The following is a 115,343-nucleotide window of genomic DNA, read 5'->3' as shown; positions in this document are numbered from 1 at the left end:
TAAAACAAAAAAGGCCTAGGAGATCTAGGCCATAACAACATGGAGCTTTGGGGGTGTTTAGCTATCAGAAAGTTCTTTTGGCAACCAAGATTGCTCAGAAACAAGTTGTTGATGTTTAAAGGTAAGTTGCTCTATTTTTTCACCGCGTGGGTTCCACAGTGTGACTTTACCGTCTTTGATCATGCCGTTTTTATACGTGGTTTGGGTGGCTTTTTTACCATTCGGGTAGAAGTGGGTGAACAAGCCGTTTTCTTTACCATTTAAGTAATGCGCGGTCAGGCGTTTCTCGCCATCTGGATACCAGCGGGTGGTCTCGCCATTTAGATTGCCATTTTTGTACACCAACTCAGCTTTTTTCGCACCATTTGGATACCAAGCTTCAACCTTACCGTCTATTTTTCCTTTGATGTAATGGATCTTAGACGCGACTTGACCATTAACAAACCAATTCGTTTCTTGGCCGTATTCTACGCCGTTTTTAAACTGAGCTTTGGTGGCGAATTGGCCGTTGTCATACTTTTCAGCGTATTTACCTGTAAAAGGCGTTGTTTGATTTACCTGATAAGCAATTCCGTGTCTCATTTGCAGGTAGCTAACGGTATTTTCGCTGTTAGAAGTCGCTGCATAAGATGCACCAGATACAGCACTTAGTGCGATTATCAAAGGTAGATATTTTTTCATAGTAACGCCTCTTAAACTGACTATTTTTAATAGGATGTTGGGTTGGGCTGGATACAGAATTCCATTTTGTGAATGAAAAGTCTCCATATAAATGAGAAGACATACTTTGCACAAATGTATTTCAAATTTAGGGAACTTATTACATTTATAAGAAATGAAAAAGCAAGGGGATGATTCAGGGGCGAAGGTAAAAGTCTAATTATAACAGCATGATGGGCGGCGTTTATTATAAGCATTATTAATCAAGAATAGATAGATTAATTTTAGATATTGTTATTATTTCTTTATTTCACCTTATTTATAGCCATTGTCTATACTTTGCTTACGAATCAACGCGTGATTTGTAGGTGGCGCAGTGGCTGAGGGTAGCAGGATTATTAATATCGAGCGGGTAGTGAAAGAAAGTGTCGTGGTGTCTGTGTCTTCTATTCATGGGACTAAACAGATTCATTTAGACAAAGGGTATCGGCAGTTTCTCAAGGTATTTGGTTATTCTATCTTGGTGGGGCTGGTGGTGATCGCGTGCGTTATTTATTACCTCAATAGTGAAGTCGATTCTGCCAAACAGCGCCAGCAGCAGCTTGAGACTCACTCGATGACGTTGAATGAGGAACTGGATTCCCTCAAGCGGCTGAGAGTGAACCTAGAGAACGATATACATGACAGAGAAGAGCGCATTGGCATGGTCTCCGATAGGCTCGGTGATTTAGAAAAGGTACTGGGGATTAACGAAGGCAACGGTGTATTAGAGTCTCGTCTAGATGCCGCCGCTATCAGTTCATCGGTCAGGATGGTGATGCTTGCACACATCCCAAATGGGGCTCCAGTAATTAACGCGCGTATTTCTTCTGGGTATGGTAAGCGGACTCACCCAGTGGACGGAAAAGTGAAAATGCATCGTGGGCAAGATTTCGCGGTGAACACTGGCACCCCTGTTTATTCTCCCGCTGATGCGGTGGTGGAAGTGGCGCGTAGAAGTAAGAAAGGCTCAGGGAACTTTCTTAAAATCCAGCATAGTTACGGCTTTTCTACCTCTTATTCGCATTTGAAAGGCTTTAACGTCAAAGCTGGTGAGTTTATTAAGAAAGGCGACTTGATTGCGTATTCGGGGAATAGCGGCCTCTCATCAGGCCCTCATTTACACTATGAAATCCGGTTTTTAGGACGTTCGCTTGATCCCAAACCCTTTATAGACTGGGGAGTTAACAATTTTGCAGGCATATTTAACCAAGTGAGAGGTATCAGATGGGAATCTTTAGTCAACAGGGTCGAGCTGAGAGTCAGCAGTCAGTTACAACTCTCATCGCAAAAGGTTGTTCGGTCAAAGGAGAACTCAAGCTAAAAAGCGATCTTCAAGTTGACGGTCGTGTTGAAGGGCAAATAAAGGCGGAAAAAACATTAGTGATCAGCGAAACCGGAATGGTGAAAGGTGAAGTCATTGCAGAGCGGGTTTTGATCAACGGGTGTTTTGAAGGTACGTGCAGCGCAGCCAGCGTTGAAATACTGAGCCAAGGTCGATCCTCGGGAATGATATATAGCGATGATGTGAGTATTGAACAAGGTGGTAAATTTCTTGGTGAAATTCATTCACCGCCAGATAAGCAAGTGGTGGATCTCAAAGAAACTAACTCGTCGGCTAAAGCTTAGTTCATTAAAGATTAGTTCATTAAATCTTGGTTCATTAAAGCTTAGCTCGTATACATATTATTGTTGAATAAACCTTTGGTGGATACACTCGACAATAATGAGTCTACTTAGCCATATTCACAGTATTATCCGACTCTTAAAGTATTCTCCTAGACTTAAAGTGTTATTCTAAACTTAGAGTATTGGTTGAATGAACAGCCCCCGAAATACGGTGACGGGAAAACGAATGAATAGTGACAGATGAGTGTATTTGGAATCGCGATAGGCGTAACAGGGTTGTTATTTATCTTGGTGTTTGTATGGATGATGTCGTTGTCTGTGCGTAAAAAACGCGAAGAACATGAGAGAAAGCAACGTGAGATTGCCTACCGGAAAACTCTGGAAGAGAGTAAGAAAAGAGAGCAGGAAGAGCGCCTAGGTAAAGCTTCCCAAGGTGATATTCCCACTATTTTATACCTCGCGAAAGAAGCTGAGCGCACGAATCTAAAAGAAGCCTTGTATTGGTACACTAAGGTCGCAGAGCAGGACAATATGACGGGCATGTATGGCGTAGTACGAGTCAGTGAGCGTGTGCAACAAGATGTAGTCGTGAAAGAAAAAGCGCGTTTTTGGCGGTTGCGTATTCACTCTAAGGAAGGCCACGTTCCCTCAATGTATCAAAGCGGGCTTGCTTATTTCCATGGTCGTGGTGTGGAGCAAAATATCCCCAAGGCACTCGAGTTGATCCAAAAATCGGCACAAGCAAAGCATTTGGATGCGTACATATTTCTTGGTGATTGGGCCTCATCACCTAAAAATGGGAGCAAGAATTTCCGTCAAGCACTCAATTGGTATGGTCAAGCTGCGCAGCTTGGCAGCAGTACAGGGCGAGTTAAGTTGGGGCATTGCTATCTGAAAGGAATTGGGACGCCTCCTGATCACGATAAAGGGGTATATTGGTTAGAACGCGCGGCGGAAAAAGGCAGCAGCCAAGCGATGTTTTTGGCAGGAGAAGCTTGGATGAGTCAGCCGGGAAATGGCATCGCTATTGCCTATATTTGGTTATTTATGGCAGCGCATTTCGAGAATCAGGCTGCGAAAGTCTTGCGTGACCAAGTGGCGGGTGAAATTGGTGTGGATGTTATTATTGGTTTGCAGTCTATAGTTAAGCCAATAATTAAGAAGCTTGAGGCGCGAGCGGTAGGCAAACACTCAATCATTAAAGCGCTAAATCGATTGTACAAGCGGTCAGTCCCTTTACCTGAAGGCCCAGACTCGGAGGTGGTGCCATCTGATCCTCAACTGACTGCGAGCGGGGATGACGCGACTTCTGGGGAGTTTCAATTATCGTTAGGGGATATTGACAGCAACACGCAGGCGCTACAGGAAGAGGCGAATCCCAATCAAGGGGCTCAGGACACCAGTGAAGGCACTCAAGACAAATTAGACTTTTCTCAGACTCATAAACCCAGTGTTTAAACTTTTTGTGTGGGAAACTCGCCAAGTGTTCGCTATTGGTAACTATTGAAGGCTACCGTTTTAAAGAGTTAGAGAAAACAAAACCCCAGCTTAAGCTGGGGTTTTGGCTAATTAGGACTAGCAGAAAACTTAGTTTTAGAGCACTGAGTTTTAGAAGATCTAGTTTTTCACTAACGCTGCCGCGATTTTCTTACGGCGTTTTGAACGGCATGCCGCGGCGGTAAATACCACATCAGTTGAGCTGTTCAAGCCAGTTTCTGCTGAATCTTGAATCACACCAATGATAAAGCCGATACCCACAACTTGCATTGCGATGTCGTTTGAAATACCAAACAGACTACAAGCTAGTGGGATAAGCAGAAGTGAACCACCCGCTACACCAGATGCCCCACACGCTGAAACAGCGGCGACGATGCTGAGCAATAGCGCAGTGAAGATATCGATATGGATACCCAAAGTATGCACGGTAGCGAGCGTCAAGACTGTGATGGTAATTGCCGCGCCTGCCATGTTGATGGTTGCACCGAGTGGAATCGAAATTGAGTAAGTATCTTCATCAAGATCCAGCTTTTCACACAGTGACATGTTGACCGGAATATTTGCTGCGCTAGAGCGAGTAAAGAAAGCCGTAACTCCACTTTCACGTAAACATTGGAACACTAGCGGATAAGGGTTCTCGCCTGTTTGGCTGTATACGATCAGCGGGTTAACGATAAGCGCAATGACGGCCATTGAACTCAGTAGGACAAAAATCAAATGACCATAGCTAGCAAATGCTGCAAAACCTGTACTAGCGAGCGTGGAAGATACCAAACCAAAAATGCCCAGTGGCGCTAGACGGATAATAAAACGTACGATTTGAGAAACGGCATGGCTCAAGTCGCTGAAGAGGGTTTTGGTCGATTCAGACGCATGTTGCAAAGTAATACCGAAACCAATTGCCCACGCTAAGATACCGATGTAGTTGGCATTCATAATCGCGCTAACTGGGTTATCAACGATTTGGAAGAGCAAAGTGTGCAAAACTTGAGTAACACTTTCAGGTGGCGTGGTGCCGTTCGGTGCTGCAACAAATGCTAATTCAGTTGGGAATAAAAAGCTCATCACTACGGCGGTCAAAGCCGCTGCAAATGTACCGAATAGATACAAAATGATGACGGGTTTCATATTCGAATGTTCACTTTTCTTTTGGTTTGCGATGGATGCAGTAACCAAAACAAAAACTAAGAGTGGAGCAACGGCTTTAAGTGAACCAATAAATAGGCTTCCAAGGAGGCCGACATTTTTTGCACTGCTTGGAGAAACTTGTGCCAAAACCACACCAAGGGCAATACCGATGAGGATTTGAATGACTAAGTTTCCGCGAGCAAAACGTGCAATTATACTGTTGTTTTGCATAAACTTTCCTGAGATAAATAGCGTTTTATAGTTGTGTGTTCGTGGTGCAACTAGGCTTGTCACGCCTATTATTGCAGCGGCTACCATAGCAAATTCATTTGCGGTTTTGTAACCTTTTGTCAACTTAAGAGATCCGGCACCATGGTGGTTACGCATAGTGTGATCACACAAGTGGATAAATAAATTTCAGGAAAGGAAGGAGGGAATAAAGGGAAATTAAAGCGGTAGGTGCCTACCGCTTATGTGAAATGTATCGTATTACGCTAGGGTAAGCTTACATTTTGTGTGACATTTTCATGCCAGACATGACTTTTTTGATTGGCGCTGTGAAAGTTTGTTTGTCGCCATTGGCAAAAGTTAGCGTCACTTTGATGTCGCTGCCTGGTTGCATGTCTTTTTTCAAGTCAAATAGCATGATGTGGAAGCTGCCTGGTTTTAGCGTCAACGTACCGTTCGCAGGAATGGTTAGTTTCTGAATGTGGCGCATTTCCATCAGGTCACCGCTTTTGATCACTTCGTGCAGTTCTGCTTTACCCGCTGCTGGAGTCGAAGCACCAACAATCACGCGATCAGTATTACCTGAGTTAACGATTTCAGTGAAGACAGCACTAGTCGGTGCATTTGGCGGTGTTGCACGCGCATATGGGTTCACTTCAGTGATGTTGGCTGTGCTAGCAAAACAAGCAAGTGGAGATAGCAGCAAGCTAGCGGCAATAAGTGCTTTCAACTTCATATTATTTTCCTTTTTGGGACTGAACAACAGAATTTATCGCAGCGATTAATGGTGCAGGCGATTGAATATGTGGGACTTTAGTGATCAAAGTTCCATCTGGCTTAAGCAGGTAGAAATATGAACTATGATCGATAGTGTATTTTAGCTCTGAGTCGCGTAATGGTGTTTTGTGGAAGATAACACCATATTTGTGAGCGAATGCGGTCGTGAGGTTTAGTGGTGCCGACATGCCTTCGATAAGAGGGCTAAAGTAGTGGCCGTATTTTGAAACGATAGCGGGTGTATCACGCTCTGGATCAAGAGAGATAAAAATTGGCCAAACTTGTGAGCGAGTTTCTGGGCTCAATTGGTTTAGTGCACCGGCCAGCATCGCTAGAGACGTTGGGCAAACGTCAGGGCAGTGAGTGAAGCCGAAATACACGATGCGAATACGCTTGTCTGCTGGGTTGAAGATTTGAACTGGTTTATTACCTTGGCTGAAAAAGGTAGGGTCGGTCAAGTTTAAAGCCGCCACTTTTTTCACAGGTGCAGCGTCGTTTGACTGATGTGAATCAAAGTAAAGTTTGCTACCAATACCTAATATAAACGCTAAGGCTAGTATAAGAGCCCATTTCTTGGTCATTTTCTCATCCTAATTGCTGGGTAAACTGTCTGATTTCCATCTGTGAGTTGTCCAACCCAAGTCATCTCATTTTGGGTGCAAGCAGGCAGGGTAATCGTCCCCTTGAAAACGCCATTTCGCACTTTGTCTAATTTGAATCTTGGTGAGCCCATGTTCATTTCCACTCCCTTTAAACGCAGTTCTAGGCTAGGCGCTTGGCTGTTTGGCCAGTCGACGGTGATAGATAGCGGTGTCAGGGGGCGAGCATAGTCGTTACCTATGCGTATAGAAACGCCTGATAGGGAACATGGCTCTGTGGAAAGCAAGCATCGGTTTTGCTGCGCTGGGGGCGGTGTTGATTTGGCGCCCCAATCGTTATATAGCATGGGCGCTATATAACCTGCCAGCACGGCAATGCAAACCATGGATACTTTTAATGCTGCTTTCATGTTGGACGATCTCTCAGATCATACAAAAGCGGCGATGGTAGCATGAGCAGAGAAAATTTGAGAAGTTGATAATTGTCATGATTTCAATAATCTGACTTATTGCTGATTTTTATATCATTCTAGGTAAAGATTGCAACAAAATGCCAGCAATATCATTACATAATCATCGATAGTTGCTGGCTTTCTAATCTTAATCGGGGCGCTTTTCTGCCCACTTTTCTAGTCCAAGCACTAGCAATATTGCACACAGCATCATAGTGATGGCGAAGCCAAGTAGGGCTGGTTGGTGTACTACCGCTTCAAAGTTAAATGGCGATAAGTTGTGTTGAACGAGAGGAACTTGCTCGCCGTGAGAATTTATCCGCCAACTAATGGTTTCCTTCCATGGCCAGATTTTTGGCAGGGTGCCCATCATCAAGCCGATCAGGAAAGTCATGGTTAAGTCGCGAAAGCGTTTCAGCAGCCAAGACAGCAGATGCGAAAAGCTCAGCAGACCAAGCACACAGCCTGAAGCAAACAAAACCAGAATTTCTAGATTGAAGCCTTTTACGGCTTCGAGAACCGGGGTATACATTCCCAACAGCAATAAAATAAAGCTGCCGGAGATCCCCGGAAGAATCATGGCGCAGATGGCAATGGCACCCGAAAGCACTATGTTAATTGGGCTTGGCTCGATATGAGAAGGGGAGACGACAGTAATCGCATAGGCGATACCAATACCTAAAATAAGCGCAATAAAGCGTGATAGGCTTTTTCGCTCTATTTGGCGAAACATGTGATACACAGACACCAATATTAAGCCAAAGAAAAATGACCATAGTGGGATTGGGTGAGTAACCAAAAGCCAAGAGATTAATTTTGCGAGAGTGGCAATACTAATTAAAATGCCGCTGAATAGGGCGATAAGAAATTTGGCATTGATGTGGTCGAAAGCCGCTTTTACCCCTTGCTGTTTAATAATCTTGAACAGCGTGAAGTTAATACGGCGAATACTTTCTAACAAGAGATCGTAAATGCCGGTAATAAATGCAATTGTGCCGCCAGATACTCCCGGCACAACATCGGCAGCGCCCATCGCTAGCCCTTTAAAAAATGTGTTTAAGTAATTCATTAATGGTAACTTCTTAGTTTGTCTGTTTCCAGTATACAAAACTCACCGTGGAAAAAATATCAATGTTGCCGCAGAGGGAGGGATGAACTGTAACTAAGGGTTGCAAAAACTAAGGGTTGCAAATAGAAGAGAAAAAACGGCTGTAATTGAATACAACCGTCTGTGGATTTTCGCTTTTGGGGTGGGCTGTAGATAGATATGCTAGGCCAATTAGAAAGTCACGCGTGCCATATACAAGATATCGACGTACTGCCCATTTCTAAAAGAGGCGCCTTTCGCTGTGCCTTCGACTTCAAAGCCAAATTTTTGGTAGCACTGGATTGCGCGTTCATTGTCTGCATTTACATCTATCTCGATGCGCTTCACTTGCAGCCAGTTGTCGGCGAGGTCAATCACGGTTTCTATCAGCTTAGAGCCTATGCCTAGGCCATGGTAGTTATCGTGAACCGCAATACCAAACGTGGCGCAGTGCAGTTTTCTTGGCCGCTGATTATGCTCGAAGCCTAATTGCCCTACGACTTTTCCCTCTACTTCCGCCACGTAGGAATAAACACCAGCAGGGACGTCGCCTAGCCTAGATTCCCAAAGTGTTCTAGATGGATTGGGTAGCTGTAATGTTTGCGCTTGCGCTTGTGGCTGGCTAAACATTTCAAGGATATCGTCAATATCAGAAGATTGGGACGGACGAATAACAATTTGCATACGATTCCTTTGTCTGCGGGGTGAGTTATTCATACTATCATTAGTATTTGATATTCATAGGTTTATTTGTGCATGTGAACGTATTTATGTTTATGTTTGGATTTTAGTCAATTTCTATCGTTATCATGACAGAAGCATGATCGCTGCTGTGCAAATCGGTGTTGTTGTTGGGCGTGACCAAATGTTCATCATTGACTTGATAATGGGTGAGGGTTGCTAAGTGGTTGGCCGAATGGTGACAGAATTCATCGGATAGCAAAATGTAATCTAATGTCTGCTTGTTGGAGCCGTAATAGTGGGTGGCGGGGCGCGGCATGATTGGTGAATTGTCTAGAGTCCACGCATCATGAAAAGTATAGTCGGCGATAGATGACCCCTCGTCATTACGAGCCGCCTGATTTGGCGTCAATTGAGTGAAGCAATCAAATTCTTCGCTGCTCAGTTGATTGTTGAAGTCTCCCATTAACATAAAAGGTCGGCAGGTTTTTATCTTTTGTTTAATGATATAGCGGTGCAGTAAATGGGCTTCACTGCCGCGTTGCATGAGAGAGAACCATCCCCCCATGAGCTCACGAGAATATTGTTCAATGCCGGTTGTTGGTTGATCGCCTTTTAGTTCCAGCCGCTTTGATTTGAAATGCACCACGTAACAATCAATAGGACCAATATTCGGGATATCGACAGTGGCGCGCAGCGGTATTCGACTAAACTTAAATGATTCATAAGGAGAGTTCGGGATGGTCATTGCTGCGCTATCAGATTCAATAATGGCAAAGCGCGACGCAAGAGCGACAACTGGCTGGCTGTATAAATAGTCATGCTCGATTGTCGGAGTATCAAGGGTAACGAAATAAGGATAACCTAATTCCAATAGCTGCTGTTTAAGGCAATCAATGCTGAAAACCTCTTGAAACGCGACCACATCAGAGTCTAACGACTGAAGGTGGTTCGAGAGCCATTGCTGTTTTAGCTGCCATTGTGATTGAGTGTAGATATTATCCGAGTCGTAAAACGCGTTAGGGGGAGCGAGGTAGTTGAATAAGTTTAAGGTCGCCACCTTGAGTGGGCGTGTTTGGTTATTGGCGCGTTCTTGAGCCACATTTTACTCCTTATGCGAACATCGCAAGCCGATTGTTTTTACTGTGGCACATTTTTGTTTCGCTTTCACATTTAAAATAAACATAATTACGCTTAAAAACCTTCAGCCATTCGGGTATACCCTTTGCCTTCGTTTTTGCTTTTGTTACAACACGGGACAGCGTGGGCTAAGAATCTAATGTTTACCCAGATCAGAATAAGGATATTCAATGACATTGGCTCCTCGTAAATGGCACACCCCACAATATTTTCTGCTAATTATTTCAATCGTAGTGCCGATTTCATTCTCTAGCTGGATGGTGCTGCTGAACAACTTCGTGATTGAACGGGCAAACTTTGATGGCTCAGATATTGGCTTATTACAAAGCGTGCGCGAGATCCCAGGCTTTTTGGCGTTCACGGCCGTTTTCGTATTGCTATTTATCCGCGAGCAGCGCTTTATCATTCTGTCTTTGTTGATGTTAACGGTAGGCACTGCTATTACTGGCTTATTTCCGTCTCTGGCGGGGTTATTGCTGACCACGTTACTCATGTCCACAGGCTTCCATTATTTTGAAACGTTAAAACAGTCATTGTCACTGCAATGGCTAAGCAAAGAAGAAGCGCCCGAAATGTTGGGAAAAATGATTTCGGTAGCCGCTCTGGCGTCGTTACTTACCTATGGCGCGCTTTGGCTGATGCTGCACTATTTACAGCTCGATTATGTTTGGGTGTATTTGATTACTGGTGGAGTTGGGCTGGTATTGGTGATCTGGTTATGGCTTGCCTTTCCAGAGTTTAAGGCGGAGACACCGCAAACCAAGAAGCTCATTCTCAGAAAGCGCTATTGGCTCTACTACGCATTAACTTTTATGAGTGGTGCCCGCCGGCAGATTTTTGTGGTCTTCGCGGGGTTTCTGATGGTAGAAAAATTTGGCTATTCCGCGGCTGATATTACGTTATTATTTTTGATTAACTATCTGTTTAATTTCTTGTTTGCTAAGCATATCGGCAAGCTTATCGGTATTGTTGGCGAACGTCGCTCGCTCATGTTTGAGTATCTCGGGCTAGTGTGTGTGTTTGTCGGCTATGCACTGGTGCAATCTGCTCACTGGGCCGCAGCCTTGTATGTCATTGACCATCTATTTTTTGCTCTGGCGCTGGCGATTAAAACCTATTTTCAAAAAATTGCCGATCCCGCTGATATGGCTTCAACCGCTGGTGTTTCCTTCACCATCAATCATATTGCCTCGGTCGTGATTCCTGTCTCCTTCGGTTTTATCTGGCTGGTGGCACCAAGCGCAGTATTTTTTATTGGCGCAGCCATGGCGGTGATTTCATTGCTCCTATCGTTCAACATCCCCGTTAGCCCAGAAGAAGGAAATGAAGTGAAGTGGTTGAGATGGAGCTGAGATTTCGTCTGTAGGACTGTTGCTGCAAGCAAAAAGTCATGTCCGGCTAATTCAACCACAACATGATGGCATGGGCTGGGAAACATAATAAGTAAAAATCACTTTTCTAGTGAATTTAAGCAGGCTTGATACGCATTATCGTAATCGTCAAAAAGCACAACAATCCCTTGATGTTTCAGCCCCATCTCTAATGCAAACTTATGTATTTTCTTAGAGAAAACAATTGCGAATAAAATACAATTATTATCTGAAAGCCAATCTATGACCTCATTAGTTGCTTCCCAAGAATCTAATGCAGCCATCTCCCAATCTCTGGCGTCATTTAAGACCACCCATGGTATATCATAGCGGTTCTCAGAAAGCTGGACTAGCTCTTTGGTTCCTACTAACCATTGCTGACTTGCCTCTTTGTTCGTCGTGCCACTGACTTTGGTAAGCAATATTCTGTTTTTAAAATCCAGAGTCCATTGGCCATGAGCATTCAATGGTTTCATTACTTCCGTTCCTTTCTAAAGGCAATACAAAAAGTATAGGGCCAAAATGGTGTATTTGCCCTTCACTTGTTTACCACAATAAGCGGGTAAGCGATATGAGTAAACACGGAATTCATCGCACAGAAAAGTGATCGTGAATGGAGTTGAATTTAGGAGTAAGCATTAGACTATTGAAGGTTTTTATTTCGTTTCCCGAACGCGAGGGCAAGAATGCGTTTAAACTTTCGTTCTCACGCATATTTGTTTCAGCTGGAGTCATGATCAGATTGGCGATTGGGGGGCGATGCAAAGCTGAGAGACGCTACACAGAATTATTTACAGGGTCAAGAGCGGTCACTAAGCTAAAAGCTAAGGCTTCATCAATAACCCGCCGTTTGTTTGGAGCACTTCTCCTGTGATATTGCTTTGCTCGGCAAGAAACAGAATGGCGCTGGCGATTTGCTCTGGGGTAGCAATCGAGCGCGTTGGGATCTGCGCTTTTAATTGATCAGCGTTCGCGAGCGATTTGATCATATCGGTATCCACGAACCCTGCGGCGACACAATTTATTGTGACGCCCTTTTCGGCGTATTCTAGAGCGGCGACGCGGCTAAATGCTTCTAAACCCGCTTTCGATGCCGCGTAGCTAGCAAAGCCTTTTTGTGGCAGTGAGCTTAGAATGCTGGACACGTTAACAATCCGACCAAACTTATTCTTTGCCATGTTCTTAACGAACTTTTGGGTCATGAAGAGTGCAGATTTGAGATTGACATCGAGAGTGTGGTCAAAGTCTTTTTCGGTGGTTCGGGCAAGCAAAGCTAAGTCGGCCACACCCGCATTGTTCACAAGTATATCGGGTAACTTGCCATTTGCTTTTAGCTCTGCATGTAGAGTACTGATGTTATCTAAATCGGTGATTTCTAATCTATGTGCTTCAAATTCTAGTGAGCGAAGCATTTCTAAATCCGCCTGTTTTCTGGCGGTCGCGATGACATGATAACCACTGCTTTTAAACTTATGCGCCGTTGCTAAGCCAATTCCTCGGCTGGTGCCTGTGATCAGTACTGTTCTCATTCAGGATTTTCCTTTTGGACTTATTGATAGGACTAGGTGCGAAAGTTTACATTAAACGGCTGATCTTTATCGCCAAAACATTGGAGCGGTTTTATTGAGCGTAAAAGGGGGCTGCTATTCTCTCCAACCAATACTTAGTACGGAATAGGCCGAAGCAAGGATACAACAATTGACATTAATTGCAGATAAAATTGTGACTACTATCACGTAATTATAACTCGGAGTTATATGTCGCCAGATGAACGAGTTATCTAACCTCGCTCAGTATAAGCCTACCAATGAAAAAGTTGCCGCCAAATTACCATGACAATACAGCTAGTTGAAATATCGCTATTATTCTAAAACTGAATATTAAATTGGTTTTATATTCCACGCTATGTGTCATTCTGGGCGTTATACCATAATCTCATTTACCAATCCTTAGATGTTCTTCCATATTTTAAAGTGAAGTTTGTGTCAATTTTATGAAAAGTTAAGGTCATGTAAATGGATGTGGGCAGTGCTATATGTGGGATTTCGCTGGGTTTATCAGACGCAAAATAGGTAGAGGTGTGCGTTCTAGTGGCAAGGGCATTGGAAGGCGTTTTTATGAGTGCTTTTCGAATACTCATCAAGCTTCCAGAACACCTCCTGAGAATACTACTCATTTGATCTCAAGTAAAAAACAGAGTGGGAGCGCGATTGTGGAATTTGCCATCGTCGCGAGCGTCTTTTTTTCCACCATTATTACATCGATAGATCTGGCGTATTTTGGTTATGTAAAGCTGACAATGCAAAATGCCGTGCGGGAAGGGGCAAGGTATGCAATCACGGGGCGCTCTGATTTAGATCCTGATAGTGAGGGGAGTAGAGAGGCGGCCATTTTAGAAAAAATTTCCAGTTCTTCGCATGGCTTTCTTGAGCGAGTGATGGACGTAGAAAACATCCGTGTTGAAGATGTGTATGGCAATAGTGTCGCGGGCTTTGGGGGTTCGGGAGACATGATAGCGATTCACTTAGATTGCGAATGGCCGACGGCGAGTTTGTTGGTTTATCCATTTTTGCAAGATGGCAAATATGAGTTCACGGTCAGTGCCGCGATGCGGAATGAGTCGTTTTGAGGAAACAAGCTATGTTGATGCGATCTGGGTTGATGCGATCTGGCTATCGAGTCTCTCATAAGGGCTTTGCTGCCGTGGAAATGACCTTAGTAATGCCAGTGTTGTTTCTGTTTATTGTCGGTATTTGGGAACTTACCTCCATGATTCAGGCCAATACCATCATTACAAACATTAGCCGGGAAGGGGCAAATATTGTTTCGCGTGCCAGTGCTCAGACTCCTCAGGACGTAATGGCTATCGTCGCTTTGACATCCAGCCCATTGGATCTAGAAGAAGACGGGATTATTTACATCAGCCAAGTCGTTGGACAAGAGTCGGATCCACCTTATATCAATAATCAATATCGCTGGACAGAACATGGTATTGATGTGGAAAGTGATGTTTGGGCTGGGTGCGGAAGTTGGGACAGTGAAGGAACATGTCAGTTGCCCGATGATAAGCCGACTACGAATAGCTTACCTATGACGCTGAGTGATGGGGAAAGTGTCTATGTGGTGGAAGTGATTTATCGCTACTCACCTGTATATGATTGGGTGTACGACAGCGATTTTGTCATGTCTGACACTACATACTTATGAATGAGGCCGCAATATGATACGGACATTGCGTAAACATAAAGGGATAGTGGCGATAGCAACGGTGGTTGCTTTGCCATTTATTGCACTGGTCTCAGGTATGTCCATCGATGCCGGTAGGGCATATTTAGTGCAGGCTAAGTTGTTTGCTGCGGTTGACGCAGCAAGCATTTCAGCGGCGCGAGCGGTCGCTGATGGGGAATCGGATGCCGTGGCGGCGGCCAATAAGTTCTTTGCTGCGAACTTTCCTGAGGGGTTTCATAAAAGCACTGCGACTCTTGAAAATGTGAATTTTTCGTATGACTCTGATGGCAATATCAGTATTAGTATTAGCGCGTCTGCGGATATGCCGACTACGTTTTTGAATATTACAGGGTTTAACGCATTCGCGATTGGTGCCCAAGCTGAAGTCATACGCCGACCCGTGGATTTGGTTTTGGTAGTCGATAATACGACCTCTTTACGAATTGGCTCCATAGGTGATGTGACGCAAGATGTGATCGTGCGCTCCAAATCTTTTGTTAGTAATTTTCATGAGACGTTTGACCGTGTTTCGTTAGTTAAATTTGCCTTTGGTGCAGAGGTACCTGTCGGGTTCACTGACCCTAGAGGACACGATCGGACGGCGATCAATTCAGAAATTGATGCGTTTACGTTTGGCAGTATTTTTAATCCACAATATACCAATGCTTCTGAAGGATTTTATCTGGCGTTGGAAGAGCTGAGAAATGTGTCCGATCCGGCTAACCTCAAAGTGATCGTTTTCTTCACTGATGGCGCACCCAATACGTTTTCATCCTCATTTGAATTTATAGACAGCAACACTTACGCTGGTTCGATACGCTCAAGCGATGGGGGTAGTGGCACACCACGCGGTCTGTGGGAATTTGATAGTGTCGCGACGCAATTGTCAGGAAGTGGCTACGCTGGCAGCAATATCGACGACAATTTGGAAGAATTACCCGAATATTTTAACTCCCATGATATCAGTGCTACTGAGTTTAACGTCTTAAACCCATTCCACCCAACTCGGCCAGTTGCTCAATATAATCGCTTTATCCATTCTGCGAATGATCTGTATACTCGGGTCAATCGCGTATCTCGAAATTTGGTGGAAGATATGGCGGAAGCGGCACGAAACGAAGGCATTTTCGTGTTTACGCTCGGTTTAGGCTCCTCCCTTACCTCCCCTGCCGGACCAGACAGCGAATTAGGTCAAGATTTACTTTTGAGAATGGCCAATGATCCAGACATGCTAAATGATGTTGACTTATCGGGAGATTTTCAACCAGATCAGATGCGAGGCGTCTATTGCCATGCCGTCGACGAAGATGCGTTGGAACCATGCTTTGATGAAATGTTAGATGTGATTATTCGATTGACCTTGTAGCTGTGCTGTCAGGTTTAGTCACCATCAAAGATTAAATAAACTGCCCGCTAGCTCAGCAATTCTTCCAACGTCATGGCGTGCTGACATAATCCCAGTTTTTGTGCGGCCGTTTGGCCGTTTTTATCTTGATAGCAGAGGTTGTGCCAAGCTTGGAAAATATCTAGCAGTGGCAGCAGGCCACCGGGGCGTAGTCTTCTTCTTGGCTCGTTGATAAAGGCTTGAAAGAGGGACTGGAATCGCTGTTGGTAGAAAAGTATGGCTGTAATCGATGCGTTTTGCAGCCATTTGTCTAGATTTGGATTGTCACCAGCCAAATAACATACGCCTTTTTCTGCTTGCTCTTGGTTTGCCATTCCCCATCGATCGCGCCACCATCCCATATGAACCACGTCAATCTTTTCTATCGCCCGATCTTTATCCCAAAGTGGATCTTCACAAACATACATTAGGTCGACACGCCCTTGTAGGATGCGATTTTTGCAAATGCTGAGTGCAGCAGAGCGAAGCAAAGGATCCTGCGGCATAAAAAGAGAAAGGCGCTTGTTTTCATCACAAGTTTCGAGGACGTTCAGGTAATGCGCGTATGAAGTATATTGCGGGCGGATCAAAACGCCAATCGAAGGGTAATGAAAGCGTGTTAAATCGCCAAGCGGGCTCTCGACATTGTTGCGGGCGAGGATCGCTTGATACTGAAGTTCAACCCGTTCAAGCAAGCTGTCGGCGGTTTTATTCGACTCGGGCAGGGCGTTGACTTGATAGTCTCGCGCTAGAACCGACGCGTTGTCTTGGTAAGGGTCATGGTCTGCATTACCAGTCGCTAAATCGTTAGCAGAGTAATTGATATGCTGACGATAAATGTAACCGCTGTTGGCTTCCCCCGTGACCAGCCAAAACACACCGTTATCGCTGTTTGGTTGCAGTTTGGAGTAATTGGATGCCATGACATAATGCTTTGTTTTCTGCAGCCATCGGGCATCGAAATTGGCTAATCTCCGCCGGCACCGACTGGCGATATGTTGAAGGTGATCGTAGAAAGTCTTCGGTTTTATATCGACTTTTCGGCATATTTCCCGCACCGAATAGCCGGTAAAAAGCATGGCTAGGATTTGTTGTTGTAAGTGGTTTTTCGGGTTTTCTCCCGACCATTTGTCAACAAAGGTGGCTTGGCACTGCTTGCAACGGTAACGCTGTCTATCACCACTGAAGCCAAAGGCGTGGTAAAGGTGTTTGTGGGTATAAACAGGCAGGTTGTGATTGGTACACGATTGATTGCGGCATGAGGGCACGCCATCGTGATGCAGCTCTTTCAAACGCAAAGATTCGAGCAGGACTTGGTGGTTATTGAGTAGTGGTGGAAACGCGCCGCACTTTCGACACACCATCGTTGGACGTGTCGGGTCTTGATGTTGGAAAATATAGTCATGGGGATTGCTTGAGCCAAAATTTTCGCAGGCAAGCGTTTTACAGAAATTGAGTTGCAGCCCTTCAGCAGGTATGGGTAGTCGATTATCGCTCACCTTATTCCCCTTTGAAGGAAGCTCTGCCCAACGTATTAGGCAGAGCCTTCAGATTACACGTTGATCGCAGTTTCTAGCGCAACATTCATCATTTCGTTGAACGACTTTTGGCGTTCTTCTGAGCTTAGTTTCTCACCACGTAGGATGTGATCAGAAACAGTCAGGATGGTTAGTGCTTTCGCGCCTAGATCAGCCGCAACACCGTAGATACCTGCTGCTTCCATGTCGACACCTAGCATGCCTAGTTTCTTCATTTTCTCAAAAATTTCTGGCTCTGGGCTGTAGAATAGGTCAGCTGAGAATACGTTACCTACTTTTACAGAAACTTCTTGTGCACGCGCTTGAGCAACAGCTGTTTCTAGTAATTCAAAGTCGGCGATCGCTGCGAAGTCGTGGCTGTTGAAGCGGATACGGTTAACTTTTGAATCAGTAGATGCGCCCATAGCGATCACTACGTCCATTAGGTTAACGTCGTCACGTACAGCGCCACAGCTGCCCACACGAATGATATTTTTTACGCCATATTCAGCGATTAGCTCGTGAACATAGATACATGCAGAAGGGATACCCATACCGTGACCCATAACAGACACTTTCTTACCTTTGTAAGTGCCGGTATAGCCGAACATGTTACGTACGTCACACACTTGTTGCACGTCTTCTAGGAAGTTTTCTGCGATGTATTTTGCACGCAGTGGATCGCCAGGCATTAGGACAGTTTCAGCGAAATCGCCCATTTGAGCATTAATGTGAGGGGTAGTCATAAGAGGTAACTCCAATTATAAATATTTGACAGTGGCGCATGTGAGAGCACCGTCGTTGGCTTTGGACCTTGAATTTTTGGCAATCTTATCGATATTTTTCATATCTACGTGAGATCGTCATCACATTTTATGCTGATGTGAAAGGAATTCAAGCAACCTATTACTAATTCTGTTGAAAAATTTCGGTGTAGCGTCGCCGCTTGAAGTTCGAGTGCCTGTTTGTTGGTCGCCTACAGGTCGTGACGCGGCTCAAGGTGCCTAGGTTCTTACCTATGTACCTACGCGGATCTACACCGTGAACTATACTGGTTTTGAACTTGTATTTTCCGGATCAAATCGAGGAACCGCCGTGGATTTAAAGAGGTGGCATAGATCGAGGTGGCTTATTATTGTCGGTAGCATGATTTCCATCCCTCTTGCTGCTTCCCCAGATCTGAAAGACTCAACAGATCAATCTTTGACTGTCGCGACTATTAACCTTCCGCCGCTTTTAGGGCAAGACAAAGGCCTACTGGTCGATATTGTCCGGCAAGCATTCGCTTCCCAAGGGGTTAAAACTACTTTTATTATCTATCCCTTATCGCGAATTTCATGGAGCATATCAAAAGAGAAGCACTGCAGTACGGTAGGGTCGCTGCACTGGTTTAACGAAAATAAACGTAAGGGTCTTACAGCAGAAGCACTCTATAATGTCACCTCGCATTTTTTTTACTTGAAGTCTAAATACCCTTTAGGTCTTGAACCACTGAGCTCGCCTAAATTTAAAGAGTATCGAATTGGAACAATGCGAGGTGGAGCGATTGAAAGAGCCCTTAAGGTAAAAGGGATTGCCTCGAATCTTGAACTCGTAAAATCCATGCAGCAAAACGTCAAAAAGGTCGTGCTTGGCCGGTTAGATATGTTTGTGAGCCCATTACTCCCAGGGTTAGCGGCTATTGAACATTCTTATCCAAACAGGGCGTCTGAATTTACTTATTCGAAACAACGTTTATTTCGGCTACCAACTCAAATGATCTTCAGTGAGCAGTGCAAAGACAGGATAACCCAATTCAGGCGAGGGCTTCACCATCTGCAAAGTACTGGGCAATACAAACAAATCATTCAATCTTATTTCTTTGGACAACCTGTCCCTGAATACGTCTACACACAACCGGTTGATTTGGGAAACTAAGGCTCACGTATAAGCGCCACTTCAGCTCCAATCTTCGAGGAAAATGTAGACGAATGGAGAGTATTGTTAGATGAACTATAGTGTATCTATATGTTTAGGGTAAGTGAGACGCATGATGATTAGAATTGTATGTGGTTTGGGGCTCATTATGAGTTCCTTTTCGGTGATGGCTACCGAAGTTATCACCAATATTATTCCTGGGTTGCATGATAAAAAAGGGACGGGTGAGTATGACCTCATCATTAAGCAGGTCGCATCGGTACAATTGGTGCCATTGCCCACTATTCGTGCAGAGCAGTCTTTTCAACGTAGTAGTGATAAGTGCTTTTCTCCCGCCAACAAGAACCCGGACTTTTACCCTAACTATATAAATAGTGACATCATTGAAAGTAAGCCTATGGGAATCGCAAAAGTGTATATTTTCACTGCACTCGGTAAACCTGTCATTTCAAGTTTGTCAGAGCTCAAAGGAAAAAAAGTAGGTGCTAGGCTGGGATTCTCCTATGGGAATAAGGTGGATACATCTGGTGTCAAACTGACGTTAGTTAATTCTCTTGATAAAAACATAAAGAAATTACAGAGCGGTCGGATCGACGCGATGATTGACTTTGTACCCGATGTTTATCTTGCCTTGGAGTCTTTAGGTTTACCCGAACTACCGCATGATAAAAGTAACCCTGTAGCGGTGCATAACGATAGTGTCATTTGTAAGAAGGCGGCTCAAACCGAACAGTTTATTGCGGAACTCAATCAGAAAATTAAATGACAGAGGTATTAGTCGAGGTGTAGTCAAATGACGCCAAAAGAGAAAGACATTTGGCAATACTCTTTCGACTCCACGTACGTACGAGTCAGCGCATTTTTACCCAGCGTATTGATTGGATAGAGCCATATAATCGAAGAAGCCTAAAGGGGGAATTGAACGAATTGTACACCAAGATCTAGTGTAGAGACTCAAGGGATTCTCACCATAAAAATATTCAATGTGGGTGAAGTGGTCGCCGCGACCATTCAGGTAATATAGTAATATTTATCCACGTTTTTTGCCTATTCCTGCAATGTTTCTTGCACCAATAGGATGCCCCTTTTTGGCCGCGGCCATGTCAATCTTATTGATTTTTCATATTTTAAGTATCGTATCATTCATATTACCCATCAATTAAATGAGCCGTTCAAAAAAACTTCACAAACAACGATATTCGAACGTTTGGCTAACTAATTTCATGTATTTCAATAGGTTATTTATTTTCAAAAATTGACAGAACTATCAGGCTTGCTGCTTTTTTAAGTTTCGAATTTGAATAGTTGCATGGAACTTCGTACCATTTATAGCGTTTTTTAACCTGCGTGTTTATATGTTGTTACGAGAGAAATTGTGTCAAAGCCAAACTAGCTTCAGCACTCTCTTGTTGGCGTTTGTTATCTATGCCACCGGCTTTTTGGATTGACTACTAGCCGTATTATTTGGCTAGATTAGTGACTGAATTAGCCGTCACTACAGCATAAACCTAGCCATACAAGACAGGAGTTGTATATGGCCCCCCAACAGACTGAAGCTGCCGCCTCAGTAGAACCATCCATGCAAAGCTTAGAAGCGACTGACGCTGAAGAGCAATGTGAGCCCAGCTCGAAGTCAGACGACCAGAATCCAGCCACCCCAGCGGTTGAAGTTAAGGCACTGTATAAAGTGTTCGGTAGTTCAGCTAAGCAAGCTTTATCACTTGCCGACCAAGGGATGTCTAAACAGGATATCTTGCAAAAAACAGGTGCAGTTCTCGGTATTCACGGCGCTGACTTCGCAATCAAAAAACGTGAAATCTTTGTAGTAATGGGTTTATCCGGTAGCGGTAAATCAACCCTCATTCGCTGCCTGAACCGTCTGATTGAGCCGAGTCGAGGCGAAGTATTGATCGACGGGCAGAACATCCTAGCGATGACTAACAAGCAATTGAACGAAGTTCGCCGAAACAAAATCTCTATGGTGTTCCAGAACTTTGGCTTGTTTCCTCATCGAAACGTATTGAACAATGTCGAATATGGACTAGAAGTATCTGGCGTTGACAAAGAGACTCGAAAAGCTAAAGCGAAAACGGCGCTAGGCTTAGTGGGATTGACCGATTATGAAGCGAGCTATCCCGGTGAGCTTAGTGGCGGAATGCAGCAAAGGGTTGGGCTTGCTCGTGCCTTAGCCAATGATCCTGAAATTTTGCTTATGGATGAAGCTTTCAGTGCGCTAGATCCTTTGATCCGTACTGAAATGCAAGATGAGCTGCTTGAGCTGCAAGCCAAGATGCATAAAACCATCGTGTTTATTACACACGATCTGGACGAAGCGCTAAAAATCGGCGACCGAATTGCCATTATGAAAAATGGCCGAGTTGTCCAAGTTGGTACGCCTGAGGAGATTTTAACTCAGCCAGCAGACGACTATGTCGCTAGCTTCGTACAGCAAGTGGATCGCTCTAAAGTGATCACGGCAGCCTCAATCATGAAGAAAGCGCCAAGCATGACCTTGCCTCAAAGCGGCAGCCGTGTGGCAGTAAGAATGATGGAGAAGCACAAAACCACTCATTTGTTTGCAGTAGATAGTAACCGACATCTACAAGGCTTGCTGACTCTGGAAGATTGTTTGTCACTCGATAAAGCGCAGATCTCTTCAGTAAACTCCAAATTAAGACGTGACATTATGGTGGCGTCTAGCGATACCGCTATCTCTGACCTTCTTGGTTCAGCGCTTGAATCTGAGCACCCACTCGCGGTGACCGACGAAGAAGGGCGTTTCTTGGGGCAAATCGACCAAGCGACTGTCTTGGCTGAAGTGGTGGAAAGCGATAACGGGGAAGGGCCTACTACTCTTGCTCAATACCGTAAGACACTAACGACTAACGAACCAAGCAAGGCTTAATTATGATGAGAATTGATATCGGTGATGGCTTTGCTGCCGCGATTAACTGGATGACTACCCATATGAGCGGCTTTTTTGACGCGATGAGTACGGTCATTCTTGCTTTGGTTAACGGGTTGAGCTTTATCTTTGAGGCGCCTAATGCCTTTGTCATGATAGCTATAATGGCCGTCATTGCTTGGTTTAGTTCGGGTAAGAGAATGGCGCTGTTTACTGTATTGGGTATGGCGCTTATTCAGAACTTGGGCTTGTGGACACAAACGATGGAAACTTTGTCGTTAATCATCGCCGCAGTGATCTTCTCGCTTGCGATTGGACTCCCACTTGGGATTTGGTCTGCAAAAAGTGACACTGTTGAGCGCGTGATGCGTCCCCTCATGGATTTCATGCAAACGCTACCTGCTTTTGTTTATCTGATTCCTGCCGTGATGCTCTTTAGTCTTGGACCGGTTCCTGGCGTACTGGCAACTTTGATTTTCTCACTTCCACCAGTCGTGAGATTGACCAACCTTGGTATTCGCCAAGTGCCAAAAGAGATCAAAGAAGCGGCGATTGCTTTTGGCTCATCGCCATGGCAAATCCTGTTTAAAGCAGAGCTTCCACAAGCGATTCCAACCATTATGGCTGGGGTTAACCAGACGATTATGCTAGCACTCTCTATGGTGGTAATTGCAGGCATGATCGGTGCTGGTGGTTTAGGTAATGAAGTACTAAAAGGGATCACCCAGCTCAGACTCAATGTTGGTTTTGAGGGTGGGGTGGCTATCGTGATACTTGCCGTGTATTTGGACCGAGTCACTCAGGCTCTTGGCGGCAAACGCAATAATACTAAAGGATAAAAGTAATGAATATAACGAAGAAGGTACGAGTATGTATCGCTAGTGCGCTAGTGGTCGTGTCGGCATTGGGCTTGACCGCATGTGGCGAGAAAAAGGCACCGGAAAGCAAGACCGCGAAATTGGTCTACGTTAACTGGGCTGAAGGTGTTGCTTATACCCATTTAGCAAAAGTCGTGCTGACAGACAAAATGGGTTACGACGTAAACCTAACTGCCGCCGATGTTGGTCCTGCTTATATCTCAGTTGCTCAAGGCAAATACGATGCCTTGATGGAAAGCTGGCCAGATCTACAGCAATCTTATCTGGATCGCTTTGGTAAAAAGCTTGAAAATCTAGGAAGTGTTTACAATGGAACCGAAGTTGGTCTAGTTGTACCTGACTACGTGACTATCGACAAGATCTCTCAGCTAAAAGCGAATGCCGCTAAATTTAACAACCAAATCGTTGGTATCGATGCGGGTGCAGGCATGATGAGCGATGTTGAGAACAAGATCATCCCACAATACGGTTTGACCGACATGAAGCTACTTGCATCTAGTGGCCCAGCGATGACAGCTGCATTGGGTAAAGCTATTGCGAAGAAAGAGTGGATTGTGGTGACAGGTTGGGTTCCTCATTGGATGTTCAGCCGCTGGCACCTTAAGTTCCTGAAACAAGATCCATCAAAAGTGATTTGGAAGAAAGGTGAGATCGATATCATGGGTCGCATCAATTTGAAAGAAGATAAGCCTGAATTGCAGCAATTCCTGAAAAATATGCACCTGACTGACCAACAGCTTTCTGGTTTGATGCTAGCCATCAAAGATAAGAAAGAAGATCAATCTATCGATCAAGTTGCGCGTCAATGGATGCAGAGTCATGAAAAAGTAGTAGATAGCTGGATCCCTAAAAAAGCTAACGCTGCTTAATTACTTGTCACTTTGACCATAAGGCTGGAATTATAGCGATATAGTTGAGTAATATTGGTCAATGCTTTTAAAAAGCCAGTAGGAATACCCTGCTGGCTTTTTCTATTTCGGTGTGGGGACAAACTATCGTGGAAAACACCACAATGAACCGCTGCGTCTGAGAGAAATGAGTAACGCAACCTGCACTAATTCAGGCCTAATCAGTTTCTTTGACAAGTAGTGCATCGAATCTTGGATTACCGTGCAAGTCTTCTAGGTCGGGCTCAGTAGCAATCAAGTCTTTAACGGATGGGCTGGCTTCGATCGCTCGCTCTAAATCTTCTGTGGCCAGCTCTTCTATGCCTAGACGGGAAAAGGCGCAGGCACGTTGATAGAGCGCGGGCCCATTGGTCGTGTCCAACTCCAACACACGGTTACAGAGACTCAGTGCCCAATTGTACTCCTTGATTTCCATAGCAGCATCGGCCTTGTAGGTAAGCGCTTCCAAATCCCCCGGACGAATGGTAAGAATATCATCGTAGACATCGATTTTTTGCTCAGCCGTTGGCATGCTTTGCGCTCTTAGCCATAAGTTGTGGATCTCGTTGATACGTTCGATTTCTTTGTTATTTTCGCTAATAATTCGTGTCTTACGTTTTAAATCCCTTTCTATTGCGCTGAATTTTTTTTCGTAGTCTTCTGCAATGGTTTCCAAACGCTTGTGCGCCATCTCCTTGGTGTTGTTCTTAAATTCTCGAAGTGATTGCCAGCCAACAAAAGCAATGAGTGATGCCACACCGGCGATGATATAGAAAAAGTAAGTGACGGTGGAGTTGGCATACTGGAGCGATTTATCGGCGACATTAAGTTCCCTGTCGGTCATTTGAATGACTAATTTTCTTTCCAAATCTAGTTGTTCATGGCGTAAAGATTTGAGTTCATCCAAGATGTACCGCTCCATCAATGGGCGGTCGAGGATATCTCTCTCGGAATATTTCTGTAGCTGCTCGGCAACGGCGGGTGGATAAAGCGCAACTAGCCCAAGAAATAGCGTTATAAATACTCGCATACGCACGTCCAAATTAATCTTGTTTTTCTAGAACTTAAACAGTAGCAAATTAATTGGAAATCAAGCGGGCGTGTTGAACGTTTTCGATATGTAGAATTTAACGGGGGAGCAAAGCTGTGACAATGTGCTTTCTAGAGCTTTGTGCATTCTGGAACTTTCAATGAAAAACGCCTAGCGAGGCTAGGCGTGTTATTCATAGTGCTGAAGAGGTAGGCTTCTTAACCAGCTTTAGTAAGCCTTTCAGAACAAAACTGAGTGCTAGAAAACAGGACGCAGTGGTGACGATAGTCGCGCCAGAGGGCAGGTTGGTGTAGAAAGAGACCACTAACCCTAATACGGTGAAGACTAAACACCAGAGCACACTGTGGACCATCATAGACGCCATCGACTTAACGTATTGAGAAGCTAAGTATGCGGGCATAGTCAGCAGGGCGATAACCATGATGATGCCGACAATTTTCACTAGTACCACACTGGTGATGGCAACCAAGACTAACAGCGAAAGGTAGATGTTTTTTATCTTTACCCCTTTGCTTTGTGCGAACTCCGCGTCGAACGCCATTAAGACGAGTGAACGATAGTTGTAGATGGTGTAAGTCACGGCAATAAAAGTAACACCTGCCATCAAATACAGAGATTCCATCGGTACGGTTAGGATGCTACCGAACAAGTAACTGTTCAGATCCACGTTGTAGCCCGGCGTCAGATTCATCAAAATGATTCCCAAAGCCATGCCAAACGACCAAATCAGACCGATAAAAATCTCTAAATGCTCACTTTTTCTTAAGCTCAGCACACCTAGAATTAGAGCGTTGATGCTAGTGAAAATTAGTGTAGTCGGTAAAACGGCACTACCTGTATAAAACGCAAGGCCGACACCGCCGTAAGCGGTGTGCACAACGCCACCTGAGAGAAAGACGAGGCGATTGACCACGACTAATACACCGATGATGCCAGCCGCGATACTCACCAATAGAGCAGCAATCAACGCGTGCTGGATAAAGTTGTATTGCAATAACTCCATCATTGTTCTGCCTCACAATGATCGGTTTCACACTGGGTGATCGTTTTATTGTGAATGTGCAAGTGATGGCAGTTCATGCCGTATAAATGATCTAGCATGTCAGGCGTAAGCTCTACTGAGTCTTGTGTGCGAATCGATTGGTTTAAACCAAACACACGGTTTATATTGTGGCTAAGAATACTGAGATCGTGGCTTACCACAAGCACAGCAATGTCTTTCGGTAGTGCTGCGAGCAGCTGGAAAAAACAGGCCGTCATGTTTGGGTCTACGTTACTGGTTGGTTCATCTAAAATCAGCAGCTTAGGGTGCCCCATTAAGGCTCTTGCCACGAGAACACGCTGGCGTTGTCCGCCAGAGAGCTCGGAGAACATTTGATCTTGAATGTGATCAATTTGCAGTATTTCTAGAATTTCTTTCAGCCAACTTGCTAAGCCTGAAGCGTCTTTTTGCTGCGCTTTGCTCATACCCATCAAAATTACGTCACTCACTCGGATAGGTAATATCGGCTTAACATGATGCTGTTGAGGTACATAACCAACTAAATCGGGTGCTTTGCCCGGACGGCGGCCAAATAGGTTTATTTTTCCTTTGTAGCCTTTGTTTAGCCCCAACAACAGCTTCACTAAGGTGGTCTTACCGCCACCATTTGGACCCAAGAGGGCGCATCGATCGCCCTCTTTTAAAGTAAAGCTGACGTCGGATAAAACTGAGTTTCCTTTGTAGGCGAAACTCAGGTTGTTAACGTCGACAATATTTTCCATTGTATCTCTTATCGTTGACTTACTGCGCGGCTGCTTTAAATGCTTTGGCGATAGTAATAAGGTTCTTCCCCCAGTCTTCAGCTAGAGGGTTAATGGCGACAACTTTACCACCGATTGCTTTTGCAATCACGCCAGCTTGTTCTTTAGAGAATTGTGGCTCAATAAAGATAACTTTGATGTGCTGTGCTTTAGCAAGATCGATCAATTGCTTCAATCGTTTTGCGCTAGCTTGCTTACCTTCGTTCTGGATAGGGAACTGGCGTAGTCCGTAATCCGTTGAAAAGTATCCCCATGCTGGGTGGAAAGTCATGAATTGGTTGTCTTCTGCAGGAATCTTAGCCGTTATATCAATGACTTCTTGGTCGATAGTGTTAATCTTTTTCGCAAACGCCATGTAGCTTTGACGGTAGTACTGCTGGTGAGCAGGGTCTGCTTTGATTAGGCCATCGCGAATATTCATCGCTTGAATGCGTACCAATGCTGGAGATAGCCAGATATGAGGGTCTTTGATACCAGAAGAAGCAGGCAGGCGGTGACCATCGTCATCATAAGCCATTGGCATTTTTTCGATGCCTTGCTGCGTTTTTAAGATAGTCAGATTTGGGTTAGAGCCTTGGAAGCGGTTGAGCCATGTTGTTTCAAAAGGCACGCCAATAGCGAAATAGACCTTGCTGTGACTCAGTTCGGTGGCTTGTCGTGGTGTTGGTTCGTAATCATCAGGTTCAGCGCCTGGTGGAACCATCACATTCACTTTCACGTACTTTCCGCCAATGGCTTGCACGAAGTATTTTTGTGGTGCAATGCTAACGGTGACTTGCATTGGATCGGTTTGAGCTGCAAGTGTTTGGAACGAAAGCAGGCTAATGAATGCCGCCAGTAGGGCAAAAGGGGAAAACCGAAGTTTCATGAGACTCTCCATAGGTCATTGTATCAATCTTGAACGTGTTTTTATCGTCGCTGATAAAACTGGTGTGAATGTTATAACATAACAATAGTAAAGCAAGAGAAATTTTCCACATACATTATTCTTGGTGCTTGTGTGGAATAGGGAAACAGCGCTAACCTTAATAAAGGCATACTCTGGCGTCATTTGGGTATCATGGATTATTGCTAGCAAGGAGCTAATTAGGATGAAGCAGTGGGTTCGCCAAATGTTAATACTATTTATGATCTCGTGTTTCTCCAGCTCAGTGCTGGCGGCCGCATATCTGCTGCCTTCCCAAGGAAGTCAGATTGTTGGTCGCACTCAATATCACGTAGTCAAAAAAGGCGAAAGCCTTGCCGATATCGCCAAAGAGTATGATGTCGGGTTTCTTTCGTTGATGGCAGCCAATAAGGGCGTCGATCCTTTTTTGCCAAAAGAAGGCTACGTGCTCACGGTACCTACCCGTATTATTCTCCCTGCCGTTCCTCGTGAGGGGATAGTGATAAATTTGGCGGAGCTGAGGCTATATTATTTCAACCCCGTGACGAAGAAAGTACATATTTTCCCTGTGGGGATCGGACGAGTGGGGCGTGATACGCCTGAGATGGAAACCACTATTAGCCAAAAACGTAAGCAGCCTACGTGGAAACCGCCTTTGTCTGTGCGGCAAGAATATAAGAAGAAGGGGATCGATTTGCCAGATATCGTCCCATCTGGCCCCGACAATCCGCTTGGTGACTATGCACTTAGGCTCGCTCATGGTATTGGCGATTATTTGATTCATGGTACTAATAAGAACTTTGGTATTGGCTTGCGAGTCAGTTCTGGCTGTATTCGCATGGAACCCAAAGATATAAAATGGTTGTTCCAGCACGTCGAAAATGGCGAAAAAGTACGAGTTATCGACGAGCCAATCAAAATGGCGTTAGAGCCCGATCGTAGCTTGTTTGTTGAGGCGCATGAGCCGTTAACTCGCAGCGATGGCAGTAAAAAGATCTTACGAGTGCCACAGGAACTGAGTTGGTGGCTGGGTGAGTTCCACCTTCCTGATGACAAAGTAAAGGCCGCGATTACCGCGCAAAATGGTGTTCCAGTGGAAGTGGTGAGTTCGACGTATGAGTTGAATTAGGGGGCGCTTATATTCTTAACCTGATGTCAGACAATAGAGGGTGAAATAAATCTGAGAGCGGGGAAATAACGAGCAGAAAGGGTGCTCTGGCTTACCATACGTTCCCGATAAGAAAGCCAGAGCGAAATTCGTGCATTACGATTAGTCCATTACTACGATTAGTGCATTGCTACTAGTGTAAGAATGAACTACTTAGTGTAAGACTGAGCAATATTATCGATACGCTCGTTGGCACGAGAAGCTTCTTCTTGAGCAGATTTAGAGGATTGCTCATTTTTCTGCATTTCAGATGATAGAGCGTCAACTTTTTTGTTTAGCTCAGCAACTTTGTTGCTTAAATCATCCACTTTTGACGCTGTTTCCATGTTAGTAGCACAGCCACTCAGTAGGAGTACCGAAGAAGCTGCAGCGGCTAAAAAGATTTTGTTCATATACTCTTCCTTTGTATTAACTCAGTATCAATAGTCTCGTCCTACACAGTCTTCATATATAGTGACGATGTAAAGTGTAGCTACTATCCTACAGAACTCCTACTTTTCCACAGCCAAAATTATTTATGTATTCAACAAATTCGTCGAATAATTGATTGATGTCTCATTGCTGAGGTGAAATAGTCGAGCGAGTCAAGACGTAATGCAATTCGTTATATTGATGGTCATCGACGGCTTCTGGCGACTATTTTTACCCTAGTGGTACGTTGACTTCGGTGTGACAGTCGGAGAGAAGTGCCGTAGCGGCCTAAATGGGTCTTAAGAAGTCGTTCCTAAGATGAATTTTCGGTTTTCTCTATCTGATCACACGTTATTCTTGCTATTATGCGCAGTCAACTTTCGCCCTTTTCGTTTAACTAAGAGAACTTTGGCGCGAAAATACGGTTATGTTTACTGGAGAATCCTTTGCAATTTAAAGAGTTAGGCTTAGATAATCGCCTATTAAAAAACCTGAATAACTACAATTTTACGCAGGCAACTGATATCCAAAAGCAGGCGATCCCTGTGGCAATTGCTGGAAAAGACTTATTGGCGTCATCAAAAACGGGTTCAGGGAAAACATTGGCGTTTGTATTGCCAATGCTACACAAATCTTTAAAGACCAAAGCGTTTTCTGCCAGTGATCCACGCGGCCTTATATTGGCACCGACTCGTGAGCTCGCCAAACAAGTATACGGTGAGCTGCGCACTATGCTAGGCGGCTTATCTTACGAAGCGGCGCTGATTCTGGGCGGCGAAAACTTTAACGATCAGGTGAAGGCATTACGCCGTAAGCCACGTTTTGTTGTTGCGACCCCAGGGCGTTTGGCCGATCACCTAGAACATCGCTCTCTCTATCTAGAGGGGCTTGATACCTTAGTGCTTGATGAAGCCGATCGTATGTTGGATTTGGGTTTTGCCCCTGAGCTAAGAAAAATTAATAAGCTGGCGAATCACCGCCGTCGCCAAACTTTGATGTTTTCTGCCACGCTCGATCATGCTGAAGTGAACGATATCGCATCTGAAATGCTGGATTCGCCGAAACGGATCTCCATCGGTGTGTCTAACCAAGAGCATAAAGATATCACGCAAAAGTTTTATCTATGTGATCACTTAGATCACAAAGAAGCGATTTTAGATCGCGTTCTGGAAGAAGCTGAATACCGTCAGGTGATTATCTTCACCGCGACTCGTATCGATACCGATCGTTTAACGGCTAAGTTGAACGAGAAGAAGATGAAGGCAGTCGCACTGAGTGGTAGCTTAAATCAAACACAACGTAACACCATCATGAGTCAATTTGAGCGCACAGTGTTTAAAATATTAGTCACGACGGATGTTGCGTCTCGAGGACTAGATATTGCTAGCGTGACCCATGTTATCAACTTTGACATGCCGAAGCATACGGAAGAATACGTTCACCGAGTAGGGCGTACTGGTCGCGCAGGTAACAAAGGAGATGCTATTTCTCTTGTTGGCCCGAAAGATTGGGATAGCTTTAAACGTGTCGAAACTTACCTACAGCAAGATCTTGCCTTTTCTGAGTTAGACGGCTTGAAAGGTAAATTCAAAGGTATTAAGCCTAAAAAAGCGGATTTCCGTAAGCAGAAGCCAGCAGGTAAGCCAAATAAACAAGCTCGTTCATCGAAGAGCACTAAGAAGCCAGCGAAACGCGATAAGACATTTATTACCAACGTAGCAGTGGGTGATACAGTCTTTATCCCTAAGAAAAAAACGCCGCCTAAAGTAGAAGATTGAGCCGACTGTAGATCTAACATAGCATTAGCTCTAACATAGTATTGCTTGAAAAGCGGAGCCTTTTCCGCAGTACATGATGATGAGGTTTGGTGACAAACCTTGAAGAAAAAGCCTCGATTATGACTCGAGGCTTTTTGCTATGCAGGTGATTGATTCCGTAACTTTCCGGCTCCGTTCCCTTGGCAACTTAGGCCCCTTGACGACTTAGTTCCGCTTGAGGACTTAGATTCTTTGATAACTTAGATTCCTTGATAACTTAGCTCCGCCTGATGAATAAGCTGAGTGAGAAAGGTCAGTTAGCTAGGTACGATAGGGTTGTATTCTCTAAGATTTTCAAAGTCTTGTTGGATCGATTCTAAACAATCATTATGCGCAGTGAGTACGCCGACACGATCTATGATTGATTTACTTTGATCAATGGTTTGCCCGATCTCAACCTCCCATTGAATATCGACTGAGCTTGCAAAGCTAGGCTTGGTTAATTGTTTCACTTCGCCGCTCGTTTTCGCGAGATATGACCAAATGAAATAGTGCCCAGTTAAGTTTTGTTGTATCGACAAGTCTAAAGATTGAGTTAATGCTTGGACGCTTAGATCTGCGATATTAACCCCATAGGTAACCTCATACATCTTCACAACTAGAGCTGCTGGTATTCGCGCGCCCACTTCTAAAAAGAAGCACTCCCCATTTTCGACAAAGAGTTCCAAATGGTAAATACCATTGCTATAGCCAAGTGCTTGAAGGCATTGATTTGAAAATTGAAAAATGGTGGCTTGCTGTTTTGGGTCTAAAACGGGAAAACTGGATAGGTTTTTGCCATTTTTAAAATCTAGGTTAGGAAATAAATACTCAGAACAGGCCTGAAATATGGGTTTGTTATTTTGAATGACCACATCACAGTGATACATAGTGCCAGATATAAACTGCTCAGCAATAAATCTATCGCCCACCGGGCGATACTTTAGATAGTAGTTGTCCAGTTCGGCTTGAGTATGGATAAGTTCAACGCCGTAGCTTCCTGCAGCGTCGACGGGCTTCACAATAAACGCTTGGCCAAGTGCCTGTGATAGGTGCCCATAATTTGCTGATAGCAAACATGATTTTGGGGTGCGAATCCCTTTTTCTGCGACGGCTCTTTTCATCCGAGATTTGTCAGTAAACAGGACTGCATCGCTTGGCGTTAAGCCGCTGATCCTGAATTGCTGTCTTAGCTCCGCTGCTACCAGTGTATTGGCCTCGCTGGTATTTACAATGTAAACATTGTTCGTATCGTAAGTCGCTAGCTTTGGTTGTAAAAGTGTAATCGTTTTATCTAGGTCCAACTTGATGATTGGTCCGCAATATGTCCCTGAAGAGCTTATGATCACTTTTTGGAAACATTGCTTGATGTCATGAGTTAGGTGGGTGATTTCTAACTGATCGACAACCAATATTAAATCGCATTCTCGAGATAAACGTGAGAGGGAGTATGACTGTAGCCCGATTGACGATAAGAAAATGATTGTTTTTCTCATAATTTAACACTCTTTAACTGAACGCTTTATAATTGCACTTTTTATAATTGAACGCTCTTTAACTTAAATTTTCTCTGCTTGGTTCTCAGTCTTTTGGCCTCTTCAAAGTCATTAGATGCCTTCTCAGAGTGTTTTTGACCTAAGGTGTAGCCAAGCTCAAATGCTTCACTACCCAGAAAACGATTCAGCAAGTCGTTATTATTCTTCAAATTCTCAGAGCCCACTCTTTTTATTTTGTCTGTACCTACTTGGTTCAAGGTGACCGTTAGTTCATAGGGAGAGGTTAGAGATGGCTTGAATGATTGAATTTTAATTCTTTGCATATCAACATGGAGTTTGATTTGCTCATCCAGCCTTACAATCTTTTCCAAATCGTCATAGGTGAGCTCTGATTTTAAATTCCTGTCCAACAATATTTCTCTAGCAGTAAAAACGTTTGATATGTTTTGGCCGACTACCTGCAATCGACAAACAGGGTAACCATGCTTTTTGCTGGTGACAATACTGTCTAGTCGAAGGCTTTTATTGGTCCCGTTATTTTGATTATGTACTGCTGAGTTAACGGATAAAAAAGCTTTTTTAAGTCTCCGATATTGTTGAACTAGGCTCATGGCATATCCTTGAACAATTAGAACTTGAAGGGAGAGAAGTTGGTGTTGTAGTCGTATACGTCTGTCCCTTCCACTTTCTTAAAGAAGCCAGCCAGTAACGACACGAACGGAGCTTGAAGGGTGTTGGCGAACAATTTCCACAACCAACCAGTAAAGATTAGTGTGAATATTTCTTTCAATGGTTTATCGAACGCGAAAATAGTCATGTAACCAATGGTCAGTAGGACAAGCTCAGAAACAGCGCAGGAAGCTACTTGTCTGAGCCAAAAATGTTTCCCTTTCCACATCATCTTTAATTTTTGGATTAGGAATGAGTTCAAAAAGTAACCGACAAGTACGGCTATTAAGCCACCAGTACCTTGCCTCCATATCGAGTGAAAGAGTTGGTCATATGATTGACCTAATTGCCAAGAGTCTGGTGATGGCAAGCTCAACACCATTTGTATGCCGAGAGTAAACAAGAGGATACATAGTGCGTTTGACCATATCACTCTTCGAGTATGATGATAACCATATACCTCTGCCAGTATGTTACAAATTGAGTAATCTAAGGTATAGATCAGTGCGCTAGAGGCAATAAATAAGTGACTAACGCCTATATCGATAGGTTTGTATATAACGACGGTGGATATTGCTTGGATCATGACAAAGATACATGAAAGAGGAACCAGAAGCTTATAGTCACCTGATCCTTTTCTAGCCGAGTATAGTATGTTTTCCATTGATTATTCTTCTTTATATTTAATAGTTTACGATTGTCTGTACAACACATCCATAAAATGTCGGGCTCTCACAGAAAGTAATGTTTAAGCCTTCCATCATGGGTTTTAGGTAAATATCATCACCGTCCATGAGGACCTGCCTTAGTGATGGTTTTTTTTGATTTGTTTTTTCTGTGACTAACGCATAATCGTAGTGATTTATTTCGGCATCCAAATCGATGATATGAATGGTATGGTCCTTGTGGATATGATTGACTAAATCATCGGCACCCGATTCAATTGCAAACGCTCTATCACCAACAGCAAGTTCAGTGTTTACCCACTTGGCATACTCCCTTGTAACGAAGCCATCACTCCATGCTATTACTTCATCTAACTTGATTACTGGAACCTGTATGAGCGTAGCACTGGTAATATTGATATCGCCCGTGTATGTGGCTCCGCCCAGCGAGTCTCCGATTAGGTTTTCGATAGAAACCCCAAAATAGTTGGCTATTGGCGCCAAGGTGGTTACGGTGGGGTTTGCACATGAAGCAGCGGAGCGCAGCCTATTAATTGAGCTTATGGTCAAACTTGTATGCTGGCTCAATTCTTGTGAATCAATATCAGCTTGTAGCATAAGTTGCTTTAAGTTTTTTGATAGATTCCCAGTAATATCCTCTTTGTCGGTTGGGATTTGTGGTAGAAACTTTTCCAAAACATTTTTCATAAACTGGGCCCGCAATATCACTATGGTTTATTTTCCGCTTAGCCGGAGGCAGCGGACTTTAGCAATTGAAAACGGGCATCATTCTGCAAAGTTAGCCCATACTTTGTACGAATTAGATTAGATGCTGCTTATTACGCCTCTGAACGTCATTATTTCTGAGTGATTTTTAATCACCTTATCTTTGGGAGGTGAAATAATGGGAGGAGATTATATGGATATCATTACTTAACTGCAACTGTACACTATGCAGTTATGCTCAATATGTTTCTTCCGATTAGAAACATAACGGGAAACTTTGACTTAGCCCGTGAATGATATAAATTAAAAATTTGAGTTATATGTGATTTGATGTATATTTGCTTTTTATAAAGCGTAAATTTTTCCTATTTATGAGAATGTTAGTGTGAAATAATTCTGCATATCTCGTCTTTGGACAGAGGAGAACTCGTATAATTAACGCTCGTATGATTGAAATAGTTCGCTACCTGGAACAATGGGTTAGAGCTACCACTAGCTATGAGCTTTTTAAACCTTGTTCTTGAGAGTTCATAGCGCAGCGTTCTATCGGTCTTTTTAGAGTGCTGTTACATAGCCAACTAACATTTCGTCCAACAGTATCCGTGTCGCGGTGCCTCTTCAAATTCGGACAAGCCGTGCCCAAGTAGCATTACTTGGGCACTTTTTCGTTTGGTAGGTTTGGATATAAAGATTTCGAAGCAGCACACCTTCTATAAATAAGAAGGCGTGAGCTATGAGGGAACCCTGTCAATCCTGATTTCAGATAATAACTGCGATATTGTCGATGCTAGCGGAGGCTTTATTTGTTGGTGGGTATAAGTCTATGTGGGCTCGACTTTATAAGCTCATCTGGATGATCAGTAGTTCGATATTACCATCTGAGTCATTAACTAAGCCATGCTCGCCATACGGTGGGTTCTTGATCATGTCGCCTTTCTTTATTGTTACTTGTTGGCCAGCGACGGTCATTGTTCCGGTACCTTCAAGGACGATGTACATTTCTTCATTGTTGCCATGCTGATGATAGCCCACGGTCGACTTGGGTGGGATCACTTGTCGATCCATAAAGTCACAGCTGCTTGAAAAATCTGATTTGCTCCAGATCTCATACAGTTCGGTGTCACCTTCACCACCATGTGCTGATTGAATCTGCTTTTCTGCTTCTAGAAAATTTTTAATTGTCATGAATTTCCCTATAGCCGATAACGGCTGATGTTGTAAGGCTAGCGCAGCATACTGGAGTATACCTGGCGCCCTTTTTCCGTGAGCGAGTATACACGGCCAGCCTCTTTCTTCACTAGGGTGCAGCTCACAAGTTGTTTAAGGTGGAAGTTGAATTTTGTGTGGTCACTCACACCAACAATACGACATAAATCCATGAATTTGATTGTTCTGTGCTGTTTGATCTTCTGTAATGTTTTACGACGGATTGGGTTGGCGAGTGCACTAAAGATTAAGTCATGGCTTCTCTCATCGATGGATGAATTCTTTGACCTAGTCGCGTGTATACGTTTTAGTGTGGTCGCAAGAGACGCTGGATCGATGGGCTTTGTAATGAAGTCGTCTGCTCCTTTCTTCATAGCATCTACCGCAACGTCAACTGTCGCAAAAGCAGTATAAACGACGACGCCGATACTTGGCTGTAGTCTCCTTAAAGGCGTGATTGCCTCAATACCCGTTATTCCGGGCAAGACGACATCGAGCAGGGCAAGGTCGAAGTCATTACTTTCAGCGCTTTCTAAAGCATCTTCCGCATTGTCAAAAGCCTCAACTGAAAAAGAGTCTTGGCGAAATGCGTCAATCAACATTTCTCGTAATGATCGGTCATCTTCAACGAGCAACAAGGTTCGAGTCATTCGTGTTTCCTAGTTTAGTGTTTGCATTGCGTATGGATACGTGATTTTTCATGGCATGAAGTCATTTACTGAGGCAACTTCTTAGCATCAATATTGCTGTCATATTACGCCTTATCTCCTAACGTGCTGGTGGAAATGTGAGCGCCATCATTTCTTCATAAAATCGAATTTTTGCCCGTTTTTGTGAAGTATTCTTATCATAAAATAGCCTTTTGAGATAATTATTACCAGCAATTTTCTATTTGGATAGAGGTTTAATAAATCTGTCACATAGTGTTCTTAATCTGCATCTCATCGACTAGGCAATACCGGTTGATGAATCGAAGTGATATCGATTGTTAGAGTTTTACTGGAACTTAAAACTAACCTAGGTGACAAGAGCAATTCCTCAGCTCGCCTAACACGAATTTATATCGGAGATATATTGTGAAATTTATCAAATCAGCTCTAGTGTCATCGTTACTAGTTGCAGCATCGTTCGGCGCGTCAGCTCAGACTACGATTAACGGCGCTGGTGCGACTTTCCCTCAACCAATCTACGCTCAGTGGGCTTCTCAATACCATAAACTAGAAGGTATGCAGATTAACTACCAAGCGATTGGCTCTGGCGGCGGTATTCGTCAAATTACAGCTAACACTGTAGATTTTGGAGCAAGTGATGCCCCTCTGACGGTTGAGCAGCTAAACAAAGGGAAAATGATCCAGTTTCCAATGGTGATGGGCGCTATCGTGCCTGTTGTTCACTTACCAGGTATTAAACCGGGCGAACTAAGACTGAATGGTAAAGTTCTTGCAGATATCTACCTAGGCAACATCAAAAACTGGAGTGATAAAGCGATTGCTGATTTGAACCCAGGTGTAAAACTGCCTAACGAAGCAATCTATGTTGTCCACCGTTCTGATGGTTCAGGTACAACATTCAATTTCACTGAGTACCTAGATCAAGTGAGCCCAGCTTGGCACAAGCAAGTGGGTTATGCTAAATCGATAAGCTGGCCTTCGAAAGCGATTGGCTTAGGCGGTAAAGGTAATGCAGGTGTTGCCAATTATGTGCAGCGTACCAAAGGTTCGATTGGCTATGTTGAGTATGCTTACGCCAAGCAAAGCAACATGACTTACACGCAAATGCAAAATCGCGATGGCAAATTCCTGATGCCAACGATGAAAAGTTTCCAAGCTGCGGCTGCGAATGCTGATTGGAAGAACGCACCAGGTTATCACTTGTTGCTGAACAATCAGCCGGGTGCAGAATCATGGCCAATGACTGCTGCAACTTTCATCCTACTGCATAAAGATCAGAAAGATGAAGCGAAAGCAGAAGCAATGCTCAAGTTCTTCTCGTGGAGCTACAACCACGGCAAGATGGCCGCGTCACTTGATTATGTTCCAATGCCTGCAAGCGTTGTGAACATGGTAAAAGAGACTTGGGCGAAAGAGCTTAAGCACAATGGCAAAACCTTCGTGAACGCGAAGTAATCTAAACGATAAACACCCCAACTGCTTGTAATTAATTTGCTGGCGAGTTGGGGTGGTGAAATCTTATTATGACGACATTTGTTTTAAAAAATAAAGTAAACGGCGATTCAATCTTTAGTAAGTTGAGCTTATTTAGCGCCTTATTAATACTTATCGCTCTGACTGGCATCGTAGTTTCTCTTGTTAAGGGTGGCTTGCCTGCGTTTGAAAAGTTTGGCTTCGGATTTATTTTCCATGATGTATGGGATCCGGTCGGAGGTAACTTTGGTGCAGCAGCAGAAATCTACGGAACGCTGGTTTCTTCTTTCATTGCGATTCTCATCGCAGCGCCAGTTTCTTTGGGCACCGCAATCTTTTTGGCTGAGTTGACGCCAACTTGGATCAGTGAGCCAGTCGGTAAAGCGATTGAGCTTCTTGCAGCAGTGCCGAGCATTATCTACGGTATGTGGGGACTGTTTGTGTTTGCCCCATGGTTCTCAAACGGCTTTCAGATGTGGGCAGCGGCAAACCTAGGTGATTTGCCTGTGATTGGCCCTCTGTTCAATGGTCCACCGATTGGGATTGGCTTACTGACCGCGGGCATCATCTTGTCCATCATGATTCTACCAATCATGACTTCGTTGGTCCGTGATGCACTAAGATCTATTCCAAATGTTTTACGTGAGGCTGCGTATGGTACAGGCGCAACCCCATTTGAAGTGATTGTTAAAGTTCTGCTGCCTAAGATTCGTAACGCCGTTGTGAGTGCGGGTATCTTAGGTCTTGGCCGAGCGTTGGGTGAAACAATGGCAGTGGCGTTTGTTGTTGGTGGTGCTAACCATATTTCCGATTCGCTATTTATGCCAGCGAGCACAATTTCTTCAACGATTGCACAGCAATTTAACGAAGCAACGGACCCTATCCATGTGGCCTCATTAATTGGCTTGGGCGCAGTTCTGTTTGTAATCACCTTGATTGTTATGGCCGCTGCGAAGCGACTACTTAGGAAGTCATCATGAGCGTAAGAAAAATCAAAAATTTGGTTTTCCGTCTGTTTTGTATTGCGTCTGCTGCTCTAGGCATTTTAATCCTTGCTAGCATCTTGCATACGTTGATCATCGATGGCATCAAAGGCATCAACTGGGCGGTATTCAGTGAACTGACTCCAGGGCCGGGCAGCGAAGGCGGTCTGAAAAATGCGTTGATTGGTAGTTTCATGCTGACTTTAGTCGGTATTTTGATTGCTGCGCCGATTGGTGTATTAGCCGGAACTTGGCTTGCAGACAAAGATGAATCGAACAAAGTCGCGGAGAGTATCCGATTTTTGAACGGTATGTTAATGAGCGCGCCATCGGTGTTAGTCGGCCTGTTTGTTTACGCGGTTATCGTGGTGCCAACAGGAGGCTTTTCAGGTTGGGCAGGCGCAGTTGCGTTAGCGATTTTAGCCTTGCCAATGATTGTGACTTCAACGGAAGAAATGCTGAGACTGGTTCCACCAACATTGAAAGAAGCGGGTACTGGAGTTGGCGCGCCAAAATGGCGAGTAATTACACAACTTAGCTACCGCGCTGCGGCACCGGGTATTATTACTGCTATCTTACTTTCTGTGGCACGTATTTCCGGAGAGACAGCACCGTTACTGTTTACATCATTAAACAGCAACTTTATGACAACAGACATGAGCCAACCAATGGCTAACTTGCCAGTCACCATCTATCAATTTGCGATGAGTCCATATTCTTCATGGCAGCAACTGGCTTGGGCAGGGGCACTGATTGTGACCACCTTTATCTTGATTATGAATATACTGGCGACTGTGTTGCCGAAAATGATGAAAGCGAGAAAAGCATGAATATCGCAGCGGCAGACGTTTTTAGTGAGAGCAAAATGACCACAATGACTTTAAACACGGCTTCGAACGATGAAGTGGCCCACCCGAAACATCGTATGGACATCAACGATCTAAGTTTCTTCTATAAGAAAGGATCTAAGCCAGCGCTGAAAAACGTCTCTATGCCAGTCTATAAAAATCGTGTGACTGCGCTGATCGGGCCATCTGGTTGTGGTAAATCAACGCTACTGAGAACAATGAATCGTATCTACGATCTTTATACTACTCAGTATGCAGAAGGCGAAATTTTGCTTGATGGCAAAACCATTTTCTCAAACACCGACGTCAACGAGTTGCGCTCAAAGGTTGGTATGGTTTTTCAAAAACCTACCCCGTTCCCAATGTCAATTTACGAGAACATGGCATTCGGTCTGAGACTACAAGGCAAATATTCAAAAGCTGAACTCAGAAGCAAAGTGGAATCAGCTCTGAAACGCGCGCACCTTTGGGAAGAAGTAAAAGACAAACTCAACGCAGATGCAAACGGTTTGTCGGGCGGCCAGCAGCAGCGCTTATGTATTGCCCGTACTATTGCGTTAGAGCCGGAAGTGATCTTGATGGATGAACCCACTTCAGCGCTCGACCCAATTGCAACCGCCGCTATCGAGACCTTAATCACTGAGCTAAGAGACAAGTTCACTATCGTGATCGTGACTCACAACATGCAGCAAGCGGTCCGTATTTCTGATTACACTGGTTTTATGTATTTAGGCCAGCTTGAAGAGTTTGGTACGACGGATCAAGTTTTTGAGCGTCCAAACCAAGAGAAGACTCGTCAATATATTTCTGGTGACTTCGGTTAAGCACTCAGTGAGTTCTTAAGACGGAAGTTAGTTTCAGGAGCCCTTTTGTGATTTCACAAAAGGGCTTTTTTGTGCGAGAAGCTAAGTGATTTTCTCAACGTCAATGTCGATTTGCTTACACTGGTCATCGACGACCTGAAAATTCATGGTGTCTTTAGTCGTCAATACAACGGTATGGATATCATGGCTATCTCCAACACCAAAGTGGGCGTTTCGCTAACTACGCCTCACGTTAACGCTATGTTTTTTCTGAGGCCAGTAGAATCAATGGCGATGGTCGTTAACCTCTCACTTGGCTTATCCGTGGATTTGATGTCGGCGCAGAGGTCGCTTGAAAAACAGCCTCAAACAATCCCCTCGGCATTCATGATTAACCTTTCAATCTGTGCAACAGCGGAACGAACCGATGCTAAGTTAGAAACATCGATCAGGACTATTTCAAACACGGATTTTCCGGTCGTTTTCTCTAGTTCTTGTTTAGCCTGTTTAGTTTTGGCTTCATTTCGGCATCCTAGGTAAACTTTCTCAACACCTCGAATCGCAAGTTGTTTGGCGCTTTCTTTCCCTAATCCGGCATGGCGGCATGTTGCCCCCATAAAATCTCTCTCTTCTCAGTGAATATCGACGTTTTCAATGTTGGTATAATAGTCCAGCGAGGCACACGCTCGACTATACTAATATGAAAAAGACTTAAGTTAAATGAGTAGAAGTAATGAAACAACGAAATATCCATGGTGACTATACTATAGATATGATTGATGGCTTGATTCGTGTTAAATTTATTGGCCAGTCTAATAAAGAGATGTTCATTGAATTAGATGAGCACATTAAGCGAATGGTCATAGAGCGGTCTCCTAAGCCATGGGGAGTAATTTGTGATATCAGAGAGTGGGGGCTAAATACTCCTGAATGTTGGAATGAAGTTGGCATGAATACCGCTGATTGGTTAATTGAGCACAATCAGCAATTTGAAGCGCTAGTCTGTGCGTCCCAACTGCAAAAACACCTTGCTAATCAACGAATTAGTTACACCCCTCAAATTCCGGTAAAAGTCTTTTCAATGTATAATGAAGCTATGGATTGGTGTGACAAGTTTATAAAGACTTGGCGATAAATAGAGCGATTGAACATGGGTGCTTTATTCATGATTTGCATTTCCAATTTACCTCAACCCAATAATCAATCTAGTATGACTCAGTTGACCACCTCGATTAATGAAGCAGGTCAATCGACATTAGTAACCGTTATTATATAAATCTGAATTGATCACTTGACCTCAAGTTAACTTTAAGTTGTATAGTGTCCGAATCGAGTCATTAAATAATTGGGTGCTACTTTTACCTGAGTAAGCCCTTAGATAAATAGTTTACGTTGAACATTATTTTATATTGAGGATAAGGTCATGAAGAGAGTTTTTGAGGATTTATGGCAAACAAATACGGAACACCCTTTCTCTGGATTTAATACCCATGCCTACCTTTTACAAACTGAAGATAGTAATGTCTTAATATATAACACAAGCAGTCGTAGTGAAGTAGATGAATTCGATGAACTTGGAGGCGTTGACTATCAATATCTTAGTCATAGGCACGAAGCCAGTGAATCTTTAAACAGGATTAAAGAAAAGTATAACAACAGGCTATGCATTAGCAAAATAGAGGCAGAGCATATTGGTACCGATGCCGATATTATTCTTGAGGAAGGATCAGAGCTTGTTGAAGGCTTGGATGTTATTTTTACGCCAGGACATACAGGGGGGGGAATGTGTTTTTATTATAGATCGCCAGAAGGTCATTCTTACCTTTTTACCGGTGATACGTATTACATTTCAAATGGGTCACTGAGTACTTTAATCTTCCCAGATCATGGCGGCGATTCGTGCAGTATGAAAAAAAGTTTGTTAAAACTCAAAGCATTATCTCCCGATTTCATTATATCTAGTGGTTCGGTCGGAACCACTTCTATTATGCAGGTAACAGAACGTGAATGGAGAAGTACAATTGATATGAGTTTATCGAATTTATAGAAGGAAAGGTGGCTGGGGACGCGGATTCAGGCTTAATCTTCAGCGAGCTTATTTAGGCAAGCTCGCTGAGCTTCATCATAATTAAAAAAGAAATGGACAAAGCTCTGGTCTTTCAGGTGTTTTTTAATAGCAAAGTGTTGTATTTCTTTAGAGAATAAGAAAGCAAGAAAAATACAGGAGTGCTCAGAAAGCCATTCCATGTTCTTGTCATTAGCTTCCCACGCATCTAATGAGGTCATGCTCCAACTTCTAAGGTCGAATAAAATTACCCATGGTTTAACGTCACCTTCTTTAGAGGTCATCACGTGAGACTTTAGGTCTTTTAGCCAAGCTTCACTGGCTTCTTTATTGGTAGGCCCAGTTAAAGCTGAATACAGTATTCGGTTTTCAAATCTCATGGTCCATAGCCCATGGATATTTCGCTGCTTCATCGCGTCACCTATCAATATAAGTTTGTTCTTTAACTTAGTATAGCCAATGAGACATAATTATCTTTGACGATATAAGGATGTTCATCGGGGTTTTGTCGCATATATTATGGGAAGTGTAGACATGCCTTTTTGCAGACACTATTAATCAGCGAGCGAGTAAATGACTCCGTTGTAAAGTGTATCGGCGTTGTTTCTTAAATAACTGAACTTTTCTCATTCCTTGTGAGCAGAGATCGTTTGATGATAAATTGGCTTGATGAAAAAAAGCGTGCAGCTCAGGGAGATGCACGCTTTAGTGTTTTATCTCAATCGCCTATATTACAGGCGCTTATATCGCAAGAGGAATGAGCTCTAGGCCCAAGACGCAACTTACGCCCATCACAACGATCAGGGAGATCTTAAAGACATTTTTTGCCCAAGGGACATAATTGTCTTCATTGACGGGTTTGAATGTTGCGCGCATCCAAAACAGGCATACAAGCGATGAAGCGACGAGGTATTCGTAGCCGCCAGTTCCATAGAAGAACAGAGCGAGTGCAACCAAGCTGAAAGCCACTACGTAGGCTTTCATGTGTTGGTGGGCTTTTTTAATGCCGTACTCTACAGGGAGAACTGGAATACCAGCATCCTTGTAGTCTTGCATTCTGAACATGGCAATCGCATACGAGTGCGGCATTTGCCATAGGCAGAACATCGTGAAGAGTAATACGGCATCAATGCTGATGTAGTTAGTGACGGCAAGGTAGCCTACTAACGGTGGCACAGCCCCTGAAACGCTACCGACCAACGTGCCATACACCGAGGTACGTTTGTACCACATAGTGTAGAAGAAGACGTAGAATACATAGCCTAACAGCACGACTACAGCAGAAAGAGGGTTCACTAATTTATAGATCACCGCGGTTCCTGCAACCAGTAGTAGCAACGCGTAGATAAACGCGTGGTCAACACTGACCACGCCTTGTACCAATTCGCGCTGTTTAGTCCTTTCCATTTTATAATCGATATCTCTATCGAAAATATTGTTCACTACACAACCAGAAGCAATCACACATGCAACGCCGAACATAGTGTATAGAAGTAACAGTGCGCTCGCTGGCTCTGATTTTGCTGCAAGGAAAAACCCTGCAGCAACAGAAATAAGATTACCAACGATAATGCCTGGCTTAGTGATGGAGAGATAGCTTTTCAGCATACGAAACCTTTACAACATCATGTTTTGGTGGAGGCTCAACATGATCCAGACAGAACCACCAATCAAGATAACAACCACACCGGCGGTAAATACCAAGGAGATAATACTCCAACGACCATCGTGCGATTTCGCTTCCATATGTAGGAAGTAGAAAAAGTGCACGATCACTTGCACAATCGCACAAGCAAACAACACGGCGTAAGTCGTGTCTTTTGGTAAGCTCTGCGTTGCCACGAAGTAAAATGGAATAATGGTTAGGACAAGAGCGGCGATAAAGCCTTTCACGTATCCAGATACACTCAAATCAGCATGTTCATTGCTCATTACATAGCTCCCATTAGGTACACAATGGTAAATACACAGATCCAGACGATATCTAGGAAGTGCCAGAATAGGCTGAGACAGCTAAAGCGAGTCTCCATCACGTCACTGATGCCTTTCGAGTTAAGCTGCCAGTAACAAGTTGCTAGCCAGATCAAACCGAAAGTCACGTGAAGACCGTGAGTACCAACTAGAGTAAAGAAGGCAGATAGGAAAGCACTGCGCTCAGGGCCAAAGCCCGCTGCGATCAGGTGATGGAATTCATAGATTTCCATGCCGATGAAGCCTGCACCTAGCAAGAAGGTAACAGCCATCCAGAACTTAAGGCCAGCGATGTGCTTACGACGCATCGCAATCACACCAAAACCAAACGTGATACTACTAAGAAGTAGCAACATAGTTTCTACGAATACGTAAGGTATTTCGAAGATATCTTTACCTGTTGGACCACTGGCTGTAGCGCTTACAAGTACTGCGAACGTTGCAAATAAGCTTGCAAACAATACACAGTCACTCATCAGGTAGATCCAGAAGCCAAACAATTTGTTGCGTTTGATTTCTTCCGCGTGATGATGATGGTGATCATCATGAGCGTGACTTACTGCATCATTTTGCATAGTCCAACTCCATTTCTTTATCTTTTGCTAGTTTTGCTGCTTCGACGAGCTGAGCTCGACGCTCTGCTTCGATTTGCTTAACTTCTTCGACAGACACGTAGTAATCGATGTCTTCATTGAAGCTGTGCTTGATACATAGGAAGATGATACCGACGAAGCTTGCGCCTGCTAGCCACCAGATGTACCAAATCATCGCAAAGCCAAATACTAGAGCTAGTGCTGAGATATAGAACGCTGTTGGAGAGTTCTTCGGCATGTGGATTTCTTCGTATTCCTGCTCTTCCATCGGTTTGAATTCGCCGCGTTGCTTCTGGTACCAGAATGCGTCGATTTCGCCACCTTCAGGGATCTTAGCGAAGTTGTAGAATGGCGGTGGAGAAGACGTTGACCATTCTAAAGTACGAGCATCCCATGGGTCGCCAGTAAGGTCGCGGAGTTGTTCACGGTCACGTACGCTCACAAAGATTTGAATTGCTTGACATGCGATACCCGCAAGGATAACGAGTGCACCAAACGCTGCAACAGCAAGCAGTGGGAAGAACTCAGGGTTAATGTTTTGGCTTAAACGACGAGTCATGCCCATGAAGCCCAGTGCGTATAGCGGAACAAAGGCTAGTAGGAAGCCTCCTACCCAGCAGTAGAACGCACGGCGTCCCCAAGCTTCGTTTAGAGTGAAGCCAGTTGCTTTCGGGAACCAGTAAGTAACACCAGCGAAACAGCCGAATACAACACCACCAATGATTACGTTATGGAAGTGAGCAATCAGGAATACTGAGTTGTGTAATACAAAGTCAGCGCCCGGTACAGCCAGTAGTACGCCTGTCATGCCGCCGATGGTGAACACGATCAGGAAGCCAATTGTCCACATCATAGGAGTGGTAAACGTGATACGGCCTTTATACATGGTAAATAGCCAGTTGAATATCTTCACCCCGGTTGGGATGGAAATAATCATGGTGGCGATACCAAAGAAGGCGTTAACGTTTGCACCAGAACCCATTGTAAAGAAGTGGTGTAGCCATACTACGAATGCAAGGATAGTAATTACGATTGTTGCCCAGATAAGAGAAGTGTAACCAAACAGTTTCTTACGAGAGAACGTAGCAGTAACTTCAGAGAACACACCGAATACAGGCAGTATCAGGATGTACACTTCTGGGTGACCCCATGCCCAAATTAGGTTGATGTACATCATCATGTTGCCGCCCATATCATTGGTAAAGAAATGGAAACCAAGATAACGGTCAAGTGTTAGCAACGCGATGGTAACAGCTAGGATTGGGAACGAGACGATGATCAGAATGTTTGCACACAAGGCAGTCCATGTAAATACAGGCATTTTCATCAATGGCATTGATGGTGCGCGCATACGTAGGATCGTTGTGAAGAAGTTCACGCCAGATAGAGTAGTACCGATACCAGAGATTTGCAGTGCCCAAATCCAGTAGTCTACCCCGCTTCCCGGGCTCGCTTTGATGCCGGAAAGTGGTGGGTATGCCAACCAACCTGTCTTCGCATATTCACCAATGAATAGCGACATCATCGTCAAGATAACACCCACGATGAACAGCCAGAAGCTTAGGTTGTTTAGATATGGGAATGCAACGTCGCGGGCACCAATTTGCAGTGGTACTACAATGTTCATCAAACCGATAACTAGCGGCATTGCTACGAAGAAGATCATGATTACGCCGTGAGCGGTAAAGACTTGATCGTAGTGATGGGGTGGCAAGTAGCCAGCGTCGCCCGCCGATGAGAGTAGCTGTTGGCTACGCATCATAAGAGCATCTGAGAAGCCACGGAGTAGCATCACCATGGCAACGGCGATGTACATGAAGCCTATTTTTTTGTGGTCAACGGTGGTAAACCATTCTTTCCACAGGTAAGTCCACTTACGTTGGTATGTAACGTAAGCAAGTACTGCGATACCCAATACTGCCACAATGGCAAATGTTGCCACCAGAATTGGCACGTTATAGGGGATATCAGCGAGAGTTAATCTTCCAAGTATTGGCATTGGATTATCCTTCGGTCGGAGTCTGGCATGCTTTATCAGACGCGCTCATGTTCATTGAACCCGGGTATTGGGTCACAATGTCAGAGAACAGATATGGCGGCACATTTGAGAAGTAAGCCACTGGTGCATTGACAGTTGGTTTAGCAAGTTCACGATACTGACTGAAATCGCTTAACGTTTCAGGGCTTGCTTTGACGGATTGAACCCAAGTGTCAAATGCTGCGCGATCTTTTAATGCGTGCGCCGTGAATTTCATGTCAGAGAAGCCTTTACCACTGTAGCTTGCTGCGATACCACGGTAGTTACCCGCTTCGTTCGCAATCAAGTTCAATTTCGTTACCATTCCCGGCATTGCGTAGATTTGGCTACCTAAGCGTGGGATGAAGAACGAGTTCATGACTTTGTCCGCAGTGATCTGGAATTTAACTGGCACATTTTGCGGGAATGCTACGTAGTTAACAGTCGCAATGTGCTGGTCTGGGTAAATGAATAGCCATTTCCAGTCCAGAGCTACGACTTCGATCGTCATTGGTTTGACATCGCTATCAAGTGGTTTAGAAGGTGATAAAGCGTGAGTTGAGCGCCATGTGATGACACCTAGAATCACAATGATGATTAGAGGTACGGTCCAGACAACTACTTCCACTTTAGTAGAGTGTGACCACTCAGGAGCATAGTCTTCATCAGTCCCTTTATTCGCTCGGTATTTATATGCGAAGTAAATCGTCATTAGAATCACAGGGATTACAACGATCAACATCAAAAATAGAGCGGTAATGATGAGTTCTTTTTCCTGAACGCCAACGGCCCCTTTCGGGTTTAGCAGTGCAGAATCACATCCAGAAAGCAATAAGACAGTTACCAGCCCTACTACTTTGTAAAGGATGCTTTTTATTTTTGAAGCTTCCATTAACTTTCTCGATTAGTTTGGATAAACAAGGCATTCCACCTTGGAAACCAGTTTGAGTTATTAGAATGTTTGTTAGGCGTTTGTATCTATGTTATTTGTAAGAACATGAACAGAGTGAATCTTAAGCGGTCTACGTAACAGACAACTCTCAATCTCGCCACACTCCCTGAAATACACGGTTACAACCGCCGCATTATCCTTACATTGCCCCCTAACCTCATCATGCATAAATGAGATCTAAGGTTTCACGCTTGAGTGCTTTAAGTCGTATTGACCAATAAAAACCTCTTTGTATTTATGGAGATAACGTCTAAATGCTGTTGGAAGCAGGCTTTAACCGCATAGATGCTGTTAAAAATGTGGGGACGAAATGTAAGATCGAGGTGCTTTTTTTCAATCCTTTCGTTGAAAAAAACTTCTTTTGATGTGACTAACCTCTCAATCCAAAGTGGATGAAATAGTGTTTATGAACTAAGAGTGAACAAGTCTATATGCTTCTTAATGCACTTTTTTGGGAGGCAATCTGAACGAGATTTCTTGATTGACAAGCTTGAACCATTGTGAACTGCTATTCATTGGTGAGTAACCAACGCTGTAATAGGTGCGCTAATTGCTTTTGCTCGTCGCTGTTGAGAGGTTGAAGTATTTGTTGCTGGTTATCTACATGCGCATCAAGGGCTTTATCGATTAATGTCATGCCTACTTGTGTTAACGAAACGTGGCAACGTCTTCTGTCTTTATCGGCGTGTGTGCGCTGGATATAACCATCTTGAACCAACTTTTCTAGCCGAGTGCTCATCGTTCCTGAAGTGAGCATAAGCGCTTGGTACAAGTCTGTGGGTGTGACTGGTGCCGCGCTGCGACGCAATGTTGCAAGAATATCAAACTCTATCGCACTGATGCCATGTTGCTTGAAGACAGGTAGCAGACGTTTCTCTATGAGTCGGCTGCTTCGATTAAGGCGTCCGATAACCGCCATTGCTGAGCAATCCAGATCGGGGCGTTGTGCTTCCCATTGGGCCAAAATGCGTTCTACGTGATCGCTATCCATGTTTATTTCCCTCTAATTCAAATCCAAAGACCGATGAATCTTTTTGAAAAGATACTTGATCGGAACTTATTTGACTAGTAGATTAAATTGTCTTTTTGAAAAGATACTTTAATGAGAGTGAATTTGGAGGCGGGAAAATGAAACAATCGGCAACGAGATTTGATGCGCTGTTAACCGCGCTAGCACCCACTGTCTGGGGTAGCAGTTATATAATCACAACGGAATGGCTCCCAGCTGATAGACCATTACTAGCGGCCACAGTGCGTGCGTTGCCCGCAGGTATTATCTTGATCGCTCTCGCGCGGCGGAAGTTAATGGGCCATTGGTGGATGAGAGCCTTGCTACTGGGCGTGTTGAATTTTAGCCTCTTTTTTGGTTGTTTATTTGCAGCAGCTTATCACTTGCCCGGTGGCACGTTAGCGATGGTGATGGGAATCCAGCCTTTGGTCGTGATCGGATTATCGGCTTTGATATTGAAGCAGCAAGTCACTCGGCAAAAATTATTGGCGGTGTTCGTCGGCTTGAGTGGCCTCTCATTACTCGTTTTCACCAGTCATGCACAGCTTGATAATCTGGGGTTATTCATTGCGGCGCTGGGGACTGTCAGTATGGCGTTAGGTAATGTGTTGATTAAACACTGGGGCCGCCCGCAAGGAGTGTCACTGGTCGGCTTTACCGGGTGGCAATTGTTATTTGGCGGTTTAGTGTTGCTGCCATTCACCCTATATATCGAAGGCGTGCCTGAACAGCTGACATTCGACAACCTAATCGGCTACAGCTATCTGTGCCTATTTGGCGCGATATTTGGCTATCTCATTTGGTTTCGCGGCCTTGAACGTATGTCGCCAGTCAGTGCATCGTTTATCGGATTTATGAGCCCTGTTTCGGCTAACGTGCTGGGTTATCTGTTTCTCGACCAAGCCTTTGGCCACATCCAAGCCCTAGGTGCGGGGTTAATTTTGTTCTCGGTCGTGATCAGTATTTGGGAACCGAACCGCTCGAAGGGTATCGACAAGCGTCATGTGATTGCTGAGTGTGACGCGTAGCGTGGGATCTTTGCTCTGCCGCGCCGCTGAGCTAGTGGTGCGGTCACCTGTTCTGACCGCCGAACCACTATATCAAGCTGTTCTTATCTGAAATCAGGTTTGACTAACTTTTCTTAATACTAGTAATCTGTCTGCCAGAATGAGGAAGCACCATCTATCTCATCACTATTAATACGTAATTTACCGAGTTTTCAGAGAACGCCATACCTATGAACCATCTTACCAATGACCAAGCCAATGCTATTACTGCGCTGAAAAGCAATATTCATCTTCCTGGCGGCGGTTTTCACATTTTGATCGTTGATCTATGTAAAGAATACCAACTTCCTTTTCCAAAAGTTAGGGCAGTGGTGAAAGCCTCACAGTCTGCAATAGAGAGCAAGATCCCACATGAGTCTTCCCCGGAACTTGAACGTATAGTCACGAAAGAATATTGGCTAAGTTTGATTCGAGAGCAGCTAACAGTGCTTGCCAAAGACAATAGGCCGTTGATGGAGGTGATTGCAGAAGTAGAACAATACACGTTGAGCTTAGAGAATATCAGTAAGATGAAGCATTCAGGCTGCACTCAACAGATGAAAGAGTCAGTGACTGCCGATTTGAACTCGGTTTATGAATTATGGGTGTATAAACCATTGAACGCTATGCTGCACACCACGTCATTGCAATGGAAGTTGAAGAGCGAATTGCAACAAATGACCGATGAGAGAAGAGCGTTATTTAGCGACTATGCAATGCACATGCAAGCGACCCAGCACCTATTGGACTTGTGCAACGATGTAGCTTCTCTAGAGATTAAAAACTGATCTTTGCCCCTTTTATTCCTAGCTCAACGAAGTGATGGAAAGACGTTGGCCGGAGTTTGGCCAACGTGAAGCAATACGAAATATTGGAAAATTACATTTACAAATCAGGTGCCTCTTGCTCCATTATGTTTAATACACATCTTTCTGAGTTCTATACGGTGTTGTTTTCAAAATGATAATCCCTCTGGTCTATACTGGGTTAAGAAATCTCTAACTTAGTGGCGAACGATGACACAGCGAAATATCCACGGTGGATGGACCATGAGTTTTGACCGCAGACTATTCAGGTCCCAAATTATTGGATCGAATAACCAAGAAGCTGCTCAAGCATGCTTAGACAACCTCTCTGAAGCCCAACGCTAACATAGGACGTAATGTGTCCTAAACAATTTAGCCCAACACTGTGATAGAAAGATTCTGGGCCAAGTTTGATCAACTTGAAGTAGTGCGACATTAGGGAATAGTGCACCTATATACCGGCTATTGTTACTGCGGTTATGGTAGGTAAGGAACGATGAGTTCTATCGCTAAAAAACGTTGTGGCAGAACTGAAACTTGTGGATATCCGTTTTTATCAAGGCTTATGGCTAAGGTGGGGGAAACGACTTCTCTTATTGTTTTTGCACTTCGGAGAGTTTATCGAGACAGGCTTGGTATGCTTCGTCGTAACTAAAAAAATACCGATTAAAACTATCATCCAGCATATTGCTATTTAACTTCTTTATAGAGTAGCCTTGTAGTTCTTTAGAAATAACATACGCGCACATGATAGCATTGTTTTGAGTAGCCCAACTCGTCGCTACCTGATATTGTTCCAAACTGTCTAGTGACGTACCCTGCCAATCCCTGAAATCAAGAAACCCAACCCAAGGAGTATCAACCCCTTCCGGAGATTGTATAATATTTACTTTAAGCTCTTCGAGCCAAGCAATACCAGCCTCTGAGTTGGTTGCTCCGATTATTTTAGACTTCAATATTCTACCTTCAAAAACCATAGTCCAATCACCATGAATTCTTCGCTTTGACATAATTTTGTTTCCATAACGGACCTTTCAGGTAAGTATAAGGCATCTCGCAAAGGCGTGCAGATGCAATACTAATAGGGTCGAACTTCGGAGGTTATGGTACACCGAGTATCAATTATACTGGTACGAGGTAACTTTCATCCAAGAAGGGCTTTCATGACACAACGCCATGGGCACACATAACAGATGCTCGGGGCTGGGAAGGGGGATCATCAGGCTCATGGGAAGATGTTGATGACATTACTAGCTGGACTCTTGCACATAATTGTATTTCCGTCATAAAACGGATTGAAGTTACGGCCGAAAACGCTCGTGGTTCGTTTTCGGACGAGAGTAAAACTTAATTTTCGAGGCACCTCGGGCGCTGTTGCTGACACCATTCCAGCGCATCATCATAGTTATCACATATGAATTGACCAAACGGTAACGGGTTTCCGGCTCTAGCGTCTAAGCCAGTGACGAAATGCTTCATCATTGTTGTATCACACAGAAGTACCTGTCCAATCATACCGTTGTTGGCCAACCACAAGTAGAGTTCATCGAAATAGTCCCATACTTCAGGGGGACAGAACTGCCACTTTCTCAAATCGATAAACAATACCCATTTGGGTGGCAACTTGTCCTGTACCATTTGTTTTATTTGTCTTCCATACTCCTCGGCGGTCGGCAGATTCCAAGATCCTTCAGCTACTTGGATTAAAACATGATCGGATACTGATAGATAAGATAAACCGTGTTTGTTTGGCTGCATGAACTACCACCTCATAGACTCTTATATGAGTATAGACCGTAAAAAATCAGAGAATTTAAGCACAAAAGTTTAGGGGAAGTTCGGAGAACAGTTGAACATTGCGCGATGAATAGATTCCGTCAATCCTTAACTCTGCAAAGAATTAATGCTCTCTACTCGTATTGGAAGTGCATTCGATAAGCATTACTACGATTTGCTCAATCGCACGTTATCTGAAATACGAGAAGGTGGGATCTTAAAAAGATTGCTAATCCAAAGTCGCTTACTCGAAACGCAGATCGTTAACAGGTTCTGTCCAGAATTAAGCTAAAAGTGTCTATAAATTGTAACCTAGGTAAAGATTCCTACATTTGCGCTCTCGTAAGCCTGCCTATCAATAACTGAGGCAGGCTTCAGAAGGTATTTTCTCTAACCGCAGGTTAAACTTCTACGCTTGGTTCCTCTAGGAGCTCAAGTACGTTTGCTAAGCTTGGTAGGATAGAGTGACCGAGTGCGACGATTTCTTGGTTTGGCTGAACGAGGTCAGGGATTTGGTAGGCCATCATTCCAGCTTTAATCGCCGCTTTTATGCCATTGTTCGAGTCTTCAAATGCAAGGCACTCCCGTGGTTCCACACCGAGTCTTTTCGCGGCTAACAAGTAAATTTCTGGATCTGGCTTGCCGTGACTTACTTCGCACCCAGTGGTGATATTAGTGAAGTAATGATCGAGACCGGCTAGTTTGAGTTTCACGCGGGCCACACTTTTTTCTGTGGATGTCGCGACAGCCATCGGGATGGCTTGTGATTGAAGCTGATCGAGTAGTGGAATCACGCCTTCTTTGATGGGAATCGCTTGGTGCAGAACCACATCGGTGTAGCGTTTGTACCATTCGTCGTGTAATGCTGGATAATCTAGGGATGGCCCATAGCCTTGGCGGATGAGTTGTTCAATCGTGGTGGAATTGCACCCGATGATCGACATATAGACGTTTTCTAAAAATGGCACCTGCTGCGCTTGGCATGCTTGTTCGAAGATCTGTTTGCATACTCGCTCGGTGTCGAGTAACAGTCCATCCATGTCAAAAATTGCGGCCTTGAAATTCATGTTGCTGATGCGCCTCTTCGAGTAAAGGATAAAAGCCTATGGTCGCATATAATGCGGCGACTCTCCTAGCTGACGGATATTTCTCAGCTTCAATTCCACTTTACCAGATGAGCTGAGTAATATCAGGCCAAAGACTCCTTTTTATCGGTATCTGTTTTTTTGCCTACATCTATTTTTCACCCACAGATGTGGGTATGCTGGCAGCACAGTAGTTTTGGTGAAATTATTTGTTCAGGAGTTTAGGCATGACAGGAAAGAAAGTAGCGTTTATTGGGCTTGGTGTAATGGGTTATCCAATGGCTGGATACTTACAACGAGCTGGCCATGCCACGACGGTATTTAACCGAACAGCGGAAAAAGCGCAGCGTTGGGTAACAGAATTTTCTGGAAGCTACCAAGACACTCCACGAGCTGCGGCGCAAGATTGTGATTTGGTCTTCGTGTGTGTGGGAAATGACAACGATGTTCGCAGTGTTATTTATGGGGAAGAGGGTGTGCTCGCGGGGCTAAAACCCGGGGCTATTCTTGTTGACCATACTACGACATCGGCTGATCTTGCTCTGGAGTTAGCGAAAGCGTGTGAAGCGCAAGGCAACGCTTTTATTGATGCGCCAGTTTCTGGGGGTCAAGCCGGAGCAGAAAACGGCGTACTGACAGTAATGTGTGGCGGAAATGCTGAAGTATTCGAGACTGCAGCGCCCGTTATGGATGCTTACTCTAAGCAAATCTCATTGCTGGGTGAAAATGGCCAGGGCCAGCGTTGTAAAATGGTTAACCAAATTTGTATCAGCGGCGTGCTGCAAGGTTTGAGTGAAGCGCTCTTGTTGGCGAAAAAGTCTAACCTAGATATTGAGCAAGTTGTTGACGTATTGAAGCACGGTGCAGCGGGTTCTTGGCAGATGGAAAATCGAGCGACAACCATGGCCGAAGGTGAATTTGATTTTGGTTTTGCCATTGATTGGATGCGTAAAGATTTAGATATTTGCTTAAATGAAGCGCAGCGCGTTGGTTTGGATCTTCCGTTAACTAAACAGGTAGATAAACAATACGCCCAGCTTCAAGAAGAAGGCAATGGGCGTATGGATACGTCAGTTCTTATTAAGGCGGTTCAACAAAATCAGCCTTAGGCTCGTGCTGTTGAGATTTCCTCAGCAGAGTTTCATTTAGTAGAAAATGAAATAGTCAGAGGTGTTGAATAGCTCGAAAAAGTTGAAATTCTTCATTGGTCGCTCCTAGCTCTTTATGTTGCTCAATAGATTGAGCACTATTTTTATGTGTTATGTTGCTTAGTTAAACGTAGTTCATAAATCAGAGAACGGCCAAGTACAGAGTGGCAGCGTATGTCGCCGCTATTTTTTGAAATGCAGTGGCTATTTGAACTCAAGAATGAAACTCAGAGTCAGAAAAATGCATAACGCCAGCATTGCGCTGGCGTTATGCATCTACCAAGTAGTTTGGGTATAGTGTTAAAGAATCGCTTAATCGAGGGACTTTTTAAATCGCATCGACGCGACCACTAAGCCTAATATCATGAAGGCAATCATCCATAATGTGTCTTTCCACAGCCCGATTAGATCCGCGTTACGTAATACAATGCCGCGGATCATGCGCATAAAGTGCGTTGCGGGCAAAAATTCTGCAATCCACTGCGCCGCCACAGGCATTCCTTCATAAGGAAACATATAGCCAGAGAGTAATATGGAGGGCAGTAGGACAAAAATCGTCATTTGCATTGCTTGCAATTGAGTTGTTGCTACTGTCGAAATCATCAACCCTAAGGTTAAGCTTGCGCCGATAAAGAGTAGGGTGCCTAAAAATATCTGCCATACCGAGCCATTGATTGGCACGTCGAAAATTAGGTGTCCCAAGCTTAGAATAATCAAAGATTGAATCAGGCCGACACCGATGTATGGCAATATTTTCGCGATCATCAGCTCAATTGATCGCACGGGCGTGGTGATCAATAGCTCTAAATTACCCCTTTCCTTTTCTCGAACGATAGCGGCGCTGGTAAACAAAATCATCGTCATCGTTAAGATAATACCCAGTAAGCCCGGAATGATATTGACCGCAGAGCGCCGGCTTGGATTGTAAAATAACGTGACTTCAAAGGTCTTGATTTGTTCAGGCCTGAGTTGGATATCTAAGTCACTAAGTGGCATGTTCTGCAGCGCAAGAATCGAGCTACTGATGACGGTATCACTGCCGTCGACAATCCATTGACCGAGTTCTCGGTCCTGCACCATGCGCTGGGTTAAGTCTTTTGGCAGAATGAGAGCGGCCCTGACCACACCGTCTTTGATGGCTTGCTCGGCTTGACTTGCCGTTGCGTAATGTTGGTCAAAGTCGACCACTTGCGTGGCTTTAAGCGATTCCACGAGCGCACGGCCTGCGGCACTGCCACTTTGGTCGACGACTGCTACGGGAATATGACGCACATTAGTGTTAATGGCGTAGCCAAAGAGTAATAGCTGTATTAGCGGGATCATGACGACCATCGCGAAGGAAATTCGATCGCGTGATAGTTGTCGCAGCTCTTTGATGATCACCGCTTGCATTCTATATAGTGAATTCATTGCCGTCCTGTTCCTGTAACCGATACAAACACGTCTTCGAGGCTTGCTCGGGCGATATTCATTTCCGCTTGAGCTATCTCGGGGAAGTTCGTTTTTAACCAAACAATAGGGTCAGGTACATCTCGATTGATTAAAACTCGCAATCGTATGCCCAGCTGCGCCGCCGAGCGTACTTCTGGGCGTGCCAGTAGTTTGCTTTTGAGTACACGTAGATTATTGGCTTTGATTTCCACGATATTGACACGCATGTCGTCCATTAACGTTTCCGGTGGGCCATCGGCACGCATTAGGCCTGCTTCCATGATGGCCAAACGGTGGCAGCGTTCCGCTTCATCCATGTAGTGCGTTGTGACCAATATAGTGGTTCCCTGATCAGACAGATCGAACAACTGTTCCCAAAAATCGCGGCGATTTTCAGGATCGACCGCTGAAGTGGGCTCATCTAGGAATAACAGTTCCGGTCTATGCATGGTGGCGGAGGCCAAAGAGAGTCTTTGCTTTTGTCCGCCGCTCATACCCGCAACTCTTTGTCTGCGCAGTTGGTCGAGCCCGTAGGTGGTCGTTTGTTCGTTAATTCGTTGGCGTAAAGCCTTTCGCCCCATTCCGAATATTCGGCCAATAAATTGTAGGTTTTCTTCGACGGTGAGATCATCGTAGAGAGAAAATTTCTGCGTCATATAGCCAATTTTCAATCTTAATAACTCGGATTGGCGGGGGATTTCTAGGCCGAGTACGTCGACATGGCCTTCGCTTGGCGTTAATAAGCCAGTTAGTACGCGTATGGTGGTCGATTTACCACAGCCATTTGGGCCAAGAAAGCCATAAATACTGCCTTTAGGTACGGTTAAGTTGATGCCATCGATGGCAGTAAAGTCGCCAAATCGCTTCACCACATTTTCGGCTTTGATTGCGTAATCGGTCATTGGTTGTCCTTCACTAGATCCACTTGAGCAGGCAAACCGGAAGGTAAATTTTTAGCCGAGTCATCGAGATCTACTTCAGCGAGGTACATCAAGCGTGAACGATCTTGTTCAGTTAAGGCGTAATAGGGGGTGAAAGAGGGATCGGAAGACACCTGGCGAATCGTACCTTTAAAGGTTTGCTCGACACCATCGACATGAACCGTGACATGCTTACCTACGATAAAACCCGCGCGATACGTTTCTGGCACATACACTCGAGCATAAGGGACGCGATTCGCGAGCACCACCGCCACAATGCCATCGACCGGCACGCGTTCGCCAAGGTTATACGGCAGGTTATCTAAGATACCATTGCGGGTTGAAACTATGGTTAACTCCGCCAGCTTTTGGCGCTCTAGCGCCACTTGCGCTTTCTCTGCGTCAAGAGCTGCTTTTGCTTGGGTCACATCTTCCGGGCGAGAACCGGCGGTTAGCTTCATGAACTCTTCGTATGCTGAGTGATAATTCGCTCGCGCTGAGTCTCGGTTGGCAAGCGCAGAGTCTGCCTCAGATTGGCTAATTAATTTTTTGCGTCTGAGTTCGGTGGTCCGTCGATAGTTTTTTTCAGCCTCGGTGAGCTGCGCGTCGGCAAGTTCAACCTGAGCTTGAGCAGAGGCGATGTCTTGCGGCCGTTCGCCATTTGTTAGCTTGAGGAGATAGGCTGCGGCCTTGGCTTCTTGGGCAACGGCTTGCGCGAGTATAGCTTGCTGGTTCTTGCTATCGAGCACAACGAGCACCTCACCAACTTTAACGGAGCTGCCTTCTTTGACGGGAAGCTCACGAATGATCTCATTGGCGGTGGCGGTAAACGTAATGCGGTCACGCTCTAGCGTGCCGAGCGCTTGAGGCTTTTTGTCTGGAGAGCAGCCGTTAAGCGTTAACATAGCTAGAAAAATGAATAAGATTTTGTTCACGTATCACTCCTAATCAATGGGGTACTAAGGTGATTTCATCTTGATTTTATGTTTATTGCCTAGCTTCTTTACGGTGAAAGTGAGTAAGCCTTGCTGGCATTGATGAAAATCCAATTTGGGCTTGCCTAATGCGAACATGTCGATCGGATCGCAGAGCAAGACTTGCAGCTATTGTAGGAGCCAAGAATTAGATTAGAACTGAATTAATTCCCTAAAACTTATAAAAATGAAGAATTATCATCAGGGATGGATAAGCAACGCACGAGCTTGTACTCCGATATTCGCTGCTAAACACAAGCTTATTTGTTGTATTCGCCTAGCCTCGCAGCTTGACGGTAAGCATCTATTTTCCCTTCAGATTTCAATTTTTCGAGGCCTCGATTGAAGTCTGCGATAAGCTTTTCAGATTTAGGGGAGATTTTTGGCGCCACAAAATGACCATATTTGACCGTGATGGGTTTCGGGTTGGGGGATATTTCATCCGCCATTCCAATGCGGTGTAAGATTTTCATGCCAACATCGGTATTTTCTATAACGAGATCGAGGTGGCCTAATGACAGTTTTTTGTAGTTGTTTTCAGGGACATAAATGCGCTCGACCTTGAGAAAACCTTGCTTCTCATATTCTTCAATACCATAGGAATAGGCCTGTAACCCTCCGATGCGGTATTGACTGAGTTGTTGTACTTTATCCCACTGGATAGGTTTACTGTTGAGCTGAAAGAGGGAATTGGTGAGTGATATTACGGGGTCTGAGAATAGAAAAATCTTTTCCCGCTCGCTGTTTTTTGTCCAGATAAAAGAGCCATCGACGCCGCCCCGAGCGATTTCCTTGATGGCCCTTTTCCACGGCATGTAAACGAGTTCAACTTGGTAGCCTTCACGGGCTAGTGCTTCAACGACGATTTGAGTAACGAACCCATCTTTTTTCAAGGCACTGGATTGGTATGGTGCCCACTCCCCAGTGGCAAGCCGTATGGTCTGTGCATGAGAAATCTGGCTGAAGGTGAGCAATATCATCAGAGAGAGGATCTTACCAAGTCTAAGCAGCATGAAGAACTTCCGAGTTAATAATCCATAATGATTATAATCTTAGGGTATATTTTCCCTGAGACAAATCACCTTTGATAATTAAAACTCAGGGTTTGCCGTGAAGCACATTTTTTCTTTGGTATAAGGGTGGAGGATCTCTAATTGCTCGGCATGCAGGTGTAATCTTTGATCGTTTCGGCCATAAAGATCGTCGCCGACAATTGGCGTGTTTAAGCCTTGCGGATGGGCGCAGTGCACTCTAAGTTGGTGCGTTCGCCCTGTTACGGGGTAGAGGCGTAATTTGCTGCGATTGTTGCGAGTCTCAATGAGTTCCCAATCAGTATGAGCGGGCTTACCATCCTCATAGCAAACTAACTGTCGTGGTCGATCGTAGAGATCTCCGCGTAACGGTAGCGAAATACTGCCTTTATTCTGAGAAAGAGCGCCGTCTACAACGGCCACATAATGTTTTTTTACCGTGCGGCTAATAAATTGCTTTTGTAGGCTTTTGTTGGCGCGTTTCGTCAGCGCAAACACCAGTAAGCCCGACGTTGCCATGTCTAGGCGATGAACGACAATAGGGTCTTCCTCGTTGTTAGAGTAGCGTTCTTGTAGGCGCGTGAAGACCGAATCCGTAATGTGCTTGCCGGGTACACTTAATAGCCCTGAAGGTTTATCGATAACCACGATGGCCTCGTCTTCGTAAACCACATTAAAGGCAATATCCTGTGCTGGGTTATCGAGCAGCGGGTTGTCGTCGAGCGCCATTCCGTCAAGCATGTGAGTGAGGATTGGCAAGCATTTACTTTGACAAGCAGGGTAGTAATGTTTGTGTTTACGAATTTCTGATTTGGGCGAGTTTCCCCACCAGAATTCTGCGAGTGCGATGGGCTGAAAGCCATTTTTAAACGCATATTGCAGTAGCTTAGGCGCTGCGCAATCCCCTGATCCAGAAGGCGGTGTCGGGTGCTTTGTTTCGGAGAATATGTCCAGTAAATCGCGTTCAACTTGGTTTTTATTGAGGAATCGAAATTGACGAAATAGCTTGTTTTGCAGTTCATTGGACAAGCGTTTACGTTCTGACTGCAAATGCTGAATTCGGTTATTCCACTGGTCGAGTTGCGCTTGCAGCGTCTCTACCTGTGTTTGCCAGTGGCCTTTTATGGCTTTGAGCTGATTTTTCTCAAAGACACTCTCTTTACTCAGTTGTTCAAGAAGCTGCTGATACTGCTCACAGCCAAGCTCTTTCTCGCCTTCTTGTCGGCGCAGTTTTCGCTGAGCTCGATTGTCGACCGTGGTGATGCGGTACTGCTCTACCTCATATTCGGCTTGTTGTTGCTCGTTTTTTATTTGCTGCTTGAGGGGCGCTATTGCTGGGTCGTCTTTGAGTTCAGTCAGCTCTTGATTGATTAAGTTGATCGGCTGATTTTCGACTTGATAGAAATTACTGCTCTCGAATGTGTCGAACACGGGCGGGACAAAGCCATCGATTTGGCTGTCTTCAGCTATTTTTCCTGAAAACGCCGATAGATAACCAAGCTTCCCGTATGAGTTCTTCACCACAAGGACACCAAACATTTTGCCCGATTTTTGTGGCTCTTGTAGAAAGTGCGTCTGTAATCGAGGATGTTCCAACAAGCGGTTTTGTAGCTGATTTACTGCAAGTTCTGCCAACGGGTGAGGGTGGTAGAAAAACGGATAAGTGAATCGTTCTGGCAGCGAATATGCGCTGAGGCTGGTGGAAAATGGCGTAAAGCAAGAGTCGAGACAAGGCATATTCAGTTCGCAGTATAACGGTGTTAGATATCGCGCGCAGTGTACTCTTTTTCAGCGTAATACCCAAGTTTTCACCGTAATACCCGAGCCTCTCCCTAATTTGAAATTAGGGAGAGGCTTCTTGCTGAGATCTAGGGATTAACCCATTCATCGTCGCGCAGCTCAATTTATGGCGCAGGCTTATCCTTATTGACGGCTTTAAATCCAGCGGAAAAAAGCTGAGCAATTTGTTCTCTACGCGGGTTATCGTGGCCGGTTACGAGGTAGTTTTTAATGCCTTTATCGCTGTCAGGAAGATCAGAATAGGTGAATAGGTCTCGCATGTTTTCAGGAAGCCGTGCGATCCCTGCTTTTCCGGTATTGAGTTCTTCAATCAAAATATCAATACGTCTTTTGGCTAATTTCTCTAAGCCGATGTCTAACGTTTCGGAGCGATCTAGACCTACTTCTTTATCATATTCAGCGATATTCGGACCATAAGCATGGCCGAGTAAGCCGCCGATTTTGTATAAGTTGAGCATAGATTTTGGCCGCTCGGAGAGATCCAGAGTTTTGCGATGAAACATCACTTGTTTCGTGATGATGATAGGTTCAGAAAAAAAGAATAAGTCTTTTTCTCGCTCAGGATTTTTTATGTAGGGAAAAGAAAGATCAAACTTATTACGCTTAACAGACTTGTAAACGCGACGCCACGGCATGCAAGTATACTCTAGCCGGACATTGACGGCAGCAAACACTTTACTCACGAAGTCGACGTTGATGCCTGCTGCTTTGTTATTGTTGCAGGTGACAAAAGGGGGAAAGCTGCCGACGGCGACCGTCAGCTTAGTAATAGGTTCAGCCTGCTCGGCACCCGCCTGAAAGCAAAACAGGCACAGGAGCAGTGACAATAGAATTTTCATCCGTGATTTAGCGATAACGCCCCTCCAAGAGCAAACGCGTTGAGCTGAAGTAACTTCTCAAGAACTCTGTTATGCGCTTCTGCGCGGGTTCTAGCTCGATCTGAGTTTAGTTGAGTATTCACTTAGTATAGGCAGATCGAAGGTGACTACAATGGCATAGCGTCAACTATCGTAAGTTTTCTCGTAGAGACTGTGTTTCAGTCAGGAGTTGAAATCAGGAATACATTGACCATGCTTATTCCTGATTTCAGATAATAACTCGCGGGTCAATACGTCTTATATTTCATCCTGACTAAACTTTCATTTCTATCACTAATTTTAATAAATCTGACATAACGAGCTGTTAGCGTGTTCGCCAAATTATTTTAGATCTTATTTATAAATGAAGCCATATATAGATTGTAGGTTAAAAATAATACTAATTTAATGATCCTGAAATACTGCTTATGTGAAGATATTGTCCATAGACGATCGGTAAGCAGATGTCATTATACAAAAGATAGGGCTTAAATATGACAAGTACACTTGTGTTATCTGATGGGTTAATAATCAATGATGGGGATATATTTGAAATATCAACACGCGACAATCAGTATTTTGAATCAGGATACTATCACCAGTATAAATACCACCAAGCGTTGGTGTGCAGTCCTAAATCCAATGAAGTGGGTGGCCAACAGTTTAAGATAAAGATAATAGCAAATAATTGGGTCTACCTAGTTTCTTCAAAAACAAACACTTTCCTTACCATATATGAAACGCTTCACCCAACTATTAATGGCGCGAAAAGAACAGTTAGCCGGATTGCAATGAGAAAGCAAGATACCGCCCCTAAGTCGAATGGTAACTCTCGCTTCAAGTTTGAGTCGCTAGGGAATGGTGAAGTTGCCATTCTTGATTATGATGGCCGACACCTGATGGAGTACCACGACAGTAAAATAAACCACAATGCCATTATTACTTCTGACGTTAATGGTATTGATGAAAGTAAGTGGGCTTTTAAAATGACTAGAGTGAACTTAGTCGATGGTGCCTATCAAAATAACCGTTATAAGCCAGTTTTCGTATCGGTTAATACGTCTTTTCAATCTTTTTAGCGTGTGGATGTAGAGTTAATTATGTCTAATTTTCAAGAGATAAGTAAACTGCGACGTCATTTATTCTCACGTTTAAAGAAAAGCGTGAAAAATGATTTGTTGGTCGAGAAGCAAATAAAAAGCTTTGACTATATTATTTCTCGACGTCGTTTTTTAGGAGCGGCAGGAAAGCTCACGGCGCTCGCTGCAATCGTTAATACTGGGCTTGCTCCTTCCGCATGGGCTGCGGAGAACTGTGTATATGAAGTGAAAGATCCGACGCTGCAGTTAACCGATGCAGAAAAAGAACAAATGGCGCAACCGGCTACAATAGCGATGTCAGGAGAGTTGATGGATGATCAACTGATGCTCAAAACAGGCGGGGAAATCACTAACTTTGAAGGGCATCATGCGGTTGTGTACGGCACTCATCACACGCCATATATTGAAACCGAGCAAGGTGAAGATGTTCGCTTACCTAGCCCAGTACAAATGGAGCTGATTTCCCTAGAACAAAACGGGCAAGTCACGCATCAGCATCGAACGTTAGAGTCAGGCCACGGTTTTAGCACGGATATTATAACCCAGCTTCCGTCCGGCGCGAACCCGCTTAATTATCGCCTCTTTGCTTATAGCCATCCCGACAATGGCATGGTGGACGACGCAGGATACACCCTTGGTGCCATGTTCACGGTGCTGGTGGACAATCATGACAATGCCAGTATCTATTACCGAACCACTCGCACGCTCGTTACTCCCGGACAAAAAGTGGACATCATAGATTCTAACTGGCAACCGCTTAATTTAAATATGGCGGTGGTTAAGTTTAATCATGTGCTGGTAGGCGAATTGCCCAGTGTGGTGCTAAGTGATGGTCATTTGAATTTAAGGGTGATGACATTTGGTAACTTGAGAGGTGTTAGTGCTGGCCGGGCTTGTATTGACCTGTCGAGTACGTTTCCCGTGGCGACGAATATCTTTCCGAAGGGTTACGTGGACAGCGCGCACTTTAATATTAAGTCGGTGAAGTTGACTCGTTTTGTTCCTGAAAGCAATCAGTGTACGTTTAGTTTTTTCCCATCGGCTAATGCAGCGTTTCACGCGGTTACATTTGTCTCAAATGATGATCCGCATAGCCACGATGTGATTTATAGCTGTCAGAGCTTAGAGGGTAACCCGAGCTTAGTGATGATGTCGGGAAACAACAATGGCAATATCGTTCGTGTCACCACCGAATATAAAAGTATGGTGGTTTACGATGACCATATGGCGATTGCTGTCAATCACACCAATAACCACAACCTAGATGGCACCATGCATGGGTATAGCACGACGCATCGGTATTACGATCTCGTCACCAATGTGTTATCGACGTCTAGTAGTGTCTCGGGAAAAGTGAAATCCTTGCATCGCCAATTTAATAGTTACGGTATTTGCAGTGTGGTTGCGCATCTCAAAGACGATGCGAAAAGCCCAACTTACAAGCTCAGAGAAAGCTGTACTCGAGTCGACAACAGCAGTATCACTAGCCCGTTTGTTCCTGAAGAAATTGCTGGGAAAATTGGTGAGTTTGAAAATTACGGTTATGAGGATTACGTCTGGTATCCAGACAGCGCTGATCTTATTGGCGTTTTACTGCCGCCTCACTCAGCCAATGAATACGACGCGATCACCGTCCAGCAAATGCCTAACCCAACCGGAGGCTCTGAATACATCAAATCGTTGGTGATTCAGGATAAATTCACCTTGAGCACTCACGAAGAGCAATTGGTTGTGCCTATGTCTTTGGCAGAGGCACAAGCCAATGAAGCTGCGGGTAAAAAGCAAGTGACGGATACTTTTTACCATAGTGAATTGAGTGTCCTCGATAGCAACGGGTATTCGGTTGCGGCGGGAGTGAAGGTTGAAGTGCGTAGCTCAAGACCATGCCGCTTGATTGATAACTACCATGGCTATGCGCATAGCATTAGCCGTGAACATTCAGTTGTTATTGAAACCAATGCAGTGGGACGTGTGGTGGTGTCTACCCGAGCCACGGATATGACGGCGCCGACTCTTTATGCTCGAATTTATGATGATGACAATATACTGTCTGGGGATCGCATTTTGCTCAGCACCAAAGGGGCAGAAAGGCCGTGGTCGGCGTTAAACTCTGACGTTGCTGCTAATAAACGTATGGCTGACAAAGATCATACGAATGTTCAAAGTTTGAGGGAGGCGAATCTGATTGGCTCAACGGTCTCTGACGATCAAGCCTGCGGTGTCGCTGACGTCATTCGAGGCGCAGGGCAAAAAATGGCGAGTCGTAGCAACACGCCGCCGAACACCTCAAACTTAGTGTCGAGCGCAAATGGTCACACGGTCAATCCGCTCAATCAGATAAGCTACATTGCCGGCGAAAACACCCGCCAGTTAACGCAAAGTCTCCACGGTTCGTGGACCATCGACCTCATGACAGGCACTAGCAGGCAGCTGCAGGCTGGCGAAATGCAAGGGGTTGCGCTGGGTGGCATTTTCCACAGCATCGGTCATGCCTTTAGCCATATCGTGCATAGTATTACCCATGGCGTGAAAACGATGATCAACGGAGTGGCGAGAACCATAACTAAAGTGACTCTAGAGATTGGCGATCAGGTTTCTGCTGCTTTTCACTACATCGAAAATGGAATTGAGCAAGCGGTTAAGTTCGTTATGGATACCGTGGAACATATTGCCAAAGCCTTGTATGCGGTGCTGTGTAAAGTGGCGCAGTTTGTGGGCGATGTAATTAAAACCATTATTTTGTATATCAAACTGCTGTTCAACTTTTCGGATATTTTTGCGCTAACGAAAAGTTTGTTGGGCAGTGTGAAACAACAAATCAGAGATGTGGCTAGCCTAAGCACTCATTGGGCTGAGCAAAGTAGTGGTCTTCTAAAAAATATAGAGCAAACCCTTTGTACGGATATTGATGGCCTATCTGGGACGCAGTATTCAGATAGACGCTTGGGCACGGGTGGTGCGTCTGTGTCTCAGCAAGTCAGTGTTACAGGCTCTAATTCTTGTGTTCAAAACTATGTCACCAATAAGTTTTGCAGCTCGGTTTCGAGTATGTCTGTGCAGAATGCGATGGTCTCTATGGGGGCGAATCTTGATGTTTCGAATAGCGATTTCGACACCACTTTGACGTCATTGGTCAGCCAAGTGGTGGAGTCTGGCTTGGTGATTTCCGAAGATATGGTGCAGTCATTGTATGACGCGACCATGGGTGGATTTGATCAGAAAGCTTTTGTGAAGGTGCTACAAGATCAGAAAGCCCTGATACATAGCGGTTGTCAATTAGCGGAGAGTGCGATAACAACCTTGGCTCAGCTAGCCAAGTTAGGTGAAAACCTCGTCCTCACAGCACTAGATCAAGAAGTGCCTTTTTTAGGGTGGCTGCTTAAGTTATTTGGCTTAGACCTCACTTGGGGAACCATGTTTGCATTTCTCGCGGCCTTACCGTTGCACACGACCTACGCGGTGATGACTGGTAAGTCTCTTAATTCAGTCGATTTTGCTCAGAATACATCACAGAAAAACACCCTTTTAGGTGGTACTCAATCCTGGATAAGTGAAGACTGCATCGCGGGCTATATCACGATGACACAACTTTCTATTGCATTGGGTTGTATGGATATTAAGGAAGAAATTGATGATGGTGACAACCCAGAAGAAGCGGAATTGAAATTTGCTACCACGAAGGCGTTTGTGAAAATCTTGAAAGGTATGTTTGATTTTGGCAAAGCCGTCGATAATTACGCGGATGAGACAGCGGTGGGGTACTTATCACCAAGCAGCTCATTTATGGTTGCACTGATTGGCATGGCCTTGACTCGCTATCAAGCCAGCAGCCAAGCGAAGCTCGTTCTTGCGATGGTGTATGCGTTGATCAAGTGGGTGATCTTTGTCGTTATGCTTGCCGAGCAGATGTTTGCTGAATATTTTGAATTGTGCAAAGCGGGCTGCGATGGCGTTGGTTACACTGCCGATGCCTACTATAAAACCTCAAAGAGCCCAACCGCCTTTTGGGCTGCAACGGCCTTTAAAGAATGCTCTCTTGGCTTTTATATCGCCAACGCTGCGACTGCTTAGAATTGTGACCGCTTAGTTGCGGCTGCTTAGCTGCGACTGCTTAGCTGCGACTGCTTAGAGTTGCGACGGCCTAGTTGCGACAGATTCGCTGAGAATGATTTGATTACTAATGAAATATGAAAAGGCGAACCTGCGCGGTTCGCCTCTGGTTAATATCTTTTGTCATCAAGGTATTTTTATCTGGTTAATTATGAACCACTACATTGGCCGTGTATTACACAAGGGATAATCCCTTTGGCAAACCCGTATGGCGCGCCAGCGTTGTAGATCTGATCGTCATAGGTGTCCCATTCCATTATCCCTCCAAACTTAGGGTCGCCCTTAATTTGGCTCACTTGGCTGTTGACGCCATTCACGACCGTCTCTAAGTCTCTCTGATTATACGCAGAGCCGGTGAAATCGTAGAAAATCCCAGCAGGACTTGCACTGTGGAAAGACGCCGGCTCGCCAATCACCAGTTTGGTGGTTGAGTTGCTTGGGAGCATCGACTTCAGATCGTTAAAGGTGGCGCTGATCATCTCAAAGTTATTTTCATACAGCTTGGTATTATTAGACAAATAGGGAGGTGATAGTGGGGTGTTGTATTCTTGCAACATCACGTAGTTAAAATCGGCCAATCCTGAGGTGTCGGTCAAGCTTTGGTAATACGGCTTTGGTTCGTGGCCGTGAGAAACAATTTGTCCGCTGCCATCCGCGCCCGTGTTAAATTGCGGCGCTGCGGTTACGATGTAAGGCGTTTTGCTCGCAGCTTTGCGATGCGTTTGCAAGTCGTGAATCAAGGTATGCATAACGTGATAACTGAATTTCGATTCAATATCGAAATCGACACCATCTAAACCATACTCATCAAGAAAATCGTTCAATTGACTGGCAAGCTTATCGATCTGAGCATCGCTTGAGTTGTCGTCAATGAAATAGGTATTGTTTGCCCCGCCAAATGAGATCAGCACGGAGAGATCAGGGTGAGCCACTTTTGCTGCCTGAATATCTTTGATCAAATTGACTTTGCTGTTGTCTGGGCCAAAGGCGGCGAGCGAAGGGCCGCTATTATCAATGGAACCAAACGCGATAATCAGCATGTTGTAACCTTGTTCGGCTGTTTGGCTGATAGACCATGGTCCCCAATCAGCCCAGTAACCCACCATTAAATGCTGAACCTGAGCACTGTAGTGGCAATCGATTTCATTGGAATCGTTGGTGCAGCTTCCACTTAGGTTGTAACCGGGAACGCTTGGTTTGATGGTGTAGGTTTGCCCATCGTTGGGCAGCATCATGGCTGTAGAAAAGCTTGATGAAAAATGCGCGTTGCTGGTGAAGGTCAGGTGGTTAGTGCTGGTTGCACTGATTGTTCCAGACATGCCACTTGATGGCAGCGAATCGATGCTCACGTTAACCGGATGCATGCTCTCTTGGGCGTAGTTCTTCACTTGAGACTGAAAGTTTGCTTTCGCTGTTTTCCCGCTCACCACGTCGACTTCTTGTGTGGTAGGGCTTGGTATTACTTCGGTGATGGAGCCATCACGGTTTTGCGTTGCCGCGGCACCCAACGAGACTTGATAAGCTGCGCCGTTCAATGCATTACCGGGAAGCGCGATAGGTTCGGCGTTGGCCGACAGAGGTTGGCTGAGGTCAACATCCCCTTGCTGGCTGGTAACGGTGGCGTTGAGCGTTGGAAGTGCGGTGTCGGTGGGAGAAAGCGTAAATAATAGCTGACCTTCATTGGCGTAAATGGCGATGGGTGAATCCGCAATCTCGGAGCCACTGTCTCTGGTTTGCACGTAGAACATGCTTTGAATCGACTCACTGGGTTGCAAGGTTTGGCCAGAGTTGGACATTATAAAAGTATATTCTTGGCGATTCGAATTGTAGCTTGGTACATCGCTGGCGATGTTTTCTAGCGCTAGAATATTGGAGATATTCGATTGCACTTCAGTCGGGATGTGGAACGACAAGGTTTTCAACGTTAAGGGCTTGTTGGTCGGGTTAGTGACGGTGAATCCAAAACCTATCATGCCTGCCCAAACGGTGTTGGCCGATGTAGCGATAGCAAGGTGGTCCTTCACGGGCACTGCCGCAAATGGTGTCGCGGAGGCTGCAAAACTTGCATTCGGCAAAATGAAAAACGGCAGAATAAGCGCTGCTAAGGGTATGCTTTTCTTCATAATAATCCTTTATGTTGAATATCTATAAATAAGGATAAATACCCTACCACACATATTGTTACATTTGTTGCATATTGAGTGTGGGTTATTATTTGCTCGAAATATATCGAGTCAGGAGCACTTATGTCTGATGGACTAGAATTAAACAGGATAAATGTGCAGATAGGGCGGGTGATGACGAGTCGAAATATTCACGGAAACTGGCATATAAGTTTTGAAAATAGAATTCTTCGTAGCCAAACCATTGGCGCATTGAACGCCGAAGGGTATCAAGCGTGGTTTGAAGAGATGAAGTTCAAGGTGTTGTCTTCACCAGAAGGGGATAGCCAGCCTTGGGTGCATATCACTGACTCTCGCGAGTGGGAAGGCGGTGCGTTAGATTCGTGGGGAGATATTGACGAAATAACTGGCTGGACCCTCAAACATAATTGCGTTTTTATTGCTGCTGTCTTATCCACCAAGCTTATGGAGTTTTCCGCTGAAAAATATCTGGTGAACCAAAATTATACGGTTTACTCCAATTATGATTTGGCCTTGGAAGAGTGTATAGAACGGTTAGCTCAAGCTCAGAAGATCTTGTAGAGGCGCTACCTCAGTATTTTGTTCGGTGTGACAGCATCAGGCTAGTAAAGTGTACATATTGTTAATTTTGAGATCTCTATCAATAAGGAGGGGCTTTTTCAATTGCTTCTAACCCATTATGATTCTTGGGCTTTTCGAATCGTTAACCTAAGGATAGGAAATGAAAAAAGTTGTATTCTGTTTGTCCTCTCTTCTCTTGAGCTCTCTTGCTCATGCCTCACCCTATACTGTGTATTGCCACTCTTTTGCCAATGATAGCCATAAAGGTGATTGTTCTTTTTATGAAGGTGTTCCTACAGATAAGCCCGATGCAGTATCAGTGACGGTTAAGCTCACTTGTTTAATCGAACCGTATGATCCGCCAGCTTGGACAGTCACCCCCGATCCTTACACCAGCCAGTTTACTGTCGGCGATAGCCATTCAGGTTGTAGCTCTTCACAAGAGGTTAAAAGTGTCCAAATCACCTTTAAGCAGAGTGATGGGCGAACGATCAGAACAAGTAAAGTGGTCATTGATGATGGTGGCGGCCCGTATCAGAGCGCCGAAAAAAGTGACCAATCGGATCTGCTCGGCGACGACGCCAAAAAGGCGGGTGGCAAGCACATCTATGTGTCGAATTGGAGTAAGCCCGTGAATGCTTACTGCTGGCATGTCGACGGTTACAGTGGTTGCGCCAAAGACGTGAATTAATGTGTGAACGCAGAACCCGCATTCTAGTAATAAAAATTGACTCTGAACAATCGTCTACCTAAGGATAGGAAATGAAAAAAGTTATAATCGGTTTATCTTCTCTCATCATCAGTTCATTAGCCCATGCGTCACCTTACACTGTGCATTGTTACTCTTATGCCGACGATGGTCATAATGGGGAGTGTTCTTTTTATACTGGCGTGACGAGCACTACTGTCGATGCGACATCGATTTTAGTCAAATTTACGTGTAGTAAAGAGCCTAAGAATCCGGCAACTATCACGGTCGCACCATCTGCATACAGCACACACTTTACGGTTGGAAATGGTGGCGCTGGGTGCAGTTCATCTAAAGATATAAAAACCGTGCAGTTAACTTTTAAACAAAGCAATGGGCAGATAGTCGAAACGAGCACACTTAAGTACAGCAGCGGCGGCCCGACTCCTCGTTTGTCCCCAGCACCCGTTCAAGTCGGTGCGACCAGTGATGCCCCAATACTGACGGATAGCGCAAAAAATGCCGATCGTGAAAACGTTTATGTGTCTAACTGGAGTAAACCTAAAGGTACGTCTTGCTGGCATATCGATGGGTACAGTGGCTGTGCAAAAAAGGCTAATTGATCGATGAGAACTCGGAGAAAAGCATGCAGCTTAGTGGCTTGCGCATTACGGCAATCACATTATATCTGCCTTGTGCTCTAAGCTGGTGAATTACCCATAGAGCAATAAACCGTAAATGAAAGTTGTGGCTTATTTTTATCTTGTTAATTGGCAAATAGGTTTCGGTTATGACTAGAGAATAATGTACACACACTTTGTAGTCAGTTTATGGACAAAAACGTCATAGCCTGTTTGCTAAAACAACACGAAATGAATCTTTCACGTCAATAACGGCCAGTATACTATGTGGTCAGAAGTTGCACTTATTAATAGGATAATTCTGTTGCAAACTTACAGCCCGATTTTAGGTGAACTAGGTGGAGTAAGTGCTTAAAAACAGCTTTACGGGGCTTTAATAGCCCTAGAACTGAATTTTTGAGGCTTAACTTACGGATTTAACATAATGGGCATAATGAACACGTAGGAATCGCTGTGGAGCTTGGTTTATTTGGTCTGTTGAGCCTGGGCGAGCTTGTCTAGACAGGCTTGGTGGGCTTTATCGTAGTCGAAAAAAACTTGGATAATGCTTGTATTATGCATTTGTGTTTTTACTGCAAATTCTTGTAATCTTCCGGGCATTACAACTGCATGAAAAAGGCAATTATGCTCAAAAAGCCAGTCAGCGATAGTGTTATTAGTTTCCCAGCTATCTAGGGATGTGCCGATCCACTTACTGCAATCAAGTAGGTAGACCCAAGGGGTGATATCAGATTCTGGTGATGAAATGATGGTTTGCTTCATTTCATCAAACCAAGTTTGAGCTGCTTCTTTGTTAGTTGCTCCTGTGACTTCCGAATACAAAACTCTACCTTCAAAGTGCATAGACCAAAGTCCATGAATATTTCGTTGTTTCATCGTCTATTTTTCCGGTTGAACCTACCTTACACCAGTATAGCCAACGCGCGATTTACCGTAATGAACACGTAGAAGGCACTACAGGATATGTTCACTTGTCTTGTTGTCGTTGAGCACCTTCGAGTTTGTCTAAGCAGGCTTGGTAAGCTTCGCCGTAGTCGAAAAAAAACCTAACAATACCATTATTACTCAGCCCTTTCTCCATGGCAAAATGTTGCATCTTTTTAGAGAAAACAAAAGCAAGTAATATACAGTTATTTTCAGACATCCAATGTATGTTGTCATTAGCATTTCCAAAGGAATCTATTGTGGTTAAGTCCCAATCTCGAAAGTCGAATAAGTTAACCCAAGGTGTCATATAATTATCTTCTGAAGAAGAAAGGTGACACTTCATATCCTCGAACCAAGCTTGACTAAGTTCTGTATTTGTTGAGCCCGTAATTTTTGATTGTAAAATTCGATTTTCAAAGTTCATGGTCCAGTTACCATGAATATTCCGCTGTGTCATCACCCGTCCCCAAGTTGTAGGAATGATTTACACCAGTATAGCAAACGGTCGATTTACCATAATGGGAGTTGTACGTACTTGTGCTGTAAGAGCATAAACTAACTAATCGAGGCTGACTCATCAGCTTCTTTTTCGTAGCTCTAAGAAGATCAGAGGCAGTTTCGATATAGTGAGATCGTCATACTACCATTAAAATCCAAACAAAAAGGCGAACTAAAAAGTTCGCCTTTTGCTATTACGCTACATCAGGATGACACGACATTAGTCTTCGTAGTTCTCGATGCTTGGGCAAGAGCAGATTAGGTTACGGTCGCCGTAAACGTTGTCTACGCGGTTAACCGTTGGCCAGTATTTGCTTGCCTTGGTTGCTTTCGATGGGAAGCACGCTAGCTCGCGAGAGTATGGACGATCCCATTCTGCTGCTGAAAGATCAGCTTGTGTGTGCGGAGCGTTGACTAGAGGGTTGTTCTCTAGTGGCCATTCACCGTTTTTCACTGCTGTCATTTCGTGACGGATAGCGATCATTGCTTCGCAGAAACGATCTAGCTCTTCTAGATCTTCCGATTCTGTTGGCTCAACCATTAGCGTGCCCGCCACTGGGAACGACATGGTTGGTGCGTGGAAACCGTAGTCCATTAAGCGTTTCGCGATGTCTTCTTCACTGATGCCTGTTTCTTCTTTCAGCGGACGAATATCGATAATACATTCGTGTGCGACGCGGCCGTTGGTGCCACGGTAAAGAACAGGGTAGTGAGGAAGCAGTTTTTCCATCACGTAGTTGGCGTTCAAGATAGCCACTTTCGTTGCTTCTGTTAGGCCCGGTTCACCCATCATGGCGATGTATGCCCATGAGATAGGGAGAATAGACGCGCTGCCTAAGTCTGCCGCAGAAACTGCGTAGTCTTTGCCTTTCACGCCGTTTTCAATGTGACCCGGTAGGAAAGGGGCTAGGTGTGATTTAACACCGATAGGACCCATACCCGGACCGCCACCGCCGTGTGGGATACAGAAGGTTTTATGTAGGTTCAAGTGAGACACGTCAGAGCCGATGAAGCCCGGAGACGTTAGACCAACCTGTGCGTTCATGTTTGCGCCGTCTAGGTAAACCTGACCGCCCGCTGCGTGAACTTTCTCGCACACTTCTTTCACTTGCTCTTCGTATACGCCGTGCGTAGAAGGGTAAGTGATCATGATGCTAGATAGGTTGTCTTGGTGCTTCTCGATCTTCGCTTCTAGATCCGTCATGTCAACGTTGCCGTTGTCGTCACATTTCACAACCACAACTTTCATCGATACCATTGAGGCAGTCGCTGGGTTGGTGCCGTGTGCTGAGCTTGGGATCAAACAAACGTTACGATGACCTTCGCCGCGACTTGCGTGGTAGCGTTGGATAGCAATCAAACCTGCGTATTCACCCGATGCACCCGAGTTTGGCTGTAGAGAGAAATCGTCGTAGCCGGTGATTTCACATAGCTTCTCTTTGAGATCTTGTGCTAGTGCGGTGTAGCCAGCAGCTTGCTCTAGCGGTGCGAATGGGTGAATAGAACCAAATTCTGGCCAAGTCACAGGGATCATTTCAGCCGCAGCGTTCAGCTTCATCGTACAGCTGCCTAGCGGGATCATGCCGTGCGTTAGCGAGAAGTCTTTGTTCTCAAGCTGTTTCAGGTAACGCATCATTTGCGTTTCGCTGTGGTGCGTGTTGAATACTGGGTGAGTCAGGTATTCAGACGTACGGCGGCAAGACTCTGGGATTGCAGCGAATTCGTTTTCGGCGATTTCAGCAGACAGTGCGTTTGCATCTTCTTTCACGTCAAACACAGTGAATAATGCGGCAACGTCGGCGATCGTCGTGGTTTCATCTAAGCTGATGCCTAGTTTGCCATCAAGACGGCGCAGGTTGATGTCAGCCGTTTGCGCTTTTTCGTATAGAGCGTCTGTGTTGTCTGCAGAGTTAATCGTGATGGTGTCGAAGAAGCTGTTGTGAGCAAGCTCGTAGCCTGATTTCGTTAGGCCAGCGGCAACAATCGCAGTTAGGTGGTGCGTGCGACGTGCAATGGTGCGCAGGCCTTCAGCGCCGTGGAATACCGCGAAGAAAGACGCCATATTCGCTAATAGTGCTTGGGCAGTACAGATGTTTGACGTCGCTTTTTCGCGGCGGATGTGTTGCTCACGCGTTTGCATTGCCATGCGAAGTGCTTGGTTGCCCTTCGTATCAATTGATACACCGATTACGCGACCCGGTATTGTGCGCTTATGCTTGTTACGCGTTGCCATGAATGCTGCGTGCGGACCGCCATACCCCATAGGTACGCCGAAACGTTGCGCAGAGCCGATCACGACGTCAGCGCCCATTTCGCCAGCAGGCTTTAATAGTGCAGAGGCTAGAAGGTCAGTAGCAACCGCAACCAATGTTTTGTTTGCTTGTGCTTTTTCGATGATGTCAGTTAGGTCGTGAACTTCACCAGTTGTGCCTGGGTATTGAACCAGTGCGCCAAACACGTCTTGCTCTGGAAGTGTATCCAGTGCGCCGATTTGTACGTCGAAGCCGATGTATTCTGCACGTGTTTTCACAACTTCAATCGTTTGTGGGTGCACATCGTCTGCAACGAAGAACACATTGCTCTTGCTCTTGCCTGCACGTTTACACAAAGTCATCGCTTCTGCCGCTGCCGTTGCTTCATCAAGCAAAGATGCGTTCGCGATTTCCATACCCGTTAGGTCCATCACCATTTGCTGGTAGTTTAGCAATGCTTCTAGGCGGCCTTGAGAAATCTCAGGTTGATAAGGGGTGTAAGCTGTATACCAACCTGGGTTTTCTAGCACGTTACGTAGGATAACGTTTGGCGTGAAGGTGTTGTAGTAACCTTGACCGATGAAAGTACGCTTAATTTGGTTTTGGTTAGCGAATACTTTCATTGCTTCTAGCATATCCGCTTCACTTTTCGGCTCGGCCAATGTCATTGGCTGCTCTAAGCGAATCTGTGCAGGAACAGTTTCATTAATCAAAGTGTCTAGGTCAGCAGCGTTGATGGCTTGCAGCATGCGCTGTTGATCAGTGTGGTTTGGACCGTTATGGCGTGCCACGAATTCGTTTTGAGTTCCTAGTTGAGCTAGGAGAGGGCTTTTTTGAAGTAAATCAGTCATGGTTTCTACCTTCTTCGCGGTGCGCATCCCAATGGCTTGTATTGCATATTGCTGGTACTGCATACAGCAGGGGCTTTATAAGTATAAGTGCGACCTGTAAAAAGAGCTGCCCAATACTGAGCAGCTCATTTTAAATTGTTTCTTATTACTCTTCTTCGATAGCGTTGAGGTAAGCCTCAGCGTCTTTCAATGCATCAAGCTCAGATGCATCGGAGAGTTTCACTTTAACAATCCAACCACCTTCATAGGGTTCTTCATTAATAAGCTCAGGGCTGTCTTCAAGCTCTTCGTTAACTTCGATTACTTCACCAGTGATTGGTGCGTAGATGTCAGAAGCGGCTTTTACAGATTCGACTAGAGAGAAGCTTTCGCCAGCGTCAAGTTCGCTTTCAACTTCTGGTAAGTCGACAAACACAACATCACCGAGCATTTCTTGAGCGTGTTCTGAAATACCGATTGTCACAGTACCGTCACCGTTATCTTTTACCCATTCGTGACTGTCTGCAAATTTCAGTGTGTTATCCATTAGTTAATCTCCAAAAATAGATATAAGGATTTAAATTGTTTATTTATTGATAAAGAGGAAATTGTAGGCACAGTGCTTTCACTTGTTTACGCACTTGCTGCTCAACATCTGGATTACCTTCAGGACAAGCAACAAGCCCGTCTAAGACATCTCCAATCCACTCACCAATGAGTTTGAATTCTTCTGCGCCGAAACCTCGACTGGTGCCCGCTGGTGTACCCAAGCGAATACCGGACGTAATCATAGGCTTTTCTGTATCGAAAGGAATTCCATTTTTATTACATGTGATCCCGGCACGTTCTAGCGCGTTTTCTACTTGGTTGCCTTTCAGACCTTTTGGTCGTAAATCGACGAGCATCAAGTGCGTGTCTGTGCCGCCTGTAACGATATCGCAACCGCGAGTTTGCAATACTTCAGCAAGAACTTTTGCGTTGTTGATCACTGAATTGATGTAGCCCTGAAATTCTGGACCGAGTGCTTCGCCAAACGCAACGGCTTTAGCCGCTATCACGTGCATCAAAGGGCCGCCCTGCAAACCAGGGAAAACCGCTGAGTTGATCTTTTTATTGATGTCTTCAAGATTGGTTAAGATCATACCGCCACGTGGTCCGCGCAGCGTTTTGTGTGTTGTGGTTGTCACCACATGTGCGTGTGGCAGTGGGCTAGGGTGAGCGCCAGTGGCGACCAAGCCTGCGATGTGGGCCATATCGACCATTAGAATCGCGTTAACTTCGTCGGCAATTTCACGGAACTTCGCAAAGTCTAATGTACGTGGAATCGCAGAGCCACCCGCAATGATCATTTTTGGTTGGTGCTCAACAGCTAGCTCGCGCACCGCATCGTAGTCGATTTCTAGTGTGTCGCGGTCAACGCCGTATTGGATGGCATTGAACCATTTACCTGATAGAGCAGGGCGTGCGCCGTGCGTGAGGTGCCCGCCCGCATCCAATGACATACCTAGAATCGTGTCACCCGGTTGCAGAAGGGCAAGTTTTACTGCGCCGTTTGCTTGAGCGCCAGAGTGTGGTTGAACGTTTGCGTATTCGCAGTTAAAAAGTTTTTTGGCGCGCTCGATAGCGATGGCCTCAACGGTATCAACGTGCTCACAACCACCATAATAACGACGTCCTGGGTAGCCTTCTGCATATTTGTTAGTTAGGCATGTGCCTTGTGCTTGCATCACCGCTTTAGAAACGATGTTTTCTGATGCGATTAGTTCGATTTGATCATTCTGTCGTTGTAGCTCAGCTTGGATACCTGCGAAAACCGCGTCGTCGGTAGCAGTCAGATTAGTAGTGAAGAAGCTGTCTAGACTATGATTTTTGTGTGCTTTGTTCATCGTTGAGGACCTTCCCATAATTTAGCAACCCAATACGTGAGTAAAAGACGGTGTGTTGGTTGGGCTGCTAGGCCTTTATTAACTTCTGCACCAATTCAGTACTTATTACTTAAATTGAGTATGCTTAACAAGCAGTATTGCTATACGCATGGTTCTCAATAAGTATGACGTTTGGGCAGAGCGACTCAATCCCTAAAAGTGGGTAAAACTGGCTGGGTAAATGTTAAATTTTACTTTTGCCCAAAACCAGAACTAGCATCTCGATATCTAACAAGCCAGTAACATACCTTGACTCGCAGGAACAATCAAACAAAATTTCCTATTGGAAACAAAATTTCTAAATGTGTTACCGTTGGCACAGTAAGTTTTTTTAATTCGAGCTTTAATAACAGGGTGGTGATACGCCCTATTTTTAGAGCCTAGGACGTGGCGTTTTAAGAGGGAATTGTATGTCTAAAGGTATCTTTGATGAGTACCCATCAATTACGTTGGCGAAAGAGTCTGGGGAGCAAACTATTGAGCCCCTACAACTTGGCCAGCGCATTAAACAAATTCGGTCTAAATTAGGCATCACATTGGAAGAAGCAAGCCAACGAACTGGGCTTGCTCGTTCGACGCTTAGCAAGATAGAAAATGAGCAGATTTCGCCAACCTTTCAAGCTATGCAGAAATTGGCGAATGGTTTGCAGATAGATGTCCCTCAACTCTTTGAGCCACCTAGGAAAAAGGTAGCTACAGGTAGGCGTGATATCAATCGTAGTGGGGAAGGGAAACCACACCCGACACCCACTTATGAACATGAGCTGCTGGCGACTCAACTCTCAAACAAAAAAATGACGCCGTTTAAGAGCCAAGTGAGGGCGAGAAGTTTTGAAGAATACACCGATTGGGTTCGTCATGATGGCGAAGAATTTTTGCTGATTTTATCCGGTGAAATTTTATTTTATTCGGAGTTTTATGAGCCAGTAAAGATGAGCCAAGGAGACAGTGTTTACTACGATGCCAACATGGGACATATGTTGGTTTCCGTGAGTGAAGCCGATGCCCACATTTTGTGGGTGACAGCAAAATGACGTAAACGTTTGCTTTTTTATTTCCTATAGTGAAGGCAAACGATTGCATTTTTATTGACTTGTCTGATTATTCTGTTATTTTTGGCGGAAATAACTTTCAAGTCCCAATTTTTCATCGCGCAGCCAAGTTGCACTTATGTTAACTGGGTATTGTTTTTGTGTTCCCATTTCGTTAATTGCCTTGAGCTGAGAGTATTCTTGTTTACTATAGGAAACTACTTTTCTGACGCGAAATCTTTGACAGTAAGAAAGTCGCGCTTCGATGCCATGAACGCGATTTGATGGAGAATAAAATGACTCAAGAAAACCAAACACTATTAACGACTCCGTTGCATGCTTTACATGTTGAGCAAGGGGCGAAAATGGTGCCATTCGCCGGCTATGAGATGCCAGTTCAGTACCCGCTAGGGGTAAAAAAAGAACATTTGCATACTCGCGATGCCGCGGGCTTGTTTGATGTATCACATATGGGCCAACTGCGCCTGCGTGGTGATGGCGCGGCAAAAGCGCTTGAGTCTTTAGTGCCTGTCGACATTATTGATTTAAAAGCGGGCAACCAGCGTTACGCTTTCTTTACTAACGAGCAAGGCGGCATTCTTGATGACTTGATGGTGGCCAACTTAGACGATCACCTATTCTTAGTGGTTAACGCAGCATGTAAAGATCAAGATATTGCTCATTTGAAGGCGAACCTACCTGAAGGCGTAGAGCTTGAGTTGATTGAAGATCGCGCTTTATTGGCACTTCAAGGACCAAAAGCGGCAGAGGTGTTAGCTAAGCTTCAACCTGAAGTGGCAGACATGCTGTTTATGGATGTACGCGTACTTGAAGTTGCAGGTATTGAGTGCATAGTAAGCCGCAGTGGTTACACCGGTGAAGATGGTTACGAAATTTCTGTACCCAACGATCAAGCTGAAACGCTCGCGCGTAAACTGACTGCTTGTGAAGAAGTGGAGTGGATTGGTCTAGGTGCTCGCGACTCACTACGTTTAGAGTGTGGACTGTGTCTATATGGTCATGATCTCGACACAACAACAACGCCAGTAGAAGCAAGCCTTCTATGGGCAGTGAGCAAAGTTCGCCGTACCGATGGTGAACGTGCAGGTGGTTTCCCGGGTGCAGATATCATCCTTGATCAAATTGCGACGAAAGATGTATCACGTAAGCGTGTTGGTCTTGTTGGTCAAACCAAAGCACCAGTGCGTGAAGGCGTTGAACTTTTTGATGCCGACGGACAACAAATCGGTATCGTGACGAGTGGTACGGCGGGGCCGAACGCAGGTAAACCTGTCTCTATGGCTTATGTTCGCGCAGATCTAGCGGCCATTGGTAACGAAATCTTTGCCGAGGTTCGTGGTAAGAAACTGCCAATGACTATCGAAAAAATGCCATTTGTACCTCAGCGTTACTACCGAGGCTAAGCTTCACTGTAAGTGGCACGGATAAGATAAAAAAGACCTCGATAGTGAGGTCTTTTTTATGTCTTACATAATTAGTCGTAGATCGTAGGAATAGGTTGGCGCTTGTGTTGTGTGGCTTTATAGATGGCGACGATTTTGTCAGAAACATCGCTTGGCAGTGGTTTACCTTCTAAGAAGTCATCAATTTGATCGTAGCTTAGGTTTAATGCATCTTCGTCTGCTTTTTGTGGCGCGAGCTCTTCTAAATCTGCTGTTGGCACTTTGCCGACCAATACGCTTGGTGCGCCTAGTGTGTCTGCTAGCTCACGGACCTGTCTTTTATTTAAGCCAAATAGTGGCGCTAAGTCGCATGCCCCGTCGCCGAATTTAGTATAGAAGCCAGTGATGTTCTCAGCTGAATGATCGGTCCCCAGCACAAGGCCGCCGACGTAGCCTGCAATTTCATACTGCGCTACCATCCGGGTGCGAGCTTTCACGTTACCTTTAATAAAATCGACTTTAGCGGTATCGGTCGGTAAAAGGTTAGTGCCTTGCAGCGCAGCACGAGTTGCCGAGTGAGTACCTTCAACGCCTTCTTTGATATTGACTGACACTGAATGGCTAGGTTGAATAAAAGATAGAGCGAGTTGCGCCTCATCTTCATCCTTTTGTTCGCCAAAAGGTAAGCGTACAGCGATAAACTGGTATTGGTCGGTTTTATTGGCTTCATTGAGTTGATCGACTTCATTAAGTTGATCGATAGCTAATTGAGCCAAACGACCACATGTAGTCGAATCCACACCGCCACTGATACCGAGAACTAGAGAACGACATCCAGACTCTTGTAGCTTACGTTTGATAAAATCGACTCGGCGGGTAATTTCGAAGTGAGGATCGATAGATGGGAGAACTCGCATCTCATCTCTAATAACTTGCTCCATGATATTTTCTTCCTGCGATGATTTATGAAATTGTGTTTGATGGTAATATCATACTCATTTCATCCAATTAGAAAACTGCGAAGTGGACATTGATCGTAGATAGGGTAAATAATGAGCAAAATTGCTGTCTTTGGTAGCGCGTTTAACCCGCCTAGCTTAGGTCATAAAAGTGTGATCGAGTCACTCAGTCATTATGACAAGGTGTTGTTGGTACCGAGTATTAGCCATGCATGGGGCAAAGAAATGGCGGATTACTCGCTGCGTTGCGAATTGCTGGCTGGATTTGTTACCGATATCGCGCTGCCGAATGTAGAATTGTCTAAGGTTGAGGAGCAGCTGTATGTTCCCGGAACCAGTGTGACCACTTTCGCGGTATTAAGCGAGTTACAGCAGAACTTTCCTGACGCTGACATAACGTTTATCATGGGTCCTGATAATATTGTCAATTTCACGAAATTTTATCGGTATGATGAAATTTTGCGCCGTTGGAGCTTACTCGCTTGTCCAGAAAAAGTGGCGATTCGCAGCACTCAAATACGCGATAATTTGTTGGCTGGAAATTCGATTGCAGGTTTGACGACGCCGAGTGTGGCGAAATTGCTTGATGAGCAGCGTATTTACCATTCATCATGATATTGCAGGATTTAGGGCTGATAGGGTTTGCAGATAGAGTTTAAGGCAGAATTAATGTCAAAAGTTTGGATCATTATTGGGGTTTTTGTGGGTATGATATCTAATCAGGTATTCGCTAGCACCTCTGATCCGGCATCAAGCAATACCTATAATCAGACTGCACCTACTATTGCGGAAAGGTCAGGAACAGCTTCGGCCCTTGCTGACAATTTTACGCTACCCACGGATTCTGTACCTCAGATGCCGTCTTTTGATTTTTCAAACTCACAAGACACCACGGATAACTATTGGTCGGATTGGGCGATAAAATACAAGTCTGAACCCTTCTTGTCAGATAGCCTTTCTTTTAGCCACTTTGGTGTGGGTGTATGGCAACCACAAACGGCGCAAAGAGATCCCACTTTTAATACCAACTTACCGACCAAGCCTGATCAAGTCGGTGCTATCGGTTCGGAAGAGTGGCTACTCAACCATGGCCTTCAGCTGAGCTTAGGGTTTGGCGATCAAAACTCAGGACAGCCCCGCATCCGATTTGATTACCTGTGGCATGAAGACAGTTACGACAATGTGATGATGCAGGTTGAGTTCCCATTCTAATCATCACTTCAGCTCAATATTGAAAACAATTCCCTATAGGTGTTTCCAATGCCTTTCCATTTTACGGCATGGTTATTTCTTTACGGCACGGTTATTCTTTTACAACGTGGTTATTCCTTTACGATATTGTTATTTCGCCGTTTTCCGTTACAATGCCCGAGCGTTAGCTAAAACACATTCGTATTTGTGCGCAAGCTCGCGCAGCTATTTGAATTCTATACGCTTATATTTGAAGCGTTATAACTGAACACGTGTTGCTTGGTGTGCAACACCACTGTAAAGGATAAAATATGCCAATTATTACTCTTCCTGACGGCAGTCAACGTCAATTTGATACTCCAGTTTCAACTCTAGATGTCGCTCAATCTATCGGCCCAGGCCTAGCGAAAGCAACGATTGCAGGCCGTGTAGACGGTATTCGTGTCGATGCTTGCGATCTTATCGAGAGCGATGCGAGCCTTGAAATCGTTACCGCTAAAGATGAAGTCGACGGTCTAGAAATCGTTCGCCACTCATGTGCTCACTTGCTAGGACACGCGATTAAGCAGCTGTATCCTGAAGCGAAAATGGCGATTGGTCCGACAATTGATAGCGGCTTTTACTACGATATCGATATGGAACATTCGCTTACGCAAGAAGATTTAGAAAAAATCGAAAAGCGTATGAAAGAGCTGGCGAAGACCAAATACGCTGTTGTTAAAAAGAAAGTCAGCTGGCAGGAAGCTCGCGATGCGTTTGAAGCGCGTGGCGAAACTTACAAGATGGAAATCTTGGACGAAAATGTCTCTCGTGACGACCGTCCAGGTTTGTACCATCATGAAGAATATATCGATATGTGTCGTGGTCCGCACGTGCCGCACATGGGCTTTTGTCAGCACTTTACACTGTTGAACGTAGCTGGTGCCTACTGGCGCGGTAACAGCGATAATAAGATGCTACAACGTATCTATGGTACGGCCTTCCACGATAAGAAAGCGCTGAAAGCGCATCTTACTCGCTTGGAAGAAGCTGCGAAGCGCGACCACCGTAAAATCGGTAAGCACTTAGACTTGTTCCACATGCAGCAAGAAGCGCCGGGTATGGTGTTCTGGCATCACAATGGTTGGTCTATCTTCCGTGACTTGGAAGTATTTGTTCGTGAGAAACTCACAGAATACAACTACCAAGAAGTGAAAGGCCCACTAATCATGGATCGCGTTCTTTGGGAACGTTCAGGTCACTGGGACAAGTACGCAGAAGCAATGTTCACGACTTCTTCAGAGAACCGTGAGTACGCGCTGAAGCCGATGAACTGTCCAGGCCACGTTCAAATCTTCAATCAAGGTTTGAAATCATATCGTGATTTACCGCTACGTATGGCAGAATTCGGTTCTTGTCATCGTAACGAGCCATCTGGTGCATTACATGGTATCATGCGCGTCCGTGGTTTCACTCAAGATGACGCACATATATTTTGTACAGAAAACCAAATTCAAGATGAAGTGACATCTTGTATTAAAATGGTGTATGACACATACAGCACATTTGGTTTTGACAATATTGTCGTGAAGCTGTCAACTCGCCCAGAAAAGCGTGTTGGTTCAGATGAAATCTGGGATCAATCAGAAGAAGCGTTGAAGCTTTCTCTTGAAGCAATGGACATTCCATATGAGATTCAAGAAGGCGAAGGTGCATTCTATGGCCCTAAGATTGAATTCACGCTGCACGATTGTTTAGACCGTGCATGGCAGTGTGGTACCGTTCAGCTAGACTTCAACTTACCAGAGCGTTTAGGCGCAACTTATGTAGGTGAAGATAACGAACGCCACGTGCCTGTGATGATTCACCGTGCAATTTTAGGCTCATTAGAGCGCTTCATCGGTATTTTGATTGAAGAATATGCAGGTTTCTTCCCAACGTGGTTGGCGCCAGAACAGGCTGTGATTATGAATATCACGGACAAACAGGCCGCGTACGTTGAAGAAGTTGCACAAAAAATGCAAAAAAGTGGAATTAGAGCCAAAGCGGACTTGAGAAATGAGAAGATAGGCTTTAAAATCCGCGAACACACTTTAAAGCGTGTACCGTATATGTTGGTTTGTGGTGACCAAGAAATGGAAGCCGGCGAAATCGCAGTACGTACTCGTAAAGGTAAAGACCTAGGTAAATTCAAAGTGGATGATTTTATTTCATATATCCACGCCGAGGTTTCTAACCGCAAGCTCAATCTGGAGGAATAGCTATTAAAGGCGGAAGACGTGGCCAACAACCGGCCAAACAAAACCAGCACCGTTTAAACGGTGACATTCGAGGCGTTCGTGAAGTTCGTCTAACTGGCGCTGACGGTGAAGCTGTTGGTGTTGTTTCAATTAATGAAGCACTTGAAGCAGCTAATGAAGCTGGTATGGATCTCGTAGAGATCAGCCCTAACGCCGAGCCACCAGTTTGTCGTGTGATGGACTATGGCAAGTTCCTGTTCGAGAAGAGCAAAGCTGCGAAAGAGCAGAAAAAGAAGCAAAAGCAGATTCAGATTAAGGAAGTAAAATTCCGTCCTGGAACTGATATTGGAGACTATCAGGTAAAACTACGCAACCTGACACGTTTCCTCGAAGACGGCAACAAAGTGAAAGTAACTATTCGCTTCCGTGGCCGCGAAATGGCTCACCAAGAGATCGGTGTCGACGTTTTGAATCGTTTGAAAGTAGATACAGTTGATTTAGCTGTTGTCGAATCTTTCCCGACTCGAATCGAAGGCCGCCAAATGATCATGGTGTTGGCCCCTAAAAAGAAGTAATTAACGGCTTGCAAGTAATTAAATCCTGCCGTTGACCTTTTATAAGAAGGGAAATGGCGGGATTTTATTCGCCTTAGTTACTATTGTTTAACAACTCAACAATGCGGAGTTATTCATCATGCCTAAGATGAAAACCAACAAAGGTGCTGCTAAGCGTTTCCAGAAAACTGCTGGTGGTATCAAGTTTAAGCACGCTACAAAACGTCACATCCTGACTAAGCGTACTACTAAGAACAAGCGTCAGCTACGTCCGAATGCAATCCTTCCTAAATGTGAAGTGGCTGCAGTTATTCGTATGATGCCATACGCTTAATTCTTTTTAGTTTATTATCGTTTAGTTTAGGAGAAGCATAATGCCTCGCGTAAAACGTGGTGTACAAGCTCGTGCACGTCATAAAAAAGTTCTAAAACAAGCTAAAGGTTACTACGGAGCACGTTCACGTGTTTACCGCGTAGCTTTCCAAGCAATTACAAAAGCTGGTCAATACGCATACCGTGACCGTCGCAACAAGAAACGTCAATTCCGTCAACTTTGGATTGCACGTATCAACGCGGCATCTCGTCAAAATGGTCTATCTTACAGCCGTTTCATCAACGGTCTTAAGAAAGCATCTATCGAGATCGATCGTAAGATCCTTGCGGACATCGCAGTATTCGACAAAGCAGCATTTACTGTTTTAGTTGAAAAAGCAAAATCTGCTCTTTAATTTTTAAAGAATAGATATGCACTAAAAAGGAGAGCTACGGCTCTCCTTTTTTGATCTTAGGCTTTTCTAGCTTGGTAGCTGTACCTACATTCTTCTCTATCTAGTCATCTTGCAAGATAGCTCACTGTCCTTAATACTTGCGTTAGAATTTTATATTTCGGTATTCGTGGTTTTAGGTGCACCTTGATCGAGTAAACTCTCCTCTCATGACTTCCTGTCGACACCATCCATAAACATTTCATAAAGTTTCACAATCAGTCATTAAATCAGCAGCACTCAAACGAGTTTAAAAAAATAGCCACTCTATGAGTGGCTATTTTAAGCGGTATGTATCTAATTATTAACGAACGATAGGTTGGTGTAGCACTACCGTATTATTAAGAGTTCGAATGCCTGGGAAGCCTTCGATCTCGTTACATAGGCTATGAATCGCGTGCAGGTCAGGCGCTTCAATAAGAGCAATGATATCGTAACTGCCACCGACAATACTGGTCAGACGGATCTCTGGGATCTCTTTTAACGCTTCGGTCACTTCGTCTTTTCTACCTTTGTCACAAGAGATGAGTAAGTAACTGGCCGCTTGTCGCCCTTCATTTTCCACGCGTATTTGCGCAGTGTAGCCTTTTATTACTCCACTTTTCTCTAAGCGGTTAATTCGCTCTGAAACTGCGGTTCGTGACAACCCGATGTTCCGTGAAAGATTAGCGATAGACTCGCGTCCGTTAGATAGGAGGTTAGAAAGTATTTTCCTGTCTAACTTGTCTAAGCCTTGTAAACTAGAATCTGATATCATTGGTCCTGCCTTTTCTGATTGTTGTTATTTTCGTACTTTGCGTACTTGTTGTTAACTTTATAATTATATTTTTTATATTGTTATTTTCTTTGGCAGAGTAAAGTTGTACAGCTCTGGCAAAGTAAATGGGTTCCGCGCAGTTAGCGGATGGATCTTCAAGCTTAAGTAGCGGCCTGAGACCTTTATATTACTGATGAAGCCACCATCTTTCAGGCTTGTAATGTTCGAGGCATCAAACAGGCGATAAATTGCCCATTGGCCACTTTCGTTCAATACATGCTGTTTGCCTTCATCGGTAATGTCTTGAATCGTGATGCTTACATCGTAATCACCATTTTTGGGTGGCCACTGTAGCTCACTGATTTTACTAGGCCCTTGGTAGTAATGGATAGTACTATCAGACAGCTTTATATTGGCACGGATCGCACTTGAATCTAGATCCATCACAGTGGCACTAAATGGGATATAGAAGCGGTTAGTACTCTTACTGATCAGAGTGTTTTTTATCACATTATAGTTTTTCAGCTGTACCAATAAGCTTGATGACAGCGGCATTTCTTCGCCTTCCACTTTCCTTGGTGACCAAAGGTTAGTGTCATAAAATGGCGCTAAGTTTTCTTTGATGAAGTTGTCTAGTATTCCGCCTGCTGAGAATAATTGCTCAAAATCAGCCAGAGAAATCTCTTCTGAAGCGTGGATATCAAATGGATACTTGTGTAAACCTACCTGACGGAACTTACTGTAAACTTCGCTATTCCATTGCTCTTGGATACCTTTGGACGCTTCATGGATCATGACCACCCAACTTTGTCTGACGATATCCATCAACCAGCTGCGAACAGGTTCTGGTGACTTTTGTGCAATCTCTTTAAGTTGAACAATTGGATCGGCATCTGAGCTACTCATACGTGAGCGCGCAGCTGCAAGTGCTGCCATTTGCGGGTCTGGAGCGTCAGAAATTCCTTTTAGGTAAGTTCTTAAACGGCTCAGAGCTGTAATCGTTTCTTCCCAAGGTGTTGGCGTATTGGCAGTTTCACGAATTTGCAGTTGGTTAAGAGGATAAAATGTTTGTTCCACTCGGCTCATCAGCACGTAGTCTGGAGTGATCATTTTTTCCGCTTGCTTACTGACAGCATTGACAGCGCTATTAAGGGCCGCATTATCTTTATTCAAGTGTAGGTTTTTGTTCAAATCTGGAGAGAAATGGGTGTTAGAGTACACTTGTTTTAGTACGGTCGTTAACGGAGAAGAAGGGCCGGAAACCAAATCTATCGCATTCGTTAACTCGCCAATATTATGGTAATTTTTAACCTTGAGCTCGCTCAGCGCGTTACGCCAATCATTGATATAGTCATCGGTATACTCTTGACGTACTTTTTCTTTGAAGGCTTGCTGCTCTTCTTCAGTCGGAGTTACTTGGTTCGACAAACCTAGCACCCAATCATCAGAAATGACGTTCTTAGTCATTAGAGCAACTCTTGGTCGATAGAAGGTACTAAACCCTGTCGAGGTGAAGAGCTTGTTGATCTCTAAACTGCGTACATCAGCCTTGTTGCTAAAGACATCATTGAAGTTAAAGCCTATCGCACGTTCAATGTTGAGTGAACCAAGGTCTGACAACTTAGCTTGGTTCACTAATTTGGCGTATACGAGGTCGACGTTAGATTTAGCCAGTAGAGTACGTCTAACAGAGCGCACAAGATCCATATTGATGGCAACAGGTTCAAAATCAGTTTTAAAGTAAGCGTCTAGGTATTTGCTCACATCTGTTACAACTTGAGGTGTGACATTTAAACTTTTTAACGTCGCGCGCGTTTCTGATTTCAAGAATGGAATATCTCGCTTATCAGCATACTTAAGCATCAAGTATCCCTTGAGTAAGGGTAAAGCCTCTTTGGCGTTATCTTGGTTTTGAGTAAGCGCGATACGATAACCTTGTTCAATGGTAGGCATCAGCTGATTGCCAACGGTATCGATAAGCGCTTTATAGGCAATATGCGTACTTTGCTTTAGTCGACTCACGTGCATACTAAAGTGCTCGTGATCGAGTGCTTTATTTCCCATTAACCACGCTTGGTACGTAGGGGCGACAGACTCACTGGCATTCGCGATCGAGCGGTGGAAATCGTTACTGTATAAATGATGTGAGACTTTATTTACGTCCAGTAGACGATCAATCACGCTGAGGTTGTTATTTAAGCTTGCAGAAAGCGCGTAGCCGCTACCAAGGATGAGTGCGGTACTGCAAAGTAGGGCAGCATAGCTTCTACGTTGCATTCGCTCTAAATTTGCTTTATTTTCTTGCGCAAAATCGACTTCAGGCAGTATCTGAGACTCGACTAAAAAGCGTGTGAAATAAGGTACTTCAGAGAGGTGGGAATGCTCTGACGCTATGATAGGTAAATTGAAGTAATTGCTACAGCTCTTCGCTAAGAGGTTGTACTTACGTCCACCTTGCAAGCTGGATGTGAAGAAGATATCCCTTAAGTCGATATGGTGAGTGCCATCGACGGTGCGATTGAGAATATCAATGATGTTGGCGAGCTCTTTTTCACAAAGCTCAAACTGCTTAGGGAAGCCTAACGTTGCTTTCTTCTCGTCTGTCGAACTTGAGTTGACGGATGAATCTAGCGCTTGAGATTCGAGAACGGTAACCAAGTTCTTGAAGCTGTCTGAAAAGTAGTCAATGTGAGCGCCTTTCGCTTCTTTCATCGGGATCGATAAGTATTCAGCGTAGGATTTCAGTGGACTGAACTGAATGTATTCTTTAAACCCATCTAACTTGTCAATTTTGGTGAAGACTAAATAAACGGGTAAAGTTGACAAGGTCAGTTGGCCAATAGAAGCTAACCTGTCACGGACAGCACCTAAGGTGTGATCGATCGCCTCACTCTCGTTAAGTAGGAAATATTCGAAATCAACAAACGTTAAACAGCCAGCAAATGGTTTTCTGGGGTTGTAAGAAATGACTTCGTGGACAAACGTTTTCCAAAGCTCAGAATCAAAGTTTGACACTTGTTGAAAAACCAACCTATCGTTGGGTTCGATATATACTGCAGCATCAGATTCAAACCACTGGAAATATTCGTTGGAGCGAGTTTTTGGTTTATCAATTGGTTTAATAGCATTCGATGAGTGAATGAATAGTGATTTACCTGCTTCTTTATTTCCCATTAGCAGATAGATCGGTTTCTTATTTGATGCTGTTAGTAATGGACGAAGGATATCCGCAAGAGTGTCACTTTCAGTAGCAAGTGTGCTTTGGTTGTTTTTATTTCTAGATTTTATTTTGAGCGTTACATTGTAGGCTCCCCAAACCAGACCTGCGGCGGCTGACGCATAGATCAATAATGGATTAGGTTTGATTAAAAAATAGGCTAGGCCAGCTAAGGTGACCACGGTCATTAGCAATAGCGTAGACAAAAGAAACGGATTTCTAGTGAACTTATTTGTAAACATGGGGCGACGTTGTATCTCAATTAAACAATCAATTTTCTATTCGCAGTAAAACACTGCTTATAGCGCGATGTGATGGTGGAATCTTGTTCAATCTAAAGCGATTGATAATTATAATTTTTCTCATCACAATTATTTGACATTCAATAAACTTGGAAGTACACGTCCGTCACTGGTTGTATCGTTTTAATATGACTTTAGAGCAAATCGTTGGTTATTAAGTGTCCAAATTTGTTTTTAATTATTATTAAATTACTAGCCATTTAAAATCGTGTTCACAATCAACAAGCAAAGCCTGCCCGTTTTCGGGTCTATAAATAAGTCGTCTTGGTGATTAATTTATCAGCAATGTTTCTATATCAAGAAGGCGCAGCGATAACGAACAAAAAATATCACAAATAGAATTCTATGCAGATACTGAACTCATATAAAAATACCATATTTGTGATTAATATCAATCTAGATGGGTTATTTTATGATCAAAAATAACTTTAAATTTACACAGCCGTAGAAAATTTACTTGTAAGTACCTTTCTTTTAGTTAATGATTTTTTGTTGACTTTTTCGACATTAGAGATCGTTAACGTTTAGCCTAATTGATAGCACTACTTCCTTCCAAGTTACACGCTAGTTAAAATAACTATTTTGCTAGGTAATTCGACGGAATTGATAGTCATAATACCCTTTTTATATGTCGCTATCTGACTGCCATTGAAAAACCAATTTATATTGGTATCTTCCTTTTCCCTATACATTGCCAAAACTCAGTTCAGATGCTTTTCCTCGCTTTTATATGATGAGAAATAAGTGGAGACAGCTCTAAATTAAGTACAGAAAGGAAAACAAATGAGCAGAATTCATTATATTTTTATTTGCGCATTATGTTGCTTATTCTCTAGTGTGGCACTAGCGAAAGGGGAGCGGTATGGAGCTGCGGTTAATTATCGCCAAATCGATAGCATTGGCTATACACAAGGCGATAGTGGTGAATTCGATACCATGAATTTTGGTTTGGTGCATACTCGTCCAATTGATGAGAATAACAACCGAATGCGTTGGTGGCTGGGTTTTAACTATCTCAATAGCGAAACTGATACGCCAGCAGGTGGAGTATACCAAAAGGTGACTAGCTATGAATTGAGAGTTGTCCCTCAATTCGCGATCGCAAATTGGGGCAAGTTTACTCCATTATTAGGCCTCGGCCTTTCGGCGGCATACAGCGAGTACAAAAACCGTTGGTTTGTTGACAACAGCGGCTATAAATATGGTTCCCAATTGGAAAACATCAATCAGTTTGAAGCTGGCATCGTTGTATCTGTAGGAGCCGCAGTGAAGTTAGGCTCTGATCCAGAGGCATACCTTCAATTAGTCCCGCAATTGTCGTATGTAAAGCCAGTCTACAATGACGGTCTTGGCGGGTTAGAGTTCACGATTGCGCTTTTATTCTAAGGAGCAGCGAATGAAATTAGTCCAGTTGGTATTAAATATTGCAAAGTACCCTGATGATTACATGGGGGCGAAGCACATAGAGATCCCAGAGTCGGGAGGCTCTATTGGGCGAGCACAAGGCTGTTATGTGACGCTTACCGATCACAATCGCTTTATCTCTAGTACGCATTGTTTAATCAGTGTGTACGGTAGCACTTTTTATCTGAGTGATGTGAGCACTAACGGTACATTGATCAACGGAAACAAGATTCTAAAAAATCAGCCAGTGTCGCTTTACGATGGTGATCAAATATCGCTAGGTCAATATGAAGTTTCTGTCGAGATTGAGTCAATTGCTTCCAATACTGATATCGCCATTGATATTGACCCAAGTCGTGATACGGCTGATCCGTTAGCTAACCTCGGTGAACTCGAAGTTGAGCCTGACCGTTCAGATTATGTGGCATTAGGTAGCCTTTTTGAAGATGAAGAAACCCCAGAAGATGAAAACGACCCCATCGTACACCTTTCTTCAGCGATGCAGTCTCCCGAAGAGAGCTTGCTCGATGATATTTCTTCTGAGCGTCAAGCGCCGTTGTCTCAACAGGTTCGCCGTCAAGTTATCGACGACAGTGACAGTATTTCTGCAGAGTTCGATTCCGGTGCTCTGATCCCAGAGGATTGGCTTGGTACTGAAACCAATCAGCGAGAAACTGTTCCTGTGCTGCCAATCGAGAAAGTGACAGCGCCGAATGTACCGAACGCACCGAGTGTACCTATGATGGCTGAGCAAACTGACGTCAATTGGGAAGAGCTAAATGAGTCCGAAGAGGCCCCGCCTCACATACGTAACACTCAAGTAAATGAAGGCCCACATTCAGCAACAGTTTCAAGCGCAGACGCTCTTCCACATGCGGAAAATGGCGCTTTGATGGAAGCGTTTCTGTCAGGCTTAGGCACGCCGAACTATGCACATTTGCAAAACAGACAGGTATTTTTCAAGCAAATGGGAAAATGTTTACGCACTTGTCTAGACCAGTTACAGAGTAGTCTTGAAGAAGTTGAGCAGCTAAAGAATGACACTAGTGAAAGTCAGCCAAAGATCAATCTGGCCGACTTAATGTTGAATCTTCACCATAAGAACCTGCTTTCCCCACATGAGCTTGTGGAGCAAATGTGTGATGAGCTAGATGTACATCAAAGAAATTATCGTAGTGCACTCAGTGAAGCGGCAGTCGAACAATTACATACCTTGTTGCCGGATGTGGTGACGAATTGTAAGAGTTCTCAATTTGGCCTCACTGACAAAGTAGAATTGTGGCGAGCGTTAAGTAAGACACAGATATCGAATGTACAAGAATTTACTCGTTCGCCGGATCGAGTGATTCAACGTCGTCTAAAAGAAAAATATAATCAGAATACTGAGGAACTAAATGCGTAACTTTTTTGTAGTCGCCATGGTACTTCTGCTGTCAAGCTGCAGTTCATGGGAACAGTTTAAAGAATCAACAGGGATAACTCCGAAAACTTCATCGGTGGAGTTGGTGATTGATTCCTCACAAGCACTGAATACACGAGAAGGCGGGCAATCATCGCCAGTAATTTTACGTATTCATGAGTTAAGCTCGCCGGTTTTGTTTCGTAGTTTAGATTTCTTTGCGTTGTTTGAAAACGATAAAGCGTCACTGGGTGATGAATACATTAAGCGTTATGAATTTCAGCTAGAGCCGGGCGAACATCTTCACCAGATTATCCAGCTCAATTCTAAGACTCGAGCTCTTGGGTTTTCGGCAGCCTTCCGTCATATCAATGGTTCGTCATGGCGAAAAGTCGAAATGATTAAGCCAAAAACCCGATACTACTTGCACCTCAAAGTACAGGGAAGTGAACTCGTAATCGACAATACTCGCGGCGTTGAGCAAACATTTTTTTAGGAAACGGATATGTCTTTATATAACCCTGTAGTGTGGCAAGACGGGATGTTCATGAAGCCACAGCACTTTCAACAGCTTGATCGAAGCCAACAAAAGCTCGGTGGTTTATTTAGCGCATATAGTGCTCCTTTACATTGGGGAATTAAGCACTTAGAGCTCAATAACGAGTCCCTGCTATTAGGAAAAGTTGGTGTAACAAAAGTAGAGGGGATCTTGCAAGATAGAACGCCCTTTGATCTTCCTACATTGGCTGACTTACCTGCAGTCTTGGAAGTGTCGGCTGATGTGACGAACAAAGTTATCTATCTATGTTGTCCGCTTCCGTCTGAGCGCATGGAGCAGTTTAGTGATGACAATAGTCACTCTCGCTATTCAATGTATCCTCAAGAAGTGGTCGACTCAGTTTTTGAAAGTTCTGATGTAGCTCAAATAGTAGTTGGTCGCCTTAACTTCCAGTTAATGTATGAAGACGATGATCGAAGTGCTTACACTTCTATCCCCATTTTGAAAGTGTCGGAAGTGACTCCCGAGGGTAAGGTTGTTCTAGATGATAGCTTTATTCCTACCTGTATTGACATTCACGCGTCTCCGGTTTTGAGCCGATTCACCACTGAGTTTGCGTCCATGCTTAAGCATAAGGCGGAATCCATCGTTGAGCGGTTAGGTACGGTTGACCAGCAAGGCGTGTCGTCGGTGGCAGACTTCATGTATTTACAAATATTGAATAAGTATGAACCACTATTCTTACATTTATCCGATATTCCCGGCATTCATCCAGAGTATTTATATCGAATTTTAATGCAGGCGGAAGGTGAGTTTTCCACTTTGTGCTCTTCTACACGTCGCCCTCGGGACTACGTGCGGTACTTGCACAAAGATTTGACGGCCTGTTTAACTGTTAGTCTCAATAGTTTGAAACAATTGCTTAGCGCGGTTTCGGACCAGCGCGCCATCCCACTGCCACTACAAGAGCAAAACTTTGGTATTCGTACTGCATCGATACCAGACAAGAGCATGCTGGAGTCGATGGGCTTTGTTTTGGCTGTGAAGGCGGATGTGACCATTGATGTGCTTTACTCACAGTTTGTGAGCCAGATTAAGATTGGTTCAATCGACAATATTCGTGACCTTATTAACTTGCAGTTACCTGGTATTAAGATCAAGGCAATGCCCGTGGTACCTAGGGCGCTGCCTTACCATGCTGGTTATACCTATTTTGAATTGGAAAAAGGCTCTGAGGATTGGGCTGAATTAAGTGATGCAGCGGCGATTGCGATCCATACTTCAGGCGAATTTAAGAACTTATCGTTACAACTATGGGCGGTACGACTATGAGTTATGTTGATCATGATGCAACGGTTGTCTTGTTTCAACCTGAACCGGGCAAACCTATGGAGGTCATGCCTTCACCGGACATGTCACGCAATATTGCTGTGGATGATTTAGATATTACTAAGTTTGGTGTTAACCCATTGGTAGACCAATTTTCATGGTTGATTGCGACCTTGTCGTGCATGTCGTCAATTCCATGGCTAGAAGATCCTATGCCATTTCGAGATCAAATTGCTCGAGAAATCCGTAAAGGTGAGCGAAAGCTTAGTGAAATGGAAGTTGAACGCGCTTCTATTTTGGTTATTCGCTATTGCCTATGTTCGGCGATCGATGAAGCTGTATGTAGTCAAGAGTGGGGTGAAAAAAGCCGCTGGAGCCAGAATAGCTTGTTGTCAGAATTTCATAGTGAAACCTTTGGTGGTGAAAAGTTCTTCCTTATATTGGAACGCCTTAAATCGGATCCTAAAAAATATCGCTACGTGATTGAGTTTTTGTATCTACTGATGCAGTTAGGCTTTAAAGGCCGGTATGGGCGAGAAGAGAGGGGGAACGAAAAACTGACTGAGATAGGAAACGTAGTGTACGGGATGGTACGAGACTACCGTCTAGCTGACCAAGAAAAAATCTCTTTAGTGAATCTGAAAGCCAAATATCTAAAAAGCCCACTCAAAAAAGTGATTTCTCCAAAACTGACGTTGATGGTGACAGCGGGGGTTGTTGCTCTGATGTACGCAAGTTGCTATTTAATCATCGATGTAAAGTTTCAGCAGTTGCTACAAGGTTATAGTTAACGTTGCAAGCTAACGTTGAATGGAAATAAGCAAAGCCTACTTAGCTTTGCTTATTTCATATAGGCGGAATCAGTTAAATCGCTGCTCTAAATACGCAATGATATCGGATGATTCGTACATCCATTTAACTTGTCCTTCTTGCTCGATACGTAGGCAAGGCACCTTCACTCGGCCCCCTCCAGTTTCTAGCTCTTGGCGATAAGTCTCGTTTTTCATCGCATCACGTAGTTCCACATTGAGTGATAAACGCTTCATCGCTCGGCGTACTTTTACGCAGAATGGGCATGCGTTAAACTGATATAGAGACAGGCCTTTTGCTAAAGCATCAATTCGTATTTGTTCTGTTGCTTCACGCTTGACTCCTTTAGGAGAAAATAGGGCGTTAACAAGAAGAATGATGCGGCCTAAAAACCAGCGTATTAATTTCATAGCGTACTTTAACTTTGTTATGGATGGACTCGGCGCCATTCTATCAGCGATAGCGTCACGCCTAAACTCATTTCTGATGTGCTCTAAACGACTTGATATAAGTAAAATGCTCTCAACCAGATAGCTTGGTCTGCTTGGTCACTTCGATCCCTAGCCGCTTTGCCAATCGACACAAATTGGCTCTGTCAGTTTTCAATGCTCTTGCGGCTTGCGCCCAATTATTATTGGATTCCGACAAGGTGGAAATGATTAGATCACGTTGAAACGTATCGGTTGCCGTTTTGATCCCCACAGTTAAATCGATAGTAGCTGGGGGATGTGTTTTTGGCGGAGCCGCTTCTATAGTATCTTGTTCAGTTAAAGGCTCTAATGTGTCGAAGTCTTGTTCAGTAACACTAACTAAGTCAGTTGCTTGGCTTCTGGCTTTCGCTCTCAGCGCAGCGCGGCTGATCAGATGTTCAAGCTCACGAATATTGCCAGGCCAATCATAATTTGTCAGCCTATCTAGCAAACCTGATGCAAATTTTAGCTGCTGTACTCCGAGTCTTTTTCGCGCTATTTCCAGAAAGTAACCACTTAAAATAATCACATCGTGGCCGCGCTGTCGAAGTGGTGGCACTGTCACAGGAAAAACACTTAGCCGATGAAATAGGTCAGAGCGGAATCGCCCTTGTTTGACTTCAGTATGGAGATCTCGGTTAGTGGCGGCTAATACTCGAACATCGACCGTTTGCACTTGGTCTTTGCCAACTGGCTGTATTTCATTGTTTTGCAGCGCGCGTAAAATTTTGCTTTGCGCTGCAAGCGGCAGCTCACCAATTTCATCTAAAAATATCGTACCACCATCAGCCAACGCGAACTTACCTAGCCTTGTTTTGTCTGCGCCAGTAAACGCACCTTTTACATGCCCAAACAGTTCACTTTCTACTAAATTTTCAGGAAGAGCAGCGCAGTTTACATAAATGAGAGGCTGCGATTGGCGAGCAGATTTTAGGTGTAGGGCGCGTGCGACGAGCTCTTTCCCCACACCAGTTTCACCTTGGATCAGGATATTGAAGTTTGATGGCGCGACAACATCAATGTCGGATTTCAGTTTCTTCATCGCATCACTGTTACCAAGCATTTCTTGGCTGTCTCTTTCCCAAGCTTCGTCATTAAGCTCCGTCAATTTCTGTTGGGTATGGAGTGCTTGCCGTTCTAATTGGTTAAATGACAGACCCATTTTTAGAACGGATGCGGCTATGGCTGCAAGCGTGCTGAGTGTTTGACGTGGAATCGATTCATACAAACCCGGTGTAAGGCTATCTAACGTTAGTACGCCAAGCAGTTTGTCACTAAAAACAAGTGGTAATCCCATACAAGAATGGATAGGCATATCACCATCATGTTCCATCAGCAAACCATCGAACGGATCTGGTAAGGTACTGTTAGAACTAAAAAAAGTGGCACTGTCTGATTCACAGATAGCCTTGAGTCTTGGGTGCTCATCGATAACAAAGCGCCGTCCAAAGGTATCTTGTGTGAGTCCGTGCATGGCAACAGGAGTTAGAGTGTTGCCTTGTAATGACAATAAAGCGACGGCATCGGAAGGAATTGTTTTGCGTACACTATCGAGTAAGTTAGCAAACCTTTCTTGGTTATTCTGCCCTCGGGCAAGCGACATCGTTAGTTCGGCTAGATTGGCAATCGAAATATCATTCATAGCAAGGCCTGTGTCATTTTGCTCATATTGAGTCATAAAGACTCTTTTGTGTGTAGTCATTATGACTCATTACTATTTCAAAGCCAACCTCGAAAGCCCACCTGTCATAGGATGACTAACCTGGCACTAACTTTGCTATATAGGAGCTCTGCAATTTATTCGCATTGAGCTTTTAGTCTATCGCTATGAAAAGGTGCTGCTTTTTCATTTGAAAGCTCTCTATGACGGTTTTCCTCTTTAAGGAGCAAGTTAATGCTAACTGAACAACAAATTAACGTTATCAAAAGCACCATTCCTCTACTTGAAAGCGCTGGCACAGCTTTGACAGATCACTTTTATCAAAGAGTATTTACTCACAACCCTGAATTAAAAGATGTGTTTAATATGGCGAATCAAAAAACTGGTCGTCAGAGCATTGCCCTGTTTCAAGCCGTTGCCGCGTATGCGAAAAATATCGATAACTTATCAGTGTTGACAGGAGCTGTAGAGCGCATTGCTCACAAGCACACTAGCTTCAATATTCAAGCCGAGCATTACCCAGTAGTAGGACACCACTTGATTGAAACGCTACGTGAATTGGCACCAGAAGCCTTGACACCAGAAGTAGAAGAAGCTTGGGTAGCGGCCTATCAATTACTGGCGAGTATCTTTATTGGCCGAGAAGGGCAGCTGTATAGTGAGCGTGAACAGGCGAGCGGAGGCTGGAAAAATGCGAGACCATTTGTTGTTGCCGACAAGAAAAAGGAATCGAAACTGGTGACTAGCTTTACTTTTGAAGCAGAGGATGGCGACGCTGTACTGGATTACATACCGGGTCAATATATTGGTATTGAGTTACAGCCTAGCGCGTCGGAGTACAAAGAAATTCGTCAGTACTCTTTGTCTCAAAAGCCAAATGGGCAAAATTACCGGATTTCAGTTAAGCGAGAAGCAGGCGCTGAAAGTTATCAAAATGGTATGGTATCAAATTACTTACACGATGAAGTTAACGTTGGGGATCGCGTCAGCTTATATGCGCCAGCGGGTGATTTTTATTATCAAGAGAAAGGCACTCCTACCGTGTTGATTTCCGCAGGAGTAGGGCTTACGCCAATGCAGGCCATGCTACAGTTGCTCGCAGCTCAAGGCAAAAAAGAGGTGTTCTATTTGCACGCCTGTGCGGATCGTGCTCAGCACAGTTTCGCGGATGAAGTGGCGAGCATAATTTCGGATCATGACTGGCAGCAGTGGCTATGGTATGGGAAGCAAGAAGCCAATACTGACAGCTTTACTGGACAGATGGAACTGAGTCGTGTTCAGGATCAATTGCCAGTTCAGTCCGCAGACTTTTACCTATGTGGGCCGATTGCATTTATGAAGTTCATTGTTGATCAGCTTGAGCAGATGGGCATTACGCGTGATCGAATTCACTATGAAGCGTTTGGCCCTCACGCGGACCTGTAATCGCTCCTGTGCCAGTGAGCTGCTAGGTCAACAGATCTGGCGCCCTGGCATTATTTCCCCCACAGGCATCGTAGCTTTTCAAGTAAGCCAGGTTTCCTCTTACTTTTATGGTGAGATAAACCTAAGTAATAACTTGCTAGCCAGTTGGTACGTAATTCTTGTATAGGCAAGAGTGTGATACTTGAGAGAGCCTCGGCGCTTTGCTGTGCATAGTCGTTGGCTAAGCTGAAATCCATTCCTAAATAGCCTTGTATATAGAGCCAGATATGAGTACTGGTTGTAAATTCAAGGAGTTCGGACGACTTAAAGCGCTCAGCATGCTCTTTTCCAACAGTATCCTGAATGATTTGGTTCATCGAAGACGTTGCGGCTTGCGTTGCCTGTAACTTAGACAAAGATTCCATATGCTGCTTGGTCGCGATACCGAGTAAATGCTGCTCGGCGGAGATGTCCGGCTTTACAGCGCATACTTTTTCAAACAGTACTTGGTTTTTGTCACAATACCAGTGCCACACTTCGGGATACTCAGCCACAATAGAGAGCTGATCGGCCAGTATTCGACTTAGTGATTGTTGCAAACTATTCATGGGAATGGAGAGATTTCCAGTCTACCTGATGTGATCCGGTATCAGTGCCGATATAAATCGATTGCTCAGAAAGCATGACCGAAATATCCATACGTCGCTCGACAATATTGGCTACATTTTCAATGCCGTCGGCATCAAACTGGATGATACTTGCTTTTGTTCGCGCAAGTTTATCTTTATTTTTTTGCCACCAGTTGTCGGATTTACTATTGAAAGAATAGACTTTGACCTGTTTAGCTTGCTTGCTTGATTTGAGCACTCTGTCGGGATCGGGTTCGCCCACATCTATCCAAAGTGAAATGCTGTCGTCGAGTTCTTTCGCCCAGATATCCGGTTCTTCGATGGTTGAAAGGCCTTTCGTAAATTGCAACGGGTACTCGGTGTTTAAGCAATACGCTAGAACACGAGTCATCATACGCAAATTATTTTCAGAAGGGTGCTTTGCAACGGTTAGAGCAAGCGAGTCATAGATGTCGCGGTTGAGGTCGGTCAATGCGATGCGGAACTTATAAATGGTAGGTTTAATTGCCATAATCTTGAATTTTGAACGAAAAAATAGCCAGCATATAGCTGGCTATTCTTAAAAAAAAGCGACTAAGTTACAGTACTTTGATGCTTTCAGCTTGTGGGCCTTTTTGACCTTGAGATACAACGAACTCAACTTTTTGGCCTTCGATTAGCGTACGGAAGCCGTCACCAGTGATAGCTGAAAAGTGAGCGAAAACGTCAGGACCGTTTTCTTGTTGAATGAAACCGAAACCTTTAGTTTCGTTGAACCACTTTACAGTACCAGTTACTGTGTTAGACATAATATATATCCTAAATCAAAACAATTGGGCCGAATTCGGCGCGGATAGCGTGGAAAAGTAGATTGCTATTGCGTACGACACGACGGTAAATTACAAATAATCCAACGAAACGCATATGTATACAAAGAACTGCTTTCTAGCTGATAGGAGATTTTAGAGCAATCGACGCTCAAGTCAACGAATACTCGGTCAGAATTTAATGTTTTTCCTTCATTTCACTAATTTTTATGCGCTAGGTTTCATTTTAACTATTTTAAGTGCCCCTTTCATACTAATGAAGCTTTCTATGGTAGATACTTGTATTTGAATGGTAAATGTAATATTTTGATTTATTTGATCTGTGAATTCAAAGGTTACATTTGTTAACGTTTTCGGTTTGCATTCATTTCTGCTACACCAGAGAATGGCATTAAACGTAATAAACCTGATAGATAGCTAACGTAGGTATTTGTTAGATAGTTGATTTTACTGTGGAGGTGGAATGAAAATAGCACTATTAGTAATTGTTTCTATAATTGCAGGCGTTTTGTCAGCCGAGCATTTCCACTCGTTTGCTTTGGGGCTGGGTGTGGCTGTCGTTGCGATGGGCGCTTGTTACTGGTTTGCATTTCGAAGCTCACGCTTTCCTGAGTTAGCCTTGTTTCTTCTCTGTTGTGGCATGTTCTCTAAACTAGCGATCACAGTCGCGGGGGTTGCATGGGGAATCTCGGCAAACGTTATCAGTTCGCCAATTATTTTTGCGTTATCATATCTATTCTTCTCTATTGTGGTGGCCAGTGTCGGGTTTGGGTATCGATACCGTAGGGTTCAAGCATCATCATGATAGATGATAGATGATAGATGATAGATGATAGATGATAGATGATAGATGATATCTAAGCGGCAGAACGTAAATCGGGCTGCCGTTTCCTCTTTTAAAGTGTGATGCTCTCCGAACAATTAAACTTAACTTTCTATTTTATCTAGGTCTTTGCAGCTTCCACCTCTTTGTGCCTTACCTTTCCCTTATACTTCTGTTATCCCAAGCTATCTTCCAATGATGACTATCTTGCTTTGGTTGTAGCGGGCTCACTTCAATTATGCTCAAGTTTTTTGAGTGGTGAGGCTATTGGGTTTATAAGTTGTTTGTGTTGTGTTTTCTCGCTGTAGCCCTGCACAATATTGGTCGAATATTCACTTCAAATTGACATTATTAAATAGCGGTTTATCAACACTATTAGCAGTTAATTGTTTGGAGGTTATTGATGGATTTTACGCAACAAGATCGAGAAGCGCTGAATCAAGTGTGGATGTCACAAAAAGCAAAAATGCGTTTGACGCAAATGGAAATGGTGAAGCGACTCGGCCTGTCACAGCTCGAGTTTTCCCGCTTGCTGCGAGGTGAGTTGCCCCTGTCAATGAATTTTGTCGGTCAATTTTGTGAACAACTACATGTGGACCCCAAAAAAGTGATTCCATCACTAGTGCAAAACAATTTAACTGCACCGAGTGAAGTTCACCTCACCAGTAAAATGAGTGTCGATGGTGAGATTCAACGAGCATATATAGAAGGCAATAGCGTAATAGTGGAGTACGTGCATCGTTCTTGAACATCTAAGGCGGATGTGACTTCTGAAGCTGGATTCCATCCAGTTCACCATACAAAGCTGTATGATACGTTGTAAAAAACACCATGCAGCTTGTTCCTTTTATCTTCCCCATAAAGTGGTAGCCATCCCTTTCTCTCTTTGTAGAACGCCATAATTGAATAATCTTAGAGCGATAAAGTGTTGTTCTATTTTATTTTGTTTTATCTCATATTCCTCAAACTCAAAATGCCGTATAAACGCACTCGAATCATTTCGACGCTGAACTTGCCCTATGCTTACGAGATTTTATTGATATTTTTGCAATTTAAGATTGGTCAAAAAGTAGACATAGATCTGAGATTGCATTAGTATTTTGCGCCGTTATTAAGAACATATAGATTGCATGGATGCGTTGTACAATGAAAATTGAGGCATATGATGCAAATTTCTCTGAAAAACTTGTCTATCCGCCAGCAAGTACTGGTTCCCGTTGTCATTACTGCACTGGCTCTATTTATCGCATTATGGTTTACCGATAATGCATTGCAAAAAGAGCAGAATACGGTGCAAGAAAACACCAGCTCCCTGATGTTTTATAAAAATACTATCTCTGAGATAGGCGATCTTATTTATCCTTTGCGCATCAATGCCGTATACGCGATTTATGATACAACTCGTGGCCAAGCATTTTTGAACCAGCTCAATTCTACGATTGTTCACGTTGATGAGAAACTGGACAAAATGGCAGATCGAAAAACGTTTGCACGTGACGTCAACAAGTTACGCGTATCGGTTGATACCTACTTCAAATATTCGACACGGTCTACTGATATATTTAGCCGTCACCGCGCAGGAACTTTAGGCGAAAATGAATATCAGCAATTTGTTTCTGGTTACAGAGCGGCAGGTAACACTATGGTCGAACGCATTCAGCACCTGTCTAAAGAAGTGAATACTTTTGCCACGACAGCGATGGAGACAAGCGCTGTAAACAATAAAATGGTACGCCGTGACGCCATGATTGGTGTCAGCGCTGTATTTCTAGTGACATTGCTCATTGCCTTTGTTATCTCTGGCCACATTGTCACACCGATAAGAAATATCCAATCTGTTATGCGCGAATTAGCTAAAGGGCATTTAAGTGCACGTGCGAAGGTGGAAGGTAACAATGAAATCACCAAGCTTAGCGAGGATGTGAATACTACGACTGACCAATTGCAAAATACTGTGCAAGCATTAACACGTACAAGTGAAGAAGTTTCAGCAGCAGCCCTGCAACTGTCTGGCGTAATGGCGCATTCAGAAAAAAATGCGAACCAAGAATTTGCTGAGGTTGAACAGGTTGCTTCTGCAGTTAACGAGTTGGCAAGTACGGCAAATAATGTGAGTGATAATGCGGTTCACGCTGATTCTACTGCTCGTGAAGCAGACGCCCTTGCTAACTCTGGGCTCGCTATCTTTGAAGAAAGCAACGAAGCCAGTATGAAAATGTCGGATTCTCTTAAAGATGCTGCTGAAATTATTGTTCAGCTCAAAGATCAATCTGAACAAATCAACGATGTGATTGAAGTGATCAAGGGTGTTTCTGAGCAGACGAACTTGTTGGCACTCAATGCGGCGATTGAAGCGGCACGTGCAGGTGAACAAGGGCGTGGTTTCGCGGTTGTTGCAAGTGAAGTTCGTACTCTAGCGGAGCGAACTCAACACTCGACGGGTGAAATACAAGCGATCATTCAAGAATTGCAAAACCGAGCAAACTTGGCGAATCACAGTATGCGAGAAAGCTTGGATTTACTGGCTCGCAACAACGAATTGTCCAACCAAGTGAATCAAGCATTAACTGGGATCAGTGGCGCTGTAGCCAATATTACGGATTCAAATACACAAGTTGCGACTGCTGCTGAGCAGCAGTCTCAGGTGACGCAAGATATCAACCGTAATGTTTCAAATATTTCTGAGCTAGTGAATCAGAATGTATCCGGCATTAGTCAAAGTGCGGCGGCTAGCGCTCAATTGTCTGAGTTAGCAGAGAAGCAGAAACAGCGTTTGTCTTTCTTTAAGTTCTAATGGCTAGGGCTTGTTGATTTTGTAAAGCAAAATTAAGCTCAATTGTTACGCCACAATCGGAGTGTTTAGATAACACTCCGATTGTTTCATAGTGATTCCAAGATATCAGCAATACGTGAACAGTTTTTTTAAGCGCTTGTCCCCATTGACTAACATATACCTTTTTAATCACTTTGGTTAGGTTAGAAGCCCGATCCAGGTTCAGATAGAAAGGTTAACTCTTCTGCGTTACTGACTCTTCCAAGAATCTCATTTCGGTGCGGATAACGGCCGAATCTATCAATGATCGCTTTGTGTTTATATTCATAATCTAATGTATCGGGATTAGCCAATTGCTGAAATAAGACTAGCGCCTCTTCGTGGATCGCGGATGACTCGCTATGCATGTAAGGCATATACATGAATGAACGTTCTGTTTTGCTCAGTGCTTGATCCGCGCCTAAAGCAACTGCCTCTTGTGCAAGCGCAAGTGCTAATGGATCTTGAGCAAACGATTTTTCCGTATCGCGAAAAATGTTGCGAGAAAATTGGTCTAAGACAATGATTTCGGCGAGGCGGCCGTGTGGAGTTTTACGCCATTTGAAAAGCTCGGCTTGAGCGGCTTGGTTGAGAATGGCAGAAAATTTGTCGTGAATTTTTTTATCCAGTGCCTCATCTTTGACGAACCATTGCTGAGGTTCCAGTTCTTCGAACCAAAACTGTATTACTTCTTTAGCCTTGCTGTTGATATTTTTCATGTCGCACCATAATCGAGGGAAAGGACGGTCTGAAGAACGATGTTAAGGGAACCCATTATACAAATCTAGCACAGTGCTAGGGGAGTGGGTAAAGAGGGAGCTGTCCTTTTCTATTTGCACGTCAAATCACAGTCGGTTCAATTGGAGCACTTTTTGATCGGGTGCTACTTCTACTATTCCACTAAGATACTTGTGACGATATTTGCGCTTTTTTTACAAAGAATGGGTTGTCAAACCGTTTCTCTGAGCCAAGTTCTGAGCGCACAATCTTATTCCACAGCTGGATATCGAACTGCGGTGCGGGGATCGATGGGTATAGAGTTTCTTGCTCTTCCACGGCGTAGCGCAAAAATTCTTTGAGCTTTATCTGATTGTACTTTTTAGCGACACGGTTGTGTTTTTGCAGCCACTCTTGTTTGAAGTTAATGAGTAGGGATTCTGCGCTCGGCATAGGAACGGTAGATAAGTAGACTCGTTTGTAAGCCACTTTTCTGTCGAGCATCGAGCGCATCGCCGTTTGGATGTATTTACCGTGGTGCGTGACAGTGATGTCGTCTCTATCAAACAGATTGACTGACCAGCCAGTCGGGATGAGTGTTTTGGTTTTGAATTGTCTGTTACGAATTTGCAGGGCTTGATGCAGCACAATGTCTGAAGTACCGCGAAAGGTTTGCTGCCATTTCCCGATGCGAATTTGAATTGAGCCAGGTAGCCTATATATGTTGGTAAATTTATCTTGATTCATTGTTGTCGCGCACAAAGGTTATCAGAATCCCAATAGGGGAATATTGCCAAACTTATTTGTGTTTACAGCCGCTAGTGACTGCAAATATCGTCAATTTTGATTTCTCACGTTTGGACGGAGAACATTGACTGTTTTGCCATTGAATTCGCTGCTTAAACTAAATTAAGCTAAGTGGAACAATTAGCAGAACAGGTAGAAGTCATTATTTTCTATTTAGATGGGGATGTACAGTAATGAATCAAGGATTGGCTGTTTTCTGACACATTAAGGTGCTGATCTAGAGTGGATTATCAGAGTCGAGAGACGCGATTGTCTTGTGAATGGAAAAATAAGACAATTCACCACAATCATAGAGAGCTAAGTCTTGACGCTTTCGCAGGCCGAGACGACAGAGAGTTTTTATTGATGCAATATTGTCGCTCATAGCCGCACCATAAATTACGTTGTGCTGGCCAAGGCTAAACGTGTACGTTAAGCAGGCTTTCGCCGCTTCCTGACCATAGCCCATACCTTTTTTCGACTGTAAAATACCAAATCTTATGTCCGATTTCGTCTTATCTTGGAGAATTTCGACACCTGCGTAGCCGACCTTCTGGTTCGTTTGAGTTTCAATCACAGTAAATGTACCAAATCCCTTTTTCCAGTGTTCGACTCGGTTTAATAGGTAGTCACGTATTTCTTCATCACGGTACGGACGTTCTTTTGGCAGGTAACGAGTGAAGGTAGGGCAACTAAGCAGATCTTGAAATAGGCTGAGATCATTTTGCGTAACTGGTTTAAGAGTTAAGTTTTTAGTTTGAATCATCCGTACTTTTATTTAATGTCATTCGTGAGCGGTGGATTAAAGTTACAGGAGAACTTTAAATGTTGAAAGTATAGAATAAATTTTGAAAGTATGTATATGTCATTAAAAATCGCAGGCGTCAATTCAACTGATTGATATATTAAATGATTATGTGTTTTCGGAATGGTCATGGCCACCTTCAAACTCGGATGCTTGGGCTAATTGATTAAGAACCCACTGGCATTACCCTAGGCTATCTGGATTGCAATAGCCCCCCAAATAAACATCAATGGCAGCGAGTTATTAACTGAGTGAATCAACAAAGGCTTTGGTCTTAGACCAAACCAAATTTACATGCTGTATCTGGTGTATCAATATCCTGAATAACTCCTTGATCTAACGTTAGAATCTCACGATAACTTGCAGGGTTTTGTCGTATAACTTCTTTCGCACCGTCACAATTCTTTAACTGGTTTAGACTATAGAAAAAATGTTCAGAAAATATGACCGGATGCCCCTTCGCATTTTCAAATATGGGCCTGACGATACATTGACTCTCTTGAGTGGTAGAACGAGTGCGCAAACAGCGCTGGTGTAGTTCGTCAATCGTTTTTTTTCTGATAAAAGGCATATCTGCGAGGTGGATTGCACAAAACTTAGGGTTAATATTGGATTCTAGGAGATAAGCTACCCCCTTGGCGATGCTGGCACCTAAGCTACTATCTTCATGTTTGCTATGCGGCAGTAAGATGACTTTTTCTCTATCCACTCGAAGAGCGGATAAATCATCCCCCTCTTTATGAATTAAAACGATGTACTCATAAGAGCTATATAACGAATGCAATGTTTTCTCTAGAAGGGGAGGGGAACCGATAAATCGTTTATCTGCACCGAATCGATTGGAATCTCCCGCAGCTAGCAACAAGGCACAAAACTCCATCACGCCTCGTTTTTATTCTGAGTAGCAATGACATCGGCGATAATTGACACCGCAATTTCAAACGGTGTTTTACTGTGTATTGGAAGCCCAATTGGTGCTTTTAACTTAGCGAGTTCTTGTTTGCTGTAGCCCCCAATCCTCTCTAGTCGTTCATAGCGATTTATAGAGGTTCTTTTTGAACCCATTGCCCCAATATAGAAAGCATCTGATTCTAACGCAGCCATTAGTCCTAGGTCGTCAATTCTAGGGTCATGAGCGAGCGCCAATATGGCAGTTTGTTGGGTAATGTTCTCTTCAACGAAAAGATCTGGGCTCCGCCAAATCACATCGATACTATCTTGCTTATCCGTTCCTGATAAACTCCAGCTACTGGCTAATTCCTCTCTCATATCGCATACTTTTACCGTAAAACCCGCCATTAATCCGAGTTTTGCAACCCATTCACTGACTTGGCTAATACCCAACAAGAGTAGCTGGGTAACTTGTTGGTAGTGAATATGTATGTAATCGTCACCTGATAACTCGATAGACGAAGCGTTTAGTGAACTGTCTGAGTGGTATTGTATGGTGTGATTATTAATATCTAAGATTTTATGGAATGGCTGTTTCTCGTTAGCGATATCAACGAAACCATGTAGGTTAGAGTAGCTTTCAGGGAAGTACCGCTCTACTAGTAGCTGAATGCTTCCGCCACAAGGCAGTTCAATGCTGACATGTTCGTCCACTAAGTCTTTGCCATAGGATATGACTTGAGGAAAAGTATGAATAAGGTTCTTGTCCAGCCTTTGGATAAACGCATCTTCCAAGCACCCGCCTGAAATCGACCCCAAACGTTGCTTCCCATTCCAAGCAAATAAAGAGCCTGCTGGCCTCGGAGAAGAGCCATAAGTTTTTAATACGGTACAAAGCCAAAAAGTCTGCCTACTTTCCATCCAACCTTGAATGTCACTTAATATATGAAGATCAGTGAGTTGCATCGTCTTGGCTGTCCTCCACTTTTTCTCTTAGTTCTTGAGTTTCCACTAAGCTAAGCTGCGCGACGTTCTCAGTATAAACTGACGAAAGATGATTCAATAAATGCATTAACTCTTCATCACTTAAGCGGGAATCAAAACCGGGCATTGTAAAGAAGGCGTTCGTATGAGAGTAATACTGTGGCTTAATACCATAAAGGATCGCATGTGCGGTGTTGTGATGATTATCTTGAGATAAGGTCGCGTTGCCAGCCATGCCTGGTGCATAGTTCGGCTTCCCTTCCCCCTCAAATCCATGGCAATTTGCGCAATACGCTTGATAAAGTTCCTGCCCTTTACTTTCAGTATCTTTGGGTTTGTAAGTCAAACTTTTACCTTCAACAACCTCATCGCTGTCGAGTAAATACACCGTCGCAGCTTCCAAGTCATCTTTATTGAACTTGCTCAAACTGTGAAAAATCGCCGTATACATTTCTCCCACGACCGTGCCTTTACGAGAGTATCCGTGTGCCAGTATCGCTTTGATATCCTCGCTTCCCCAACCTTCCTTCTTGAGGTACTGAGGAGTGATATTAGGGGCGTACACTGATCCTATCATTGCACCTTGAAAATGTTGTTCTGATTCCATTCCCATCGTTAAATTACGTGGCGTATGACATTCACCACAATGTCCAAACGTATTGATGATGTAATTCCCTCTATTCCATTTGGGGCTTTTGTTAAGATCTGAGGCTAATTTCCCTTCCTTTAGGTTCATAATATTCCATGCTTTCATACCGAACCGAATATTAGACGGAAACATCATGTCGTTGTCTTTGTTCTTTTGAGACGAAGGGGTAATACTTTGAAAATAGGCAAATAGAGCTTTCGTATCTTCATCCGTTATGCCCGTAAAAGAGGCATAGGGCATGGCCGGATATAACTGCCCTCCGGGCGCATCCCCATTGTGCATCGCATCATAAAAGTCTTGATAGTTGTATTGACCAATCCCTTCATTTTTATCCGGTGTAATATTGGTTGAATAGAGTGTGCCAAATGGGGTTTTGAAGGGAGCACCGCCTCCATAAGGTTCCCCTCCGTCAGTGGTATGACACGCATAACAGTCGCCCATTTCCGCAAGGTACTTGCCTTTCTCAATCAAACTGTCGTCCGAGTTTGCGGCATGGGAGAAAAAGCTGGCTAGCATGAGTAGCGCAACATTTATTCTTTTCATAGTGTTGCGCCTTTTGTTTTGAGAATGGTATCTTTCACCGCAGCATAATACTTAACGTACCCCGTACAACGACAAACATGTTCGCCCAATGTTTCTTGGATCTTCGTCTCAACTTGATCGACGGGTATCGGGTTTCTTTTAAGTTCTTCTATGAGGGCGATGGTATGGTTGGTAAAACCAGAAGTGCACCAACCACACTGGAAAGAAAAGTGCTTAATGAGAGACTCTTGCACTGGGTGTAGGGCAATGATCTCTCCCTTACCGTCAACCTCAGCATGCCCTTCGATAGTGCGTAGTTTTTTGCCATTAAAACCTACCGCATTGGTAATACAGGTTTTGTGTATTTCGGATTTCCCATCTTCATTGTCTTGGATAATGACGCATGCTGAGCAAATACCTTGGCCACAACCGAACTTGGTCCCAGTCAAATTCACGTATTCATGAAGAAACTCCAACATAGTCACTTCAGGATCTATGTCGACAGGACCATGGATCTTGTTGTTAATAGTTAAAGTAATCATTGTCATAGTTCAGTCGCCTTCATAATATCTTGTGATGAAACGGGAAGATGATAGAAGCGTGTATTAGTCGCTTGGTAAATCGCTTCTACTAGCGCAGAAACCACGGGAATCATAACCACTTCCGCAATGCCTTTGGGACTATCGGAATCGGAGAGAGGGGGCAAAATCGTATGTTTCATATTCCAGACTGGAACATGTTTCGCGAGTGGGACTTGATAACGATTGAGGTTCCAAGTTCCATTTCCTGCACCAGTTTCATCAGCAGGAAGGTATTCATATAATGCGTGACCAACGCCCATCGCCAAACCGCCTTCAATTTGCCCTTCAACGAGCTCTGGGACAATCACACGGCCAGCCTCTAACCAAGTATGGCTTTCAAGAATATTGACATGCCCCGTCGCTTTCTCAATAGCGATTTCCACTAAGGTGGCAGCCGGTGCATAGTAGGTGACCATTGCATTGTTAAGTTGTGTATCGGGGTAGCTGACAGATTTACGCTCTATAACCTGATAGCCATGTTGGTTTTTCTTATAGGGTTTAGCGCCAATACCATATTGTACCGCTAGGGCATCAATAGGATATGTATAGCGCTGGCCGCTGAGTTGAAACTCAGCGTTTGCCCATGCCCAGCGATTAAAACCATGAACCATCACGGATGTAATCAGCCCTTTCGCATGCGCCTTCATTGCCAGTGTTTTAAAGGGGATATCAGGGTAACCTTGCAACGTCAGATTACCATCGACCCAACGAGCATCGAGGATGTTGTTAAAATCGATAGTCGCATAATCACTGTTGAAGTAATTCTCTTTCCATATCTCTATCGCGACCGGAAATAACGATTGCTCAAACAGTATTCTCGCCGCCTGTTCTGTCACATGAGATTGATAAAAAGCCGACATACTGGCTGAAGAAGCCATAGGAACAACAGGGGTCCATCGAGGATTTTTCTGTGATTTATCTTGGTGCTGTTGAGACATGGTATACGGGTTCTGAGTATCAAATAACTCCATCGCCTCAAACTCTTCGATAACACCGCCGATGACGTCATCCGCTAACACACCCAAATATTTCTTTGGTATCACACCTTGGGCAGTATCAGTTCCCGTTCCCATTTCGATAAAACAGGATTTAACGATCACGGTGCCTTCAGGCGTGATTTCAATCGCTCCTGAAGGGGCCGCAGCGCCGGTTCCGTAGTCTTTGGTTACGATACTGAATCCCACACCGTATAAAAGGCTCGGGTTATCTTTCTCAAACGTTTTCTTCTTAGTGACACGACTCATCCACACAGGATGTTTTTCAGCTAACCCTAGAATTTCGTGATAGCGCAATGCGCCGTTAGGGATTGCCCCCTGCGTATTCTTCTCGCCAGATTTAAGCGCATTAATCTTTCGAATCTCAATCGGGTCGACGTTTAACTGTTCAGCCGCTTCATTCATCATCAGCTCTATCGTAGGCATCGCTTGTAACGTGCCGTACCCACGCATGGATCCACAATGAGGTGTTTGAGAAGGATAACAAACGGCGGAAATATCATTTCTAGGGAAATAATAAATACCCTGAAGCGCACTGGCTCCTACCATAGTGACCGATGACGAAAAATTGAGACGACCACCGCCATCTACCAACATATCCGACTGAACTGCTGCGATTTTTTTAGTTTCTTTGTTAAAAGCGACTTTATTGGAAATAGCAAAGGGATGGCGTTTGATGCCTGATTGAAATTGTTCAAAGCGGTCATTTGCGATGCGAACTGGAGCCTTGGCAAAGATACTGGCGATTATCCCGTAATAGGGAAATATCGTATGGTCTTTTGCACCAAACCCTCCCCCGATATAAGGAGAATGAACAATCAATTTCTTGATATGCTTAGTGAGGGGACTTTCAGATAAGATTTTTGCCGTCATCTCGTGAAAATCTTGCGGAGATTGCGTTGTAATCACAACGTGCAACGAATTGTTTTTCGCATCTAAGTAGCCATTAAAGGCTTCCGCCTCGAACATCATTGGCTCGATGGATTGCGTTTGAAAATCTCTGTCTAAAATGAGCCAATCACTTTCGTTTGATTTTAAATCAGAATCAATCTTGTCGGCGTAATACATGGCTCGTTTTACGTTGTTCGAACTGTTTTTATTTGCAGATGGCCAAACGGGTTTATGGTTTTTAATGTTAGGAAAAATGAGGCCATTTTCTAAAGCAGAAAAGTCATCTTTAGAGCCGTGTCCATTTGATGACTCTTCACGAACAATTCTCCATGTTGCGTATGGGTCCTGATTGGCCATAACCAGTGGCACCTTCTTTCCATACTTGATAACGTCCTGATTAAATTGAAGGCGATTTTTAGCCTTTTTGAATTTTGAGAACGAATCAAACAGGAGAATCGCGAGCTCATGCCCAAGGTAATCTGGCGGTGATCCTTCGTTCAACAGCATCTTTTTACCATAATAATCGGGAAGCTTAAGTTCGTTATTCGCTAAGTCTTTCTGTGTAATCACTTTATAGGGTTGAATTTCTTCAGGTAGGACATTGAGATCGAACCCTTCAAAGACGTGATCGGCTTTGGGCGCTCTTAGAATATAACCGTAGTGCTGATTATCCGGCCATCCTTCAATATCCTTCGCCCGATAATCACGGCCATATATTTTGTGCCCCGTGACTTTTTCAATGGCATCTGTTCGGTATTGAGGTTCACCATCGAGCTTCCAATTGCTTTTGATTGCTTCGTTAATCTTTGATTGAGCCGCTTGGCTCACATTAAACAGCATTGGCGCACTATAAACAGTGACGCCGCCAATCACGCATTGCTTGATAAAAGTACGACGACCAGTATTTATGCACTTACTCATGTAGCTCTCACTAGATTATGAATAGAGTAATAAATATAGATTACGTTAATACCATCGCAAATATTAAGTTTTAACTTTTGACTGCGAGCATCAGGGTCGCCTCTTCCATTAAATGAAAAGCAACTCATCTTAGAGGACGATTCTCGATTACATCTTTAGCTTCATTGGCTTTTGCTGTATACCTCGTTTGTCCTCGAAAAATAATTTAGGAGAAAACGATGCGTTATATCATGTGCTTGATCTTGCTAGTGCTGGCGGGGTGCAGTATGGCACCTAAAGGACCTGAAGCTACCATCATCCAGCACAATCAGACAGATCAGACCTTTACCCAACCGATTATCCGTGTGGTGCCGGTCTATCCTGAATTTGCCATAGAGCGTCACGTCGAAGGGTATGTAAATTTATCTTATGATGTCACCGCAGATGGAGAAGTGGTGAACGTTCGTATTTTGGATGCTAAACCTGCGCACATTTTCAATGATTCTGCGATAAAAGCCTTATCGAGGTGGAAATATTCAATCTATCCAAAAGGGAAGCAAGTTGTGGCTCGGGAAGGTCAAACGGTACGCTTTGATTACGCTTTTCCAGCTAAGACGAAATAAACCCTAGAGCGTGGTGAGGAACGAAGGTCTGCTTATCTATCAATATATGTTTAGCTACCAAGGTTAAACACCTCTTTGCAGGCCAGCAGACCTGAATCCGTTTGCTCGCTAAGTGAGTTGTGTAGTAGAGTCAACGCCCTTTTAGCGCTATCGATGTCATTCTCATGCTACAGAATATGTACTTTTTTGGTTTGTTTATCCTAACTGCAATTGCTGAAATTGTCGGCTGCTACTTGCCGAACTTATGGCTAAATCAAGGGAAGTCTATTTGGCTTTTATTGCCCGCAGCGGTCAGTCTAGGCATATTTTCTTGGTTATTAACGCTTCATCCTGATGACGCAGGGCGAGTATACGCGATATATGGCGGCGTATACGTGCTGACAGCAATTGCATGGCTATGGGGTGTCGAGCAGGTATTACCCACACGGTGGGACATACTTGGAGCTATGGTTATTTTATGCGGTGTAGCAATTATTTACTTTGGTAATAAGTTGACCTAGGGATACCTTCGAATGACTTATGATGAGTTTAATGAATTCTGTCAATCACTACCAGCGACGACATATGTCATGCAATGGCACTACTCTCATGTTTGGAAAGTGGGCGGGAAAGTATTTGCCATCGGCGGGTTAGGTCCTGGCGATTTACCTGCTTTTATTTTTAAAGCATCAGATAACAACTATGCCTTTTTAAGCGAGCAATCAGGCTACAAACCCGCTCCTTATTTTGCATCTCGTGGCATGAAATGGATTCAATGCTATGACCATTCGATGCAAATTGACGAAGATCTCAGGTACTATTTGCAGGAGTCCTACCGCATCGTGTCGTTAGGGCTCACCAAAAGGAAACAGCGGGAACTGGGGTTGAATCAAGAAGAGGGTTTAACCTAGGCAAGGGTTAGTTATGCACCGCGACGTTAGCTTAAATTCAACTCCGAACGGTATTGCTCAGCAACAGACTTTAGATATCAGCCAGCGCATACCTTCTTCTTCGTTGTCAAAAAAGCGCGTAATTAGTCCACCTTGGGTGACTTCTGTGTATTGACCGACGAGTCGTTTATGAAGCTGGTTACTTGGAAGAACAGCTTGCCATTTTAGTTGCAGTTTGGTGAATTTTAGCACGCTATTATTAAAGTATTCGGTCACTTCGGGGGTACATAGCTCCCAGATCCGCATGTCATTAAGCACCCCCCATTCCTTTTCAGGGAAGTGCTCCGCAGCCAGTTGCAAAAGCGCATCAATACCCGCGACCGCGGTTTCAATGTTCCATTGCCCAGTCATTCTACTCACAATGATATTGTACTGCTTGTTAGGGATCTCAAATGCCCAAGAACCATGCTGTGTGTTAATGATTTCCATACGCGGTGACAGCCGTTTTTGTGTGGTTTAAGTATAGGGCAGGACACGGCACGGCACTTCGATTTTTAGGGTTGTTTGTTTTCAAAAGGGCGTTGTTGAACAAATCAGGTTGAAGACAGATCTTACCTACGCTTAGCTTCCGTTAGTGTCTAACAGGCATACCTAGTCCTATGACTTTGTTCATGGCTTTGACATTAGCGAGTGCCTCACCGACTTGAGCGTTGTAATGCCTTAAGCTCAATTGACCGCTAGTGAGTCCTTTGTATCGAGACATGGCCGTCTCAGACAGGGAGCGGTCATGGTAACCAGAGTCGATTTTCCATTGGGTTAACGTGTCATTTTTTAACGCTTTAACTGCTTCGTTTCTTGGGTGCCCATCATCCC

General features: G+C 44.2%; 111 protein-coding genes and 1 pseudogene. 48 read left to right on the top strand and 64 right to left on the bottom strand.

What is annotated here, in order from left to right:
- Positions 1-57: 57 nt before the first annotated feature.
- A complete protein-coding gene (locus L4C34_RS12230) occupies positions 58-681 on the bottom strand; it encodes a toxin-antitoxin system YwqK family antitoxin (RefSeq protein ID WP_428789618.1) in 624 nt (207 codons plus the stop codon).
- Between the two features lie 394 nt (positions 682-1,075).
- Between L4C34_RS12230 and L4C34_RS12225 the strand changes: the two genes are divergently transcribed.
- The 3 genes from L4C34_RS12225 to L4C34_RS12215 all read left to right on the top strand — a co-directional run bounded on the left by L4C34_RS12225 (position 1,076) and on the right by L4C34_RS12215 (position 3,786).
- Positions 1,076-2,023 carry a peptidoglycan DD-metalloendopeptidase family protein gene (locus L4C34_RS12225; RefSeq protein ID WP_428789699.1) on the top strand — a complete coding sequence of 316 codons (948 nt, stop codon included), beginning with the start codon at positions 1,076-1,078 and terminating at the stop codon, positions 2,021-2,023.
- Complete coding sequence (locus L4C34_RS12220; RefSeq protein WP_428789698.1) at positions 1,984-2,328, top strand: bactofilin family protein; 345 nt, start codon at positions 1,984-1,986, stop codon at positions 2,326-2,328. Before L4C34_RS12225 ends, L4C34_RS12220 begins: the two co-directional genes overlap by 40 nt.
- A gap of 240 nt (positions 2,329-2,568) precedes the next feature.
- Complete coding sequence (locus L4C34_RS12215; RefSeq protein WP_428789617.1) at positions 2,569-3,786, top strand: tetratricopeptide repeat protein; 1,218 nt, start codon at positions 2,569-2,571, stop codon at positions 3,784-3,786.
- A 159-nt stretch (positions 3,787-3,945) separates the two neighbouring features.
- On the opposite strand, the gene sstT is transcribed toward L4C34_RS12215, so the two are convergent.
- The 7 genes from sstT to L4C34_RS12180 form a co-directional block, all read right to left on the bottom strand.
- A complete protein-coding gene (gene sstT / locus L4C34_RS12210; RefSeq protein WP_428789616.1) occupies positions 3,946-5,184 on the bottom strand; it encodes a serine/threonine transporter SstT in 1,239 nt (412 codons plus the stop codon).
- A gap of 274 nt (positions 5,185-5,458) precedes the next feature.
- Complete coding sequence (locus L4C34_RS12205) at positions 5,459-5,917, bottom strand: copper chaperone PCu(A)C (protein WP_428789615.1); 459 nt, start codon at positions 5,915-5,917, stop codon at positions 5,459-5,461.
- Position 5,918: 1 nt separating this feature from the next.
- On the bottom strand, positions 5,919-6,539 hold the full coding sequence (locus L4C34_RS12200) for an SCO family protein (protein ID WP_428789614.1): 621 nt from the start codon (positions 6,537-6,539) through the stop codon (positions 5,919-5,921).
- Entirely contained in the window at positions 6,536-6,967 is a 432-nt protein-coding gene (locus L4C34_RS12195; RefSeq protein ID WP_428789613.1) for a hypothetical protein, read from the bottom strand. Before L4C34_RS12195 ends, L4C34_RS12200 begins: the two co-directional genes overlap by 4 nt.
- A gap of 190 nt (positions 6,968-7,157) precedes the next feature.
- On the bottom strand, positions 7,158-8,078 hold the full coding sequence (locus L4C34_RS12190; protein WP_428789612.1) for a polyprenyl-phosphate transporter: 921 nt from the start codon (positions 8,076-8,078) through the stop codon (positions 7,158-7,160).
- Between the two features lie 210 nt (positions 8,079-8,288).
- On the bottom strand, positions 8,289-8,780 hold the full coding sequence (locus tag L4C34_RS12185) for a GNAT family N-acetyltransferase (RefSeq protein ID WP_428789611.1): 492 nt from the start codon (positions 8,778-8,780) through the stop codon (positions 8,289-8,291).
- A gap of 103 nt (positions 8,781-8,883) precedes the next feature.
- Complete coding sequence (locus L4C34_RS12180) at positions 8,884-9,879, bottom strand: endonuclease/exonuclease/phosphatase family protein (RefSeq protein WP_428789610.1); 996 nt, start codon at positions 9,877-9,879, stop codon at positions 8,884-8,886.
- Positions 9,880-10,087: 208 nt separating this feature from the next.
- Between L4C34_RS12180 and L4C34_RS12175 the strand changes: the two genes are divergently transcribed.
- Positions 10,088-11,269 (top strand): MFS transporter, encoded by a 1,182-nt coding sequence (locus tag L4C34_RS12175; protein WP_428789609.1) that lies wholly within the window; start codon positions 10,088-10,090, stop codon positions 11,267-11,269.
- A 98-nt stretch (positions 11,270-11,367) separates the two neighbouring features.
- Here L4C34_RS12175 and L4C34_RS12170 read toward each other — a convergent pair whose 3' ends face one another.
- A complete protein-coding gene (locus L4C34_RS12170) occupies positions 11,368-11,763 on the bottom strand; it encodes a hypothetical protein (protein WP_428789608.1) in 396 nt (131 codons plus the stop codon).
- Between the two features lie 348 nt (positions 11,764-12,111).
- Entirely contained in the window at positions 12,112-12,816 is a 705-nt protein-coding gene (locus L4C34_RS12165; RefSeq protein WP_428789607.1) for an SDR family NAD(P)-dependent oxidoreductase, read from the bottom strand.
- 647 nt (positions 12,817-13,463) lie between these two features.
- Between L4C34_RS12165 and L4C34_RS12160 the strand changes: the two genes are divergently transcribed.
- The 3 genes from L4C34_RS12160 to L4C34_RS12150 are packed head-to-tail and all read left to right on the top strand — an operon-like array spanning position 13,464 to position 15,881.
- The gene (locus tag L4C34_RS12160) at positions 13,464-13,916 is read left to right on the top strand and encodes a TadE/TadG family type IV pilus assembly protein (RefSeq protein ID WP_428789606.1); all 453 of its coding nucleotides are present in this window, start codon (positions 13,464-13,466) and stop codon (positions 13,914-13,916) included.
- An 11-nt stretch (positions 13,917-13,927) separates the two neighbouring features.
- The gene (locus tag L4C34_RS12155; protein WP_428789605.1) at positions 13,928-14,494 is read left to right on the top strand and encodes a TadE/TadG family type IV pilus assembly protein; all 567 of its coding nucleotides are present in this window, start codon (positions 13,928-13,930) and stop codon (positions 14,492-14,494) included.
- A 13-nt stretch (positions 14,495-14,507) separates the two neighbouring features.
- Entirely contained in the window at positions 14,508-15,881 is a 1,374-nt protein-coding gene (locus L4C34_RS12150) for a VWA domain-containing protein (protein ID WP_428789604.1), read from the top strand.
- Between the two features lie 47 nt (positions 15,882-15,928).
- Here L4C34_RS12150 and L4C34_RS12145 read toward each other — a convergent pair whose 3' ends face one another.
- Positions 15,929-17,398, bottom strand: coding sequence for a transposase (locus tag L4C34_RS12145; RefSeq protein ID WP_428789603.1), 1,470 nt, complete (start codon positions 17,396-17,398; stop codon positions 15,929-15,931).
- A 53-nt stretch (positions 17,399-17,451) separates the two neighbouring features.
- Entirely contained in the window at positions 17,452-18,162 is a 711-nt protein-coding gene (gene deoD / locus L4C34_RS12140; protein WP_428789602.1) for a purine-nucleoside phosphorylase, read from the bottom strand.
- A 400-nt stretch (positions 18,163-18,562) separates the two neighbouring features.
- Here deoD and L4C34_RS12135 point away from each other — a divergent pair, with 400 nt between their 5' ends.
- The 5 genes from L4C34_RS12135 (at position 18,563) to L4C34_RS12115 (ending at position 23,985) form a co-directional block, all read left to right on the top strand.
- Positions 18,563-19,333, top strand: coding sequence for a substrate-binding periplasmic protein (locus L4C34_RS12135; RefSeq protein ID WP_428789601.1), 771 nt, complete (start codon positions 18,563-18,565; stop codon positions 19,331-19,333).
- A gap of 148 nt (positions 19,334-19,481) precedes the next feature.
- The gene (locus L4C34_RS12130) at positions 19,482-20,099 is read left to right on the top strand and encodes a hypothetical protein (protein WP_428789600.1); all 618 of its coding nucleotides are present in this window, start codon (positions 19,482-19,484) and stop codon (positions 20,097-20,099) included.
- Positions 20,100-20,867: 768 nt separating this feature from the next.
- On the top strand, positions 20,868-22,238 hold the full coding sequence (locus tag L4C34_RS12125) for a quaternary amine ABC transporter ATP-binding protein (protein ID WP_428789599.1): 1,371 nt from the start codon (positions 20,868-20,870) through the stop codon (positions 22,236-22,238).
- A 2-nt stretch (positions 22,239-22,240) separates the two neighbouring features.
- Positions 22,241-23,077, top strand: coding sequence for an ABC transporter permease (locus tag L4C34_RS12120; protein ID WP_428789598.1), 837 nt, complete (start codon positions 22,241-22,243; stop codon positions 23,075-23,077).
- 5 nt (positions 23,078-23,082) lie between these two features.
- Positions 23,083-23,985, top strand: coding sequence for a glycine betaine ABC transporter substrate-binding protein (locus L4C34_RS12115; RefSeq protein ID WP_428789597.1), 903 nt, complete (start codon positions 23,083-23,085; stop codon positions 23,983-23,985).
- Between the two features lie 196 nt (positions 23,986-24,181).
- On the opposite strand, the gene L4C34_RS12110 is transcribed toward L4C34_RS12115, so the two are convergent.
- The 4 genes from L4C34_RS12110 to L4C34_RS12095 all read right to left on the bottom strand — a co-directional run bounded on the left by L4C34_RS12110 (position 24,182) and on the right by L4C34_RS12095 (position 27,725).
- Positions 24,182-25,033, bottom strand: coding sequence for a TPR end-of-group domain-containing protein (locus L4C34_RS12110; RefSeq protein WP_428789596.1), 852 nt, complete (start codon positions 25,031-25,033; stop codon positions 24,182-24,184).
- Between the two features lie 193 nt (positions 25,034-25,226).
- A complete protein-coding gene (locus L4C34_RS12105) occupies positions 25,227-26,060 on the bottom strand; it encodes a metal ABC transporter permease (protein WP_428789595.1) in 834 nt (277 codons plus the stop codon).
- Entirely contained in the window at positions 26,057-26,818 is a 762-nt protein-coding gene (locus L4C34_RS12100) for a metal ABC transporter ATP-binding protein (protein WP_428789594.1), read from the bottom strand. The genes L4C34_RS12105 and L4C34_RS12100 overlap by 4 nt, the downstream gene beginning before the upstream one ends.
- Positions 26,819-26,837: 19 nt before the next feature.
- A complete protein-coding gene (locus L4C34_RS12095; protein ID WP_428789593.1) occupies positions 26,838-27,725 on the bottom strand; it encodes a metal ABC transporter solute-binding protein, Zn/Mn family in 888 nt (295 codons plus the stop codon).
- A gap of 223 nt (positions 27,726-27,948) precedes the next feature.
- Between L4C34_RS12095 and L4C34_RS12090 the strand changes: the two genes are divergently transcribed.
- Positions 27,949-28,872 (top strand): L,D-transpeptidase family protein, encoded by a 924-nt coding sequence (locus tag L4C34_RS12090; protein ID WP_428789592.1) that lies wholly within the window; start codon positions 27,949-27,951, stop codon positions 28,870-28,872.
- 188 nt (positions 28,873-29,060) lie between these two features.
- Here the strand turns inward: L4C34_RS12090 and L4C34_RS12085 are convergent, their stop codons facing one another.
- On the bottom strand, positions 29,061-29,303 hold the full coding sequence (locus tag L4C34_RS12085) for an Lpp/OprI family alanine-zipper lipoprotein (RefSeq protein WP_428789591.1): 243 nt from the start codon (positions 29,301-29,303) through the stop codon (positions 29,061-29,063).
- A gap of 453 nt (positions 29,304-29,756) precedes the next feature.
- On the opposite strand from L4C34_RS12085, the gene L4C34_RS12080 reads away from it, so the two are divergent.
- Positions 29,757-31,100 carry a DEAD/DEAH box helicase gene (locus tag L4C34_RS12080; RefSeq protein WP_428789697.1) on the top strand — a complete coding sequence of 448 codons (1,344 nt, stop codon included), beginning with the start codon at positions 29,757-29,759 and terminating at the stop codon, positions 31,098-31,100.
- Positions 31,101-31,396: 296 nt separating this feature from the next.
- On the opposite strand, the gene L4C34_RS12075 is transcribed toward L4C34_RS12080, so the two are convergent.
- The 6 genes from L4C34_RS12075 to L4C34_RS12050 form a co-directional block, all read right to left on the bottom strand.
- The gene (locus L4C34_RS12075; RefSeq protein WP_428789590.1) at positions 31,397-32,614 is read right to left on the bottom strand and encodes an ATP-grasp domain-containing protein; all 1,218 of its coding nucleotides are present in this window, start codon (positions 32,612-32,614) and stop codon (positions 31,397-31,399) included.
- A gap of 41 nt (positions 32,615-32,655) precedes the next feature.
- Complete coding sequence (locus L4C34_RS12070; protein ID WP_428789589.1) at positions 32,656-33,225, bottom strand: hypothetical protein; 570 nt, start codon at positions 33,223-33,225, stop codon at positions 32,656-32,658.
- Between the two features lie 17 nt (positions 33,226-33,242).
- On the bottom strand, positions 33,243-33,947 hold the full coding sequence (locus L4C34_RS12065; RefSeq protein ID WP_428789588.1) for a queuosine precursor transporter: 705 nt from the start codon (positions 33,945-33,947) through the stop codon (positions 33,243-33,245).
- Positions 33,948-33,966: 19 nt separating this feature from the next.
- A complete protein-coding gene (locus tag L4C34_RS12060; RefSeq protein ID WP_428789587.1) occupies positions 33,967-34,656 on the bottom strand; it encodes a helix-turn-helix domain-containing protein in 690 nt (229 codons plus the stop codon).
- A gap of 855 nt (positions 34,657-35,511) precedes the next feature.
- A complete protein-coding gene (locus L4C34_RS12055; protein WP_428789586.1) occupies positions 35,512-35,859 on the bottom strand; it encodes a cupin domain-containing protein in 348 nt (115 codons plus the stop codon).
- Between the two features lie 38 nt (positions 35,860-35,897).
- Positions 35,898-36,530, bottom strand: coding sequence for a response regulator (locus L4C34_RS12050; RefSeq protein ID WP_428789585.1), 633 nt, complete (start codon positions 36,528-36,530; stop codon positions 35,898-35,900).
- A gap of 426 nt (positions 36,531-36,956) precedes the next feature.
- Between L4C34_RS12050 and pstS the strand changes: the two genes are divergently transcribed.
- The 4 genes from pstS to pstB all read left to right on the top strand — a co-directional run bounded on the left by pstS (position 36,957) and on the right by pstB (position 40,679).
- Complete coding sequence (pstS, locus tag L4C34_RS12045) at positions 36,957-38,006, top strand: phosphate ABC transporter substrate-binding protein PstS (RefSeq protein ID WP_428789584.1); 1,050 nt, start codon at positions 36,957-36,959, stop codon at positions 38,004-38,006.
- 68 nt (positions 38,007-38,074) lie between these two features.
- On the top strand, positions 38,075-39,004 hold the full coding sequence (pstC, locus tag L4C34_RS12040) for a phosphate ABC transporter permease subunit PstC (RefSeq protein WP_428789583.1): 930 nt from the start codon (positions 38,075-38,077) through the stop codon (positions 39,002-39,004).
- Entirely contained in the window at positions 39,001-39,837 is an 837-nt protein-coding gene (pstA, locus tag L4C34_RS12035; protein ID WP_428789582.1) for a phosphate ABC transporter permease PstA, read from the top strand. The genes pstC and pstA overlap by 4 nt, the downstream gene beginning before the upstream one ends.
- Positions 39,838-39,881: 44 nt before the next feature.
- Positions 39,882-40,679, top strand: coding sequence for a phosphate ABC transporter ATP-binding protein PstB (gene pstB / locus L4C34_RS12030; protein ID WP_428789696.1), 798 nt, complete (start codon positions 39,882-39,884; stop codon positions 40,677-40,679).
- Between the two features lie 344 nt (positions 40,680-41,023).
- On the opposite strand, the gene L4C34_RS12025 is transcribed toward pstB, so the two are convergent.
- Positions 41,024-41,275, bottom strand: a complete 252-nt coding sequence (locus tag L4C34_RS12025) for an SDR family NAD(P)-dependent oxidoreductase (RefSeq protein WP_428789581.1) — start codon at positions 41,273-41,275, stop codon at positions 41,024-41,026.
- A gap of 116 nt (positions 41,276-41,391) precedes the next feature.
- On the opposite strand from L4C34_RS12025, the gene L4C34_RS12020 reads away from it, so the two are divergent.
- Together L4C34_RS12020 and L4C34_RS12015 are read left to right on the top strand one after the other, a co-directional pair.
- Positions 41,392-41,793 (top strand): STAS/SEC14 domain-containing protein, encoded by a 402-nt coding sequence (locus tag L4C34_RS12020; protein WP_428789580.1) that lies wholly within the window; start codon positions 41,392-41,394, stop codon positions 41,791-41,793.
- A gap of 288 nt (positions 41,794-42,081) precedes the next feature.
- Positions 42,082-42,705 carry an MBL fold metallo-hydrolase gene (locus L4C34_RS12015; protein ID WP_428789579.1) on the top strand — a complete coding sequence of 208 codons (624 nt, stop codon included), beginning with the start codon at positions 42,082-42,084 and terminating at the stop codon, positions 42,703-42,705.
- A 32-nt stretch (positions 42,706-42,737) separates the two neighbouring features.
- On the opposite strand, the gene L4C34_RS12010 is transcribed toward L4C34_RS12015, so the two are convergent.
- The 7 genes from L4C34_RS12010 to L4C34_RS11980 form a co-directional block, all read right to left on the bottom strand.
- Complete coding sequence (locus tag L4C34_RS12010) at positions 42,738-43,136, bottom strand: hypothetical protein (RefSeq protein WP_428789578.1); 399 nt, start codon at positions 43,134-43,136, stop codon at positions 42,738-42,740.
- Between the two features lie 328 nt (positions 43,137-43,464).
- Entirely contained in the window at positions 43,465-44,331 is an 867-nt protein-coding gene (cyoE, locus tag L4C34_RS12005; protein WP_428789577.1) for a heme o synthase, read from the bottom strand.
- A 9-nt stretch (positions 44,332-44,340) separates the two neighbouring features.
- Positions 44,341-44,655: a cytochrome o ubiquinol oxidase subunit IV gene (gene cyoD / locus L4C34_RS12000; protein WP_428789576.1), complete on the bottom strand. Its 315-nt coding sequence runs from the start codon at positions 44,653-44,655 to the stop codon at positions 44,341-44,343.
- On the bottom strand, positions 44,655-45,269 hold the full coding sequence (gene cyoC, locus L4C34_RS11995) for a cytochrome o ubiquinol oxidase subunit III (RefSeq protein WP_428789575.1): 615 nt from the start codon (positions 45,267-45,269) through the stop codon (positions 44,655-44,657). The genes cyoD and cyoC overlap by 1 nt, the downstream gene beginning before the upstream one ends.
- Entirely contained in the window at positions 45,259-47,280 is a 2,022-nt protein-coding gene (gene cyoB, locus L4C34_RS11990; RefSeq protein WP_428789695.1) for a cytochrome o ubiquinol oxidase subunit I, read from the bottom strand. The genes cyoC and cyoB overlap by 11 nt, the downstream gene beginning before the upstream one ends.
- 10 nt (positions 47,281-47,290) lie before the next feature.
- Positions 47,291-48,196 (bottom strand): ubiquinol oxidase subunit II, encoded by a 906-nt coding sequence (gene cyoA / locus L4C34_RS11985; protein WP_428789574.1) that lies wholly within the window; start codon positions 48,194-48,196, stop codon positions 47,291-47,293.
- 568 nt (positions 48,197-48,764) lie between these two features.
- Positions 48,765-49,247: a MarR family winged helix-turn-helix transcriptional regulator gene (locus L4C34_RS11980; protein WP_428789573.1), complete on the bottom strand. Its 483-nt coding sequence runs from the start codon at positions 49,245-49,247 to the stop codon at positions 48,765-48,767.
- Between the two features lie 137 nt (positions 49,248-49,384).
- Between L4C34_RS11980 and L4C34_RS11975 the strand changes: the two genes are divergently transcribed.
- Positions 49,385-50,293, top strand: coding sequence for an EamA family transporter (locus L4C34_RS11975; RefSeq protein ID WP_428789572.1), 909 nt, complete (start codon positions 49,385-49,387; stop codon positions 50,291-50,293).
- A gap of 209 nt (positions 50,294-50,502) precedes the next feature.
- Positions 50,503-51,099 carry a hypothetical protein gene (locus tag L4C34_RS11970; RefSeq protein ID WP_428789571.1) on the top strand — a complete coding sequence of 199 codons (597 nt, stop codon included), beginning with the start codon at positions 50,503-50,505 and terminating at the stop codon, positions 51,097-51,099.
- Between the two features lie 611 nt (positions 51,100-51,710).
- Here the strand turns inward: L4C34_RS11970 and L4C34_RS11965 are convergent.
- From L4C34_RS11965 to L4C34_RS11955, 3 genes are all read right to left on the bottom strand, one after another.
- Positions 51,711-52,127 (bottom strand): hypothetical protein, encoded by a 417-nt coding sequence (locus L4C34_RS11965; protein ID WP_428789570.1) that lies wholly within the window; start codon positions 52,125-52,127, stop codon positions 51,711-51,713.
- 337 nt (positions 52,128-52,464) lie between these two features.
- The gene (locus L4C34_RS11960; RefSeq protein WP_428789569.1) at positions 52,465-52,875 is read right to left on the bottom strand and encodes a hypothetical protein; all 411 of its coding nucleotides are present in this window, start codon (positions 52,873-52,875) and stop codon (positions 52,465-52,467) included.
- 419 nt (positions 52,876-53,294) lie between these two features.
- Complete coding sequence (locus L4C34_RS11955) at positions 53,295-53,960, bottom strand: HAD family hydrolase (protein ID WP_428789568.1); 666 nt, start codon at positions 53,958-53,960, stop codon at positions 53,295-53,297.
- A 245-nt stretch (positions 53,961-54,205) separates the two neighbouring features.
- Here L4C34_RS11955 and L4C34_RS11950 point away from each other — a divergent pair, with 245 nt between their 5' ends.
- The gene (locus L4C34_RS11950; protein WP_428789567.1) at positions 54,206-55,087 is read left to right on the top strand and encodes an NAD(P)-dependent oxidoreductase; all 882 of its coding nucleotides are present in this window, start codon (positions 54,206-54,208) and stop codon (positions 55,085-55,087) included.
- Positions 55,088-55,438: 351 nt separating this feature from the next.
- On the opposite strand, the gene L4C34_RS11945 is transcribed toward L4C34_RS11950, so the two are convergent.
- From L4C34_RS11945 to L4C34_RS11920, 6 genes are all read right to left on the bottom strand, one after another.
- Entirely contained in the window at positions 55,439-56,536 is a 1,098-nt protein-coding gene (locus tag L4C34_RS11945; RefSeq protein WP_428789566.1) for an ABC transporter permease, read from the bottom strand.
- Positions 56,533-57,459: an ABC transporter ATP-binding protein gene (locus L4C34_RS11940; protein ID WP_428789565.1), complete on the bottom strand. Its 927-nt coding sequence runs from the start codon at positions 57,457-57,459 to the stop codon at positions 56,533-56,535. The genes L4C34_RS11945 and L4C34_RS11940 overlap by 4 nt, the downstream gene beginning before the upstream one ends.
- Positions 57,456-58,382 (bottom strand): HlyD family secretion protein, encoded by a 927-nt coding sequence (locus tag L4C34_RS11935; RefSeq protein WP_428789694.1) that lies wholly within the window; start codon positions 58,380-58,382, stop codon positions 57,456-57,458. Before L4C34_RS11935 ends, L4C34_RS11940 begins: the two co-directional genes overlap by 4 nt.
- Before the next feature lie 329 nt (positions 58,383-58,711).
- The gene (locus L4C34_RS11930) at positions 58,712-59,464 is read right to left on the bottom strand and encodes a substrate-binding periplasmic protein (RefSeq protein WP_428789564.1); all 753 of its coding nucleotides are present in this window, start codon (positions 59,462-59,464) and stop codon (positions 58,712-58,714) included.
- Between the two features lie 78 nt (positions 59,465-59,542).
- Positions 59,543-61,219, bottom strand: coding sequence for an RluA family pseudouridine synthase (locus tag L4C34_RS11925; RefSeq protein WP_428789563.1), 1,677 nt, complete (start codon positions 61,217-61,219; stop codon positions 59,543-59,545).
- Positions 61,220-61,386: 167 nt separating this feature from the next.
- Positions 61,387-62,121 (bottom strand): substrate-binding periplasmic protein, encoded by a 735-nt coding sequence (locus L4C34_RS11920; protein WP_428789562.1) that lies wholly within the window; start codon positions 62,119-62,121, stop codon positions 61,387-61,389.
- Positions 62,122-62,633: 512 nt separating this feature from the next.
- Here L4C34_RS11920 and L4C34_RS11915 point away from each other — a divergent pair.
- On the top strand, positions 62,634-63,218 hold the full coding sequence (locus L4C34_RS11915) for a hypothetical protein (protein WP_428789561.1): 585 nt from the start codon (positions 62,634-62,636) through the stop codon (positions 63,216-63,218).
- Between the two features lie 21 nt (positions 63,219-63,239).
- Positions 63,240-67,310 carry a hypothetical protein gene (locus L4C34_RS11910; protein ID WP_428789560.1) on the top strand — a complete coding sequence of 1,357 codons (4,071 nt, stop codon included), beginning with the start codon at positions 63,240-63,242 and terminating at the stop codon, positions 67,308-67,310.
- Positions 67,311-67,498: 188 nt separating this feature from the next.
- Here L4C34_RS11910 and L4C34_RS11905 read toward each other — a convergent pair whose 3' ends face one another.
- Positions 67,499-69,472 (bottom strand): glycosyl hydrolase family 18 protein, encoded by a 1,974-nt coding sequence (locus L4C34_RS11905; RefSeq protein ID WP_428789559.1) that lies wholly within the window; start codon positions 69,470-69,472, stop codon positions 67,499-67,501.
- Between the two features lie 123 nt (positions 69,473-69,595).
- On the opposite strand from L4C34_RS11905, the gene L4C34_RS11900 reads away from it, so the two are divergent.
- From L4C34_RS11900 to L4C34_RS11890, 3 genes are all read left to right on the top strand, one after another.
- Positions 69,596-70,054 carry a hypothetical protein gene (locus L4C34_RS11900; protein ID WP_428789558.1) on the top strand — a complete coding sequence of 153 codons (459 nt, stop codon included), beginning with the start codon at positions 69,596-69,598 and terminating at the stop codon, positions 70,052-70,054.
- Between the two features lie 160 nt (positions 70,055-70,214).
- Positions 70,215-70,745, top strand: a complete 531-nt coding sequence (locus L4C34_RS11895) for a hypothetical protein (RefSeq protein ID WP_428789557.1) — start codon at positions 70,215-70,217, stop codon at positions 70,743-70,745.
- A 71-nt stretch (positions 70,746-70,816) separates the two neighbouring features.
- A complete protein-coding gene (locus L4C34_RS11890; RefSeq protein WP_428789556.1) occupies positions 70,817-71,365 on the top strand; it encodes a hypothetical protein in 549 nt (182 codons plus the stop codon).
- Positions 71,366-71,848: 483 nt separating this feature from the next.
- On the opposite strand, the gene L4C34_RS11885 is transcribed toward L4C34_RS11890, so the two are convergent.
- The 5 genes from L4C34_RS11885 to L4C34_RS11865 form a co-directional block, all read right to left on the bottom strand.
- Positions 71,849-72,259: a hypothetical protein gene (locus L4C34_RS11885; protein ID WP_428789555.1), complete on the bottom strand. Its 411-nt coding sequence runs from the start codon at positions 72,257-72,259 to the stop codon at positions 71,849-71,851.
- Between the two features lie 91 nt (positions 72,260-72,350).
- Positions 72,351-72,767: a hypothetical protein gene (locus L4C34_RS11880; protein ID WP_428789554.1), complete on the bottom strand. Its 417-nt coding sequence runs from the start codon at positions 72,765-72,767 to the stop codon at positions 72,351-72,353.
- 261 nt (positions 72,768-73,028) lie between these two features.
- On the bottom strand, positions 73,029-75,911 hold the full coding sequence (gene gcvP, locus L4C34_RS11875; RefSeq protein WP_428789553.1) for an aminomethyl-transferring glycine dehydrogenase: 2,883 nt from the start codon (positions 75,909-75,911) through the stop codon (positions 73,029-73,031).
- A gap of 145 nt (positions 75,912-76,056) precedes the next feature.
- Entirely contained in the window at positions 76,057-76,437 is a 381-nt protein-coding gene (gcvH, locus tag L4C34_RS11870) for a glycine cleavage system protein GcvH (protein ID WP_428789552.1), read from the bottom strand.
- Positions 76,438-76,480: 43 nt separating this feature from the next.
- A complete protein-coding gene (locus L4C34_RS11865) occupies positions 76,481-77,776 on the bottom strand; it encodes a serine hydroxymethyltransferase (protein ID WP_428789551.1) in 1,296 nt (431 codons plus the stop codon).
- 449 nt (positions 77,777-78,225) lie between these two features.
- Here L4C34_RS11865 and L4C34_RS11860 point away from each other — a divergent pair, with 449 nt between their 5' ends.
- Entirely contained in the window at positions 78,226-78,849 is a 624-nt protein-coding gene (locus L4C34_RS11860) for a helix-turn-helix domain-containing protein (RefSeq protein WP_428789550.1), read from the top strand.
- A gap of 293 nt (positions 78,850-79,142) precedes the next feature.
- Entirely contained in the window at positions 79,143-80,270 is a 1,128-nt protein-coding gene (gene gcvT, locus L4C34_RS11855) for a glycine cleavage system aminomethyltransferase GcvT (RefSeq protein ID WP_428789549.1), read from the top strand.
- Positions 80,271-80,341: 71 nt separating this feature from the next.
- On the opposite strand, the gene nadE is transcribed toward gcvT, so the two are convergent.
- Positions 80,342-81,190, bottom strand: a complete 849-nt coding sequence (gene nadE, locus L4C34_RS11850; RefSeq protein ID WP_428789548.1) for an NAD(+) synthase — start codon at positions 81,188-81,190, stop codon at positions 80,342-80,344.
- A 111-nt stretch (positions 81,191-81,301) separates the two neighbouring features.
- On the opposite strand from nadE, the gene L4C34_RS11845 reads away from it, so the two are divergent.
- From L4C34_RS11845 to rplT, 6 genes are all read left to right on the top strand, one after another.
- Entirely contained in the window at positions 81,302-81,823 is a 522-nt protein-coding gene (locus tag L4C34_RS11845) for a nicotinate-nicotinamide nucleotide adenylyltransferase (RefSeq protein WP_428789547.1), read from the top strand.
- Positions 81,824-81,877: 54 nt separating this feature from the next.
- Entirely contained in the window at positions 81,878-82,420 is a 543-nt protein-coding gene (locus L4C34_RS11840; RefSeq protein ID WP_428789546.1) for a hypothetical protein, read from the top strand.
- 290 nt (positions 82,421-82,710) lie between these two features.
- Entirely contained in the window at positions 82,711-84,639 is a 1,929-nt protein-coding gene (thrS, locus tag L4C34_RS11835) for a threonine--tRNA ligase (protein ID WP_428789545.1), read from the top strand.
- A complete protein-coding gene (gene infC, locus L4C34_RS11830; protein WP_428789693.1) occupies positions 84,636-85,193 on the top strand; it encodes a translation initiation factor IF-3 in 558 nt (185 codons plus the stop codon). Before thrS ends, infC begins: the two co-directional genes overlap by 4 nt.
- Before the next feature lie 118 nt (positions 85,194-85,311).
- The gene (gene rpmI, locus L4C34_RS11825; protein ID WP_428789544.1) at positions 85,312-85,506 is read left to right on the top strand and encodes a 50S ribosomal protein L35; all 195 of its coding nucleotides are present in this window, start codon (positions 85,312-85,314) and stop codon (positions 85,504-85,506) included.
- A 40-nt stretch (positions 85,507-85,546) separates the two neighbouring features.
- Entirely contained in the window at positions 85,547-85,900 is a 354-nt protein-coding gene (rplT, locus tag L4C34_RS11820) for a 50S ribosomal protein L20 (protein WP_428789543.1), read from the top strand.
- A 340-nt stretch (positions 85,901-86,240) separates the two neighbouring features.
- On the opposite strand, the gene L4C34_RS11815 is transcribed toward rplT, so the two are convergent.
- Positions 86,241-86,693, bottom strand: coding sequence for an Lrp/AsnC family transcriptional regulator (locus L4C34_RS11815; RefSeq protein ID WP_428789542.1), 453 nt, complete (start codon positions 86,691-86,693; stop codon positions 86,241-86,243).
- Positions 86,694-86,765: 72 nt separating this feature from the next.
- Complete coding sequence (tssM, locus tag L4C34_RS11810; RefSeq protein WP_428789541.1) at positions 86,766-90,152, bottom strand: type VI secretion system membrane subunit TssM; 3,387 nt, start codon at positions 90,150-90,152, stop codon at positions 86,766-86,768.
- Positions 90,153-90,995: 843 nt separating this feature from the next.
- Between tssM and L4C34_RS11805 the strand changes: the two genes are divergently transcribed.
- The 5 genes from L4C34_RS11805 to icmH are packed head-to-tail and all read left to right on the top strand — an operon-like array spanning position 90,996 to position 95,634.
- On the top strand, positions 90,996-91,598 hold the full coding sequence (locus L4C34_RS11805) for a hypothetical protein (protein WP_428789540.1): 603 nt from the start codon (positions 90,996-90,998) through the stop codon (positions 91,596-91,598).
- 10 nt (positions 91,599-91,608) lie between these two features.
- The gene (locus L4C34_RS11800; protein ID WP_428789539.1) at positions 91,609-93,018 is read left to right on the top strand and encodes a type VI secretion system-associated FHA domain protein; all 1,410 of its coding nucleotides are present in this window, start codon (positions 91,609-91,611) and stop codon (positions 93,016-93,018) included.
- A complete protein-coding gene (tssJ, locus tag L4C34_RS11795; protein ID WP_428789538.1) occupies positions 93,011-93,511 on the top strand; it encodes a type VI secretion system lipoprotein TssJ in 501 nt (166 codons plus the stop codon). The genes L4C34_RS11800 and tssJ overlap by 8 nt, the downstream gene beginning before the upstream one ends.
- Before the next feature lie 9 nt (positions 93,512-93,520).
- Complete coding sequence (gene tssK / locus L4C34_RS11790; protein ID WP_428789537.1) at positions 93,521-94,846, top strand: type VI secretion system baseplate subunit TssK; 1,326 nt, start codon at positions 93,521-93,523, stop codon at positions 94,844-94,846.
- Positions 94,843-95,634 (top strand): type IVB secretion system protein IcmH/DotU, encoded by a 792-nt coding sequence (icmH, locus tag L4C34_RS11785; RefSeq protein WP_428789536.1) that lies wholly within the window; start codon positions 94,843-94,845, stop codon positions 95,632-95,634. The genes tssK and icmH overlap by 4 nt, the downstream gene beginning before the upstream one ends.
- A 69-nt stretch (positions 95,635-95,703) precedes the next feature.
- On the opposite strand, the gene L4C34_RS11780 is transcribed toward icmH, so the two are convergent.
- Complete coding sequence (locus L4C34_RS11780) at positions 95,704-96,063, bottom strand: glutathione S-transferase N-terminal domain-containing protein (protein WP_428789535.1); 360 nt, start codon at positions 96,061-96,063, stop codon at positions 95,704-95,706.
- Between the two features lie 112 nt (positions 96,064-96,175).
- On the bottom strand, positions 96,176-97,765 hold the full coding sequence (norR, locus tag L4C34_RS11775; protein ID WP_428789692.1) for a nitric oxide reductase transcriptional regulator NorR: 1,590 nt from the start codon (positions 97,763-97,765) through the stop codon (positions 96,176-96,178).
- A 252-nt stretch (positions 97,766-98,017) separates the two neighbouring features.
- Between norR and hmpA the strand changes: the two genes are divergently transcribed.
- Positions 98,018-99,208, top strand: a complete 1,191-nt coding sequence (gene hmpA, locus L4C34_RS11770; protein ID WP_428789534.1) for an NO-inducible flavohemoprotein — start codon at positions 98,018-98,020, stop codon at positions 99,206-99,208.
- A 50-nt stretch (positions 99,209-99,258) separates the two neighbouring features.
- On the opposite strand, the gene L4C34_RS11765 is transcribed toward hmpA, so the two are convergent.
- The 3 genes from L4C34_RS11765 to L4C34_RS11755 all read right to left on the bottom strand — a co-directional run bounded on the left by L4C34_RS11765 (position 99,259) and on the right by L4C34_RS11755 (position 100,604).
- A complete protein-coding gene (locus L4C34_RS11765) occupies positions 99,259-99,795 on the bottom strand; it encodes a hypothetical protein (protein WP_428789533.1) in 537 nt (178 codons plus the stop codon).
- Positions 99,788-100,327 carry a YaeQ family protein gene (locus L4C34_RS11760; RefSeq protein ID WP_428789532.1) on the bottom strand — a complete coding sequence of 180 codons (540 nt, stop codon included), beginning with the start codon at positions 100,325-100,327 and terminating at the stop codon, positions 99,788-99,790. Before L4C34_RS11760 ends, L4C34_RS11765 begins: the two co-directional genes overlap by 8 nt.
- Before the next feature lie 67 nt (positions 100,328-100,394).
- A complete protein-coding gene (locus L4C34_RS11755) occupies positions 100,395-100,604 on the bottom strand; it encodes a cold-shock protein (protein ID WP_428789531.1) in 210 nt (69 codons plus the stop codon).
- Positions 100,605-101,085: 481 nt separating this feature from the next.
- Here L4C34_RS11755 and L4C34_RS11750 point away from each other — a divergent pair, with 481 nt between their 5' ends.
- The 3 genes from L4C34_RS11750 to L4C34_RS11740 all read left to right on the top strand — a co-directional run bounded on the left by L4C34_RS11750 (position 101,086) and on the right by L4C34_RS11740 (position 104,239).
- The gene (locus L4C34_RS11750; protein ID WP_428789530.1) at positions 101,086-101,427 is read left to right on the top strand and encodes an NADH:ubiquinone oxidoreductase; all 342 of its coding nucleotides are present in this window, start codon (positions 101,086-101,088) and stop codon (positions 101,425-101,427) included.
- A gap of 421 nt (positions 101,428-101,848) precedes the next feature.
- Positions 101,849-102,193 (top strand): helix-turn-helix domain-containing protein, encoded by a 345-nt coding sequence (locus L4C34_RS11745; RefSeq protein WP_428789529.1) that lies wholly within the window; start codon positions 101,849-101,851, stop codon positions 102,191-102,193.
- Positions 102,194-102,610: 417 nt separating this feature from the next.
- Entirely contained in the window at positions 102,611-104,239 is a 1,629-nt protein-coding gene (locus tag L4C34_RS11740; protein WP_428789691.1) for a methyl-accepting chemotaxis protein, read from the top strand.
- 182 nt (positions 104,240-104,421) lie between these two features.
- Here the strand turns inward: L4C34_RS11740 and L4C34_RS11735 are convergent, their stop codons facing one another.
- From L4C34_RS11735 to L4C34_RS11700, 8 genes are all read right to left on the bottom strand, one after another.
- Positions 104,422-104,976 carry a DUF924 family protein gene (locus L4C34_RS11735; protein ID WP_428789528.1) on the bottom strand — a complete coding sequence of 185 codons (555 nt, stop codon included), beginning with the start codon at positions 104,974-104,976 and terminating at the stop codon, positions 104,422-104,424.
- A 181-nt stretch (positions 104,977-105,157) separates the two neighbouring features.
- Entirely contained in the window at positions 105,158-105,721 is a 564-nt protein-coding gene (locus tag L4C34_RS11730) for an MSHA operon transcriptional regulator (protein ID WP_428789527.1), read from the bottom strand.
- Positions 105,722-105,998: 277 nt separating this feature from the next.
- Positions 105,999-106,526, bottom strand: a complete 528-nt coding sequence (locus L4C34_RS11725; RefSeq protein WP_428789526.1) for a GNAT family N-acetyltransferase — start codon at positions 106,524-106,526, stop codon at positions 105,999-106,001.
- A gap of 313 nt (positions 106,527-106,839) precedes the next feature.
- Complete coding sequence (locus L4C34_RS11720) at positions 106,840-107,445, bottom strand: nucleotidyltransferase family protein (RefSeq protein WP_428789525.1); 606 nt, start codon at positions 107,443-107,445, stop codon at positions 106,840-106,842.
- Complete coding sequence (locus tag L4C34_RS11715; protein ID WP_428789524.1) at positions 107,445-108,422, bottom strand: XdhC family protein; 978 nt, start codon at positions 108,420-108,422, stop codon at positions 107,445-107,447. Before L4C34_RS11715 ends, L4C34_RS11720 begins: the two co-directional genes overlap by 1 nt.
- Positions 108,409-109,632: a cytochrome c gene (locus L4C34_RS11710; protein ID WP_428789523.1), complete on the bottom strand. Its 1,224-nt coding sequence runs from the start codon at positions 109,630-109,632 to the stop codon at positions 108,409-108,411. The genes L4C34_RS11715 and L4C34_RS11710 overlap by 14 nt, the downstream gene beginning before the upstream one ends.
- Entirely contained in the window at positions 109,629-110,159 is a 531-nt protein-coding gene (locus L4C34_RS11705) for a (2Fe-2S)-binding protein (protein ID WP_428789522.1), read from the bottom strand. The genes L4C34_RS11710 and L4C34_RS11705 overlap by 4 nt, the downstream gene beginning before the upstream one ends.
- Positions 110,156-112,999 (bottom strand): xanthine dehydrogenase family protein molybdopterin-binding subunit, encoded by a 2,844-nt coding sequence (locus tag L4C34_RS11700; RefSeq protein WP_428789521.1) that lies wholly within the window; start codon positions 112,997-112,999, stop codon positions 110,156-110,158. The genes L4C34_RS11705 and L4C34_RS11700 overlap by 4 nt, the downstream gene beginning before the upstream one ends.
- A 218-nt stretch (positions 113,000-113,217) precedes the next feature.
- Here L4C34_RS11700 and L4C34_RS11695 point away from each other — a divergent pair, with 218 nt between their 5' ends.
- From L4C34_RS11695 to L4C34_RS11685, 3 genes are all read left to right on the top strand, one after another.
- Positions 113,218-113,601: an energy transducer TonB gene (locus L4C34_RS11695; RefSeq protein ID WP_428789520.1), complete on the top strand. Its 384-nt coding sequence runs from the start codon at positions 113,218-113,220 to the stop codon at positions 113,599-113,601.
- 164 nt (positions 113,602-113,765) lie between these two features.
- The gene (locus L4C34_RS11690; RefSeq protein WP_428789519.1) at positions 113,766-114,101 is read left to right on the top strand and encodes a YnfA family protein; all 336 of its coding nucleotides are present in this window, start codon (positions 113,766-113,768) and stop codon (positions 114,099-114,101) included.
- A 12-nt stretch (positions 114,102-114,113) separates the two neighbouring features.
- Positions 114,114-114,491, top strand: coding sequence for an MmcQ/YjbR family DNA-binding protein (locus tag L4C34_RS11685; RefSeq protein ID WP_428789518.1), 378 nt, complete (start codon positions 114,114-114,116; stop codon positions 114,489-114,491).
- A 57-nt stretch (positions 114,492-114,548) separates the two neighbouring features.
- On the opposite strand, the gene L4C34_RS11680 is transcribed toward L4C34_RS11685, so the two are convergent.
- Together L4C34_RS11680 and L4C34_RS11675 are read right to left on the bottom strand one after the other, a co-directional pair.
- Entirely contained in the window at positions 114,549-114,959 is a 411-nt protein-coding gene (locus tag L4C34_RS11680) for a hypothetical protein (RefSeq protein WP_428789517.1), read from the bottom strand.
- A gap of 142 nt (positions 114,960-115,101) precedes the next feature.
- Positions 115,102-115,343 (bottom strand): annotated as a pseudogene (locus L4C34_RS11675) (IS5/IS1182 family transposase); the annotation flags it as partial.

This window comes from Vibrio profundum, from assembly GCF_050337555.1.
GTDB lineage: Bacteria > Pseudomonadota > Gammaproteobacteria > Enterobacterales > Vibrionaceae > Vibrio > Vibrio profundum.
This window is presented reverse-complemented; position numbering and strand designations above follow the sequence as displayed.

Excerpts from the sequence above, each read along its gene's own strand:
- L4C34_RS12230 (WP_428789618.1), bottom strand. The coding sequence starts at position 681 with ATGAAAAAATATCTACCTTTGATAATCGCACTAAGTGCTGTATCTGGT.
- L4C34_RS12215 (WP_428789617.1), top strand. The coding sequence starts at position 2,569 with ATGAGTGTATTTGGAATCGCGATAGGCGTAACAGGGTTGTTATTTATC.
- sstT (WP_428789616.1), bottom strand. The coding sequence starts at position 5,184 with ATGCAAAACAACAGTATAATTGCACGTTTTGCTCGCGGAAACTTAGTC.
- L4C34_RS12205 (WP_428789615.1), bottom strand. The coding sequence starts at position 5,917 with ATGAAGTTGAAAGCACTTATTGCCGCTAGCTTGCTGCTATCTCCACTT.
- L4C34_RS12200 (WP_428789614.1), bottom strand. The coding sequence starts at position 6,539 with ATGACCAAGAAATGGGCTCTTATACTAGCCTTAGCGTTTATATTAGGT.
- L4C34_RS12195 (WP_428789613.1), bottom strand. The coding sequence starts at position 6,967 with ATGAAAGCAGCATTAAAAGTATCCATGGTTTGCATTGCCGTGCTGGCA.
- L4C34_RS12190 (WP_428789612.1), bottom strand. The coding sequence starts at position 8,078 with ATGAATTACTTAAACACATTTTTTAAAGGGCTAGCGATGGGCGCTGCC.
- L4C34_RS12185 (WP_428789611.1), bottom strand. The coding sequence starts at position 8,780 with ATGCAAATTGTTATTCGTCCGTCCCAATCTTCTGATATTGACGATATC.
- L4C34_RS12175 (WP_428789609.1), top strand. The coding sequence starts at position 10,088 with ATGACATTGGCTCCTCGTAAATGGCACACCCCACAATATTTTCTGCTA.
- L4C34_RS12170 (WP_428789608.1), bottom strand. The coding sequence starts at position 11,763 with ATGAAACCATTGAATGCTCATGGCCAATGGACTCTGGATTTTAAAAAC.
- L4C34_RS12165 (WP_428789607.1), bottom strand. The coding sequence starts at position 12,816 with ATGAGAACAGTACTGATCACAGGCACCAGCCGAGGAATTGGCTTAGCA.
- L4C34_RS12155 (WP_428789605.1), top strand. The coding sequence starts at position 13,928 with ATGTTGATGCGATCTGGGTTGATGCGATCTGGCTATCGAGTCTCTCAT.
- L4C34_RS12150 (WP_428789604.1), top strand. The coding sequence starts at position 14,508 with ATGATACGGACATTGCGTAAACATAAAGGGATAGTGGCGATAGCAACG.
- deoD (WP_428789602.1), bottom strand. The coding sequence starts at position 18,162 with ATGACTACCCCTCACATTAATGCTCAAATGGGCGATTTCGCTGAAACT.
- L4C34_RS12135 (WP_428789601.1), top strand. The coding sequence starts at position 18,563 with ATGATTTCCATCCCTCTTGCTGCTTCCCCAGATCTGAAAGACTCAACA.
- L4C34_RS12130 (WP_428789600.1), top strand. The coding sequence starts at position 19,482 with ATGAGTTCCTTTTCGGTGATGGCTACCGAAGTTATCACCAATATTATT.
- L4C34_RS12125 (WP_428789599.1), top strand. The coding sequence starts at position 20,868 with ATGGCCCCCCAACAGACTGAAGCTGCCGCCTCAGTAGAACCATCCATG.
- L4C34_RS12120 (WP_428789598.1), top strand. The coding sequence starts at position 22,241 with ATGATGAGAATTGATATCGGTGATGGCTTTGCTGCCGCGATTAACTGG.
- L4C34_RS12115 (WP_428789597.1), top strand. The coding sequence starts at position 23,083 with ATGAATATAACGAAGAAGGTACGAGTATGTATCGCTAGTGCGCTAGTG.
- L4C34_RS12110 (WP_428789596.1), bottom strand. The coding sequence starts at position 25,033 with ATGCGAGTATTTATAACGCTATTTCTTGGGCTAGTTGCGCTTTATCCA.
- L4C34_RS12105 (WP_428789595.1), bottom strand. The coding sequence starts at position 26,060 with ATGATGGAGTTATTGCAATACAACTTTATCCAGCACGCGTTGATTGCT.
- L4C34_RS12100 (WP_428789594.1), bottom strand. The coding sequence starts at position 26,818 with ATGGAAAATATTGTCGACGTTAACAACCTGAGTTTCGCCTACAAAGGA.
- L4C34_RS12095 (WP_428789593.1), bottom strand. The coding sequence starts at position 27,725 with ATGAAACTTCGGTTTTCCCCTTTTGCCCTACTGGCGGCATTCATTAGC.
- L4C34_RS12090 (WP_428789592.1), top strand. The coding sequence starts at position 27,949 with ATGAAGCAGTGGGTTCGCCAAATGTTAATACTATTTATGATCTCGTGT.
- L4C34_RS12085 (WP_428789591.1), bottom strand. The coding sequence starts at position 29,303 with ATGAACAAAATCTTTTTAGCCGCTGCAGCTTCTTCGGTACTCCTACTG.
- L4C34_RS12075 (WP_428789590.1), bottom strand. The coding sequence starts at position 32,614 with ATGAGAAAAACAATCATTTTCTTATCGTCAATCGGGCTACAGTCATAC.
- L4C34_RS12070 (WP_428789589.1), bottom strand. The coding sequence starts at position 33,225 with ATGAGCCTAGTTCAACAATATCGGAGACTTAAAAAAGCTTTTTTATCC.
- L4C34_RS12065 (WP_428789588.1), bottom strand. The coding sequence starts at position 33,947 with ATGGAAAACATACTATACTCGGCTAGAAAAGGATCAGGTGACTATAAG.
- L4C34_RS12060 (WP_428789587.1), bottom strand. The coding sequence starts at position 34,656 with ATGAAAAATGTTTTGGAAAAGTTTCTACCACAAATCCCAACCGACAAA.
- L4C34_RS12055 (WP_428789586.1), bottom strand. The coding sequence starts at position 35,859 with ATGACAATTAAAAATTTTCTAGAAGCAGAAAAGCAGATTCAATCAGCA.
- L4C34_RS12050 (WP_428789585.1), bottom strand. The coding sequence starts at position 36,530 with ATGACTCGAACCTTGTTGCTCGTTGAAGATGACCGATCATTACGAGAA.
- pstC (WP_428789583.1), top strand. The coding sequence starts at position 38,075 with ATGACGACATTTGTTTTAAAAAATAAAGTAAACGGCGATTCAATCTTT.
- pstA (WP_428789582.1), top strand. The coding sequence starts at position 39,001 with ATGAGCGTAAGAAAAATCAAAAATTTGGTTTTCCGTCTGTTTTGTATT.
- pstB (WP_428789696.1), top strand. The coding sequence starts at position 39,882 with ATGACTTTAAACACGGCTTCGAACGATGAAGTGGCCCACCCGAAACAT.
- L4C34_RS12025 (WP_428789581.1), bottom strand. The coding sequence starts at position 41,275 with ATGGGGGCAACATGCCGCCATGCCGGATTAGGGAAAGAAAGCGCCAAA.
- L4C34_RS12020 (WP_428789580.1), top strand. The coding sequence starts at position 41,392 with ATGAAACAACGAAATATCCATGGTGACTATACTATAGATATGATTGAT.
- L4C34_RS12015 (WP_428789579.1), top strand. The coding sequence starts at position 42,082 with ATGAAGAGAGTTTTTGAGGATTTATGGCAAACAAATACGGAACACCCT.
- L4C34_RS12010 (WP_428789578.1), bottom strand. The coding sequence starts at position 43,136 with ATGAAGCAGCGAAATATCCATGGGCTATGGACCATGAGATTTGAAAAC.
- cyoE (WP_428789577.1), bottom strand. The coding sequence starts at position 44,331 with ATGCTGAAAAGCTATCTCTCCATCACTAAGCCAGGCATTATCGTTGGT.
- cyoD (WP_428789576.1), bottom strand. The coding sequence starts at position 44,655 with ATGAGCAATGAACATGCTGATTTGAGTGTATCTGGATACGTGAAAGGC.
- cyoC (WP_428789575.1), bottom strand. The coding sequence starts at position 45,269 with ATGCAAAATGATGCAGTAAGTCACGCTCATGATGATCACCATCATCAT.
- cyoA (WP_428789574.1), bottom strand. The coding sequence starts at position 48,196 with ATGGAAGCTTCAAAAATAAAAAGCATCCTTTACAAAGTAGTAGGGCTG.
- L4C34_RS11980 (WP_428789573.1), bottom strand. The coding sequence starts at position 49,247 with ATGGATAGCGATCACGTAGAACGCATTTTGGCCCAATGGGAAGCACAA.
- L4C34_RS11975 (WP_428789572.1), top strand. The coding sequence starts at position 49,385 with ATGAAACAATCGGCAACGAGATTTGATGCGCTGTTAACCGCGCTAGCA.
- L4C34_RS11970 (WP_428789571.1), top strand. The coding sequence starts at position 50,503 with ATGAACCATCTTACCAATGACCAAGCCAATGCTATTACTGCGCTGAAA.
- L4C34_RS11965 (WP_428789570.1), bottom strand. The coding sequence starts at position 52,127 with ATGTCAAAGCGAAGAATTCATGGTGATTGGACTATGGTTTTTGAAGGT.
- L4C34_RS11960 (WP_428789569.1), bottom strand. The coding sequence starts at position 52,875 with ATGCAGCCAAACAAACACGGTTTATCTTATCTATCAGTATCCGATCAT.
- L4C34_RS11955 (WP_428789568.1), bottom strand. The coding sequence starts at position 53,960 with ATGAATTTCAAGGCCGCAATTTTTGACATGGATGGACTGTTACTCGAC.
- L4C34_RS11950 (WP_428789567.1), top strand. The coding sequence starts at position 54,206 with ATGACAGGAAAGAAAGTAGCGTTTATTGGGCTTGGTGTAATGGGTTAT.
- L4C34_RS11945 (WP_428789566.1), bottom strand. The coding sequence starts at position 56,536 with ATGAATTCACTATATAGAATGCAAGCGGTGATCATCAAAGAGCTGCGA.
- L4C34_RS11940 (WP_428789565.1), bottom strand. The coding sequence starts at position 57,459 with ATGACCGATTACGCAATCAAAGCCGAAAATGTGGTGAAGCGATTTGGC.
- L4C34_RS11935 (WP_428789694.1), bottom strand. The coding sequence starts at position 58,382 with ATGTTAACGCTTAACGGCTGCTCTCCAGACAAAAAGCCTCAAGCGCTC.
- L4C34_RS11930 (WP_428789564.1), bottom strand. The coding sequence starts at position 59,464 with ATGCTGCTTAGACTTGGTAAGATCCTCTCTCTGATGATATTGCTCACC.
- L4C34_RS11925 (WP_428789563.1), bottom strand. The coding sequence starts at position 61,219 with ATGCCTTGTCTCGACTCTTGCTTTACGCCATTTTCCACCAGCCTCAGC.
- L4C34_RS11920 (WP_428789562.1), bottom strand. The coding sequence starts at position 62,121 with ATGAAAATTCTATTGTCACTGCTCCTGTGCCTGTTTTGCTTTCAGGCG.
- L4C34_RS11915 (WP_428789561.1), top strand. The coding sequence starts at position 62,634 with ATGACAAGTACACTTGTGTTATCTGATGGGTTAATAATCAATGATGGG.
- L4C34_RS11910 (WP_428789560.1), top strand. The coding sequence starts at position 63,240 with ATGTCTAATTTTCAAGAGATAAGTAAACTGCGACGTCATTTATTCTCA.
- L4C34_RS11905 (WP_428789559.1), bottom strand. The coding sequence starts at position 69,472 with ATGAAGAAAAGCATACCCTTAGCAGCGCTTATTCTGCCGTTTTTCATT.
- L4C34_RS11900 (WP_428789558.1), top strand. The coding sequence starts at position 69,596 with ATGTCTGATGGACTAGAATTAAACAGGATAAATGTGCAGATAGGGCGG.
- L4C34_RS11895 (WP_428789557.1), top strand. The coding sequence starts at position 70,215 with ATGAAAAAAGTTGTATTCTGTTTGTCCTCTCTTCTCTTGAGCTCTCTT.
- L4C34_RS11890 (WP_428789556.1), top strand. The coding sequence starts at position 70,817 with ATGAAAAAAGTTATAATCGGTTTATCTTCTCTCATCATCAGTTCATTA.
- L4C34_RS11885 (WP_428789555.1), bottom strand. The coding sequence starts at position 72,259 with ATGAAACAACGAAATATTCATGGACTTTGGTCTATGCACTTTGAAGGT.
- L4C34_RS11880 (WP_428789554.1), bottom strand. The coding sequence starts at position 72,767 with ATGACACAGCGGAATATTCATGGTAACTGGACCATGAACTTTGAAAAT.
- gcvP (WP_428789553.1), bottom strand. The coding sequence starts at position 75,911 with ATGACTGATTTACTTCAAAAAAGCCCTCTCCTAGCTCAACTAGGAACT.
- gcvH (WP_428789552.1), bottom strand. The coding sequence starts at position 76,437 with ATGGATAACACACTGAAATTTGCAGACAGTCACGAATGGGTAAAAGAT.
- L4C34_RS11865 (WP_428789551.1), bottom strand. The coding sequence starts at position 77,776 with ATGAACAAAGCACACAAAAATCATAGTCTAGACAGCTTCTTCACTACT.
- L4C34_RS11860 (WP_428789550.1), top strand. The coding sequence starts at position 78,226 with ATGTCTAAAGGTATCTTTGATGAGTACCCATCAATTACGTTGGCGAAA.
- gcvT (WP_428789549.1), top strand. The coding sequence starts at position 79,143 with ATGACTCAAGAAAACCAAACACTATTAACGACTCCGTTGCATGCTTTA.
- nadE (WP_428789548.1), bottom strand. The coding sequence starts at position 81,190 with ATGGAGCAAGTTATTAGAGATGAGATGCGAGTTCTCCCATCTATCGAT.
- L4C34_RS11845 (WP_428789547.1), top strand. The coding sequence starts at position 81,302 with ATGAGCAAAATTGCTGTCTTTGGTAGCGCGTTTAACCCGCCTAGCTTA.
- L4C34_RS11840 (WP_428789546.1), top strand. The coding sequence starts at position 81,878 with ATGTCAAAAGTTTGGATCATTATTGGGGTTTTTGTGGGTATGATATCT.
- thrS (WP_428789545.1), top strand. The coding sequence starts at position 82,711 with ATGCCAATTATTACTCTTCCTGACGGCAGTCAACGTCAATTTGATACT.
- rpmI (WP_428789544.1), top strand. The coding sequence starts at position 85,312 with ATGCCTAAGATGAAAACCAACAAAGGTGCTGCTAAGCGTTTCCAGAAA.
- rplT (WP_428789543.1), top strand. The coding sequence starts at position 85,547 with ATGCCTCGCGTAAAACGTGGTGTACAAGCTCGTGCACGTCATAAAAAA.
- L4C34_RS11815 (WP_428789542.1), bottom strand. The coding sequence starts at position 86,693 with ATGATATCAGATTCTAGTTTACAAGGCTTAGACAAGTTAGACAGGAAA.
- tssM (WP_428789541.1), bottom strand. The coding sequence starts at position 90,152 with ATGTTTACAAATAAGTTCACTAGAAATCCGTTTCTTTTGTCTACGCTA.
- L4C34_RS11805 (WP_428789540.1), top strand. The coding sequence starts at position 90,996 with ATGAGCAGAATTCATTATATTTTTATTTGCGCATTATGTTGCTTATTC.
- L4C34_RS11800 (WP_428789539.1), top strand. The coding sequence starts at position 91,609 with ATGAAATTAGTCCAGTTGGTATTAAATATTGCAAAGTACCCTGATGAT.
- tssJ (WP_428789538.1), top strand. The coding sequence starts at position 93,011 with ATGCGTAACTTTTTTGTAGTCGCCATGGTACTTCTGCTGTCAAGCTGC.
- tssK (WP_428789537.1), top strand. The coding sequence starts at position 93,521 with ATGTCTTTATATAACCCTGTAGTGTGGCAAGACGGGATGTTCATGAAG.
- icmH (WP_428789536.1), top strand. The coding sequence starts at position 94,843 with ATGAGTTATGTTGATCATGATGCAACGGTTGTCTTGTTTCAACCTGAA.
- L4C34_RS11780 (WP_428789535.1), bottom strand. The coding sequence starts at position 96,063 with ATGAAATTAATACGCTGGTTTTTAGGCCGCATCATTCTTCTTGTTAAC.
- norR (WP_428789692.1), bottom strand. The coding sequence starts at position 97,765 with ATGAATGATATTTCGATTGCCAATCTAGCCGAACTAACGATGTCGCTT.
- hmpA (WP_428789534.1), top strand. The coding sequence starts at position 98,018 with ATGCTAACTGAACAACAAATTAACGTTATCAAAAGCACCATTCCTCTA.
- L4C34_RS11765 (WP_428789533.1), bottom strand. The coding sequence starts at position 99,795 with ATGAATAGTTTGCAACAATCACTAAGTCGAATACTGGCCGATCAGCTC.
- L4C34_RS11760 (WP_428789532.1), bottom strand. The coding sequence starts at position 100,327 with ATGGCAATTAAACCTACCATTTATAAGTTCCGCATCGCATTGACCGAC.
- L4C34_RS11755 (WP_428789531.1), bottom strand. The coding sequence starts at position 100,604 with ATGTCTAACACAGTAACTGGTACTGTAAAGTGGTTCAACGAAACTAAA.
- L4C34_RS11750 (WP_428789530.1), top strand. The coding sequence starts at position 101,086 with ATGAAAATAGCACTATTAGTAATTGTTTCTATAATTGCAGGCGTTTTG.
- L4C34_RS11745 (WP_428789529.1), top strand. The coding sequence starts at position 101,849 with ATGGATTTTACGCAACAAGATCGAGAAGCGCTGAATCAAGTGTGGATG.
- L4C34_RS11740 (WP_428789691.1), top strand. The coding sequence starts at position 102,611 with ATGCAAATTTCTCTGAAAAACTTGTCTATCCGCCAGCAAGTACTGGTT.
- L4C34_RS11735 (WP_428789528.1), bottom strand. The coding sequence starts at position 104,976 with ATGAAAAATATCAACAGCAAGGCTAAAGAAGTAATACAGTTTTGGTTC.
- L4C34_RS11730 (WP_428789527.1), bottom strand. The coding sequence starts at position 105,721 with ATGAATCAAGATAAATTTACCAACATATATAGGCTACCTGGCTCAATT.
- L4C34_RS11725 (WP_428789526.1), bottom strand. The coding sequence starts at position 106,526 with ATGATTCAAACTAAAAACTTAACTCTTAAACCAGTTACGCAAAATGAT.
- L4C34_RS11720 (WP_428789525.1), bottom strand. The coding sequence starts at position 107,445 with ATGGAGTTTTGTGCCTTGTTGCTAGCTGCGGGAGATTCCAATCGATTC.
- L4C34_RS11715 (WP_428789524.1), bottom strand. The coding sequence starts at position 108,422 with ATGCAACTCACTGATCTTCATATATTAAGTGACATTCAAGGTTGGATG.
- L4C34_RS11710 (WP_428789523.1), bottom strand. The coding sequence starts at position 109,632 with ATGAAAAGAATAAATGTTGCGCTACTCATGCTAGCCAGCTTTTTCTCC.
- L4C34_RS11705 (WP_428789522.1), bottom strand. The coding sequence starts at position 110,159 with ATGACAATGATTACTTTAACTATTAACAACAAGATCCATGGTCCTGTC.
- L4C34_RS11700 (WP_428789521.1), bottom strand. The coding sequence starts at position 112,999 with ATGAGTAAGTGCATAAATACTGGTCGTCGTACTTTTATCAAGCAATGC.
- L4C34_RS11695 (WP_428789520.1), top strand. The coding sequence starts at position 113,218 with ATGCGTTATATCATGTGCTTGATCTTGCTAGTGCTGGCGGGGTGCAGT.
- L4C34_RS11690 (WP_428789519.1), top strand. The coding sequence starts at position 113,766 with ATGCTACAGAATATGTACTTTTTTGGTTTGTTTATCCTAACTGCAATT.
- L4C34_RS11685 (WP_428789518.1), top strand. The coding sequence starts at position 114,114 with ATGACTTATGATGAGTTTAATGAATTCTGTCAATCACTACCAGCGACG.
- L4C34_RS11680 (WP_428789517.1), bottom strand. The coding sequence starts at position 114,959 with ATGGAAATCATTAACACACAGCATGGTTCTTGGGCATTTGAGATCCCT.